Source organism: Pseudoalteromonas sp. TAE56 (genome assembly GCF_000497955.1).
GTDB lineage: Bacteria > Pseudomonadota > Gammaproteobacteria > Enterobacterales > Alteromonadaceae > Pseudoalteromonas.
The window spans coordinates 57,672-166,204 of sequence record NZ_AUTN01000143.1; the positions used below are offsets into that span (position 1 = coordinate 57,672).

The following is a 108,533-nucleotide window of genomic DNA, read 5'->3' on the forward strand; positions in this document are numbered from 1 at the left end:
TAAACTAAATCTAATAATTTTCAACTAAATTAAGTCAGCACTGTTCAAAAGCAACTCACTATCTTTCATCGTAAGAAACAACCTATAAGGCTCGTCAGGAAAAGCAATGAATCCATATTTCTCATAAAACTCTTTTGCTTTATCATCTTTAGCATCTACAACTAGCATGGGGGTAGGGACTGAAAGAGAGGCAATATAAGAATTGCGGATAGCGTCTATCAACAGAAACTCACCATGGCCTTGCCCTTGATGCTGAATGTCTATTGCGAGCCTGCCTAAAAGAGAGCAATTTAAATTGCCTTTTGGAAGCTTCTTGACCATTTCCGGAGGTAAAGATGATTGGTCAATACTCATCATAGCTAAGGTATAAAAGCCGATGATTTTTGAAGGTACTTTTCCATCTGAAAGAACAAATGTTCTTGCAAGATGTTTTTTTTCGTGTTGGCCTGAGATTGTTTTCAGGTAATTATTTAGCGGTTGAACACCGCAGTCAAATGACTTTTTATCATGTTCGGTGGTAATTTTCTCTATTTTCATTATTCTTACGAGCCTTATATTTCATGGCTGCTTGTAAGAGCTTATCATTAACATTCGCAGGTTTGTCTAACGCTTCAAATAATGCGTTTGCATTTGCTTCACTCAGCTGTAATACATTCGTATAATTCACAACTCGCTGAGCCTCTGAAATAGCTACATTAGTCAAAAAACTATTAAGACTTGTTGCACCAGATAATAATGCTGCTCTTTCCAGCAACTCTCTATTTTCTATTGTAACTCGAGCAGTAATACGCTCGGTCGCCATATTTTGAGTTTTCATATTTGATCCTCTATTCCCCTCCAGAATTAAATTCTTAGAGAGTGGCCTTATAAAGGCCTAGTTCCAAAAATCTTATCGAGCTTCCTTTGTTTATAAAATAGGACAGCTGCAACTAAGTTCGATTGGGCCAATAACAAGTAATTAAAACTTTACTTGTATTCTTACATTATAAAGTGATTCCACCTTGCAGTCAATAGCGGTGCCATTTTGGCACCAAGCTTAAATTTTCATTTTGACTGACCAACTTTAAAAATCGAATGTTATAATGCATCTGACTTATCAGAATTAAGCGGTATAAATTTAGGGGTTATAATATCAGAACTATAAAATACGTTTATTTATATATTTAAAATACGTTTCGCTATCCCACCCGTTTAAAACTTAAAATATAAATTAAATACAAACCTTTAAAAGGGAAATGAAATTCAAAAGTACGACTCATAAAAACTAAAAGTACGACAGTTTTCATCAGAAGTACGATACTATTCAAGATCAAAAGTACGATACTAACCTGAGCTTTATTCTTTTCGTAAACGTTCAATTTCAAACTTTGCAAGTTGTCTTCTGCCACTTTCATTATCGCGAAAAATGAGTACGTTATCGCTCTCAACCCTAAGTCTATAATCTAAAATTTTTTTAAGTTTTTGGATACGGTTCTTTAAGGCTGGTAGCGGTAGCTTAATACCAATTCTTTCACGGAGATTATCTAGTTTGATAACCTGCATAGAAGGTCTACCACATCGCTTCCGACATACTTCATAAAGCCTACGCTCAAATGGTTTGGATAATTGAAAGTAATCTTCATGTAATGTTAAAACATCATTATCATCAATCGCCTCAATGAGCCAATCGGACAATATTACTTGCCAGCAACTTAAACCACTATCTTCGATTAACTTAAAACCTTCGATGAGACCCATACTTTCCAAAAATCTTCGACCATTAAATTTATAATCGGTAGTTATTAATGTTCCTGCGAGTCGGTATAGAGCCTTTTCCACAAGCTTGTACTCTTTACCTGATGTTCCTCTTCCTGTGGCTTTTAGGAGATCATAAGTATTGAAGCAAACCGTGTTACTAAGCTCTAACTTAGCGTTTTTTGCAGCCATTATGTGGCTCAAGCAATAAATGAGTATTTCTTTATCTTTGATGGTTGCTCGACCTAAAACGCTTGGTACAATTTTTATAGATACGCCTTTATATGAAAAATCCAACGCACCTTTAGACTTTCCATCTAATGCAAAAACAGGCCACACCATTGAAAACATATCTGACTTTAAGCTCACATGTGTCATTGAGCAATTCATGTAGACCGTCACTTAGAAGCGAGGCTGTGATTCTAACCACTCATGAAAATCAGAAACTGGAAACAAAACCCGACGACCTATTTTTATATACGGCGGTAAAGGGTATCTGTCACAATTTTGTTTATTAATTGCTATCTGATTAAACAGAGACTGTTTACTTATGCAAAGAAGATCTGCCGCCTCTTGAGTGCGATAAAAAATTACTTTTTTGTTATTCATTAATATTTCCTCAAATAAATCAAATGCAATAAATTAATACTTATTGCTAACACTTCTTACTTGAAGCAATACTAATAAATTTAAGAATTAATGACTCTCAAAAAGGGGGGGGGTCAATTTTTCGATGCTTTTTTTAAAATAGTAAAAGATGGTAATGCAAAGTAAGTCTGATGATCTACAGATAGATGCAAGTAAGGGTCTTAGAAGGAAATTAGCACTTTATTGAATAATATAAGGCTAAATTTTTGCTCAAAACAGGGGGCTTAAAGTTTGGCATGCCAAACTCAAGCTAAAAATTTAATGAAAACTGTAGGTGATTGGCAAGTTTAAATCATGCTCCCAATTGGTATGAAAAAGGTGTTCATGCTCCTGACTTCAAAACAGTTAAAGCATTAGCTCATATTTTAGAAGTGCCTACTGCATTTTTGTATTGCATAGAAGATGAACTCGCAGAAAAAATTTTATATTTCTGTAGCAAGTAGGTATTAAGTTTGGCATGCCAAACTTCCCTCCACTGTAATTCAAACCATTTCAAAATGAGGCATCATGAGCAATTCGCCTCCTTTTTACTGGGCTTTGCCCAGACCCCGCTATGTAGAAGCCTAAAATCGGCTTACACATAGCGGGGTCTGGGGATATAAGGCGTTATACGCATACTTTTATTTGCAGATTGAAATGGTTTGAAAAAGTGCTAATCTAGAAGCTAGTTTAGCTCTTAACGAGCAAAGAAAAATACAGGCGCTGTTCAGCTGCCTTCAAAACGTAGTAACGAGGTTTACAAGTTTCACTTCACTGTGAAAATCATATTGATGCTTTTACGTATCAAAAATAATTAATGGCGAGATCAGTCCGAGCCAAACGATATGCGTTGAACAGGGGCGAATAGGTGTTAGCCGCTGAGCTTTAATAGCCAGTCTATCTTACAAATCCCCTGGAGAGTTACTATGTCTTTTAATGCTAAGGCTGAAGCATTGCGCCTGAAAAACGAAAAAAAGCTAATCAGTAAAAAACGATTCAAGCCATCAAAGCTCGATATTCATAAACACAAACTGCTAGCGCTTCATAAAGAAGCAACAAGCATTGCTTGTTTGCAACGATGGCTTTTGCGTAAAGGAGTGAGAACACACTGGAGTACTATAAAACGATGGATTGATAAAAATGCCTAAGTTCGCAAAGCCTGAAGCGCAAGCCCAGAAGCTAGCTAAAAACTTATACAAGCACAAAATTATTAAATCGCTTGGCACTGCTCGTAATTATAAAACTGCACTTATAAAAATTGCTAGATGGTCAAAGGATATTGGCATTAATGGTGTGCAAGGCATGAGCATTCAAGATGCTTATAAATATCTTGATTACCGCAGTGAGTTTGCAGGCCAAAAAACACTGGATATGGAACGGCAAGCAATTCAAGCTATGTTTAAACTCAACGGCAAACTTGGGCCTAAAGAAACACTGACTGTAATAAAATCCGAAAAAGAGATAATCGAAAAGTCTCGCGCCTACACTCCTGCTCAAGCTCATGCAATTAGTGAACACCAAACTAGAAAATATAATTTATCTACACAAATAGCCTACGCAGCAGGGTTAAGAGCCCATGAACTTTTAACGATTGCCAGAGTATCAGAGCGAAAAGCAGATAGCCGTCCAGCACTAGACAGTAAATGGCTTGGTCGAGAAGGTTGTATTTATACAGTGAAAGGCAAAGGTGGCCTAATCCGTGATGTACTAATACCTAACGCACTGGCTACACAGCTAGAACAAAGGCGCTTAGAACAGCCTATTACCATTCGTGACAGGGAAATTAACTACTTGCAACGTTATGATATTGGCGGTGGTCATAAATGGTCATGCTCATTCTCAAAAGCATCTAGTCGTACACTATTTTTTTCTAATGGCGGTCATGGCCTCAGGCATAGCTACGCACAAGAGAGAATGGTTGAGCTTAAAGGTTTGGGGCTTAGTAGGCAAATAGCTCTTGAAACAGTTTCGCAAGAGCTGGGTCACTTCAGAGCTGAGATTACAGAGGTTTATTTAAAGTAAGGAGCAGGACGAAAAGGATTTAATTATTAAAGCGGCTAGTTAATATTCAGGCTAATGAGGGAATTCAAACTTTCTAAGTATCAGTTTCGCAAAACCGACTCCAGTATTAGACAAGCGATATTTTCTAATTTTATTAATAACAGCAATTTCAAATAACTCACTCCTATTCATTTTAAAAAACCTGCCAACATTAGTCACATGCTTCGGCTTAGAAATCCCGTTATTATTAATCATCTCTGTGACCTGAGTGGTTGTAAAGAATTCAGATTTCTCAGCATCTCCTCTAGCAACATATAAGACTAATATAATTAACTCTTTTAGAGAAAGCTTCTCAAAATTAGAATGTTTTTGCCTTGTTTGCAAGCCCTGTCCTGCTAAAACGAGCTTCGATTCATAGTTAGTATATAAATCGTTCAACGAGCTCTCATTAGATATTTCCACCGCTTTTGCTTTTTCATGAATTAGTTTCGCAACCCCCATTTCCAATTCCCTTTCATCTCTTTCCTGGAGACCTTCTTCATTAATACTGTCGATGGGCCTGTTGCGCTGATTCTTTCGGTTAAGTCTAAGCTGACTATTGGCTGTCACTAAGACTCTTCTACTTTTATATTTACCAGAAAGATTTTGCTCTATAAACTCTACCTCTTCAACTAAGCGGAAACCAGTAATCACAATATTTTCATCTCCAAAAGAAGATATATATTCAAGAACTTTCTCTGCAACTAGAAATGGAGAAGTCTTCAATATTTCTCTAGCAAAAGCCCCTATCGCAATATCACTTCCCAACCCATGATGTTGCCAATAAATAACATGCATAAAGTCAGAAGCTTCTATGTGTAGGAAATCAAACTTATTTATTAAGTATGTCGCAATTGTGGTTTTACCTGAACAACTTAATCCATAGATAATGTGACAATTAATATTATCAACTAAGCTACCTGTTTTGCTTAATGAATTTGTAATTTTACTTTTCTCTTTAAGCAATTTGTAGCGATCTAAAACTTTAAACATTTCCTCAAATGCTTTTTTTCTAAAATCATACAGATCTGCTTTTTCAATAGGTAACATGCTCAATACGGTTGAAACATTAACAGGTACAAACCATTTGTTAAAAGTTTTATTATCAAGCCACGGGTATATGATATTTGATTCAAAATCGTATTCTTTAATCGTAAAGCTGCCTTCTGTCTTACCTACAAAATAAAAAGGCTCTTCTCTAACCTCTGGCAAATATAAAACTAAATCCGATCTAACCGTAACTGAGCGATCATTTCCTAGTAAATCTAGTTCTAAATCAATATCTATAAAATTTGCATTTTCCATCCAATACTTAACATCAAGGCCTGGGTATTCATAGTTGTATTTTCTAGAAAGCGCATGAATATCTACAGAGGTATCTTCGATTAAAAATGGCTTAACTGCACCAAGCTTAGATTTTTTAAGTTGAGATAAAGCACTTTGGAAGCTCATTTCAAGGAGTTTGCGTCTATTGTATAATCTTGGTTCTTTGTAGTTTGCTAAGCTAGTAATTTCATTGAAATTTCTTATCGTGATATCATAATTTCTACATATATGACGAGCATTTTGCATCTTTATTCGACTTGAAGTAAAAAAGATAAGCTCAAACATACTCTAACTTCCGTCCAGTGTTATTTGGCTTTAGTAATATCTCATTTAAATCATATTTTTCTTTCACATCGCGAATAACCTTTTTATTTTTTCGAGAAAATATGAATACCCCTGGCCCCATACTACTCATTCCAATACCCTTAACATGTTCATTTTCAAGCATAGAAAAAATATTTTTAACATTAGAACCACTGTATTGAACCTCAGCCAATTTCCATGCTGTGTTTCTTATTAAATCGATTGCTTCAATAAATGTTTCATAATTTTTGTCTGCTAATGATGCTGAAACCATAAATATTGCGTTATAGCATGCTTCAAAAGAGTCTATTTTAGCGATAGGAGTAATGGCATTAAAAAAATCAGCCTCTTGCTGCCCGAAGTTATTAAACATACCTTTTGGATAAAGAAATACTATATCGCCAAAAGGATAGCTTTTTTGAAAAAGTAAAGTTGGAATTTTGTTGGGTTCAACCAAGGCCGAAGGTAAATGCGGTTTATTTTCAGATTGTATTCCTGTATCAAATACGAATCCCCCAGTAAAATATGAATGAAGACCCACCCCAGAAGTTCCACCTCTACCCGATAGTACTTGCAAAAATTGAGACGTATAGTCATACCTATTGATAATCAAAAGCGCTTCAATGGCAGCTAGAGTTATAGCTGTACCACTCCCTAAACCAATATGTGGTAGAGGGGCATTATATAAACATGCTTCTAAACCATGAGGAAGCTTTAGGTCTTTTCTTATTTGCTCAAGTTTTATAACTATTCTATCTAATGTAGGCCTAAGCTCTTGAGAAGCAGGTTTAAATTCAATAATACTGGATTTTTTACCTATTAATTTAAAGCCTGTATCAACAGCCATTCCAAACCCACCATTGCATCTAAACGAGCACTGGTGCATTGCAATTAAGTTAAAATGAAGTCTTAACGGAACACTAATCGAAACTTTTTGCATTTTCCCACTCAGTATCGAAAAATTTCTTATAAGGGGCTACAAAACTAGCATTTGAACGAAAATGTATTGAAGGTAAGTATTTTCCTCTTTCATTTTTGAAGTAAGGCCCTATTACTGCGTCTTTATCAGTAATAAATAGATTGTGATTGGGCTCATGCTCATAAAACTTTACCTGGAAGCGTTGATTATATTTATCAGTAAGGCGTTTAATCGCTCGTTTACTGATGTCATATGAGGGCTGCTCTTCTGGCTCTAGAAAATCCCGGTGGGTCAGCAGCATTCTCACTGTTAGCTTTTGATTGCCATCCAGCTTTTTTATAAGAAAATTATCTTCAGCTTCTTCTTCGCAAAAATCTTCAAAGAAACGCTTAGAGGTGTGAAATATCAGGTCAAATTTAGCATCGGCTTTATTTATTAATCGAGAGTAGTATTTCTTATCACCTCTGGTGCTAAGAAACTCTAAAACACCACAATCCTCAAGCTTTTCATTATTTCGGTAATTTTTATAGCCAATCAAAAACTGAACTAAGGAAACTAAAGATGATATTGCCATACCACCTACAATTGGTGCCCACTTTTGATCGAACACCTCCATGGCATATAAGATAAGTAGAACAGTAGTTATTGAAAATAAAGAAATAAGAACAATTAATGATAAAGAAATATTTACTTTTCGTCCGTGCATCTATAGTCCGTTATGTGTTTGATTATTTGTTAAAACTATACTGTATTAATTCAGTGTGGTAAATTCAAAAGTAGCACAGAGGTAGCACAGGGTAATTTCTGTTAGTAGGTGTTTACTTGGAAAGCGTGTAAAAGTGGTGGCCCCTCCCAGACTCGAACTGGGGACCTAACGATTATGAGTCGTGTGCTCTAACCAACTGAGCTAAGGGGCCAACTTTTATATAACTGCAAGACAGTTAATTTTTGAAGCGTTCAGTCACAGAGCGACTAAAGCGGGTTGCAGTATAAAAACTTTTTAGGTGCTTGTCACTACCAAAAACCTTTATTTTAATAATCAGCAAGCTAACTGCTTAAATAGTAATCTTTTAGGCGGGTATAAACATAAAATACAAGATATTTCTCATGATATTCTCTGCACTAAATTATAAAAACCTTCCTTCAACATGTAGTCTTTTATATTTAACGCTCTATTTTTTAAGTAAAGCTAACATATATGTGTAGGCATACAAGGCTGTAAAAAATATGCTTGGGGCTACTGTAAGTGCCAAATTAGGTGTCTCATTAATTACATTCACTATAATCACTAAGCTTGATTGAACTGTAATTGGAATAATAGGCGCGAAAAGTACACCTGCTATTTTTTTGTTATTTAGGTGCGAGGCGCTAGAGTTAATTGCATTATTGAAGCTTTGGCGTATTGCTACGTTTTGTGGTGTTTTAGAATGAAACATACAAATAATTGGAGTTACAAACGCAAGCGTTACATAACTAGATTTATACTTGTTGACGACCTCTTCTAAAATAAAAGTAAAAAACAGCGTTACAAATCCACTATACAAACCTTGCACTAATGCAGCTTGAAGCGTGACCGATTTAGCAATATCTGCCGAACTGTTTGCCCAGTAGGCCCAACTAAAATAAAAAATGAATGACACAACGCCTGACAGTATAAGTCGAATATTCAATTAGCTACCTCAATATGCGTAAAAACTCGGTTTAATGATAACACTAGAAGTGATGGTAATATTGCCACTTAATAATAGAGTAATTAATCGCGTATTGTAGATATATAAATAAACTAATGTTAAAGATTTCCCAAATGGCATCAATACAGAATCAGAACACTACTGTTAGTTAGAAAGCTTAATTGAAGTAAACGATAGGTGTGGCTGAGGGAATGTTGGGAGTGAGTTACAAGACATAAATCACTTAGTTTGAGTAAATTAAAAATTAGATTTTGATAATAAATATTTACTTTAAAAACTAATATTGTGAGCCGATCAGTACTGAAGTTTTTTATTTAGCTAAACCTCAGTAGTCGGCTTACACAATATATAATCTGTCATTATTTTTTCGCAATAATGTAGATTGCATGTATTAACCCTGGGAAGTAACCTAACAGTGTTAATAAAATATTTAGCCAAAAATGCATACCTAAGCCAACTTGCAAAAATACACCTAATGGCGGCAATAAAACTGAAAGTATTATACGAATAATATCCATGATTAAACTCCATTTAAATTAAGCATTAAAAAGGCGTAAAGCCCAGTGTTAGTGGGCCTTAACTATACTGTGTTATTCAGCAGTAATAGATAGTTTATCAACTACGTCACGAACATCTTCAGCATTTTTAGCAATTTTAACTGCTAGTTGTTTTTCAGCTTCAGACTCTACTGAGCCATTCAGAGTTACTATACCGTTGTCGGTATCAACATCGATGTCTGTACCACCAACTTCTGAATCAAACAGGAAGCGAGTTGTGATTACAGTGGTGATTTTAGCGTCCGTTAGGTCGTTATCATCATCGTCCATCATGTCTTTATTTCTATCTTTTGTGTCCATGCTTTTAACAACGGTAAGGCTGTTTTCAACATCAGATACGCCATCTAGGCTAAGTACAAGTTCTTCTGCTAGCTCTTTATCAAGCTCGCTATTAACTTTACCTGTAAGTACTACCTTGCCATTTTTTACATCAGTGTTAATGTCAAAGTTGTTTAGATTAGTGTTCATAAGTAGAACTGTTTCTGCCTTACCATCAATCCAAGCATCTTTACTTTCGTTTTCCCAGCTGTTTGCTTGGGCACCCATAGCCGTAGTACCAAGAACTAGAGCTGCGATAATAGATTTGTTAAATGTTTTCATAATCTTTCTCCTTTTGATTAAAGACACTTTAACTAATGCGAGCTTTAGGCCAACTTTATTTCTATATATATTTCAATTACTTGATGTAATTCTGGGATAAGGCACTATCTATAGCAGTGTAACTATTTACAGGCTACTCGGTAAAACTTTCTCAAATAGTGAAAATAACTAGATAATTGCATTTTTGGTTAATCTATCGTTAATATAACAAAACATAAAACATCATTGAAAATTAAACCATTGATAGTTAAGATTATTATATTTGGTGCGTGCTTTGCATATAAACATCAGAAGCAGTATTAATAGCAAACATAATAAGGAATGCCCCATGTCTGTAAAAGTCGAAGACCGCCCAATAGAGCAAGTACGCGAACAAGTAATTGATCAATTAATTTATAATTACAGTCATGGGGTGATTTCTGTTGATGCATTTGAGAGACGCTTAGATAACGCGATGGATGCACCTAATAACGAAGCTCTTTTAGCCTTAGTAGAAGATTTAACACTTAATACTGATCAGCAATATAAAGCAGAAAAACAATCGCAATTTACACCACATTATAGTGCACAACAAAACAGTGATGATGATTTTACATTACGCAGCATTTTAGGCTCTAACGAGCGAAGCGGTCAGTGGGTCGTGCCAAAGAATATATATTTGAGTAACTTTATGGGATCGGTGGTGCTAGATTTTACCGATGCCATTTTTGCGCATCAAAATGTAACTATTCACGTTAACTGTATTTTTGGTAGTGATGAGATTTACGTACCAGAGCATGTAAATGTAGTGTCTAAAATGTTTTGTATTTTAAGTAGTCTTGAAAATAAATCTGTGTCGCTTAACAAACGCCAAGGTCCTACTATTCACATTGAAGGAAAGGCAGTAATGGGCTCAGTCGAAGTAAAAATAAAGCGCACAATTAAAGAAAAATTTATGAGCTTTGCAAATGAGCTAAAAACTCAGTTTGGCACGGGTAATAATCGTTCATAAAGCTTCGTTAAGCACCGCACTTTGCGGTGCTTAACCTATTATAAATCGTTATTTCGCTCACTTGGGATATCACTTAAATATTCTACAAATTCTACTTCAAACCCTGCGGGGTCAATAAAATAAACATTCTTTCTAAAAGGGTTCTCACTACCTTGCTTACTTATCCCAAAACCCGTTTTATTTAAGCGTGCTACTACTTCATTTAAGTTACTAGTTACATAAGCAAAGTGTGCAAAACCAACTTGATGGCCCGATAAGTTTCTGTTTTCACCCTCACCATGATCGCTTATCGCAATATAATGCGTGTCATCCCCAAAGTGTACCCAGCGTCTTGGTTTTCCATGCCAATCGCCTCTGCCCTCACTTCTAATCGACCAATGTGGAAATACAGCTCGGTAAAATTTAAGCATACTATCTATATCACTCGCGACTAAGTTTACGTGCTCTAAATACATTATGTTGTCCTATCAATTAAGTTAGGAGCACGATAAAACCTCAAGCTAACTTTAGGTAAAGCGTTATTTACAATTAATTCGATTTAATAAACATATAAAGGAACATAATGACTTATTAATTGCTCATTATTATTTTTTAAAAATATATACACATTTCAATCTTGTATAAAAAACAAACATAAGTATTTGGGGTTTATTGTTTACTTTATGTCAAAAGTCGCTAAAATACGCCGGCTGAAATATATAAACGTTCTTTTACAACCCAAAGGTAATACCATGCATCCAATGTTAAACATTGCGGTTCGCGCTGCGCGCAACGCAGGCAAAATTTTACTTCGCGCAAGTGAAGATTTATCAAAAGTTGAAGTGCAACAAAAAGGCGCTAACGACTTAGTAACTAACATTGATAAAGAAGCCGAAGCCGTAATTCGTGACACTATTTTACAGTCTTACCCTACTCACTCTATTGTTGGTGAGGAATTAGGTGAGCATAAAGGCAAGGATGATGATTACCAATGGATTGTAGATCCTATCGATGGAACAACTAACTTCATCAAAGGTATCCCTCATTACGCGGTTTCTATCGCACTTAAAGTTAAAGGTCGTTTAGACCAAGCTGTTATTTATGATCCAATTCGTGGCGAGCTTTTCACTGCGTCTCGCGGACAAGGCACTCAGTTAAACAGCAAACGTCTACGTGTTAGCAAAACAACGGTCCTTGCAGGCACTGTACTTGCTACTGGCTTCCCTTTCAAAAACAAAAACCACATGGACGCATACACTGAAGCGTTTAAAGCATTGTTTGTACACACTGCAGACATTCGTCGCGCAGGTTGTTCTGCTTTAGATATGGCATACGTTGCTGCTGGCCGTGTTGATGGTTTTTTTGAAATTGGTTTAAAACCTTGGAACTCTGCTGCAGGCGAACTTATGGTTAAAGAAGCCGGCGGTATGGTTGTAGATTTCGCTGGTGGTAATAACTATAACCACAGCGGCAATATTATCTGTGGTTCACCAAAATTGACTCAAGCAATTATTCGTGAAATTCGTCCAGTATTAACTGAGTCGTTACTTCGCTAATTTAATGCTATTAATAGCATGCTAAAAAGGAGCTCAGGCTCCTTTTTTTGTGCCTAAAAATAAGGGTTATCGAGTTTAATCTCAACCGTTTTGCCTTTTGTATACGGTAAAGTATTTAAATCCTTTGCGAAGTATTCATCAAATAATGCATCAAACTCGCCGTTTTTCTGCATCACAATTAACCCCTCTTCAATAGCCTTTGCCAATTCAGGTTTACTTTTAGTCACAAAATAATAAATCCCCGTTGGGTAGCTTATGTACAAGTTTGGCACCACAACAAGGTTACTTTGCTTGTTTTCGATAAGTTCGGAATTAACCTCAATAAACGAGCGAGGAAAGTAATCTATTCGCCCACGGCTTGTTAGAGTAAACATGGCTTGGTAGTTAGTAAGCGGCCTTACATGTAGCCCGTTGTACGACATGATTCTTGTATCTGGCCAGTTGTGACCTTGCACTGCTGAAAACTCTCCTAGCTGCTCAAGAGTTTTTACGTTTTTAAAACGTGCTACATTTTGTTTATTAGTGAGCAAAGCTCGCTTACCTATATAGCCTTTAAATAGTGGAATTTTTATTGCCAAAGCGAGCGTCTCTCGCTCTGGACTACTCATACTCCAATACATATCTAATTCGTTATCATCTAGGTTTATTAACTTACGCTTTTGCAGATCTGATATGGAGGTCATTCGGATAACACCGGGGTAGTTAACACTTTCAAGTGCACGTACTAATAACTCATTAAGGTACTCTTCACGAGCATTTTGGGTATCTTGCTTTTGAGCTACATTAATTATTTGCTCTTGCGCCACAAGTGCAAAACTTACAAACAGAGTTAATACACTAATAGAAATTTTTATTGGCAACATAACAATTACCTACTTTATTTAAATCACCTGCTTATTGCTTACTAAGCGCACCACAGCGGGAGCTGGCCCTTTACGTTTGCAAATAAACAAATAACTATGGCGATAACGTTTGGCCTCTTTTTTAGCATCAGTTGCAAGTGCTGCAACCTGATGGCTGTTTTTACATTGCTGTAAATCAGGCACAACTAAGCCAATCGATAACGTTAGTAAAGGCACAAATTGCTTTTCTCCTTCACGATTTGTGGCCCAATACCCTTTGCTCTTTATGTGCTCAGGTGTAAAAAATATACGAGACTGGTGTTCAAATTGCTCAATAATGGTATTACATATATCAACAGCGTTGTGCTGATCAAACACCACCATAAAGTCATCGCCACCTATATGCCCTACAAAGTTAGCACTATTTTTACACGCTTGCACTGTTACATCAGCTAATAGTTTAATTACACTGTCGCCGCTAGCGTAGCCATATAAGTCATTAAATTGCTTAAAATGATTAAGGTCTATATACGCGAGTGAAAACGAATTACTACCTCTTAATCGCTGCTCTATAGCCTCATTAATTGCTACATTACCAGGGAGCATAGTAAGCGGATTAGCATGTTGTGCATGACGTATTTTTTCTTCGGTTATGTGTTTTAAAATATCGCGAAGCGGCGCTAATCCTAAATAAGCTTTTTCTCTAGTTATCACTATATGGCGGCGTATATCAAAGTCTTGCTCAGTTATTTGCTTACTTACGGTATCGAGTAATTGGTTTTCATCAACGACTAAGGGCTGCTTATCCATAAGTGCAGTAACTGGGCGTTTATCGTAAAGGGCATGTCCATAGGGCGCTGCAAAAACTTCTGTTAATTGATCTCTGTGAAGTAGCCCTATTGGCTGCTTTTCAGTACTTAACACTGCAATACTTATAAGTAATTTATCTTGCTCAAAGAGCTTATGTGCATCTTTACAACGAGTATCACTATTTATTGCAGGTTGCGTAATCGATAGGCGACCTATGGCCATTGATTGATCTAATAATGCGTTTGTTTGCACAAATGAAAGTGCCTGCAGCTGTTCTGAGCTGAAGTCCTCACTTGGCTTTATGCTTGGCTTTTCGAGTAAAAACCCTTGTACATTACTAATACCTAAATTCTCTACCAATGTAAGCTCTTCTGCGCGCTCTATGCCTTCGGCAATAACCTGAGTATTAGTAGCTCTAGCCAGAACGGTAATAGATTTCAAAAACTCTTTTTTAACTTCGCTTTCATCACAATGATCAATAAAATAGCGGTCAATCTTTACAAAGTCGGGGCATAGTTCAGACCATTGCTTTAATCCTGAATACCCAGCGCCTAAATCATCTATTGCTATAGTAAAACCGAGCTCTCGATAATGGGCAATCGTTTTTAATAACAAGAAGCCATCATCTACTTTTTCTTGCTCAGTAACCTCTATAACTACACGGTTAGCAGCTAAGCCAAATTGCTCTATTAGGTGCAGTGTTTCCCCTTTAGGGTGGCAAGGGTCTAATAGTGTTTTAGGGCTTACATTTAAAAATAATTTACCTTGTAGATTAAGCCTTACAAAGTTTTCAATCGCTTTTGAGCGACATAGTAATTCAAGCTCCGAAATTAAACCTTCCTCATGGGCAACTTTAAATAACGTATTAGGCATTTCTAACGGGCTATTTTTAGGTCCTCGACTAAGTGCTTCGTAACCTAAAATAACTTGATTACTAATATCAAAAATAGGCTGAAACAGCGTAGTTATTTCACCGCTTTTTAAAATGTACTCTAATACTTTGCGCTGAATCGTCACGTATTTGCCTAATAACTATTTTGATTGGAGCAATAAAGTACCAAGTGTGTATGACATTTTTATTGCGCAAAAAAATGCGCTCATAAAAAAACCGCTCATAAGAGCGGTTTTTATTAAGTACAAACCTAGTTACGGCATAGCGTCTTGGTCTGCACCTTCTTTTTCAATTACTTCTGGTATTAAGTCTTCTTTGCTTACGCCCATTGCTATAGCAACAGAGCTCGCAACATAAATCGAAGAATAAGTACCAATAAACACACCAAACAGCAATGCAGTTGCAAAGCCATGAATGGTTTGTCCGCCCCATGCAAACAAAGCAATCAATACTAAAATAGTCGTGATTGAAGTTACAAGTGTACGGTTAAGTGTTTGTGTAAGTGAAATATCAATAATTTCTACAGTATCGTCAATGCGCACTTTGCGGAAGTTTTCACGTATACGGTCAGATACAACAATCGTATCGTTAAGTGAATAACCTATTACCGCAAGAATTGCCGCTAATATAGTTAAATCAAACTCTAAACCTAATACCGAAAATAAACCCACAGTAATAATAACATCGTGTAGTAGTGCACCTACCGCACCCACAGCAAAGCGCCATTCAAAACGAAATGCAACGTAGATTAAGATACAAATAAGCGCAGTTAGCATGGCAAGGCCACCCTGCTCTTTTAAGTCTTCACCTACACTTGGGCCTACAAACTCAATACGGCGCATTACTACGCTGTCGTCTGCTTTTTTAAGTGCGTCGATTACTTGGTTACCAATCACTTCAGCTTTTACATCGCTACCGCGTGGTGCTAAGCGAACTAAAATCTCTTGGCTTGAACCAAATAGCTGCACTGATGCATCAGCAAAACCATTATCAGCTAGTGCATCACGTACTTTTTTAAGGTCAGCCGGTTGTGAAAAACCCACTTCTACCGCTGTACCGCCGGTAAAATCTAAACCAAAGTTTAGGCCCTTAACAAAAATTGATGCAAACGACGCTAAAATTAATAACGTCGAAAAACCCATAGCCACTTTACGAAGAGACATGAAACGAAGGGTTCTACTACCCAAACTTAAAATTTGCATGTCAGCTCCTTAAATCGAAAGTTTATCAATACGTTTACCACCAACAAACAAGTTGATTACCGCACGGGTACCAACGATGGCTGTAAACATTGAAGTTAAAATACCAATCGCAAGTGTTACTGCAAAGCCAGCTATTGGGCCGGTACCTACTGCAAACAGTATAATGGCAGCAATTAGCGTGGTGATGTTGGCATCGAATATAGTGCTAAATGCGCTATCGTAACCAAAATGAATCGCTTGTTGAGGGCTACGGCCATCGGCCAGCTCTTCACGAATACGTTCAAAAATAAGTACGTTAGCATCAACTGCCATACCTACCGTTAATACAATACCGGCAATACCAGGTAGCGTAAGTGTAGCGCCCGGAATTAAAGACATAACACCTACAATTAGTACTAAGTTAGCCGCAAGCGCAAGGTTTGCAACCATACCAAAACCTTTGTAGTACACAAGCATAAACACAAGTACAAATGCAAAGCCAAGTGCAACCGCAGTCATACCCGCTTCAATATTTTCTTGTCCTAAGCTTGGACCTACTGTGCGCTCTTCAACAATTTGAATTGGTGCAACAAGCGCACCTGCACGAAGTAGCAAACTTAAGTTATGTGCTTCAGCTGGGTTATCGATACCTGTAATACGGAACGAGCGATCAAGACGAGCTTGAATTGTTGCTACGTTAATAACTTCTTCTACCTTAATAGGCGGAAGCGCTTTACCGTCTGCATCTTTTTTACCTGATGGCTTATATTCAATAAATACCGTTGCCATACGCTTACCAATAGCACGTTTGGTAAAGGCATTCATTTTTGCCCCACCTTTGCTATCGAGCGTAATACTAACTTGTGGGCGTTGGTATTCATCAGCGCCAGATTGCGCGCCAGTAATATGACTGCCTTCTAGAATAATACGCTTTTTAAGTACAACAGGGTAACCGTCGCGGCTCATGATCATTTCAGTACCCGCTGGGATACGACCTTGGGCAGCAGCGCTAATATCAGCGTTTTCGTCTACTTCACGAAATTCAAGTGTTGCTGTCGCACCTAAAATTTCTTTAGCACGTGCTGTGTCTTGAATACCTGGTAGTTGAACAATAATACGCTCAGCGCCTTGGCGTTGTACGTTAGGCTCTGCAACACCAATTTGGTTGATACGGTTACGAATAATCGTTTCATTTTGCTTGATAGCGTAGTCACGAATCTCTTTGAGTTTTTGCTCACTCATTGTAGCAAAGAATGCTTTATCGTTACTGCTGTCATCAATGTAGACATTTAGCGGGTAGCGAGTTTCTAAGAAGCTCTCTGCTGCGTCTTTATCTGCTTCGGTACGCATTTCTACACGCATACGATCGGAGCCTGCTACGCGGCGAACACTACGGTAACGTAGTTTTTCTTCGCGCAGGTCGCTACGAAAATCTTGTTCCATTTGCTCAAGCTGGTTATCAACCGCTGTTGCCATGTCGATTTCCATGGTGAAATGTACGCCACCACTTAAATCAAGCCCTAGCTTCATAGGGTTACCACCAACCGCTTTTAACCAAGCTGGTTGAGCAGGTGCCATATTAATGGCAGAAATGTAATCGTCGCTCAGTGAATCGCGCAGTAAGTCATGCGCTTTAAGCTGTTCTTCAACATTTTTTAAACGAACCAAAATTTGTCCATCTTCAAGTATTGTCGATTTAGCGGTTACATTATTTTTTTCAAGGATTGCGTTTACTTTGTCTACAACACTGAGATCTACATCAGCGCCTTTAGCACCTGAAACTTGTATAGCCGGATCGCGACCATACAAGTTTGGAGAGGCATATAAAAGGCCAATGGCTACCACAGCTAAAACAAGTAAATACTTCCAAACTGGAAACTTGTTTAACACGGGGTCGTCCTTATTATTTTTATAGCGACTTCATTGTGCCTTTTGGCAATACTGCAGATACTGCAGATTTTTGTACTGTTACTTCTGCTTGCTCGTTTAAAGAGATAACGATGAAATCTTTCTCTTCAGAAATTTTCACAATTTTACCCACTAAACCACCTTGGGTAAGTACTTCATCGCCTTTAGCCATCATACTCATTAAGCTTTTGTGCTCTTTAACGCGCTTAGCTTGCGGGCGGTAGATTAAAAAGTAAAAAACCAAACCGAAAATAGCTAACATAATTAGCATTTCCCAACCACCGCCTGCCGCAGGTTGACCAGCTGCTGCGTGTGCATTTGAAATAAATAAACTCATGATACTTCCTCTTTAATTTTAAAGTTTAATTTTTTATATCTACTAGCTCTGGCACGTCTTGGCCTCGGCGAGCATAAAAATCTTGTACAAATTCTTCTAATTTACCTTCGCTAATCGCATTACGTAAACCTTCCATAACACGTTGATAGTAACGTAAGTTATGAATTGTGTTTAGTCGCGCACCTAATATTTCGTTACATTTATCAAGGTGATGCAAATAAGCTCGTGAATAGTTTTTACACGTATGGCAATCACACTCAGGGTCAAGTGGCCCTGTGTCTGTTTTATGCACTGCGTTACGAATTTTAACTACACCCGTGGTAATAAATAAATGGCCGTTACGCGCATTACGTGTTGGCATAACACAGTCAAACATATCAATACCACGGCGAACAGACTCCACTAAGTCCTCTGGCTTGCCTACACCCATAAGGTAGCGTGGTTTGTCTTCTGGCATTTTAAACGCACAATGATCAAGAATATTCATCATTTCGTTTTTAGGCTCGCCTACTGATAGACCACCTAATGCATAGCCATCAAAGCCAATTTCTTCTAAGCCTGCTTGCGATTGTGCACGTAATTCTGGGTACATACCACCTTGAATAATACCAAACAAAGCAGATGGATTGTCGCCATGCCCTTCTTTTGAACGCTTAGCCCAACGAAGAGATAACTCCATAGAATCTTTAGCTTCTTTTTCAGTTGCTGGGTATGGCGTACACTCGTCAAAAATCATAACGATGTCTGAGCCTAAGTCGCGCTGTACTTCCATCGACTTTTCAGGCGACATCATAATTTCATCACCATTTACTGGAGATTGAAATAACACGCCTTCTTCAGTGATTTTACGCATTGCGCCTAAGCTAAATACTTGGAAACCGCCTGAGTCAGTTAAAATTGGGAAATCCCAATTCATAAAGTCGTGTAAATCACCATGTTGCTTAATGATTTCAGTACCTGGGCGAAGCATTAAATGAAAGGTATTACCTAAACATATTTGCGCACCAGTGGCTTTTACTTCATCTGGTGTCATACCTTTTACAGTACCGTAAGTACCAACAGGCATAAATGCAGGTGTTTCTATTACACCACGGTCAAAAATTAAGCGGCCGCGGCGCGCTTTTCCGTCAGTACAATCTAATTCAAATTTCATATCATCCTCAATGTCGGAAAAACAGTCCAACAAGCTATAATTTAACCGCTCGATTCTACCCTTTTTGCCTCATTAATACTATTAGCTGCGATAAATTCAATCTTGCTTATTACGCTAAACAAAAACCCCAGCAACGAAGCTGGGGTTTTTAATGTTTTTTACTGAGCATTAAATAACAAGCTGTTACTTGCGTGTTAAAAACATCGCATCACCGTAACTAAAAAAGCGGTACTGTTGTTCAATTGCGGTATTGTATGCGCCCATAATATTGTCTTGTCCGCTAAAAGCACTTACTAACATAATGAGTGTTGACTCAGGTAGGTGAAAATTAGTGACCATGGCATCAACAACATTAAATTGGTAACCCGGAAAAATAAATATATCGGTATCACCAAAATACGTATCTAACTTGCCGCCGTGAACTTTAGCTGCCGACTCTAATGAGCGAACTGAAGTTGTGCCAACCGCAATTACGCGCCCGCCACTTGCTTTGGTTTGTGCAACGGCAGCAACTACATCATCGGGCACTTCTATGTACTCGGAATGCATTATATGCTCATCAACACTATCTACTCGTACTGGCTGAAAAGTACCTGCACCCACGTGCAAAGTAACAAAGGCCATGTTTACACCTTTATCCTTCAGTGCCGTCATTAACTTATCGTCAAAATGTAAGCCCGCTGTTGGCGCAGCAACTGCACCTGGCTTTTCTCCATAAACAGTTTGGTAACGCTCACGGTCAGCATCGGTATCAGGTCGGTCAATATAAGGAGGCAGTGGCATATGACCAATATCATTAAGTATATCTAGCACATTTTGGCTATGATCAAACTCAAGCTCAAATAATGTATCGTGGCGTGCAACCATTATTGCTTTAGCTTTACCTTCAAGAATAACTTCGTTACCAACCTTAAGCGACTTGCTCGCGCGTACATGTGCAAGTACTCGGTGTTCATCTAACACTCGCTCTACAAGCACTTCAACTTTGCCGCCAGAGGCTTTTTGACCAAACATACGTGCTGGAATAACGCGTGTATTGTTAAAGACTAATAAATCGCCTTCGTTTACTAAATCAAGTATGTCGCTAAACACTTTATGTTCTAGAGTTCCGCTTGGGCCATCTAAAGTAAGTAAACGGCTGCTAGTTCTGTCCGCTTTAGGAAAACGAGCTATTAATTCATCAGGTAAGTCAAAGCTAAAGTCAGCCACGCGCATAATTAGTAATCCACATCATTTAAAATCGCGCCAAGTGTATATGTATCGGATATTAAGCTCAAGAAATCAGCCAAACTTATAATGCCTTGTTTACGTGTTTGTCATTTAATTTTCTTGTTCTTATGGTTAAATGTCACTATTCTTGTTCGGCTGAATTATTATAAGTTACATTAGAGGTAATCAACACGTGCCAAACCAGCTTAAATTGCTAATATTAAACGCAAGTAGTGCTGAACGCCGCGCGATTAAGGCCACTTTAGATAGCTTAAATGTATTTACCTTTATTGATGCGCAAGATAGCCAACAAGCTTTAAAGCTTTTAAAACAACACCCTGTTGATATTATAATAACGGGCATTAATGTTGGTAAAATTGACGGCTGGCGCTTTTCGAGGATGATCCGCTCAGGATTATTAAAAACACCAAAAAACACCCCAATTTTACTTATCCCGCCAATTTACTGTGAGCGTATTGCCGAAACAACAGCCCGAAGCTACGGGATAGATGCTGTATTACCATTTGAACATAAAGACATGCTTCCTCAAGTGCTTGCGAATGTTCTATCTACTCACCTAGAGAAAAGTAGCCGACTAAATTTATTGCTATTAGAGCCACTTCAAAATACGGCCGACAAAATTAGTGAACAGTTAAAGTTAAACTTTGCTATTACTCACGTTACCTCAGCCAAAGCAGCACTAAACGCTTACAACCAACAGCAGTTTTCAATTGTGCTACTCGATGCCACTACATCAAGTGCAGAGAGCTCCAGTGTACTCGTTGAAGAAATCCTACAGCACAATTCCAAACAAGCTATTGTTACTATTATAGAAAGTGATGATGCTGATTACGCTGAGCAGCTTTTGCTCTCTGGTGTTACCGACTTTATTAGAGCCCCATACGACCCTTCATTTTTAAATAAAGTGTGTGACCACGCCGCACGACGTGAAGATTTTATGGTGAGTTATGCTGAGTTTGCTTACAAAGTAGAGCAACTAAGCGTGAGTGAAGTGCGTTATAAGGAGTTATTTTCGGCTCATCAGCGTATTTTATTGCATTTGAATACGGTTGTTTTAGAGCTTGATCAACAAGGTCATATTCGTTTTATTAACCCTGCCTGGGAAGCATTAAGCGGTTTTGGTGTTAAATCATCACTACAAAACCCATTAAGCGCTTATTGTAATAACGAAGATAAAGGAAGACTAAATTACACTATTAACGACATTTTACATGGTGGCGAGCAGCAGCAACAAATAGAAGTAAAGCTCACCCATAAAAATGGCAATTTAATTTGGGTCGAATGCAGATTACAGCTAATCAAAAATAGTCGTAATAACGCGACCATAACCGCCACTATCGACAACATACACGAACGTAAACAAGCAGAAATCCAACTACGTCATTTAGCACACCATGACCCATTAACTGGTTTACACAACCGTTATTACTTCGACCAACAGCTTAATAAAATATGCCAAGATAAATACACGTATGATGGCATAGAGCATGCTGTTATTTATATTGACCTCGATCACTTTAAAATAATAAACGACAGCAAAGGTCACCACCAAGGTGACATAGTATTAAAAGAAGTGGCGCAATTATTTAAAGCAAATATTGGCGAAGACCATTTAGTGTGCCGAATAGGCGGCGATGAGTTTGCAGTAATACTTACCGATATGAACTTACTGGATGCACACCTTATTGCAGAAGGTGTGTGCAGCGCGATAGAAAAACATGCTTTTAAATCAGAAGATCAGATATATACAATTAGCTGCTCTATCGGTTTAACTCAAATTACGACACAAAATAATGATCCTAATGAGTGTTTAAAACAAGCCGATATTGCTTTGTATATTGCCAAAAATTTAGGGCGTAACTTAGTACATTGCTATTCAAAAGAGGATGCTCAAAACAATACGCTTCAAACAGGGCTTGAATGGGGTCACGAAATTCGCCAAGCACTGCAGCAAGATAATATTGAACTGCATTACCAACCTATTTGGGATTTTAAAGAGTGTAAAGTTGCTTATTTTGAAGCGCTCTTACGCTTAAAGCTCAAAGGTGAACTTATATACCCAAATCAATTTATTCCCTCTTTAGAGATGCTTAACGACACATTTTTGATGGATCAATGCGTTATACGTAATGCCGTTGCTTGTGTGTCTAAGCACCCAGAGTTAAATCAAGTTGCTATCAATTTGTCAGCACAATCATTTTTAGATGAACGCTTACTGCCATTAATTGAATCAAATCTTGAAAAGTATAACGTGCCCCCTTCGCGGATAATTTTTGAAATAACTGAATCAGCAAGTATTAACAATTTAAAAGCGACTCGTAAAATGATCGAGAAGCTTAATAGCTTAGGCTGTCATTTTTCTATTGATGATTTTGGAACTGGCTTTAGTACATTTAACTATTTAAAGCAGCTTCCGGCACAGCATGTAAAAATTGATGGCTCATTTGTAAGCGACATGCTTAATGACCCTATAGACTTAGCGTTAGTAAAAGCAATAAATGATATTAGTCGGTCTCTCGATAAGCGCTCTGTAGCTGAGTACGTTGAAAACGAAGAGATATTTTTTGCACTAAAAGAGATAGGTGTTGATTATGGACAAGGCTACTTTATTGCACGCCCAATACCTGTTGAAAAAGTAAAAGATGAACTTGAAAAAATTTCAAAAAATAAAACGTTTTACCAACAACAAGCTAGCCCAAAATAAACAAAATTAAACAATTTGTTACTACCAATATTACCTTTCTTGCCTATACTTTCAGTATCAAATGAAAAATGTCGTACCTTTTAATGCATTTCACTTTAAAAACATGACATTACCTTTTGGCGACGTAGTACTGATATTTATAGTGGGTTTCAAAGCTATTTAGGCTTTTAAGGAGAAAGGTATGACACAGCTAGTTATGTTATTACTGATTATACATTTTGCAATCGCGTATCAGTGTTATCGTTACGCAAATATTAAAGGCTACCCAGTTAAGGTTTTTACTGTATTAGGCTGCGTGCCTTACTTTAACTTAGTGGTATGGATTTATTTACTATTTTTACCCGAACTTGAGCCTTTTGAAAGCCATCTTCAAAATCAAAAGCAGCCTTTATAGGCTGCTTTCATTTATTTCCTATTCTAATTTAGAAAAATCTAAACTACATTGGCGCTTTAAAAATACCTCAAGCTGTTGACTAAATAACTTAAAGTCACGGATCCGCCCCGTAGTTTTACGCCACAATATGCCAATATCTCTATATGCATCACTTTGTGATGGTGTAGCCACCATATTTTTATTATCTAAAATTCCGGCGTTAATCGCCATTTGTGGTAAAAAAGTCACCCCGAGCTGATGCTCAACCATACTCAATAATGTATGCAAGCTTGCTGCTTCAAATGGGTTAATACAGCTAGCACGATTTAAATGACATGCACTAAGCGCATGGCCTGTCATACAGTGCTCACGCTCAAGTAAGAATACGCTAGCCTCTGGTAATAGATTAAAGTCGACTACGCCCTTTGCAGCGCTATAATCCTTATGGTGCACTAAACTAAACTGATCTTTTGCCAATACTTGTGTATGAAATTTATCGGTTTCGTATGGCAGTGCAAGTAGCGCTAAATCAATATGCCCATGCTCAAGTTTATCCAGTAGCTTATCACTCGTATCTTCTATTAATACCAGCTCTAAATCACAAAAGGTTTCTTTACAAAAGTGATACAGAGGAGCCGCTATAAAGCTAGCAATTGTAGGTATAACACCCACCGTTAATTTACCACTCAGTGGTGTTAAAAAGCTTTTAGTGAGCTCTTTTAAACTAATTGTATCGTTAATTATTTTACGAGAGCGCTCAACAACTTCTTCACCAATACTGGTAAACATGAGGCTGCGATTTTCGCGTTCAATAAGCTGGCAACCCAAAGTTTCTTCAAGATTTTGAATAGCACTGCTTAAAGTAGATTGCCCAATAAAACAGGCACTGGCAGCTCTGCCAAAGTGCTGATGTTGATGAACAGCTAATAAATACTGTAGCTGTTTGATACTTGGAAGATTGGTCATTTTTTCTTTCCACAAATAAAAAGACCCCAACACCTAGGGCATTGAGATCTTTTCAAGCTAAAAGTCTTTGAGTACTTTTTTGTTAAACCCCAAATGCGGTTCTTAGTACGTAGAAAATAACAATAGCAAGGGCAGCGCCAACTGGCAATGTAATTACCCAAGAAACTACGATGTTTCTGATAACACCCATGTTAAGTGCACCAATTCCACGTGCCATACCTACACCTAATACCGCACCTACTAAGGTTTGAGTAGTAGAGATTGGCATACCAGTACCTGATGCAATAACAACGGTAGAAGCAGCGGCTAATTCAGCAGCAAAACCACGACTAGGCGTTAAATGTGTAATGCCTTCGCCAATCGTTTTAATTACTTTTTTGCCCAAAATAGCAAGACCCGCAACAATACCAAAACCACCTAAAGGTAGAATCCACCAAGCAATAGCGGCTTTCTTAGCAATTTCACCATTGTTTTCAACAATATTTACAACAGCAGCTAATGGACCAATTGCATTAGCAACGTCGTTAGAACCATGTGCAAAGGCCATACAACATGCTGTTAATACCATTAGAACAGCAAACACTTTTTCAACATTATTGAACTGCATTTGTTTATCTGCTTTTGGATCGATATTTAAACGAGAAATAGCAATTTTACCAATAATAGCAACAACTACTGCAACTGCGATTGCAAGGGCATACCCTTCGGCTGCACCTAAATCAACACCAACATGCTTTAAGCCTTTTTTAATTGTAACCAAGGCCATTATAAAACCTGCTAAACCCATATAAAGTGGTACATAGCGTTTAGCATTTTTTAGAGGTGCATCTGTATTAAAAATAAGTTTTTGTGCACTCATAAATATTAAGTATGCAATAAAGCCTGATATGGCGGGCGTTATAATCCAACTACCAACAATACCACCTACTTTATCCCATTGAATCGCCTCAGTGCCGACAGCAACTAACGCAAAACCAATGATTGCACCAATGATTGAATGAGTCGTTGATACTGGCCAACCTAAGAACGAGGCCATTAATAACCAAGCACCCGCTGCAAATAAAGACGAAATCATACCCAGAACCATAAGCTCCGGAATATCTGCAAATGGTGCCGCATCAATAATTCCTTTACGAATTGTTGATGTAACCTCACCACCTGCCAAGTAAGCGCCTGCAAATTCAAAAATCATCGCAATAAAAATTGCTTGTTTGATTGTAAGTGCTTTTGAACCTACAGATGTACCCATGGCGTTAGCTACGTCATTCGCGCCAATACCATAAGCCATAAAAAAGCCGACTGCTGCGGCAATTAAAATTAATACCGTGCCGTAAGATGCAATGATATCCATTGTAAAACCTTAATCTTTCGTGTTTGAACTGATTTTAAATTAACGAGCTAACATCAGCTCAAGACGTGATCCTACGCGCTCTGCAATATCTGCAAGCTCGCCAACCCATTCAATAATTTTATATAAAAACATTACATCAATTGGGTTTAACTCACCTTCTACATCACGTAACTGGCGGCGTACTTTTATTTGCATTTCATCCGTGTCTTGTTCTATCGCATCCAATTCAACTAACATTTTTTCTACTAAGGTGACTTCTCGACCTTTAAAACCCGTTTCTAGCAATTCTTCTAACTCGTTAATTGCCTTTGATGCTTGTTTAGTCGCATCTACACAACGTGTTAAATAAGCTAAAAAGTCAGTTTGCATAACTTTTGGAATGGTCATTTCACGACCAATCACTCGCCCAGCTATGTCTTTCGCTTTATTGGCAATTTTATCTTGTTGAGTTACTAATTCGAGAAGATCTGTACGCTCTACCGGCATGAATAAACCACGCGGTAACTGTAAACGTATATCTCTTTTCATATCATCAGCTTCACGTTCTAAATTGCGAATAGTGATGCGAAGCTCTTCTGCCTGTACCCACTCTTCTTTAAATACGTGATTAAAAAAAGGTATCAAAGCTTTACTTGCTTGATGAACCTTCTTGATGTGTTCTTCCATTGGTTTGATAGGAGATTTTGCAAATACTCCTAAAAACGCGTTTGTAGGCATAACTGACCCTTTAATCAAATTGATATGCTTTGCAGCATGAATTTTACAGTATTAACCAAGATTGTGAACGCTTTTTATTACTTCACTAAAGCTTGCAATACACAAAGCGGCACTAAGCCGCTTTAATAGAAATACATGATGGATAAAAAATCATAGTGATTTTTCTATATCTTCTTGAGATGTATGGCGAATATCTTTGCCATTAACAAAATAAATAATGTATTCAGCAATGTTCTGACAGCGATCACCAATACGCTCTAATGAGCGAACAGACCAAACTAAGTCCATGATTTTAGGGATTGAGCGTGGATCTTCCATCATGTAAGTCATTATTTGACGTGTGATAGCTTCATATTCGCGGTCAACTTTTGCATCTTCTTTATGTACTTGAAATGCGCGTTGCACATCCATACGCGCAAATGCATCTAGTACGTCGTGTAGCATTTTTAAAACTTGACGGCCCATATTTTCAATATTTACTAATAAATCTTGCTGATCTTTAGTAAATGAGTCTAGTGCAACTTTAGCAATTCGCTCAGCTTCATCGCCAATACGCTCTAAATCAGCAATTGTTTTTGCAATTGCAATCACTAAACGTAAGTCGCTTGCTGCAGGCTGGCGACGCGCAATAATACGCGTACATTCTTCATCAATGCTTACTTCCATAGCATTCACTTTATAATCGTTCTGACGTACCTTTTGAGCAAGCTCTGCATCGTTACGGCTCACAGCATCAAGCGCACTATTTAACTGCTGTTCAACTAATCCACCCATGCTTAATACATGATTACGTACATTTTCTAGCTCTTGGTTAAAACGCCCAGAAATATGTTTATTAATATTATGTTCCATAGTTACCTTCTCTCTTTATCTTGCACAACACGCTATAACGGACTAATTAACCGTAACGACCGGTAATGTAATCCTCGGTCTTTTTCTTCGTTGGTGTAGTAAATAAGGTATTTGTGTCTGAGTACTCAATCAATTCGCCCATATACATAAAGGCTGTTTGATCAGATACGCGTGCCGCTTGTTGCATGTTATGAGTAACAATAACAACGGTAAATTGGTTTTTTAAATCGTTTATTAGCTCTTCGATTACCAAAGTAGAAATTGGGTCGAGTGCCGATGTAGGCTCATCTAATAAAAGAACTTCTGGCTCAATTGCAATTGAGCGAGCAATAACTAAACGCTGTTGCTGACCACCCGATAAGCCAAACGCGCTATCGTGTAATCTATCTTTTACTTCATCCCATAAAGCAGCACCACGAAGTGATTGCTCTACCACTTCGTCTAACTTACGCTTCTCTTTAATGCCTTGTAAGCGTAGGCCATAAACCACATTTTCATAAATTGATTTAGGAAATGGGTTAGGACGCTGAAACACCATACCTACATTACGACGAAGTGCTGCTACATCTACGCTCTTATCGTAAATATTTTGACCGTGAAGTAATATTTCACCTTCAATACGACAAATATCAACCAAATCATTCATGCGGTTAATGCAACGTAATAACGTTGATTTACCACAACCTGATGGTCCTATAAACGCAGTTACTTGGCCTTTTGGAATGTTCATATTTACTTTATTAAGCGCTTGCTTATCACCGTAGTAAAGATCGAGATCTTTAATCTCTAGCGCTTTTTGGTCATCCGTTAAATTTTCTAGGTCTAACTTCTGGCCTATATTAGCTTGGTTTACTTTTGGAGCGACTGTAATCATTTTTGTTACCTATAAAATCTTTACTAATTAGTGTTCAAGCGATCTGAATTTTTCACGTAAATGGTTACGTATACCAATGGCCGTTATGTTTAGGGTAATAATCACCGACACCAATAAAAAGGCCGTTGCGTATACCAGCGGGCGTGCCGCTTCAACATTAGGGCTTTGGAAGCCAACATCGTATATATGAAAGCCTAAGTGCATGAACTTTCTATCTAAGTGAAAATACGGGAAGTTGCCATCAAGTGGTAATGTAGGGGCCATTTTTACGACGCCTACTAGCATTAACGGTGCAACTTCACCTGCAGCACGCGCAACTGCCAGTATTAAACCGGTCATAATTGCAGGGCTTGCCATTGGAATAATTATGCGCCATAACGTTTCTACTTTTGTTGCGCCAAGCGCTAGTGAACCATCACGTACGGTACTTGGAATACGAGATAAACCTTCTTCAGTCGATACAATAACAACTGGCAGCGTTAGTATAGCGAGCGTTAATGCCGACCACATTACACCTGGTGTACCAAATACTGGCGTTGGCGACGATTCTGGATAAAATAGTTGGTCTAAGCTACCACCTAACATGTATACAAAAAAGCCAAGGCCAAATACACCATATACAATTGAAGGAACACCGGCCAAGTTAATCACCGCGATACGGATCATTTTAGTGATTGCATTTTTAGCGGCGTACTCGTGTAAGTAAATTGCAGCAACAACGCCAAACGGTGTCACTATTACAGCCATCAACATAACCATAAACACAGTACCAAATATAGCAGGGAAAACACCACCCTCTGTATTTGCTTCACGTGGATCATCAGATACAAACTTACCTAGCTGTACAAAATAGTGACCTAGCTTTGCAAAAAAGCCCATGTCGTTTGGAAACCAAACATCAAGTACTTGGTACATTGGAATCGTTACAACCTCACCGCGCATATCTTTTACAGTTACGTGGTCACGCTTAGCTTGCTTGCGTAGTGCAAATAAATCTTTTTCAAGTACACCATACTGTGCACGTAATTCAGCACGCTCTTGAGCAAGCTCAGCAACACGCTCATCAGTAAGTGCATTATCGAGTAAGTAGCCCTTTTCTTTTAAACGAAGGCGTTCAAGTGCGTAGTTAATATGCCCAATGTCACCATTTTGCAAATCAAGTGCTTCGTCGTTTAAGTCTACTGCACGCTCTACAAGCTCATGTAGCGCTTCAATCTTATCGCCTTCGACTGGTTTACCATCTTTAATTACACTTTCAACATAACCATAAAAATTACCGTTTTTACTACGCTCAAATACAGCAAGCGCCGCTGGTGCTGTTTTATTTTTTATGTCGGTTTCTAATATCCAACGAAAATCTAAATCTACATATTCGCGGTTACCTGTTTTAATAAGCAAGCGCTCTATTTCTTCTTTTTCAAATTCGCTAACATCAATACCTGTCGCGGCTAAACGCGTTTTTGGTACTAATTCACGGTCGTAAACTTCGCCAATCACGGTTTGCTTTGCAATCGACCCTTCAAGTTCAAATTGCACAACTTCCGAAGGCCAAAAAAAACTTAATCCCTTCCAGGCTATCATTGCTAATAAGCCTAAAACTGAAATCAAACTGATGCTCACTGCACCACCGGTCATCCAAATCCAAGGAGAACCAGACTTAAACCACTGCTTTACCATGTCGTGTCTCTCCGCTTACATCGAGCTATATTTTTCACGCAGTTGCTGGCGAACAAACTCAGCTACTGTGTTAAAAATGAATGTGAATATGAATAGTACAAAGGCCGCTAAGAACAGTATTCTATAATGTGAACTGCCTACTTCAGACTCTGGCATTTCAACTGCAATATTTGCCGCAAGCGTTCGCATACCTTGGAAAATACTCCAATCCATAATAGGTGTATTACCCGTGGCCATAAGTACAATCATGGTTTCGCCAACTGCTCGGCCAAGTCCCATCATTACCGCTGAGAAAATACCAGGGCTTGCTGTTAGTAATACAACGCGTATTAGTGTTTGCCACTGCGTTGCACCTAATGCTAATGAGCCGTTTGATAAATGCTTTGGAACACTAAATACAGCATCTTCTGCAATTGAGAATATGGTAGGAATAACCGCAAAACCCATCGCAATACCTACAACAAGTGAGTTACGTTGATCGAATGTCATACCCAGCTCATTTGTTAAGTACTGACGTACATTGCCGTCAAACATCCAAAGCTCAACAAATCCACTCATCGCAAACGAAAACCAACCAATAAGTAAGACGACCGGAATAAGGATAATTGAATGAGAACCTTCAGGAATTCTATGGCGAATTTTTGTTGGCAATTTAGTCCAAGCTAAGCCCGTCGCTAACATACCTAGCGGTAATAGTACGAGTAACCCAACAATCGCAGGTAAGTGTTCTTCTATTAACGGTGCTAACCAAAGACCCGCTAAAAAACCCAAAATAACCGTTGGTAATGCTTCCATTATTTCTACGGTAGGCTTAACCACTTTACGTAATTTGCTCGACATAAAGTATGCCGTGTAAATAGCCGCCGAAAGCGCGATTGGTACAGCAAACAACATAGCGTAAAGTGCAGCTTTTAATGTACCAAACGAAATTGGCACTAATGAAAACTTAGACTCAAAGTCATCACTAGCTGATGTTGACTGCCATATATAACCTGGCTCTGGGTAACCTTCGTACCAGACTTCTTGCCAAAGTGCTGACCAAGTAACTTCTGGATGCTCGTTGTGAATATCTAATACGGTTAGTTTGTTATCCGCTAAAATTAACGCAGCATTTGAACGTGGTGCAATTGCAAAGTTCTCTATTGCACCTTCACTTACTTTACCTTGCCAAAGTTTTGCTTCACTTGTTGTGTAATACACACCTAGCTCACCATTATTGCCGGTAGTAAAAAAAGTACGACGGTAAAACTCAGTAAATATATTTAGCTTACTTTGCTTAGTCGTTTCAAATGAGCGAATTTTTTGATATTCGCGGCCTGTGTCAGTGTTTACTTCGAACCACTGCGAAACCTCACCGTTATCATTCGCAAGCATTAATGAGTTTGCACCAGCCAACAACTGTGCAGATACAATATTTGCATTTTCTTCGTTAGCCGAAAGTAATTGAATTTGCTCTACATCACTTGGGTCGCGTGTATCGTATACATACACTTGATTAGCAGAACGCACAAAAGTACGTGTTGTATCTGGCGACATTAATAACTCGTCTACACGTCCTTCAACATCAAGTTCTGTACGCTCAACAACCCACTCAACTTCACCAGTAAACATATTCTCTTCAGCAACAAAACTGCTAAACAGTACACGTTTATCTTCGGTAAGTGCTACAACTGCTGTTTTGTCTTCATAGTGACTAAATGCAAAGCGTTTAATAGCCGCACCTTGCTCATCTACTTCTAAAGCCATTTCCCCAAGAGGAAAACCTAAGCGAGGTGTTAATTTACGTTCGTTGTTTGGAAAGGTAACTAAAAATTTAGGTGCAACAACCATTATGGTGCCATCTTTTAAACCAAACGCATAATGCCCTTGAAAAGGCGCGCTAGTTGCAAAGCTTGTTGCATCACTAGGTAACTCTGCATTAAGCGTTTTGAGTTTTTTACCAAAACTACCTGACTCAACACTGTAAAAATCAACCTGCCCCTGTTCACTTAGTAAATAAGCTACTTCAGTTTGCTCTTCTACGCCTAAACCTACTATTTGCTGTGAATTAGCAACATGAAAGCTATCGCGCTTTTCTACTTTTGCTGATTCAAAAATTGGCTGTACTACATAAAGAAGGTAAAAGAATATTAATAGCAGCGCTACTAATACCATTATCCCACCTGCGGTTATGCCAAATTTGGCAAACCGATCTTTAAATAGACGGCTTCGATCCGTATTAAAAGTCGGCTTATTCGGATTTGAAGTCATCAAAACACCCTTAAATCTTAACGTTGCACAAATTATATTTCATCAAGATGACAGTATTGTTACAACGGTAACAATAAGCACTTTAAAACACTTTTAAATAAGACTCGCGAGGTAAATGCCTAAATTAACTTCAAATCGATGATTTATAAGTGAACTAAATTATAAAATAATTGGACAAAGTATTTATCGAGGTCAATACTCAGAGAGTACTTAGTAAATAATAATGACTATTGATACTGCGTAGAGTCAACACAACTATATCCATTTTTATTAATTTAAAATCAAAGATTTATACAAAGTGCAATAACACACAATTTATATTAAACAATACACTTAATGCCTATGCATTTACTTTCTTTGGGCTTAAAAAGAGAATTATTTATGAAGCAGTTGGTTATAACTATTTTAGGGCAAGATCGCCCCGGTTTAGTCGAGAGCATCTCATCAGTCGTATTACAAAATCATGGCAACTGGCTAAGCAGTAACTTAAGCCATTTATTAGGTCATTTTGCAGGTATCATTCAACTTGAAGTTGCTGAGGAGCATTTTCAGTCATTACAAAGTGCTTTAAATAAGTTACCTAAGTTAGACGTTCGTATTGAAACCGGAAACACAGAGATTGAACCATCAACACTAGAGCAAATTAATCTAGTTATAACAGGTAACGATCGTCCAGGTATTGTTCAAGAGCTGGCAAGTGTAATACGCCATAAAGGCGCTAATATTACTCATTTAAATTCAAGACAACAAAGCGCACCTAATTGGGGAGTGCCTATTTTTAGCGCTGTTGCTACCGTCACGTTGCCAAATGGCATGAATAAAGATGAAGTTATTGAAGCACTAGAGTCAATCACAAGTGATTTAATTGTAGATACAGAAGAAGTTTAACCTCAATTTGTGCGTGTCATGCATATGACACGCATGTCATTTTAATGTCATTAATCTGCACTATATTTTATTCAGTATCTAATTACGGAATAAAATATGAACGCTTACACAGAACAACCTCAAGTCATTGAATACTTTGCTAAGGAACTTAGCTGGCTGTCGTTTAATGAGCGCGTACTGCAAGAAGCAAAAGACAAAAACAATCCAATTATTGAGAGGATACGTTTTTTAGGTATTTTTTCTAATAACCTTGATGAGTTTTTCAGGGTGCGTGTGGCAGACGTTAAACGCCGTATTTTATTGAATAAACTACCAAATGCTAACTTTGAAGAAGATGAAGCACTACTAAGTCAAATACAAAAAAAAGTATTACAACTTGGCAAAAAGTTTAATCTAATTCATCAGCAAATCTTAAACGATCTTACTGCGCATAATATTCATGTGGACCGCCCAGAAGAACTCACTGAGTTTCATTTAAACTGGTTGAAAAATTATTTCCATGACAATGTATTGCAGCATATATCTCCTATTTTATTAGACGAAAATAAAGATTACTCCGACTACATAAACGACACAATGACCTACTTATTTGTAGAAATGAGCGATGAAAAAAGTCATTTTGCTATGCTAGAAGTACCTACAGACCGAGTGTCTAGATTCATAATACTACCACCAGAAAAAACTCGACGTCATAAAACTATTGTAATGCTAGATGACGTAATTTTATATTTTTTAAATGATGTATTTAGTAACTTTTTTACTTTTGAAACCATTCAAGGTCATGCGATAAAACTAACTCGCGACGCAGAATATAATTTAGATGATGAGCTAGAAGAGGGCTTACTTGATAAAATGTCAAAAGGCCTAAAACAGCGAATTTACGCAGAACCAGTTCGTCTTGTATACGATGAAGCAATGCCAGAGAGCATGTTAAAGGTAATGAAAAAGCGTTTAAACGTGACCCACCACGATGCATTAATACCTGCAGGCCGCTACCGAAACTTTAGAGACTTTATTACTTTTCCAAATGTAGGCCGTCAGTATCTCGAAAATAAGCCACTGCCAGCACTTCAAAGTACCGCATTTAACAAACATACCAGTGTATTTGATGCCATAACCTGTCACGACATATTACTTTACTACCCATATCATACCTTTAACCATTTATTAGAATTTGTACGCCAAGCTGCATTTGATCCTATGGTTACACAAATAAAAGTTAATATTTATCGTGTTGCAAGTAAGTCTCGGCTTATTTCTTCACTTATCAATGCAGCTAAAAATGGCAAAAAAGTAACGGTAATGGTCGAATTAAAAGCTCGTTTTGATGAGCAAAATAATATTGAATGGGCAAAGGTATTAAGTAGTGCCAGTATAAAAGTAATCTTTGGTATTCCAGCATTAAAAGTACATAGTAAATTGTGTATTATTCACCGTAAAGAAAAAAACAAAATAGTAAAATACGCACATATAGGCACGGGGAATTTTCACGAAAAAACGGCAAAAATTTACACAGATTTTAGCCTTTTCACTAAACATACTGGTATTTCTGAGGAGTGCGATAGTGTATTTAAATTTATAGAAAGCAGCTATAAACCCTTTAATTTTGAATACTTAATGATCTCACCTGTTAATGCACGCGATATGCTTTTGGATTTAATAGATAAAGAAATTCAACATGTAGAAAATGGAAAACTAGGAAAAATCACTCTCAAGATAAATAATTTAGTAGATAAGCAACTTGTCGATAAGCTTTATTACGCGGGCCGCAGAGGCGTTAAAGTACGTATAATTGTACGCGGAATGTGCTCGTTAATACCTGGGATTACTAAGTTCAGCGACAATATAAGAGTAATAAGTATTGTTGACCGCTTTTTAGAGCACCCTAGAGTGATGGTGTTTGGTAATAACGGCGATGATAAAGTATATATTTCGTCTGCCGATTGGATGACACGCAACCTAGATCATCGTGTAGAAGTGGGCGTACCAATTTTAGATGCTAAATTAAAACAGCTCATTATTGATATTTTAGAGCTACAATTTAAAGACCGTACTAAAGCGCGACTAATCGACAGTGAACAAAAAAATACGTATGTTAGACGCGGAAACAGAAAAAAAATACGTTCGCAAATTGCAATTTATGACCATCTAAAAAAATGGGAACACAATTATAATAATGAATGATCATCCCTCAATAGCAGCCGTCGATTTAGGCTCAAATAGCTTTCACTTAGTGGTTGCTCGTGAAGTTGATGGCACACTACAAATCCTGCATAAAGAAAAGCAGCGCGTATATTTAGCGGATGGCCTAGACGATAAATTTAGGCTAAGCCAGCAAGCAATTGACCGTGCCTTAATTGTACTTAAACAGTTTGCAAAAACACTACAAGATTTCCCCGCCTGCAACGTAAAAGTAGCAGCTACTTATACTTTTCGTAGAGCTAAAAATATTCATGCATTTTTAACACAGGCTAATAAAGCATTTCCTTTTCATATAGATGTAATTGCAGGACAAGAAGAAGCACGACTGATTTATCAAGGAGTTGCCCATTACGTTCATAATGAAGATAACCGCCTTGTTATCGATATAGGCGGCGGTAGTACAGAACTTATAGTTGGTAAGCACTTTAAACATAAGTTACTTACGAGTCGAAATATGGGCTGTGTGAGTTACACAAATCAATTTTTCAGTGACGGTATAATAAATTCAAAACGCTTTAATAAAGCTGAAATAAAAGCTGAACAAGAAATAGAAGCTATTTTTGCCAATTATGTAGCCGAGGGTTGGAAAAACGTTATTGGTACATCTGGTACTATTAAATCCATTTTGGCTATGGTGAGCGCTCAAAATCCACATCAGCCTTGCATAACTTACGACGACTTATTAAGCCTTAAACAACAATTTATAAAAGCAAAAAGAATTGATAATTTAGAAATCGAAGGGCTAACACCAGAACGCCAGCAGAGTATGTGTGGCGGACTTGCCATTTTAATTGCAATTTTTAGAGAATTTGCAATCACCGAACTAACTTATAGTGATTTTTCGCTACGTGAGGGTTTGCTTCATGAAATGCAGCAAAAATTGGCTGATAAAGATATACGCAGTAATACCATAAATAATGTTAGCGACAGGTACACTGTAGATAAAGCTCACGCAACGCGAGTTTCAGATACCGCTATTTGGCTCTATGAACGTTTAAAGTCGTCTTGGCAGCTTAATAATAAAGACGATGTTGCTTTACTAATTTGGGCAGCAAAATTACATGAAATTGGTCTATCGATTAACTCATCGGGTATTAATAAACACAGCGCCTATATTGTTGCTAATAGCCAGCTGCCAGGCTTTACGCAGCAAGAGCAATTAATACTCAGCTCACTCATTCGTTTTTATCGTAAAAAAATTAAACTCGATGAACTCTCTGAATTTATAACTATTTCGCAACAACAAGTACTTAAACTCATCACTATTTTACGTTTAGCGATTTTATTTAATCAGAAACGCCAAGTGAGCCAAAAACCAAATATGGAAATTAGCGCAAATAGCACCGGATTATTTATAAAGTTTTGCGATAACTACCTGCAAGAGCATACTCTACTGCAAGCAGATTTAGAGCTAGAGCAACGTTATTTGAAAAAGGTAGGTATAGCACTTAATTGCTCCTAGACCAGCAAAAGCAGGGTGACTAACACCCTGCTTTTATAGCTACATATCCATATGTCGATTAGTACTTTGCATCATTTGCTTTATACCTTGCTTTTCAAGCTCTAGTATTTGTTGAAGCTTTTCTTGCCCACTTTGGGTTTCGGCGCGTTCAAGTAAGTATTCATATAGCTCAATCACTTTTTGATGCTGCTCTGATAAATAAGCTTGGATAACTTTCTCATCGAATTGCTGATCTTTACTAATATCATCAAAGGTAATTAACTCAGGATTTTTAGCAAAGTATTCATAGCTGTATGTATCGAGCGTATTTATTTCAGTTATCGCTTTAAACCCGACTAAATCTTCGGCGAGTTTTTTTTCGTAATTTAGGTAGTAGTCCACCAGCATTGCATTATGTTCATCGAGTAAATCCTTTACGCTATAAAAATTAGCCGCCATTTGCGTATGAAACAAAACGGTCCAATCGTATACCTCTTTAATTGTTTTAACTTGCATGTGCATTCCTTACTTGTTGACTGTATAGGTAATACACTGCGTAAAGCGTGCCAATTAAAAAGCCATTTAAAAACAGTTGGTTAATTTAAATATGAGTAATAACGAGCTATTAAATAGAACAACTTACAAATTATGAGTAACTTTTATAGAGTAATACGCCATCAAATTAGCGTATTACTCTGTGTATTTATTATTTAAGTCCTTGTTTGCGCCACAGCAAGTAAACAGCAGGAATAACAAGTAAGGTGAGTACAATTGCACTGCCCATACCGCCAACCATAGGCGCTGCTATTCGGCTCATTACTTCGCTTCCGGTGCCTGTACCATAAAGTACAGGTAATAAGCCGATAATAATTGTCGCGACAGTCATCATAACCGGGCGTACTCGAAGCCCTGCACCTTCAATAATGGCTTGCTGTAATTGCACTAAGCTAAGCGGTTTTCCGGCTTGCTCTGCTTCGAGGCACTTTTCTTGATAGGCTTGGTTTAAATACACCAACATAATGACTCCTATTTCTACCGCTACTCCAGCTAAGGCAATAAAGCCTACACCTACTGCAACTGAAAAGTTAAAGCCCTCTAAATACATTAGCCATACGCCACCAATCATTGCCAGTGGCAACGTAGCCATAATAATAGTGACCTCAGCAAAGCTTCTAAAATTAAGGTAAAGCAATACAATAATAATCGCTAATGTAAGTGGTAATACATAAGTCAGTTTGTCTTTAGCGCGCTGCATGTATTCATACTGCCCAGCCCACGTAATTGAGTAGCCAGCAGGTAGTATTAGGTCTTTATTGAGCACTTGCTGAGCGTGCTCAACGTAAGTACCAATATCAACACCGTCTATATCAATAAAGCTCCAACCGTTTAAGCGCGCATTTTCGCTTTTTATACCTGGCGGTCCATCTTCAATAAATACATCAGCTACATCACCAAGTGCTATACGCTGCCCTGTAGGCGTTACAATAGGTAACAACATTAACTCTTCTGGCGAGTCTCTGTATGCTTGCGGATAACGTAAATTAACAGGGTAACGCTCTTGCCCTTCTACCGTTTGTGTTACGTTTGTACCACCTATTGCAGTAGATACAACTTGTTGTACGTCGCTAATGTTTAAGCTATAACGCGCGGCTTTTTCACGATTTATATCTACTTTTATATAACGTCCACCGGCTACGCGCTCTGAGTAAACCGATGCGGTGCCTTGCACATCTTTTAAAAGCACTTCTATTTGTTGACCAATTTTTTGAATTTCGCTCAACTTTGGTCCCGCAACTTTAATGCCCACGGGAGTTTTAATACCCGTTGCGAGCATATCAATACGTGTTTTAATTGGCATTACCCACGCATTCGTCAACCCTGGAAACTTAACTAAGCCGTCGAGTTCTTTTTTCAGCTTTTCAAGGGTCATACCCTCGCGCCATTCGTCTTTTGGTTTTAGCTGAATAAACGTCTCTATCATTGTAAGAGGCGCAGGATCTGTTGCAGTTTCTGCTCGCCCAACTTTACCAAATACCGTTTTAACTTCGGGTACTGTGGCAATTAACTTGTCGGTTTGCTGTAGTATTTCGCGCGCTTTACCTACCGATAAACCTGGATACGTTGTGGGCATATACATTAAGTCGCCCTCATCGAGTGGCGGAATAAATTCACTGCCTATTTTGTTTACCGGGTAAAAGCCAATAACAGACACGACCACCGCGAGTACCAATGTCATTTTTGGAAATTTAAGCACCCAGTTAAGTAATGGCCGATACGCTGCAACAAGTAATCGGTTAACTGGATTTTTTTGCTCCGAAATAACTTTACCTCTAATAAAGTAACCCATTAATACCGGCACTAAGGTAATCGCAAGCCCAGCAGACGCTGCCATAGCATAGGTTTTAGTGTAAGCCAGTGGCGCAAACATACGCCCTTCTTGCGCTTCTAAAATAAATACCGGCATAAAGCTGACGGTAATAATTAATAAACTAAAAAATAATGCAGGACCTACTTCACTCGCTGATTTAGCCACAACTTCCCAACGGTTTTCCTTGGTAAGGGGCGTTTTTTCCATATGCTTATGCATATTTTCAATCATAACGATAGCGCCGTCGGTCATTGCGCCTATGGCTATTGCAATTCCTCCTAAAGACATAATGTTGGCGTTAATCCCCTGCCAATACATAATTATAAATGCCGTTAAAATCCCAAGCGGTAAGGTAATAATCGCCACCAGCGATGAGCGCACATGAAACAAAAACACCACACACACTAAGGCAACTACAATAAGCTCTTCAATTAGCTTACTTGTTAGATTATCTACCGCGTTATTTATTAAGTTAGAGCGATCGTACACAGGGACTATTTCAACGCCCTCTGGTAATCCCTTTTTAAGCGATTCTAGTTTTTCTTTTACGAGCTCAATGGTTTTTTGTGCATTTTCGCCATAGCGCATAATAACAATGCCGCCGGTTACTTCGCCTTCGCCATTTAGCTCTGCAATACCACGGCGCATTTGCGGTCCAACCCGAATATCAGCTACATCACGTAATTGCAGCGCAGTACCGTTGGCGTTTACACCAAGCGGAATAGCTTCCAAGTCGGCAACACTCTTAATGTAGCCGGTGCTTGTTACCATGTATTCAGCTTCAGCCATTTCAACTACCGAGGCGCCCATCTCTTGGTTGCCTTGTTGAATAGCTGTTTGAATAAGGCTTAGCGGAATACCATATGCGCGTAATTTATCGGGCTCTACATTGACTTGGTATTGCTTAACCATGCCACCAACAGCAGCCACTTCAGATACACCGGGCACAGTTTGTAGCTCAAACTTTAAAAACCAATCTTGTAAGCTTCGTAGCTGACTAATATCGTGTTTATTTGTTTTATCAATTAGTGCGTATAAGTAAATCCAACCTACGCCTGTTGCATCAGGGCCAAGCTCTGGCGTAGCGCTATCGGGTAATCTACTCGCTACTTGGCTTAGGTATTCTTGTACTCGGCTACGCGCCCAATACAAATCGGTTTTTTCGTCAAAAATAACGTAAACGTACGAGTCTCCAAAAAACGAAAAACCCCTTACAGTTTGCGCACCCGGCACAGAAAGCATTGCTGTGGTGAGCGGAAATGTAACTTGGTCTTGCACTACTTGCGGCGCTTGCCCCGGATAAGTGGTTTTTATAATGACCTGAACATCAGATAAGTCAGGCAAGGCATCCACGGGAGTATTTTTTACAGCAAACAACCCTCCACCCAGTAAAATTAATGTAAGCAACAACACAAAAAAGCGATTGCTAACAGACCAGCGAATAATGGCAGTTATCATAATGGCTCCTAGTGAGAACTATATTGCATAGGTTGCATAGCAGAATGATCAATCGGCTCTGCGTTTTGCGCTTTAGTAATTACAAATTCATCGTTAATAATGCTAAAAGTAAAATTAATATACTGGGCATTTTCAAACTGACTAATATCAATATCTGGCGCTAATACAAAGTCCATTGTGGCGGGTTCTCGATTCCATTTTTCAATGGCTTCTCGGCTAATATTAATAATGCGATTTTGTGTATCTATGGCGTTAATAGTGCCGTTAACCGTGGCGCTTTGTGGCTGCATGTTGATGTTCATATTTGAGTCTGAACCAGAATCCGAACTCATACCTGAGCTAATACCAGAACTAGGCATTTCCATTCGTTTAAAGTCAGAGCTTTTACTCGATTCAGAGTCTATTAAAAATTGCGCTGAAGTCACTACCGTGTCACCTGTCATTACACCTGACAAAATCACCGCTTCATTACTATTAATTTGCCCAACGTCGACTTCTACCGATTTAAAACGACCCTCACCTAATGCAATAACTACACGGTTTTGATGCTGCGTGCGAATTACCGCTTCTTTAGGGACTGTAAATTGCGCCTTACTCGCTTTAGCGTGAATGCTCACTTGTGCAAACATATTTGGTTTTAACCGATGATCTGCATTTTCAAACCTAAGCCTTACACGCAGCGTCCGATTTTTAGCATCAAGCGCGGGGTAAATGTAATCAACCTTACCTTCCCACTTTTGACCTTTTAAGTAATCAAGCGTCATTGTTACAGGTAAACCAACGCTCACTTGTTCTGATTGGCGCTCGAACACTTCCGCCTCTACCCAAATTTCATCAAGCTGAGCAATACTCATCATTGATGTGCCAGGTTTAACGTAAAAGCCTTCTCGTACTGTTAGCTCATCTACCACACCACTTTGCTTTGCGTAAAAAGTAATATTTTGCATTATCTTTTTATTTTTTTGTAAGCGCTCAATAAATCCATCAGACACATTTAACGACTCTAAACGCGCCTTTGCTGCGCGAATTAACACGGTATTATTACGATTAACTGCCAATAAAAGCTCTTCCTGTGCGTTCACCAATTGTGGTGAATACAATGTATATAAAGGCTCACCAGCTTTAACTTCTGCGCCTTGTGCTTTAACGTATAAACTTTCAATCCAGCCTTCTACACGCGGATGAATGTGAATAAGTTGGTCTTGGTTATATTGCACATAACCCACAGTATTTATATCGCTGTGAAGTGTTTTAAGCTGCACTTTGGCAGTTCTTACACCAAAGTTATTAACGACTGCAGGCGAAATAGTTACAGCACCAAGTCCGTCCTGAGCGTTGCTAGCGTTTTCATACACAGGTACTAAATCCATTCCCATTGGAGAAAGCCCTGGCGTGTCACGCCTGTAATTACTATCCATAGGGGCTACCCAATATAAGGGTTGTTTGTTAGCATTTTGCTGTACATTCATTGGCGAGTTGCTAGGTAAAAATTGCATTACTAAGCCGCCTATTAACCCAAAGGCGCCTGCGCCAACTAAGGCGGCAACAAGTAACTTTAAATTAGTATTCATTGTGTAATTCTCCAGTTTGATCGCTCATTACTTGGGTGTCTAAGCTACTTGCATAATAATTAAGGCGGGCGGTAATAATATGTTGATCTACTTGAATATTAAGTGCGTCTATTTTGGCGTTAAGCTCACTAATGCGCGCGCGCATCACGTCAGAAAAATCCCCATCGTCGCGCGTATAAGCATTAAGTGTTGCCTGAGATTGCTCTGACATTTGCGGTAATAACGTATTTTGATAAAGCGCATCGCGTTTTTGCAAACGAGCGAGTTGACTAAACTCCTTAAAGTACATGCCTTTGAGTTTTTGAAGCGCCACCAGCTTTTGTGTTTTAGTCGCTTCTGCACTAGCAATAGCCGATTTAACCTGTTGATCTTGTCTGTTATCAGTAAACAATGGCAAATCAATACTAAACCCTACCGAGAGTAAATCAGCTCGCGACTCACCCATCGGGGTATCATCTCGGTAACCATAACCCACATTAACGCCCATTTGAGGTTTGTAGCTTTGCTTAGCGAGTGCAACTTCGGTTTGCTTTGCCGTTACGGTTTTTTCTATCGCAATAATTGCGGGATGCGCCATAAGCAACTGTATTAGTTCATCAAATTCAAGGTTCGAAAAATCAACCAGCCCTGTGGTTTTAGTAAACTCGGCATTTAAAGGCTGCATAAGCATATTAATAGGTAACCACTGTGCTAAACGGCCTTTAGCACTTTCAAACTGCTGCTCAAGCATAACTAGCTTATCTTCAAGGCGGGTGAGCTCTAATTGCGCACGAATAATATCTTGCTGACGTGTTTTACCTAAGGTACTTGCGTAGCTTGCTTCGGTAATGTCAATAAGCTGAGTAAATAGCCCTTTATCTTGCTCAATCAAAGCAATACTTCGCTGAGCACGATACGCGTTTAACCACGACTCAATCACAATTGCTTTTACTTGTGCTAAGCGATCGGCGCGCTGCCAAGGATATTGTTGAGCAGACTGTGCTAATGCTTTTTGTTTAAGCGCTAAGCTATTCCCTCGGCTAAACTTTTGGCTCAAATCAACTTTAAGCTGCGTCATCCCTTCTTGATCAAACGCATAACCGTTAGTAGGTAAGTTAAGTAAGCCAACCGTTAAAACAGGATCGGGTAAGGTGCCTGCGGCAATGCTTTGTGCTATTGCTGCATCTTCTTGGTAGCCACTCGCTTTTAGCCATGGCTCATGCGTTAGCGCATAATTAAGCGCTTGCGTTAAGCTAAGCGTTTGCTCATGACTAGTTTGCTTTAGTATTTCGGTATTTAGGTTATTTGAATTGTTTTGCGCATTAACAGCGGTGCTAAATAACACAACACTACATAATACGACTTTAATACTTACAGCGTGGTTCATCACCTGCTCCATCTAAAAATAAAAGAAAATCTTAAATTAGGAAGCAAAAAAGGTGTTTAGGAGTTTTACAAAACCTTCTATATCAATTGCATTGAATTAATGATCTATTATTGCGGTAGGGAAATAGCTCTATAACAAGGAAAAAATTACGCAGTATAGTTGCTTTATATAAGTAATTTTTAACGCAGTTAGAGAGTTATTTAACTCGCTAGAATGAGCATGTTTTCAATAAAATTGATATTACACCTATCCTGCTATTAAGCAGACATAGGAGGGCGGTAGAGTGAACGAGGTATATTAATTTGTGTAGTAAATACACGTACATTTACTTTTTCAGATTCAAGTAAAGTAACGCTAAATAAAGTATCAACATTAAGCATTGAATTAGCAGCGCAGCCACTGATAGGGCATTTACAGTCATTTTGTGGCGTACTTTCGTCGTCGCAACAATCCATCTGCATCATATTTTCAGACATACTAGCAGCCGCAGTTGCATCACTACTATGTGTCATTGGCATTTGGGCATGCATTACTGTTTTAGTTGGCATATGTGGCATTTCGCATACCATAGCTACAGACGCAACTGCCTGACCCACAAAAGTGAGCAGCAAAGTTATCATGAGTAAACTAGAGTAAAAACGTTGCAACATTATGCCTTTTAATAAACTTTAAAATGATTGTAAGGTAACCTAACGGCAACCACAAATACTTTAATTATGTAGACTGCGGTTTAGCAGGTGTTTTAATTAAGTTACTCGCAATAATTGCAAATATACAATATGCGCTAAAATACCAAAAACCCTCACCAAATTGTGCATTCATAACAAGTAGCTCACCACTTTTACCATGAGCGTTACCTGCAAGGTAAGTCACTATTAATGCAATAACAAATACATCAACCATGCTCCACTTACTTAATGCACAAATAACCAGACCGAGCTTTTGCTTAAACCCATTCAAAGGTAGGCAACAATAAAGCAATTGTAATAGCAGCTTCAAGCTTGGAATAACAATAGAAAACAACCCCACTAAAGCGGCTACAAATAAATTATTATTGCGAGCAAGCTCTTTAACTGTGCCTAAAATACTTTGTGTTTTGTTATAGGCGCTAATCTCACCTTCTAACTTATCGAGCCCTAGCATGTTAGAGAACATCATTAGCATGCTGCGAGTGCGACCATCGCCCTCTTCAGCCAGCATTTCAATACCCGCTTGCGCTAGTTTTGATTTATCTATGTTGCCCTCTATTGTTAATACTGGTTTTGTAATACCAGGAAACAATAAAAAAAGAGCAACCACTACACTTATAACCGACAACCAATTACGCATATTTATTCTGCTATTGCCTCAATAATATCATCACTGTATAAAACAGCATCCAGTAAAAAATTAAACATATGCCCAACATGTAGGTCAGGATTTATTTTAGCCAACTGAATCATCGCTTTATCAAGGTTATCAACTTCAAACTCTTTTATTAATGATAAACATTCACCTAAAATACCTTTTTCAAGTAACAAAGCATCTGATATAGCTGCATCCAAGGTAAATTCATTAACTATATCTTTTAAATCAGCATCTAAAATAGCATCAAGCACAGAAAATAGACCGACTAAGTAACCTTGTTCTGTCAAATCGCTGTTGTTTTGCTCCAATATTAGCGACATAAATTGAGCCCGCGTTAAAGCAAGCTTAGTTAATTCAGTTGGTTTTTCGACCCCCAACTCACTAATTGCTAAAACACGTACAAATTGCCTTATTGTGTCCTCACCTAAATAAATAACCGCTTGTGAAATAGAAGTAATGACTAAATTTGCTTTGCCTGAACGCGCATTAGCTAACTTTAAAACTCGCGCTGTTATGGCGACATCTCTAGCCACACGTTGATGAACTTCTTTAAAGCAAAGTGTGTCTTTTGCTGTAAAACGCAATAGATCAAATAAAGTTAACTTTGAAGGCTCTACACCTTTATATGTAATCATTTCTGGGCGAGAAAAAAAGAACCCCTGAAATAAATCGCAACCAGCCAATTTTAATACATTAAATTGTTCATGCGTCTCTATTCGTTCAACAATTATTTTTGCATGTGGATTTGCGCGTTTTATTTTTTTAATACGCATATTGGTTTTAATAACCGGATCATCTATCTCAATTTTTATGTAATCAACATGTGCTAACAGTGGCTCCCATTTTGGATCGCCATCGTAATCATCTAACGCAAAAACATACCCTTCTTTTTTAAGTTCTTGCACACGCTCAGCCACCGCAGGAATATTACCTGTTCGCTCCACTATTTCAATAACACTATTTTCTGGCAATAAAAGTTTGGGAAAGTTATCGAGAATAGTTTCTGATGACAAGTTTATAAAAGCCAAATGATGCGCGGTAAGCCTATCTAAACCTACCAACATTAATGCATTAAAAAACAGCCGGCTTGTTGCATGCACATCAGAAGTACCTACAGGAAACGCATTATTAGCAGAGTCTCGATAGAGCAGTTCGTAAGAGAATACATTCTGGTCTATATCAAAAATAGGTTGCCGCGCGACAAACTGAGTTATTTTTTGTACCTCATCAGGTATGTTATTTAATTTCACTTGGCTCTAAACCTATAAATAAAAGATGGCAAAACAGCCAATAATATGTGTACTTTAATGCAACTCGCATAAGATAAACATAGTCGTCATTGCAAAAATGTTAAAATTACACAACACTAATATAAAAATATTAATATAAAAGGTGGAGATTTGGCTAACTTTATTCGGTTATTACTACTGAGTCCTCTGCTATTTGTATTTTCTAGCTATGCCAGCATTAATCCTACTCCCCTCAAATATAATGTTAGCGCGTCAGGTAGTCATTATCCATATTATACAAATGATCCAGAAAAGCCTGGTGTATTACCCGAAATTATTGAAAAAATTCTCGATGATGCAAATATTGCAGCTTCTCATATCGACCTACCCACAAAGCGTATTACCAAATATTTACAAGATGAAATAATCGATTTTGATGTTATTTCATTAGAATGGCTGCCAAAGAGTGAGAGAAATGATCCTCGTTATGTTTTTTCAGAGCCGCTTATTTATGCTTCAGAAATGATTGTTACTCTTCCTCAAAATGCCCAGAACTGGCAAAGCACTGATAGCTTAAAGGGTAAAAATATAGGAACGGTACTAGGTTACTATTACTTTAATGACAACACCTTTGAGCGTGTTGACTTTCCATCCGAAAAAGAACTTATGACCGCTCTATCAAGAAACCGCGTAGAAGCTGCACTAGCAGGCAAGTTAACTGCGCTATATTGGGCAAAAAAGTTAGGGATAAACATTACATTTGGCGCACAGCATTCCCATGGTTTTTTAAGAATTCGTTTATTGAGCAAACATAAAAAGTTATTGCCACAAATAGACCTAGCAATTAAAAACCTTCATACTCAAGGTTATATAAAAAGTATTGAAGATAAGTATATGAGCAATATACCCACACAAAATTAAGGGACTAATGGCGCAGAGCTCGTGTTTTGGAGTATAATAGCAGCAAATGTTAACTCGACCAGAACCAGAAAGAGCCCCATGAGTATTGAAAAAGCCTTAATCGAACGTAGTAGTAATCAATGTGAATTGTGTGCAGCCACCGAGAACTTATCTGTTTATGAAGTACCACCGGTAACTGAAACCCACTCAGATAAATGCATTTATACGTGTCAAACATGTAAAGATCAAATCGAGAATAACAGCGAAATAACGCCTACACATTGGCACTGTTTAAACGATAGCATGTGGAGCCAAACTCCTGCAGTACAAGTTGTAGCTTACAGAATGCTTTCGCGTTTAGCGCCTGATAATGGCTGGGCACAAGATGCGCTAGACATGATTTACCTTGAAGAAGACACGCTAACGTGGGCTAAAAAAGCACTTGCCGAAGATGATGATTTAAAGCATGTAGATAGCAACGGTGTAGTACTTCAAGCAGGCGATACTGTTACCCTAATTAAAGACTTAGATGTTAAAGGCAGTAGCCTTACCGCTAAACGTGGAACAGCTGTTCGTAATATTGGTCTAACCAGCAACCCTGAACATATTGAAGGGCGTGTTGACGGCCAGCGCATTGTTATTTTAACTAAGTTTGTTAAAAAATAATCGTTTGTTTTTAATTATTAAAGGCGCTAATGCGCCTTTTTTTATGTTTAAAATAAGTTAAGGAATGATTAAGTAACTAGGTAATACACTAAGGACATAATATTGAGTAAGGATAACCAACATGGAAAAGCATCAAGCAGTATCTTCGCGTAAAAAGGCAGTTGCAGGGATTGGCTTATTGGCGCTTAGCGCTTTTGCAGTAACTGGCTGCGGTGAGCAAACTAAGCCAACTGAAAATACAGAGCAAGCAAAAGCAATATCTACCCTAACTATTCAAGTTAGCTACAAAGATCGCAGTATGCTTCGCTCTGGCTCGCAATTAATAGTTACGCTTTCCAATGTATCTAAAATGGATGTAAAAGCTGATATAATCACACAAGAAGTGATTGATGTTACACAAGCCCCGCCATTTACCGTTAAGCTAATTTATGATGCCAGCAAAATTAGCGATAAACATCGCTATAGCCTAAGCGCCAGAATTATAAATAAAGACAAAGTGCTTTACACAAGTACAACAAATCACGACCCGTTTACAGAATCACAGTTAACTACCCCCTATAAAATTGAGCTTTCAAAAGTGTCGACTCAAAAACCCGATGTAACACTCACAAATACTTACTGGAAAGCAATAACAATAAATGCTCAAACTGTGAATGTTACAACTAAAGAACCGTTCATTCAGTTCAATAAAGACCACCGCGTTAATGGCTTTTTAGGCTGTAATAATTTTAGCGGAAGCTATAGTACCGAGCAGCAAACAATTACACTTAGTCAGCTAGCAAGTACAAAAAAGATGTGCTCGGATAATATGAGCCAAGAAGCGGCTATGTCTGACGTACTTAGCAAAACTTCAAAGTGGGAAATAACAGGTGAATCACTAAAGCTTAAAAACAGTCGCGGTAATACGCTTGCTACTTTTAGTGCGGTTTATTTTAATTAATATTTAGATCCCTTATATATATTACCTAACACATTCGTACTGATTTTAAATAAAATGCCCAGCAAAGCTGGGCATTTTATTATTCGTTATAAGCGCTATTTAAAGTTACTCATCAACGAGTTGCTCACTTCTGTAAAAACCACTTGGCTCACTTATCAAACTAACAAGTTCAGGCATTATTGCATCCATTGTTTGCTTTAGCTTCCACGGAGGATTAATTACAATCATGCCCGATGCTGTCATACCATGTACGTCAGTATCCGCTTCAGTGCCTAATTCAAATAACTGAATGTTGCGCATTCCTGAGTCAATTAAGCCCTGTTCCATATTATCAATGCGCTCTCTGTCTACAACCGGATACCAAATCATGTAAGTACCTGTAGCAAAACGCTGATGAGCTTTAACTAAGGTTTTTACAACTGTTTCGTAGTCATCTTTAATTTCGTATGGAGGGTCAATTAACACACACGCTCTGCGAGATGCTGGTGGTAATAAACCAACTAAACCTGCAAAACCATCCTCTCCACGCACACGAATAGATCGCTTACCTTGCATGTTTTCTTCAAGCAATAATAAATCGCGCGGGTGCAGTTCAAAAAACCAACCCTTATCTTGGCGGCGCAAAAAATGCTCTGCAATTTTTGGTGAACCCGGATAAAACGCAAGTTCGTCAGTGTCGTTAAATGACTTAATTAATTCAATGTATTCATTAAGCTCAGCATGCTCACTTTTATGTTGCCAAAGTTTTTCAATACCATCTTGATACTCTTGCGTTTTTTGCGCGTCGGCAGCTGCAAGTTCAAAAAAGCCAGCACCTGAATGTGTGTCTATATAATCAAGCGGTTTATCTTTAATTGTTTGATAATTTAGCACTTGTGCCAGTACTAAATGTTTAAGTACATCGGCAGGATTACCCGCATGAAATGAGTGTCTGTAACTAAGCATTATTTATTTTCGCCATACGCAATTTAATATCGTAAGTGAACCATAAGCACTAGGCTTTGGCAACTTACACCAAGATAAGAGAGTGTTTAAGTGAACCATTTCTGAATGAAAAAGCTCATATGCTGAATTATCCCTTAATGAAGAAGAAAAATCAGCTAAAACCACCGTAAATGCTGGCAAATCAACACACTTTGCTTTACATTTGCATGACATTAATTACAGTTATATGAGCGCCTTTATGAATAACACTACTCTTCAACAACTCGAACAACTGATCGATTCTTTAATCGAACGTAATAACCAATTACAAACAGATGTTGTTACTTTAAAAGAACAGAACACTAAACTAAGCGATGACAACGAATTGCTACAACTTGAAGCTTTAGAAAATGAAGAAAAGCAAAAAGATGCCAGCACTACTTTATCTGGTCTTCTTGATAAGTTACAAAGCGCACAACAGGCTAGCTAATGTCTGAGCTGCAAAACCAGCGGGTCACTGTTGAGTTGCTAGGTAAAGAGCAGCAATTTGCTTGCCCTGAAGGGCAGGAAGATGCATTAATAGCAGCAGCTAAAAATCTAAATGACTTAGTTGAGCAAATGAAGCAACGCTCAACCGTTAGAAACGATCAAAAAGCCCTACTAATGGCAGCATTAAACTTAAGCCACGAATTGCTAGAAGCAAAAACACAGGCTACAGTTGAACAACAGCATCAAGACCAATTGATTGATAAACTCAGTCAGCATTTGGCAAATGACCCCAAACACCAAAAATAAAAAGCGCATACTGCGCTTTTTGTTTATTATTAAAGTAATTAAACATCAGCGTAGAGATAATAAATGAAGTTAAAACTTTCAAACATAGCCTCTTCATGTAAGCACTTACTATTAGCATGCACTTTATTATCAATAGTACCTAGCACCTATGCTGCCGTCACTTGGAATACTATAAACCCTCATATTCAGTTTTTAAAGCAACAAGACAAGCTTCGCTTTTACGACTCTAACCAAGTGTTAATTGAAGGCGAAAAATGTGCCCTACTTGTTGATACGAGCGCCAATTTTGCTGCAGTTGAACAACTTGCTGAAGATTTAAAGAACCGCCTTAAAACACCCTTATGCTATTTAGTGGCTACNATGGCGGTTATGCAAAGTTTTTATCCAGGTGCCAAGCTCATTGTTCATCAGCAGGTAAATAAAAATTTTAACCTTTATCAAACAGCATATACCGACAAACTAGACACATATGAAAAGAGCATTGAGCTGAGCTACCAACGATTAGCGAATGTGCCCAAAGAAGAGCAAGCTAAATGGCGAAATAAGTTAGAACTTGCAAAAAAACGACTTTTTCGCTGGCAGGAGCATCAGCTTAGCAAACCCAAAATAGTAATTGATAGTCGTAAAGTTATCGACCTTGGTGATTTTGAGGTAACGCTTGAGCCGCAGCAAGCCCATACTAACGGCGATTTAACTATTACTACTAATAATGGCAGTGTGCTGATTGGTGGCGATATCGTTGACTGGCTTCCTTACCCTGGACACGGTGAACTTAAAAGTTGGCAAGCGTTGCTTAAGCAATATATTAACGACGAAAAGCTCACTATTATTTTACCTGGGCACGGCGGTACATTAACAAAAGAGCAGCTGAAACAGCCACTATCATTTTTAACAGCTATAACAGAGCACGTTAAAAACAATAAAGATCAAAGTATTGAGCAGTTAATGCTGTCGTTTCCTGAATCAGTTATTGAGCCTTACAAACAAGAAGCGCTTAATATAAAATCGAGTAACTTCTTTTTACAAGCTGGTCTAAATCGCGCAAAAAGCGCAGAATAACTCAACACAACGGATTGTGTTAAAATAATAAAAGGAATTTACAAAAGTGATCACTATGCGCAGTTTGGTTTTATGTTGTTTGGGTATTTTGTTATTTGGTTGTCAATCAACGGAGCAAGAACCACAAGAAGCTCCACAAATATTTACTCATTTTGAGCCTGACTATACTTATGATACTGATGATGAAGTAGCTCAAATGCCCCAAGTTAGTGAGCACGTTACACCACATCAATTCAAAAAAACAATCGTAAAAAAGCGCCCACCAAAAACCACCGATCTGTGGGTGCATATAGCCAACAATCTACACTTTACGGTTTATCAAAATCGCGCGCTAAAAAAGCGTATCAGCTGGTACGCAAAGCAACCTAACTACTTACAAACTGTGAGCAAACGCGCAGCGCCTTACCTGTATCACATCGTAAAAAAAATTGAGCAAAAGCAATTACCTATGGAGCTCGCATTACTACCATTTGTAGAAAGCGATTTTAGACCAACGATAGCCTCATCACAGCAAGCTGTTGGTGTTTGGCAGTTAGTTGGCGCAACAGCGCATCACTTTGGAGTTAAGTCAGACCAATGGTACGACGGTCGCCAAGACGTACTTGCTTCAACAGATGCTGCACTTGATTACTTAAGCTACTTACATAAACGCTTTGATGGTAATTGGCTACATGCTTTGGCTGCTTATAACAGTGGTGAGGGCCGCGTTAAACGCGCAATCGAAAAAAACAAAAAACGCGGTAAAAGCACCGATTACTGGTCACTCAGTCTACCAAAAGAAACCGCCGACTACGTACCCAAGTTACTCGCTTTAAGCTATTTAGTTAAGCACCCACAAAAGGGCATTAAACGCCCAAAGCTTGCATATAAGCCATTTACCACACAAATGAACATAGGCCAGCAGTTCGATTTTTCAGTCATCGCTAAGCTCTCTGGTATAGGTTCAAAGCAGTTACACGCGATTAATCAGGGATATTTAAAAAATCAAAGCTCACCTAACGGGCCGCATACTTTACTGCTTCCTATAGGGCAAGAGGCTTTATTAAAAAGTCAGTTTTTTAAATCAAATTTTGCTGGAGAGTACATCGTTAAACAAAACGACACGCTTTACGGTATCGCCAGACGTTTTAATATGTCGGTAAAAGCTTTAAAACAACTTAATAACAAAAATAATAATTTAATCGGCGTTGGAGAAAAGTTATTAGTTGGACAACCTAAAACCCTGCCAAGCACATTAACTGTTGATTACAAAATTAGCCCTTATTTAGAACACCAAGAGATTGCGATTCCCACCATTGAAATAGATTACGAAGTTAAGTCGGGCGATAGCCTTTGGAGTATAAGTCAACTTTACGATGTACCCCATAGCGACTTGGCAAAATGGAACAAACTCTCTGCATCAAGTATTTTAAAGCCTGGCACTCAATTAGTACTGTTTATACCACAGGCTGAAAAGCAAAAAGCAGCCCCAACAAAAAAAGATTTTCTGCTAAATTTACAAAAAACACTAAATCAGCCACGTTAAGTTTATAAACAAGTATATTTCGCGTAAAATTGCGCCCTAACATAGTTATTATTTGAAGAGACAAGCATGCAAATTAGCAAAAATTCAGCGGTTGAATTTCATTACACCCTTAGCGAAGCGGGCGAGCAAATAGAAAGTAGCACAAACGAAGCGCCACTTACTTACATTCATGGCAGCGAAGGCATGCTTCCTGGTTTAGAAAAAGCACTTGAAGGTAAAGAAGCAGGCGAAAAATTTAGTGTAACTCTAGAGCCAAGTGAATCATACGGCGAGCGTGTTGATGACTTAATTCAACGCATCCCGTTAAAGCATCTACAAGGCGACGTTAAAGTATGGAAACCAGGTATGACAGCAATGGTTAGCTCTAACCAAGGTCGTCATCAGGTTACTATAGTTAAGGTTGGTCGTTTTAACGCAGATTGTGATTTAAACCATCCATTTGCTGGTAAAACGCTAACGTTTGACGTTGAAGTTATATCTGTACGTGAAGCAACAAGTGAAGAAGTTTCTCACGGACACGTGCACGCTGAAGGCGGCTGTGGTCACTCTCACTAGTTAGCAATAAAGGAAGTAAGTATGTCTAAAGTTGCAGTAGTTACAGGTGGCACAAAAGGTATTGGCCTAGCCGTAGTAAAGCGTTTGCTAAACAATGGCTATGAAGTACATAACCTTGATATAGAGCTAAGCGAAATCGGTATATTTCATCAGTGTGATGTAAGTGATGTATCGGCGGTACGCAACTGTATCAACGCTATCTGTGAACAAAGCCAACGTATTGATGTACTTGTTTCTAACGCTGGAAAACACTTAAGCGCAAATATAGAAAGCACCGACGAGCAAACTCTCGATGCACTTTTTGCGCTTAATGTTAAAGGCGCTTATGCCGCTGTACAAAGCGTATTGCCAAGCATGAAAGCGCAAAATAGCGGCGCTATTATATTAGTCGCTTCCGATCAGGCAATTATAGGTAAGCAAAACTCTTTTGCGTATAACCTAACAAAACATGCCCTTGCTTCAATGGCTAAAACAACAGCGCTTGATTACGCGAGTTTTAACATTAGAGCAAATGCGGTATGCCCAGGCACAATAGAAACTCCGCTTTTTCATAACGCAATAGATGCGTACTGCGCAAAAAGTGGCGCAAACAAAGCTGAAATAGTTGCCGAGGAAGCAAGTCTGCAACCGCTTAACCGATTAGGCCAAGCCGACGAAGTTGCTGCTCTTGTGAGCTTTTTAGCAAGCGACGATGCCAGCTTTATTACTGGCAGCCTACAAAGCATAGACGGTGGCTACACTGCACAATGAAGACTGCGCAATGAGCCTAAAAATTATTGACCCACACGTACACTTTTTTAATTTAGTAGAAGGTCAATACTCATGGCTACAAGGTGCTAACCCACCAGCGTGGCCAAATTTAGAAAAAATAAAACAGCCAGTAAGTGCACAGCAACTAGTTCAAAGTACTGACTTTGAACTCGTAGGGCTTGTTCATATAGAAGCTGGGTTTGATAACATCTCCCCTATTAACGAGTTAAACTGGCTAAGCTTGCATTTAAAAGGTATTCCATTTAAAGCCATTAGCTACAACCAAATTGACTCATCGGCTGATGAGTTTATAAACTCGCTGGAAGCTTTAGCTCATCTGAGTTTGTGTGGCATTAGAGATATAACCGAAGATACTGACGCAAAGCGTTTATTAGATGCTAATAGCTTTAAAAACCTAACAACATTATCAGATACCCGACTGCATTTTGAAGCTCAGTTTGATATTGAAAATGGCGAAATAACCAAACAAATAGCTTACTACGCTAAGCAGCTACCGCAGCTTCAAATTATAATTAATCATGCAGGACTGCCAAGTAATTTAAATACTTGGCAACAAGGTGTTGAGTTACTTGCTCAGCATGACAATATTGCAATTAAGTTTTCTGGTTTTGAATTACTACAACTCACCAGCGAACAACAAGCGGCGTGTTTTAATTTTCTTTTTAATCACTTTGGCCAGCAGCGTATTATGTTTGCTAGCAACTTCCCTGTGTGCCAAATAAATACAAGCTACAACAATCTATGGCACTGCCATAAGGCGCTATGCTCAAACGATAAGACATGGCATGACCTTAGCTATGCAAACGCTAAGCACTACTACCAAGTGTAAGTAAAACTAGTTATATTAAACTCTCTTTTTATGATAATACGGCTAATTTATGAAAATGTACTTTTTACTAATCGTTGTATTTTCAGCGTTTCTTCTCAATGGCTGCATATCGCAAAGTCCAGACCCTACACCCAAGCTGCAACATGCTCTACTGATAAAGCCGAATAAAACAGCCGTTAGCAAGGCAATTAGAACACTGGTACATATGCAAGAGACTCAATTAGCTGATGATGTATTTACTACCAGCAGCACAGTAACCATTAGCAATGTAGATGGTAATAATATTATCGACACGCAAAGTCGCAATACACCCGATCAGTTTGAATTGATGATTAAAGGCAAGCAATGCTATATACGCCACCTTGATAGTAAAGCAACTATTGAGCTTAAAGATGTCGAATGTAAAATTAACGAGTTATAACAAGCTTTACCTCCCCCCCAAGCAAGTAAAAGCCGGTAAGTGACTAATCACTTACCGGCTTTTATATAACCTAAACTCAGGTTAAAAAGTTACTTAATTTCTACACGCTGAGAACGCATGACAATCTCATCGTTTAACTCAATACCTAACCCAGGCTCTTCTGACACTTCAAAGAAGCCGTTTTTAGGTTGTGGATCTTGTAAACATAACTCGCGGTTCCACTTTTTAATCGCATAAGTATGGTGCTCATGAATCAAAAAGTTAGGGATAGCCGTTTCTAAGTGCAGTGATGCTGCTGTTGCAACAGGCCCGCCACATACATGAGCTTGAATACGCACATCAAAAATATCAGCGTAATCACACACTTTTTTGGTTTCGGTAAAACCACCACATAAGCCAATATCAGGTTGCAGAACATCAATACTTTGATCTTCTAAGTACGGGCGCACACCCCAGCGATTATACAAACGTTCACCACCAGCAATTGGCACATTAACTTTATCTGCTACTTTTGCATGTAATGAATGGTTTAAATAGTTAACTGGCTCTTCAAAGTACATACAGTCAAATTCTTCTGCAATTTCACCCAACTGAATGGCTGTTGTTACACCTGGTAAACTGTGGCATTCAAAAATAATATCCACTTCGTCGCCTACTGCTTCGCGAATAGCTTGCATACGCGCACGATATAGCTTCATTTCAGTACGTGATATTATTTTTGTACGGTCGTAATAAGTATTACCGTCTTTATCGTACTGAATTGGATCTACTTTTACTGCATCGTAACCTTCGGCCATCGCCTTTAAAGCCGCTTCTGCATATTCTTGCGGCTGTACTAGCGCTTTAAATTCGCTATCCCAGTCAAACTGTAATTGCGATGCGTACGTACGTAGTTTGTCGTTAACTTTACCGCCTAACAATTGATATACAGGTAAACCAAGCGCTTTACCTTTTATATCCCAAAGCGCGGTATCAATTGCGCTCATTGCAGCATATACAACAGGTCCGCCACCTAAGCCCCAAAAGCTCTCACGTAACATACGAGACCATAGTTTTTCTGTTTGAAATGGGTCGTGGCCGATTAAAAAGGCATCTGCCATTTCCTTAATCATAGCCGCTGCAGCACTGTGACCTAAATCGTATGCAAGGCCCGCTTCGCCAACACCACTAATACCTTCGTCAGTATGAATACGTACAAACACAGGTGTCCAAGAAGGTCTATCTGGACAGTGAATATCAAATACTTCAACGCGATTTACTTTCATTAAAATTCCTTATTAACCGCTATGGGTTATTTTGCAAAACTAGGGTCAAGTCGATACGCTTTACGTAACATCGCAGGCCACGCAAGTTGCCCGCCAGTGCTGCCACTGTGTACTACATTTGCTTGATTATAAATATTGTCGATTATAGGCTGCGGTACTTCAATAACCTCTTGCGAGCTTGATTGTAGCGCTAATTGAATTTCACACGCTCGCTGTAAATCATAAAAGCGCATAAACGCATCGCCTACCGTTGGGCCTACCGTTAAGCCACCGTGATTTACCAATAACATATGGTTAGTGCTGCCTAAATCGTCTTGCAACACTTTTCGCTCGTCGTCGTTTACCGCAAGCCCTTCGTAGCCATGATAAGAAAGCGATGGCAGTGAAAACATTGAATACTGGCTAAGCGGTAATAAACCATTTTTTTGTGTAGCAACAGCGATTGTTTCTTTAGTATGAAGGTGAATAACACAATGAGCGTCTTCGCGTACCTCATGAATCGCACTGTGAATAGTAAAACCAGCAGGGTTAATACTAAATGGCGTATCATCAATAATGTTACCGTCTAAGTCGACCTTTACTAAATTAGAGGCAGTTACTTCATCAAAGGTTAAACCAAAGGCATTCACTAGGTAGTGATCGGTGCCAGGCAAACGTGCTGATAAATGCGTATAGATTAAATCCCCCCAACGAAAGTGCTCTACCAGTCTATAACATGCGGCTAAATCAACACGAAGTTGCCACTCTTGTGCTGATACTTTATTTTTTAAATTGAGTTGGGGTAAATCAAACATAATAAGCCTTTTAAAAACGTACATTACTAACCTGCACGAACAGATGTTTAGAAGTCTAAAGCAGTCTCTATTTTATAGCAAACACCAAACAAAACAGCCACACTATTGTGTGGCTGTTTGTAAAACTAAAATACCAATTGCATTAAAATGGTATAGCTGCGTAAATTATTTTACGTTAGCTAGGTAATCTGCAATTGCTTCAAACTCTTCATCAGTTACCGTTGCAACCATTGCTTTCATAGCCATGGTCATACCGTTATTACGTGCACCTGATTTGATGTCTTTCATTTGCGCTACTAAGTAGTCTTTGTTTTGACCGTTTAGCTTAGGATACATACCCATAATTGGTGCTTTACCTTCAGCGCCATGACAAGTTTGACAATTTTTAGCGGTATAAAGTGTGGCGCCATCGGCCGCTGCTGCATTAAACGAGAAGCTTGCGGCTAAAGTAATACCCGCGCCTAATAGTAGTGTTTTCATCTTGCTCATTGTATTTACTCTTCTTTTTTGACGGTTAGAAAAACTGTTCTATTGATTGTAGTAAACAATCAAATAAAAAGCATACGTACGAAACGACGCTAGACGATCAACTTAACCAAAAACCGCTAACTCGTTTCTGTCTCACTTTTATATACTTTAGCAAATAAAAATGAGCTTACCCTTAATAAACTATTACCACACTATATCATCTGGTACTTCAAAGTCTGCGTACGGGTCATCTTCATCTTTTGGTTTGTTTTCAGGCTCTACATGAAAAACAATATACTTTTCGTCAACTTCAGCCACTTTGCGTGCTGGTTCGTCGTCTAATACGTAAAATTGCCCTTCTAGTACACAAATAGCTAAACGACCGCCCGATAACGCTTTTTGCGTTTTCTCGTTCACGTCGATATTTTTTACTTTGTTTTGATAAGTAAAATTAAATGTGCGCTCACCACGAATAGCGTCTTGGTTGTGGTGCTCTAAAATTTGTTTAACACGCGCTTCTTGTTCGCGCTGCTTTAAGCTCACTTGGCGTGTTTGGTTAAGCTCTTCAGCTTTTTTTTGCTGCTCTAGCTTGGTTTGTTGAATATGCTTTTGCAGATCACTTGGGTTGCTAGTAGCCCCTTTCTTTTGCTTTTTTTGTTGCTTACGCTTTTCTGATTTAGCAACTTTAGCATTATGCGATGTTGTTAATCCTGCTTGAAGCAATTGGTCTTGTAATGAACCCATGGCTTTGTTCCACTAAAAACTAATATTATCGCTATTTTAATCACCAACGAGTTCAAATAACAGCGCTATCGACATTAATCTAGCAAACTAGTTAAAACAAACCATGATATGGCGCAAAGAGCATGGTTTTAATTATCAATTAAAAACAATTTTTAATACAATACCAGACAACCAATCAGCAAATGTATAAGCCATATAATGCGTTTACCTCATCTACTCGTTTGCTCGGTATTTATATTTTTTGTACTTTATGCACCACAACCTCTACTTAGTCTTTTTGCGAGCGAATTTAATGTAGCCCCTGCGGTAGCTGGCAGCTTAATGACTGCAACTATGTTGCCCTTAGCCATTGCCCCGCTCGTTTACGGTTTATTTTTAGCAAAAATAAATCCACTACTTATATTACGTATTGCAATGGTGCTTTTAGGCCTTAGCTGCTTACTTTTTATTTATGTACCTAGCTTTGAGCTTTTATTATTAGTCCGATTTTTACAAGGTTTAACGCTCCCTGCAGCTTTAACCGCAATGACTAGCTATATAGGTATGAGTTATAGCGCTGATACACTTCAAAAAAATATGACCCTATATATTGGTAGCAGCATAGTTGGTGGTTACTTTGGTCGTGTGCTCGCAGCTTTGTTTAGCTACTTATGGAATTGGCAGAGCTTTTATTACGTAATTGCTTTTATGCTTATTTTTTTAGCTTTAACAATCAAACATTCTCAATTTTCGAACCCAGCAACAAAGTCTCAGCTTTCACCACTGGACTACATTAAACAGCTTAAAGAAGGCGCTGTACTTAAAGTTTACGGTGCCGTTTTTTGTATGTTTTTTTGCTTTGCTGCACTACTTAATTACTTACCGTTTATATTGCAAAATACGTTTTTAATTACCAATACTCGTGACATAGGTTTAGTTTACAGTGGTTATTTAGTTGGCGCCCTCGCCTCTATTGCTGCACCTTGGTTACTTAAAAAAGTCGCTTCGCCTTGGCATTTATTAACTGCGGTATTTAGTTTTTATAGTGTGAGTATTATTTTATTAATGAGCCACCAGCTTAGCTTATTTTTAATCGCATTTACTTTGTTTTGTGGTGCTATGTTTGTGATTCACTCAACCGCGGCGCCACTCGTTAATAAAATAAGTAAAGCCCCGCCAAGTGTAACCAATGGTGGATATGTATCGTTTTATTACAGTGGTGGTGCATTGGGGTCGTTATTACCCGGTGTGGTATACCAACATCATGGGCAAACAGCGTTTATGTTTACGCTACTTGCGGTTTGCTTATGTGGTTTATCGTTAATAATGTGGGCTTATTTCGAGGGTAAAAATACAACGCGCGGTTGATGCTTTGTGTGATTAAAAAATGCTTCTAAATCAGCTTTACTAATCAACCATGTTTGGGTGTTTTCAAACGGATGACAATGAAACAAATCACCACCCCAAATATCTTGATCGACCCATAAGCTCACTTCGTTTTGCTTATCATTTAAAAGAGCCAACATAGATATACACCCAGGAGCCACTTTTAAATACGTTGCTAAGCGCTCACTCGATGCAAACCCTAAACGCGAAAGCCCTTGTTGCTTTGATAGTGCCTTTAAATCAAGTTGCTTATTGTGCGCGGTAATAACTAAAAAGTGTCGCTTACCTTCATTATCGCGTAAAAATAGGTTTTTAAGACGAGTACCAGGACGCTCAATCATAAACTCATCAGCTGCTAAGCTAGTATGTAGCGGCGGATGCTCTATTCCATCATAGTTAATATCTAGGTGCGCTAAAAGCTCTGCTAACTTAGTTTTATCCGCATACATATTACAAACAACGCCCTCTTAATTGCACGCTTAGGTCTCGCCATAAAACTTCACTTACTTCGTGTTTATTATCGCAATACTGACGCTCTTTTAACTCTTCGTTTAATAACTCAACAGCTTGATCTTCTAACTGCAATTTTAAAACACTCGATTCTTCAAAATGCTCTTGTTCAATATACTGCTTAACCTCACCACGGCTTGGTCTCTTGTTTGGGCCACGGTCTAAGTTAAAGTTTTCACGATGCTTAGCTTTTACCGAAACAACATAAGCAAAAAGTTTATTGCCTTGATCATCTTGCTTTTCGTGAAACTGTTTATTATTTATTTCAAAAGGCGGCTCATCATTCGAGGCACAACCAGCGAGTAAAACCATAAGCGCCAGAACACATTTTTTCATTGTTTTTTATCGTTTTAGTTTTGAATTAAGCCGAGTCTAACAAAAATTGACGAAAACGGTGAAAATTTACGAAAAAATACTTGACCAAATTTATAAAAAAACTTAAAGTTCGTCCCGCTTGGAACTCAGCAGTCAAGCAGTTAATTATATGTAATTTAGGAATGTGGGGCTATAGCTCAGCTGGGAGAGCGCCTGCCTTGCACGCAGGAGGTCAGCAGTTCGATCCTGCTTAGCTCCACCACTTTCCTACTCCTTTTCAAATTCGTTCTACTCTTCTATTTTTCCATTGTTTTTATTATTTTTTGATACCCTACTATTCTAATTTTTCATTCTATATAATTTTAAATTTATCCATTCAACTTGTGTCTTTACAAGTTCTTAGCTATACATAATGTCACACATTAATACTTTAGGCTTAACATGGACAACCCTAAGCGTTCAACGCTAAAAAAGCTAGCTGCTATAGGTTTAACAGCTGGTGCGATAACACATGCGCCTTATGTTTTTGCCCGAAAAAAAGTCACATTAAGAGTACTTGGTACTCATGTAACACTCCAAGAGGCTATCCGCAAGCAAGCGATGAGTGACTTAGGTATTAATATAGAATTTACTCCAGCAGGCAGCGCTGCTGTTTTGCAAAAGGCATCAATGGACCCTAGCTCCTTTGATTTATACGAACAGTGGTCAAACAGCATTAATGTGCTTTGGGATGCAGGTTCTATTCAGCCAATAGAAAAAAAGCGACTCACCTACTTTAACGAGATAAATCCACTCACTAAAACGGGAAAACTAACCGAAACTGCAAGTATTGGTGCAGGTGATGCCCCCTATAAATTATTAAATGTTCAACCCGATGGCACATTAAGCGCTCAAGAAAGCGATCATATTAGCTTTTTGCCTTATGTGCATAATGTTGACTCTTTTGGTTACAACACCGACTTTATTAAGCCCGGTATAGCATACGAAACAGAAAGCTGGAGTTGGCTGCTTGATGACGAGAACCGAGGTAAAGTAGCCATTGTAAATGCGCCTACCATTGGATTATTTGACCTAGCCCTAGCAGCACAAAGCAAAGGGCTTATAAAGTTTAACGATATAGGTGCAATGACCCGCCCAGAACTTGATAGATTGTTTAGTATATTACTCGACTTTAAACGCCAAGGTCATTTTAGTGGCTATTGGAACTCGGTCCCTGAATCGATTGAGTTTATGAAAAGTAAGCGTGCCCATATAGAAAGTATGTTTTCGCCTGCCGTCTCTGCGTTAAACAGTCAAAATATTAATGTTCGTTTTGCCGCGCCAAAAGAAGGCTACCGAGGATGGCATGGTGTTATGTGTTTATCGTCACAAACACAAAGTAGCGTAAAAGATGCAGCTTACGACTATATGAATTGGTGGCTTTCAGGCTGGCCTGGTGCATTTATTGCTCGCCAAGGTTATTACATTAGTAACCCACAACGCTCTAAACTACTTCTATCTCAGGCCGAATGGGATTACTGGTACGGTGGAAAAGCAACAAACATAGATTTATTAAATACAAATGGCGACGTAGCAGTAAAAGCGGGTGAGCAACGTAATGGCGGTAGTTACCATAAACGCTTTAGCAATGTAGCAGTATGGAACACCGTTATGCCAACCTATGACTACAGTCTACAAAAATGGTATGAGTTGATTAGCCGATAATGATAATAAATTCAATTAAATCAAAAATAATATTAGCTTTGTGTCCGCTGATTGGATTACTTCTTTTGCAAAGTTACTTGTTTAACTATTCGCAAACGACCTTACTAAACTTGCAAAAGTCGCAGCATAACGCGCTTATTCAAAGTGAAGCTGTGAATCACTTAGAAAACGATATTATCTCTTTGCAAGCGTATGCAGTCTCATTTATTGACAATGCAAATGAAAATACGATTACCAAATTTAATTTTTATTTAAATAAAGCAAATCTAAACCTTAAGCAACTAAAAACAAATACTCTACACCATCCCCTTGAATACAAAAACTCATTAATACGCCTTGGCGAGTATTTAAGTAACTACCAAGATACATTTGGCCAAGTTGTCGTAAACAGACAAAAACGCGAACATCTTTACACTACTCAGTTCAAACAGCCTATTGATGACTTACAAGTAACAATTAGTAATTTAGAGGAGTCTTCAAGCGACAGTAACAAGGTTATTTTCAACGATGTTTTACTCACAATAAGTAATTTACAACACGCAATTATAAGCTACCTATATAAACCTAATTTTGATGAAGCACAAAATGTAAAACAAAACCTAAATCACTTACATAAAAAACTAACGAGCACCTCTGTACTAAATGAATCCCTCTCCAATAAAACAACAAGCTTAAAACAAGCTTATAACAAACTTGTATTACTCACCCGCAGCTACACTTTTTCTGTAAATGTTGTACTAACAGGCATAGAAAACGAATTGCTGTATTTAACAAATGAAATTAAAAATATAGAAAAAAACAAACTAACTGAAACAGAAGAGCAACTAAGTAATCACTTAACAAAAAACACAGAGCAGGCAAATATATTTGCCGTTTTAATTATGTTAATCATTTTGTTTTTAAGCTATTTTATTTTCAGATCAGTTATAAAACCGATTACTCAGCTCACTTTACTACTTAAAGATATGAATAACGAAAAGCCAGTAACTATTTCAAATAACAACCAAAATCAAACAGAAATAGCATCGGTAATAAAAGCCGCTAACGCTTTGTATCTAAAAAACAAGCAAACCAAAGAACTGCTCAACGAAACTCGTGTATTAAATACCCAAATGGAAGCAATGAATGCCGACCTAACGAGTGCTATGGAGCAAACTGATAAAGCCAATAAAACAAAGATAGATTTTGTAGCCAACATGAGTCATGAGCTTCGCACCCCAATGAATGGCATATTGGGCATGTTGCAACTGTTACAAAGCAGCGAGCTTCCTTTAAGGCAAAAACACTATGCAGACAAAGCTTTTTCAAGCGCTCAAAATTTATTGCAGATTTTAAATAATATTCTGGATTTTTCTAAACTAGAATCGGAAAAAGTCCAGTTAGAGAAAATTCCATTTACCTTACATACTATTGTTTCTAACGTACAAAACTTGTTCTCAACCAATGCAAAGCAAAAAGGTTTGTTATTAAACTTTACTTTGCATGTTGATGCAGGGCTTGAACTTATTGGCGACCCCATGCACTTAAGCCAAATAATAAATAACTGTGTAGGTAACGCAATTAAGTTTACTGAGCATGGTGAAATATCATTAATTATAGAAGCGACATCTCAACACGAAAAAACAATAAACCTTCGCTTTAGTATAAAAGACACCGGTATTGGGATGACCGAAGAGCAATCAAAAATTATATTCCAGTCTTTCTCGCAAGGTGATTCAAGCACAACAAGAAAGTATGGTGGAACCGGTTTAGGACTCACTATAAGCAAACAATTAACTAAACTGCTTGGCGGAGATATACAAGTAAGGAGCACGATTAATCAAGGTAGCGAGTTTTTCTTCACTCTACCCTTTACCTTATCTGAGCAGCAAAAACTTAAAAAACATGCCCTATTAATTAGCCCCGATAATGAGCAAATTAAAAAATTAATGGACTTGCTAAGTGATATAAATATAACTACAGAAACCACACAAGAACCATTAAGAGCCATTGCTAAAATGGCTCAACCTAATAGCCCATTTAGTATTGTAATAATGTCGATAAAACAAAAAGAGCTCAAAGATAACTTTATATTACAACAACTGTATGCTCAAAATAAAAATACTAATGAAAAATTGACGCTTATTTTATTGATTACTGATGAAGAGTCTCCTGAGCCAATTGCAAAAAATGAAAGTATAGACATTACAATTATTGGTAATAAGAATAGTGAAGTAGAAATTTTAAGGAAGCTTTCACCTGATAATTTTAAAGAAAAGCAATTAAGGCCTCATCCTAAATTCTCGGGTTTTAATGCATTGGTGGTTGACGATAATAAGATTAACCAAGAAATAGCTTCTGCCCTTTTAGCAAGGTTAGATATGGCCGTGATCATTGCTAATGATGGACATGATGCATTAGGTAAAGTAGAGACAAATGACATTGATATTATTTTTATGGATGTTCAGATGCCAGTTATGGACGGCTTAGAGGCAACAAGTATATTAAGAGAGCGGGGCTACAAAACTCCCATAATTGCAATTACAGCAGCCGCAGATCCTAATGATAAAAAAGCAGCGTTTAGAGCGGGTATGGATGACTTTTTAGTAAAACCAATTATTTTTGATGCTCTTTTCGAAAGTATAGAAAAACACCTACAAAGTAACAAACCATTAAATACAATTAATCTGCAGCTGGCAAAAGACAACGTAGAAAACAATGATGAATTGTTAGCTAAATTATTTACTCAGTTTGTCAACGATTACAATGACTTTTCAACTAAAGCTGATATATTAATCAAAAATGGAGAGTTAGAAAGCTTAATTCGACTAGTACATACACTTAAAGGATTGGCCGGAACATTAGGCTTGGAGCTACTGCAACAAAGCACGCAAAGTATTGAGAAAAACTTAATAGATGAGAAGAGTATTAACTTATCTAGCTTTAACGAGCAATTAACTCTTACACTTTTTGCTGTAAAACAATTTTTGATAGCTGACGGCTTTAAAAAAGAGCATAAGCAACTAAATCAGTTAGAAAACGAAGACTCGGTTATTGATAATATATACTCATTAGCATTAACAGCTCGCCCTGTACCTAGCAGTTTGATTAGACAGCTAGAAATGAATCAATATGATAGAGGGCACTCTTTATTTAAACTCAAAGAAGCAATTGACCATTTTAACTACGCGTTAGTAATTGAGCTTATTGATAAGTATAGAAACGATAATAAAGATTAGGCATAACCACTAACCTGAACTAGATTTAATACTGCAAAGAACGCAAAGAAGGATAGATAGTGCATTCAAATTATCTCGCAAACAGTAATGGATTAACCACAGAGAAAAAGCATAAACCTTTAATTCTTATTGTTGATGACGAACCTAGTAATTTACACGTATTAGTTGAAGGACTTTTAACTGATTACGATGTACGTATTTCGACTAGTGGTGAACAAGCATTAGTATTTGTTGAGTCAACTCGCCCTGACTTAATTTTATTAGACATAATGATGCCAGGCATGGACGGCTACGAAGTATGCAATATACTCAAAGCGAAACAAAATACTAAAGGGATCCCTGTTATATTTGTCACTGCGCTTACCGAAGAAGAGTCTGAAGAAAAAGGCTTTGCTATGGGCGCAATTGACTACATACACAAACCTTACAAGCTAGCGCTCGTTAGAGCACGTATCCGTACCCATATTACCGCACAGGGCATGCTTGATAGGCTTATAGAAAAAAACTTTGACCTACACGATAAACTACTTGAAATAGAGTCACTGGCGAAAGAACTAAGCCAGCGTGAAGAAGAATTAAAAGAGCTCTCTTCAAAACAAAAGTTATTTTATCAAGCCCTAACGGGAACCGCCGATGGCGTTGTTATTACCGACAGTAACGGAAAAATTATTGCCGTAAACCCTTCATTTTGCCGCATTACTGGTTACTCTGAATCTGACTCCCTGCAAATGCAGTTGCACGACATTAAACAAAATAACCACCCTAGTATTAGCTTTGATCAAGTATGGGAGCATGCGAATCAAGCTGGATATTGGAGTGGAGAACTTGTAACCAGACGCAAAAATGGCGAGCTTTACCCTGAGCTACTAACTCTAAGTATGGTTAAAGGCGATCAAGATACTAATGTGCATTATATTGGTGTGTTTAGTGATATTTCGAGCGTTAAAGTAACACAAGAAAGAATACACTACCTCACATGGCATGATGAGCTTACGGGTTTGCCAAACCGAAATGGCTTTTTAAAACAGTTAGAGCAGCAACTTCAGGTTTGTAGTACCGAAAATAGTTATGCCTATATTTATATTATTGACATAGACAGCTTCCACTCAATAAATGATGGATTAGGCCTACTTGCTGGCGATAACATTTTAAAAGAATTAACTAAACGAATTCATTCTAAGGTGAGTAAAAAAGATGTTATTGCTCGCTTAGGCAGTGATGAATTTGCAGTACTGTGTACAGTTGAAAAAGGCGTTGGCAGAGTTAGAGCCCAAGCTATGGCAGAAAATAAAGCTCAAGAGCTGCTTATAAGTGTAAACCATCCTTTTAAGGTAGGTGAGCAAGACGTTAGCTTAACGGTAAGTATTGGCACGTATATTTTTCCTCGAGAAGATCAGTGGGAAAGTGCTATTGAAACTATTCGTAACTGTGAGGCAGCTTGTTACAAGGCAAAAGAGAAAGGCGGTAATAGAGTTACCTTTTTTGATACTTCGTTTGGCGAGCAAGCAAAACGTCGTTTTGAAATAGAGCAAGATTTACGCAAAGCTATCTCAAATAATGAGTTATCCCTATATTTACAATCCCAATTTGATCGAAGCCAAACCCTTAAAGGGGCTGAGGTTTTATTAAGATGGGAGCATCCCCAAAAAGGCTTTATTAGCCCTGGTGAGTTTATATCTATAGCCGAAGAATCAGATATAATTTATGACTTAGATTGCTGGGTAACTTCAAATGCACTTGAAATATTAACGCAACTTAGTAAAACTCACCCTGAGTTAAATTTATCGATTAATATAAGCGGCAGGCACTTTCATGAAGCTCGTTTTTTAAGCTTTATTAGCCAACAAATAAAGCAACATAGCATTAATCCGCAGCAACTCACTATTGAGATAATTGAAGGGACATTGCTTAATCATATGGAAGCGGCTATTGAGGCTGTTCACTTTCTCAAGAAGCTAGGTATTAGGGTATCAATTGATGACTTTGGTACTGGATATTCGAGCTTAACTTATCTAAAACAATTACCCATACAGGAGCTAAAAATTGACCGCTCTTTTGTATTGGAAGCACCGACTGATAATAACGATAAGTTAATTATTGATATGATTGTAAGCTTAGGCCGTTTATTCGAGTTAGAGATTGTAGCTGAAGGCGTAGAGAACCAATCCCATTTTGATTTATTGCAGGAATATCCAGAAGTTATTCTTCAAGGCTACTATTTACATAGACCTGAACCTGCAAGCGATTGGCTTGATAAATTAAAATAACCGTTGCGTAATTTACAAACTAAAAAGCCGAGCATGAATATGCTCGGCTTTTTATGAACCTAAGTTTGCAGTTACTCGCGAACTTGGCCCACTCCATTAACTAAATACTTTTCTGTGGTCAGTGATTCAAGACCCATCGGACCGTACGCATGAAGCTTAGAGGTTGCTATACCAATCTCTGCACCTAAACCCAGTTGTGAGCCATCAGAAAAACGAGATGATGTGTTAACCATTACTACAGAAGCGTCAACACTACGCTGGAATAACTCTGCAGCAGCTGCGTTCTTAGTACAAATCACTTCAGTATGGTTGGAACCAAACTGAGCGATATGATCCACAGCAGCGCTGAAAGTTGGCACCACACGAATAGCAATTTCAAGGTCTAGGTATTCTTCACCAAATTCGTTATCGGCTAACACAGTTGCATTATCAAAATATTTAGCTGCAAAGCTGTCGGCATTTATTTTTACACCTTCTTGGCGTAATACAACTGCGCAAAGATTTAAAAACTCATCTGCAACATCTTGATGAACTACTAAGCCCTCAAGTGCATTACAAACACCCGTACGTTGCGTTTTACCGTTAAGTAGTAAGTTAAGCGCAATTTCAAGATCTGCATCTTTATCTACATATAGATGACAAACGCCTTTGTAATGCTGAATTACTGGGATCGTACTGTTTTCGGTAACAAAGTTAATTAAGCCTTCACCGCCACGTGGAATTATTAAATCAATGCTTTCACGTTGCTGCATCAATTCCATTAATAGTGCACGGTCTGGATCTGGGATCACTGAAATAAGTGATACTGGTAAGTTATGCTTTTCAAGTACGCTGTGCATTACACTTGCGATAGCTTGCGAACTTTTAAGTGCTTCTTTACCGCCACGTAAAATAACGCCATTACCTGATTTAAAACACAATGCGCCAGCGTCTGCTGTTACATTTGGGCGTGCTTCATAAATCATACACACAACGCCAAGAGGTACGCGCATTTTACGAATTTTAATGCCATTTGGACGCTCTGTGATATCACGTAGCTGACCAACAGGATCATCTAGGCTTACTATTACTTCAATGCCTTCTGCCATTGCTTCAATGCGCTCATCGTTTAGCGTTAAGCGGTCTATCATTGAGGCTGCTAAGTTATTGTCGCGTGCTGCGCTTAGGTCACTCTCGTTTTCTTTGATTATAAATGCTTTTTGCTCTCTTAGTGCCGCTGCCATTTCAACTAGTACTTGATTTTTAGTCTCGGTGTCGAGTAAAGCAAGTGTATGGGCAGCTTTAGCTGTCTGGCGTGAAATGTCCGTAATTAAGCTCATGACTTCTCCAATAATGCGATATGTTTTTCAGATATAACTGGTCCAATTGAATCCTGCATTTTTTCGCTGAATTCACTCTGTTCGTTGTCTGCAATAAAGTTTAACAAACAGCTACTATAATTTGCGGTCGCTTTAGCTAAACGCGTACCGTCTTCACTACGTACTAAAATAGTATCACCAACAGCAAATTCACCATGTACTTCCATGATTTCATCACCACGAATACAGCCACTTTCCCCTTCCAGGGATTCATCAAATGATCCATCAACAACAACTTCACCTTGCTCGTTTGCTGTGTGTGTCATCCAATGCACAGAATCCTGCATCGGTTTTTCGTACGGTAAAAATACGCTACCAGGATTTTCCCCAGCCAGCAATTTCGTAAATGTTTCTTCTTTAAAGCCGTTTATAATATAAGTTGCTATACCATGTGACGTTGCTTTTTCTGCCGCTTCTATTTTAGTTTTCATACCACCAGTACCAACGGCGCTTGTAGCACATCCTGCCATAGCATAAATAGATTCATCAATTGATTTTATTTCAGGCAGTAGCACCGCATCATCATGCAAGTTAGGGTTTTTATCATATAACCCGTCAACATCTGAGAATATTAATAAAGCATCGGCGTCGGCAGCTGCTGCAACCATTGCTGATAAGTTATCGTTATCACCCACTCTTAAGTCGTCGGTAGTTACAGCATCATTTTCATTAATGATAGGAAGAACACCATGCTCAAGTAAAGTAAACACTGTTTCACGAATACTTTGGTAACGCTCGCGATCACGTAAATCGCCGTGCGTTAATAATAGCTGCGCAGATGGAAAGTCAAAAAAGCGGTCCCACATGGCGATCATTTCTGTTTGACCTGCTGCTGCCATTGCTTTTTTCATCACCACAGAACGAGGTTTGTCTGAAGGGAATAAATGCGCTCCAGCCGCTACAGAACCCGATGATACTAAAATCACCTCGATTCCACGGGCACGACAACGAACAATGAACTGTGCGATGGTTAATATGTAACGCGAACGGCAGCCATCTTGATCTGGTGCAATTAATGCACTACCTACTTTAAGTACGATACGTCGCCAATTTAACTTTTGCATAAATGCTCAACTTTCCATTTTATCTGCGCTCATCTTAATTAGACGAGCTAAAACTAAGTAGCTAGGTTTAAAACATAGCTTCGAATTTTGCTTTTCATTTAGGCAACACTTTTTTACACACACGCAAAAACCATATCTAAAACAAGAAGCTTAGATTTGAGGTCAAGTATAAAGTAGTAACAACCCAATAATATTGAGCAGCACTAATCAAAAAATTTAAAAGTGTTGTTTATACATCGCTGTAAAAAGCTGTGTGTGGCTTTTTTATTAACAACATGCATAGAGCCTCTAAAGTCTGATACACCAACAGATAGGGTGAAGACCAAAGGACCGAGATTTAACCGCCACGATGGGGGTTAAACATTGAAAGTAATAGTTCAACTCAAACCTTTATTTACTTAAATAATTAAATAAACTTGTTTGGCAAAACCATACCAAGAATTCGGCAAATGATATTTTTTAATGTTCGAACACTAGAAACATTACTAACTCCTGATTATAAAGATTAAAAATGACGTTAAGATTAACAAGTCTGTTTTATCTTCAATAAACTTCGTTAGATGACTAATTATTAGAACACGAAGCATAATACACTAAATACCCCTTTAAAATCAAGGTTAAAAATCGAACTAGATTATTACAAAGCACTCACATTTTTTATATTGTTATTAAAATTCAATAAATTAAACAATTAATACACATTAAAATAAGCTGGCTAAGCTCTCGTTAAATGATTTAAGCGTACTAATCTTTTATAAGCAGCTAAAATTGATTAGTAATATTTGAGTTTCCGGTGTATACCCCTGTATTAATAATTAACAAAAGTTATACTTTCTAAACATATCGTCATAAATAAGGAATTCTTAATCTATGTCAGCAATTTACATAGCCGGTATCGCACTTTGCTCTGTGCTTGCCCAATGGGTCGCGTGGGCTTTTAGAGTACCCGCTATTCTTTTTTTATTGCTTACTGGTCTTTTACTTGGACCATTTAGCGGTGTTTTAGACCCTGATGCGCTTTTAGGTGATTTACTGTTTCCAGTAGTATCTCTAAGCGTTGCCATCATTTTATTTGAAGGTTCCTTAACTCTGCATTTCAGGGAATTAAAAGGGATAGGAAAAGTCGTAAGAAATCTCTGCTCAATCGGTATGCTTACTACCTGTATTATTATTAGCCTTAGCGCCTACTGGTTGCTTGAGCTTAATTGGCGTGTAGCTGCAGTATTGGGCGCAGTGCTAGTTGTAACAGGCCCTACCGTTATAGCACCGTTATTAAACTCAATGCGCCCAACACAAGATATAGACCGCATACTTCGCTGGGAAGGTATTGTAATAGACCCTATTGGCGCATTATTTGCTGTATTGGTATTTGAAGCCGTAATGCTTGTAGGCCAAGGCGAAGTATTTAGTCATACTATTATTGCTTTAGTTAAAACCCTAGGTGTTGGTTTAAGTATTGGTGTTGCCGCTGGTTGGCTAACAACACTATTAATGCGTCGCGAGTGGCTGCCATTTGAATTACATAAGTTTGGGATTTTAGCGCTAGTACTTATTAGTTTTTCTGTATCAAACTATTTAAGCCATGAATCAGGTTTATTGGCAGTGACTGTATTTGGTATATGGCTTGCGAACCAAGACGATTTAGAAATAGATTCTGTACTTGAGTTTAAAGAAGACTTGTCGATGATATTAATATCAACGCTGTTTATTTTACTTGCAGCACGCTTACAGCTTTCTGATTTGATGATGCTCGACAGCGACGTATTTATATTTTTAGCTATTGTGCTTTTTGTTGCACGCCCACTGTGTATTGCAATTTCGACCTTTGGTACTGACCTACCAATGAAGTCTCGCTTGGTACTTGCTTGGATTGCTCCTCGGGGTATAGTTGCCGCAGCTGTTGGGTCGGTATTTGCACTAAGTATGATGGAAGCTGGCGTTGCTGATGCTGAAAAAATGGTGCCACTCATATTTACAGTGATCATCATTACGGTTGTGCTGCAAAGCTTAACAGCCATTCCTGTTGCTAAGCTATTAGGTGTTCGCCAACCATCACCAAACACAATATTAATTATTGGTGCGAACCATGTATCACGTGCAATTGGGCGTGGCTTACAAGAGCAGAATATTCCGGTTCACCTTTCAGATCCTGCATGGGAAAACTGCAGAATGGCACGTATGGATGGCTTAGCTTGTTATTACGGTAACCCACAGTCAGAGCATGCTGAACGTTATTTACCTCTGACAACTATTCGCAGTGTCTTAGCGCTATCGCCAAATCGTCATCATAATGCGCTAGGCGTTCAATACTTTTCGCATTTACTTAATGAAAAAAATGTATTCTCGCTTCGCTCATCAACGTCGCATGCTAAAGCAAATAAAGACAGCGCAACGTTTTTATCCAGACAAATACTGTTTGGCGACGAAGGTTCATATGCACGTTTGAGCAGTATTATAGCTAAAGGCGGTAAGGTTAGTTCAACACGTATCTCGGATGAGTTTAGCTGGGAGCAATACCTAGAAATGAACCCTGAGGCTATCCCTTTATTTATTCTTAAAGGTGATAAAGACAGCGACGACGATACGCCAATTAAACTAAGACCATTTACAATCAACATGGAAAAACCGCCGCAAGAAGGCGAGCGTGTTGTTGCATTACAGCCGCCTAAAATGTCGGTTTTAAAAGACCCGCAAACAAAGGCTAAAGAAGAAAGTTAAACACTTTTACTACCTGTAAAAACTCAAAAAACCCTAACTTAAAAAGTTAGGGTTTTGTTTTTTAAGGGCCATTAAATAGGAAGACGAGCTCGCGCAACCACACTATCTGGCATTTTTTGCGCTAACTTAGTCAACGCTCGCTCAATTTTTTTATGAGTCGATTTATCTGCCACCATAGAATTAAATAGCCAACGATAGGCATCTTCAAAATCACGCGGGCTGCCATAGCCATCATTAAATAATTTAACTAAACGTAATTGTGCTTTTAAATTGCCTTGCGACGATGCCTCACGCAAATACGTAATTGCCATTGCTTTATCTTGCTGAACTAAACGCCCGGTGTCGTAGTAACGCCCCAATTGCTCTAGCGCTGCCGCTAAGCCTTGCTCAGCCGCTTTTCGCATGTAATACACACCTAACTCTACATTTCGATCGACACATACGTTATAAGCCAGCATATCGCCATACAAAAACTGATAAGACGGCAATGCCATTTTATTGGCTCGTGCTTCTATATCTTGTACCAACTGGCAATCATCTGCCTTTACGCGCGCTAAATGCGTGTTTTTATTTATTAACGCAATTAGCTCAGATTCTGTATACAGCGGTACGGCTGCTGGACTTTCCGTAGCTAAGCTATTGGTTGATATAAATAAAGCTAATGAAATAAATGAAAGCTTTAATACGCAATTACGAGAAAATAAATGCATGTTCACCACTTTTAAAAATAAACCTACTAAATAGTATACAAAGATCGTTCCAAGGTGAATTTTAGATATAAAAAAAGCTGCACTAAGCAGCTTTTTTCAATCTAATAGTAATTACGCAAACGGGTTGCGAAGTACCATAGTTTCTACACGGTCTGGACCTGTAGAGATAATATCAATCGGAACACCCGTAATTTCTTCAATACGCTTGATGTAGTCAATCGCCGCTTTTGGTAAACCGTCTAGGCTTGTTACACCAACAGTGTTTTCTGACCAACCTGGCATTTCTTCGTATACTGGCGTTACTTTATCGTAACCTTCTGCTGCTAATGGCGTTATGTTAGTAACAGTGCCATCTTCAAGCTTATAACCAGTACAGATTTTAAGTGTTTCTAAGCCATCTAAAACATCAAGCTTAGTTAAACAAAAACCTGAAATACTGTTGATTTGAACTGCACGACGCATAGCCACTGCATCTAACCAACCAGTACGACGAAGTCGACCTGTTGTTGCGCCAAATTCATGACCTTTATCACCTAAGTGCTTACCTACTGGATCTTGTTTTTCAAGACCATCATAAAGCTCTGTAGGGAAAGGACCTGAACCAACACGTGTCGTGTACGCTTTAATAATACCTAAAACGTAATCAAGGTTTAGTGGACCAAAACCAGCACCAGTAGCAACGCCACCGGCAGTTGTGTTTGAAGATGTTACATAAGGATAAGTACCGTGATCGATATCAAGTAATGTACCTTGTGCACCTTCAAATAAAATGTTTTCGCCTGCTAAACGCGTTTGATCTAAAAGCTCAGTTACATCTACAACCATTGCTTTTAAGATATCTGCAACAGCCATTGCATCATCAAACGTTTTTTGAAAATCTACAGCATCTACTTTGTAGTAGTTAACTAAAGTGAAGTTATGGTACTCAAGAACTTCTTTTAATTTAGCTGCAAAAACTTCAGGATTAAATAAATCACCTACGCGTAAACCACGGCGCGCCACTTTATCTTCGTACGCTGGACCGATACCACGACCAGTTGTACCAATTGGCTTATCGCCACGAGCAGTTTCGCGGGCTACATCTAATGCAACATGGAAAGGCAAGATTAGTGGACATGCTTCACTTATTAAAAGACGCTCGCGTACTGGTACGCCACGTTCTTCAAGCATGCCAATTTCTCTCATTAGCGCTTCTGGTGATAAAACTACACCATTACCAATCACACATTTAACATTGTCACGTAATACACCCGATGGAATAAGGTGTAGAACCGTCTTTTCACCTTCGATAACTAAAGTATGACCCGCATTGTGGCCACCTTGATAACGAACTACTAAAGATGCTTTGTCTGTAAGGAGATCAACTACCTTACCCTTTCCTTCGTCACCCCATTGGGTGCCTAATACAACAACGTTTTTACCCATCGTAAATTCACTTAGAGAAAATTAGGACGAGATTTTACCAGAAAACTAAAGTAAAGATCACCCCTGTTCAGCTTATTTTTTCTGCGCGTAACTGTTCTACCGAAATATCAGCTAATAACCACATAAATAACAGTGATTTATGATTACAAATAGCATTTAACAAAAAGCCCCGCAAATGCGAGGCTTTTTAACTTTTAAATAATTAAGGTAAAGCTTATTGAGCTTTAGCACCTTTCATATATTGAAAGAAGTCGCTATCTGGTGAAAGCACCATAACGTCTTGCTTATCTTTAAAAGTCTTTTTATAAGCTTCAAGCGAGCGCACAAAACTAAAGAACTCAGGGTCTTTGTTATACGCATTAGCATAAATACCAGCAGCGTCAGCATCACCTTGACCACGTACAGAACGCGCATTACGCTCCGCGTCGGCAAGCATTACTGTGACACGACGGTCAACACCAGCACGAATGGTCTCAGCTTTTTCCTGACCTTCAGAACGGTGCTCTTTTGCAACAGCAGTACGCTCAGCGCGCATACGTTGGTAAATAGAGCTACTTACTTCTTGTGGTAGGTTAATTTGCTTAACACGTACGTCTAGTACTTCAATACCAAGCTCACGCGCACTTTCAGAAGCTTGTACTAACGCTTCTTCCATCAATTCGCTACGCTCACCCGATACAATTTCACGAATTGTACGTGTACCAAAGTTTGTACGAAGACCATTATTTACTTTTTGTTTAAGTAGCGTTTCAGCGTATTGCTTATCGCCACGTGCACGTAAGTAAAAAGCGCTAAAGTCGTTAACACGCCATTTTACAAACGAATCAACAATTAAGTCTTTTTTCTCACTAGTAACAAAACGGTCTGGCGCACCATCTAGCGTTTGAATACGTGCATCAATGCGACGTACTTGGCTAAAAAATGGCACCTTAAATTGTAGGCCTGGGCCATATACAATCGCTTTGTCGTCGCTATCTTTTTGTACTTTACTGAATAACATTACAATTGCTTTTTGCCCTTCAGGTACAACAAATACCGATGAGAAAGACATAACAATGGCAGCTAATAGTATTACTAAACTAAAGTTTTTCATTATGATTATCTCCCATCATTAAAGCGGTCGTTGTTAAAGCGGTCATTGCCACTGTTAACAGAGCTATTACGCGACGTATTTACTTTATTACGTAAATCTTGAATATCACTAGAGCTTGGAAGTGCAACACGTGTTGCTGTCCCTTGCTTATCCATAATCTTATCAAGAGGTAAATAAAGCATGTTATTACCGCCTTTAACATCAACCAATATTTTAGAGCTACTGCCTAGCACTTCTTCCATTGCATCAATGTATAAGCGCTCACGAGTAACTTCTTTAGCTGCTTGATATTCAGGTAATAGCTTTTCAAAGCGAGCTACCTCACCTTGTGCTTCTAATGTTATACGCTCTTGGTAACCTTCAGCTTCTTGAGTCATACGCGTTACTTGACCACGAGCACGAGGCTCAATTTCACGAGCATATGCTTCTGCTTCACGGATGAAACGTTCTTCATCTTCTTGTGCAGCAATCGCATCATCAAATGCATCTTTAACTTCGGTTGGCGGACGAGAGTCTTTAAAGTTCACGTCAGTAACAATTAAACCTAAGTTATATGGTTCGATAATCTTATTAAGCTCATCCCATGTATTTTGACGAACAACCTCACGGCCATTAGTTAATACTTGGTCCATTTTTGCATGGCCCACAACATAACGTAGTGCACTGTCTAGCGCTTCTTCTAAGCTACTATCAGCGTTGGTTACGCTAAACTCATAAAGATATGGGTCAATAACACGGTATTGCACCTGAAACTCTACGCTCACTACGTTTTCGTCTTCAGTAAGCATAAAACCAGAAGCCGATAGTGAACGAACTGCTTCAATATCTACTGGGATTACCGTTTCGATGAAAGTCATTTTCCAACGCAGGCCGGGATCAGCAATTCGGTCATATTTACCAAATTGTAGAACTACACCACGCTCGGCTTCTTTAACCGTATAAATACCACTTAACGCCCATACAATAACGGCGATAATAAGTATGAATGAAATACCGGCTCCGCCAAGTCCACCGCCGCTACCATTGCCGGATTTTTTCCCGCCAAATAAGCCGCCGAACTTGTTACTAAACTTGCGGAACACCTCGTCTAAATCAGGTGGGCCTTGATCACGTCCGCCTTTATTATTCCACGGATCTTTGTCATTGCCATTATTACCCGGTTCATTCCAGGCCATAGCTATACTCCATTGTTATCTAAATAAATTAGGAAATTGTGTTAAATCTAACAAATCTACCGCGTTTCTCATACAAAAACCGACATTAAAACGTCAATTTTTAATTACGGTAGATAAAACCAGCAATTTCAGGACCAAATTCTTTAATTAAACGATTCCACTCAACCATTGGCATTCTAACATCTAACAGCCAATTACCTTGCTCATCAAAGCGTTCTTCATGTACTGCATTTAAACTAAACAATGCAGCTCTTAGGCGACCATACAATGGCGTAAGAAATAATGTTTCGTTAAACATCTTCTTAGCAAGTAGTTCACTAATAGCCTCACTAAGTAATTCACACCCTTCACCAGTCTGAGCGCTAAGCCACACTCTTATAGGTTGGCCTTCGTCATCTCGATCAATACGTGGGCTTACGTTATCCAGCGCATCAATTTTATTATAAATTAATAGCTGTGGTACTTCATCGGCTTCAATTTCTTTAAGCACCGATTGTACTTGTTCAATATTTTCTTGAAGACGAGAGTCTGCTGCGTCAATTACATGTAATTGTAAATCAGCTTCACGAGTTTCAGTTAGCGTTGCTTTAAAAGCAGCAACTAAGTCGTGCGGTAAATGACGAATAAAGCCCACTGTATCAGCTAAGATAACAGGACCAACATCACCTAATTCAAGCTTACGTAGAGTCGGGTCAAGCGTTGCAAACAACTGATCGGCCGCGTATACATCTGAATTCGTAATTCGATTAAATAATGTAGATTTACCCGCATTAGTATAGCCAACTAACGATACCGTAGGTATTTCATTACGAGTACGAGCTCGCCTACCTTGTTCGCGTTGCACTGCTACTTTAGCTAAACGCGCACGAATATTTTGAATACGGGCACGAAGTAATCGCCTATCGGTTTCAAGTTGGGTTTCACCAGGTCCACGTAAACCAATCCCGCCTTTTTGGCGCTCAAGATGGGTCCAGCCACGAATTAATCGAGTCGACATATGGCGAAGTTGTGCCAATTCAACCTGCAGCTTACCTTCATGGGTACGTGCACGTTGGGCAAAAATATCAAGAATTAGCGTCGTTCTATCAAGCACACGACACTGACAAACACGCTCTAAATTACGCTCTTGTGACGGCCTGAGTTGATGATTGAAAATTACGACATCTGCATTGTGGATTTTAACAATCTCAGCTATTTCTTCTGCTTTACCGGTACCGACGAATAGTTTCGGATGTGGTGCTTGACGGCTGCCTTGCACAACCGCCAAACTACTAACACCAGCAGAAGATACCAACATCTCTAATTCATGAAGATCTTCACGATCCCCTTCTTTAGGTAAGTCGATATGAACTAAAATTGCCTGTTCGCCGGATTCATAGCGGTCAAACAAACATTATGCTCCTAATTAAAAGTTACCAGCTTCTGGCTCTTCAGTTTCTTCACTCCCTTGAACTGCTTGGAAGTTAACTGCGCGAGCAGGGACAACTGTTGAAATTGCATGCTTATAAACCATTTGATTTACGGTGTTCTCTAGTAAAATAACAAATTGGTCAAATGACTGAATTTTGCCTTGTAATTTTATGCCATTTACCAAAAAGATTGATACTGGAATGCGCTCACGTCGTAGTGCATTCAAAAATGGGTCTTGTAACGATTGGCCTTTTGCCATGTTATTGTTCCTTCGTTCTAGGTGTTATTATAATTAAGTGGCTGAACTTATTTGATAAAAAACAATATTCAACTACTACTAGCTTAGCGAACTTACTACACGATGCAAGTTTTCTTCGTCACCTGTTGTTAACCACGTAACATCAGGCCAACTACGAAGCCACGTTAACTGACGTTTTGCCAATTGACGTGTTGCCGCGATGCCACGAAAAACCATTTCATCATGGTTTGTTTCACCCGCAAGGTAATCCCACATTTGTCTATAACCAACACAACGAATAGAAGGCATATTGGGGTGTAAATCCTTACGTAGATATAGGGTCGAAACTTCATTTTCAAACCCCTGATCAATCATTATTTTAAACCTTTCTTCAATTCGGCGGTGTAATTCGCTGCGTTCTTGCGGTGCAATCGCAAATTGATGAAAAGTATAAGGTAAAGCCGGCTGCTTTTGCTTTTGCAACTCAGTCATGGTCTTACCAGTTAATCTATAAACCTCTAAAGCTCGATTAATTCTTTGTGAATCATTTTCACTTATTTTTTCGGCTGCTTTTGGGTCAACTTTAGCTAATTCTTTATATAAATGAGGCCAGCCAAATTCTTTAGCTTGTACTTCTAACTCAGCTCTTATTACAGCATCTGCTTCAGGTAAAGGCGATAAACCATCAATTAAAGATTTAAAGTACAACATTGTACCTCCAACCAATACAGGCACTTTACCTTGTCCATGAAATTCGTCAATTTTTTGTACTGCATCACGTCTAAAATCAGCAACTGAATATGTTTCACTCGGATCGAGCAAGTCAATCAGATGATGCGGAGCTTTAGCAAGTTCTTCTGCATCGGGTTTTGCAGTACCAATGTTCATATCTTTATACACTAACGCTGAATCAACGCTGATTATTTCTGTATTTAAATGCTCGCACAGTGAGATTGCCAATGCTGTTTTACCAGCAGCAGTTGGACCCATTAAAAATATGACTGGTAAATTACTCAACACTGATACCTTAATCTAATTGCGTTAAATAGTGATTTAGCTCTATTTTAACTGCTTTTTCGCGCAAGCGTTCAATAGTTTGCGGATTATTTTGTAAGCGCATTTGTTGCGCTAAAAATACATTGCTCAAATAAAATCGAGTTGGTACACATTTCATCTGCCACTCTAACCAACTCTCTATATTTTCAAGCTCCGCTTTACATCCATTAAGTAACTCACCTATCGCGGTACTTACATCAAGTAAATATAAGCACGCTGGCAATTTTTTTACCATTACAAACTGTTTTTCTATTACGAGTTCAAAACCAAGTAAAGTAAACCATGATTGCTGGGCTTTTATGAGCAAGCAATCTTCTTTCGATAAGTTTACTCTTACAGGCAGCAAAAGGGCTTTCCCTTCTAAGCTACCAAGCTCCTTGATTTGTGTATGCCAATCATCTACCAATGCATATTTGAAATGTGAGCAATACAATTGCTGCTCTTCACTAAATACACACACACCTTCATTAATACTGATGATGGAAACAAGCTTTAAAACATTATGCGCTGACTCAAACTGCTGCTGTGTTGCTGGTATATTTGCTACGTTATCAAAATTCGCAGCGTGTTGCTCACTTACACCTTGATAAAACGCATTTACGTCATGATGGCTCGTACTTGGTGTAGCACGGTATGCACCGCTACCGCCAACACTTCTAGTACCTGAGGACGAACTTGAGCTACCAGCACTTCCAGCGTAAGAGGGCTGTAATTGCGATTTAGGGTAATCAAACACACCTTCGCTTTCTATATTATTAGCGCTAATATGCGTTGACCCCATTAGCACAGGCGCAGATTCCACCTCAGAGCCAAACGGTTCATTCGTAAACTCACCTTGCAGCGGCACTACCACTTGCTTAATAGCTTGCAATATAAAGTCATGAATTAAGCGCCCTTGATGAAAGCGCACTTCATGTTTGGCAGGGTGAACATTTACATCAACCTGTCGTGGGTCAATATCAATATAAATAACAAACCCTGGAAGCTCTTGAGTGCCACTTACCTCTTCAAATGCTTGGCGTATAGCATGCAAAATAAGCTTATCGCGCATCATGCGATTGTTTACATAAGTATATTGAGTCGTATTAGCTGAACCGACAGGTAACACCCAGCCATGCAGCTGTAGGCCACCCTCGCCTGATTGAATATGTAAACCTTGCTCTGCAAAGGCCTTACCTGCAACTTGTGCCACACGTGCAATAGCCTGAGAAGGATCTGTCTTCGCACGATATTGCCTTACTACTTTTTCGTTGTGAGTTAGTGTAATAGAAACATCAAAGCGACTAAGCGCAATACGCTTTATCAATTCATCAATATGACTGAATTCAGTCTTTTCGGTACGCAAAAATTTACGACGAGCTGGGGTGTTAAAAAATAAATCTTTTACTTCAATGGTTGTGCCATCAGGGTGCGCTACTGGCTTTACTTGCACGGCCATATCGCGACCTTCTGCAAATGCTTGCCATGCTGCTTCTTGATCTTTTGGTTTTGAACTCAGCGTTAAACGCGATACAGAGCTAATTGACGCAAGCGCTTCGCCCCTAAAACCAAGTGAACAAATATTTTCGAGATCATCAAGTGACTTTAATTTACTGGTAGCGTGACGAGAAAGTGCAAGCGTTAGCTCATCTTTACTTATCCCTGAGCCGTTATCACGAATGCGAATAAGCTTATGACCACCACGCTCAATATCTATTTGAATACGTGTAGCGCCAGCATCTAAACTGTTTTCGACCAGTTCTTTTACTACCGACGCGGGGCGTTCAACCACTTCGCCAGCGGCAATTTGGTTAGCTAAACGCGCGGGTAGTATTTCAATATTCATGAGATTTCCTAGCAAGCATTGCGCTAATAATAATGACTAACTTTGCGGTATATCTAGCTCTTGCCCAATAAATAAAGTATTAGAGCTAAGCTTATTAACTTGTTTTAATTCAGTAATTGTAACGCCATAGCGGCTCGCCAACATACTTAAAGATTCACCCGGGCGTACCTTGTGCTTTGTTGGGTATTGCGATTTTAATTTAGCAAACAAAGAATCATCCGGTGGATTTTTTAAATAGTAATTTTTAATTGAAGTGAATATAGCTTTAGCCAAACGTTCTTGATGGTTAGCACTTTTAAGCAGCTTTTCTTCTCGTGGATTAGATATAAACCCTGTTTCTACTAAAATTGATGGGATATCTGGTGATTTAAGTACAGCAAGACTCGCATGTTGAGGATCTTTTTTATGCAATTTAGCAACTTTACTGAGCTCTTTAACAACTTCGTCAGCTACGTTTAAGCCGGTTTTCATAGAGTGATCCATCGACATATCAAGCAATGCTTGCGCTAAGTATTTTTCGTTAGCGGCATCTTTCATTACATCAGCAGCGCCACCTAAAAGCTCAGAGTGTTTTTCTTTATCTTCTATCCATTTACCTATTTCTGAATTAGCACGCCTTAACGACAATACCCAAACAGAGGCACCATTTGGTCCAGGGCTTGTAAATGCATCAGCATGAATAGAAACAAAAAAGTCAGCTTTTTTTTCACGAGCACGGTTAGTACGCGTATTAAGTTTTACAAAATAGTCACCGCTTCGTACCATGCGCGAAATCATCCCACGCTCGCCATCAATCATGCGCTCAAGCCGTTTTGCAATTTGCAGTGTTACTGTCTTTTCGTATGTGCCTGATGGACCTATGGAGCCAGGATCTTCGCCGCCATGCCCTGCATCAATTGCAATAACGATGTCTCGTTCTTGGCTTAATTGGCGATTTTTAGCCGCTGTTTGTGCAGGTGATACAACAGATTTTTCTTGGCTCTTATTATATAAATCAACAACGAGTCTATTTTTATAAGGACCGGTAGGCGCTAAAGCAAATACAACAGGCTTTATTGGCGCACTTAATTCAAATACCAAACGCACGCTTTGTTTATTTTTAGGCTTTGAGTAACGTAATTTGCTTACTATTTGATGTTTTGGCGGCACACCTGGCAATATTTTTAACTCGCTAGTGTTCTCTAAGTCAACCACTAAACGGCTAGGATTTTTAAGCATAAAATAGCTAAAGTCGGGCTTATCATTTAAATCAAATACCACACGAGTACTATCCGGTGACGGCCATACGCGTACACTATTAATTGTATTTTTGGCCCACAACGGCAAGCTTATGGTAATAACCATAAGATAAATAAAAAGTTTAACTGCACCTCGGCTCATTTGATTATTACTGCCTTAACTATATTATTATTTGTTATTTAGTTTTTCGACAATTGTTATACCGCGCTCACTAGCACTATTAATAACAATTTTACGTTCGTTACCCACATAGCTCAGAGTAATATCTAAATCAGGCACAGGAATAAACTCACCACCCTTTTCAGGCCATTCAACAACACAAATTGCATCTGTTGAAAAATAATCGCGTATACCCATGTATTCTAATTCTTCAGGATCACCTAAACGGTATAAGTCAAAATGATAAACATTTGCGCGCTCAAGTTCATAAGGCTCTACGAGTGTATACGTTGGGCTTTTAACCTTGCCTGTATGGCCAAAACCTTGTACTACACCACGTGTAAACGTTGTTTTACCCGCACCTAAATCACCATGTAAATAAATAACCGCACCTTGCTCGATAATATCAGCAACGCAATTCCCCATTGCAACCGTGGCAACTTCATCAGTTAAATGAAATTCAAAACTACGCGTCATTACTACCTCAAAAATTCATTCAAAAGCGCATATTAGCTAATCATACCAGAATATTAATTTAAGGCGATAAATTGAGGTTTTAGACATAAAAAAACCAGATTCGATGATGATGAAAGTTGTATATGGATAACTACTTTCGATACTTTGAAACTGTATTATTGTAATAAAATAAGATAAGTGAGTTTTTAAATTAAAAGAGAGTAAGGTAAAAGCAACATAATGAATTAGATGACTCTATGTTGTCATTAAATTAACTGAGATGTGTAATTTCATTATCTCATTTTTGATCTAGTAGATAATTCGTCTACCAAAAAAAAGTAACTGGCACATGAAACTCTCAATCACTACTTTACACCACTTTATATTTTCAGATAAAGACAAAACCCAAGTGGCCCGGCTCACCCTAGCTTGTTGCTTGCGAGTGCTTTAAATACAAAAAGCCCCAGCTAATGCCGGGGCTTTTTACAAAACTAACTTAATTAAAAAATTAAGCTTGTTTTGGACTAGAAATAACGTCCACTAAAGTCCAAGATTTATTCTTAGAAATTGGTGCGCATTCACGGATAGTAACTACGTCACCCGCTTTTGCTGTGTTATTTTCGTCATGTACGTGTAACTTAGTCGTACGTTTAATGAATTTCCCATAGATTGGGTGCTTCACGTAACGTGCGATAGCGATAGTGAAAGATTTTTCCATCTTGTCGCTGATTACACGGCCTTGAAGAGTACGAATTTTATCGCTCATTATTGACCTGCCTTCTGGTTAATAACTGTTTTTACACGCGCGATATCGCGGCGTACTGTTCTTAGCGTGTGTGTCTGAGCTAACTGACCAGTGCTAGCTTGCATGCGCATATTAAATTGCTCACGAAGTAGTCCTAGAAGTTCAGCATTAAGCTCTTCTACGCTTTTATCTTTTAGTTCGCTAGCTTTCATCACATTACCGTCCGAGTTACGAAAGTTGTTTTGAATGGCAATTTACGAGCAGCAAGGTCAAACGCTTCACGAGCAAGCTCTTCTGAAACACCTTCCATTTCGTAAAGTACTTTACCAGGCTGAATTTCAGCAACCCAATATTCAACAGAACCTTTACCTTTACCCATACGAACTTCAAGAGGTTTTTCTGTAATCGGTTTGTCAGGGAAGACACGAATCCAGATTTTACCTTGACGTTTCACGTGACGCGTCATAGCACGACGAGCTGCTTCGATTTGACGAGCAGTCATACGGCCACGGCCAGTTGCTTTCAATCCGAAAGTACCGAAGCTTACTTTGTTACCGTTTTGCGCTAAACCGCGGTTGCGGCCTTTGTGCATTTTACGGAATTTTGTACGTTTTGGCTGTAACATTACTCGCTACCTCTACTTAGCACTTTTCTTGGCTTTCTTTGGTGCGCGTTTAGCTGGCTTCTCTTGCTCTTGTACTAGTGGTAAACCACCAATAACTTCGCCTTTGAAGATCCAAACTTTAACACCAATGATACCATAAGTGGTTAAGGCTTCAGAAGTTGCGTAATCGATATCAGCACGAAGAGTATGTAGAGGTACACGACCTTCACGATACCATTCTGAACGTGCGATTTCAGCGCCGCCAAGACGACCGCTAACTTCAACTTTAATCCCTTTAGAACCGATGCGCATTGCATTTTGTACCGAACGCTTCATAGCGCGACGGAACATAACACGACGTTCTAGTTGAGAGGCAATGCCGTCTGCTACTAGTTGTGCATCTAGTTCTGGTTTACGTACTTCAGAGATATTAATCTGAGCAGGTACACCAGCGATTTTAGTTACCGCTTGACGTAATTTTTCTACGTCTTCGCCTTTTTTACCGATAACAACACCCGGACGAGCCGTGTGGATTGTTACTCGGATTGATTTTGCTGGACGCTCAATAACGATTTTAGACACAGAAGCCGTTTTCAATTCCTTTGTAAGGAATGTACGAACTTTGTGATCGCCAAAAAGCTGTGCAGAGAAATCTTTTGAACTCGCGTACCAGGTAGAAACCCAAGGTTTAGATATACCTAGGCGAATACCAGTAGGATGAACTTTTTGTCCCATTACTTATACTCCTAGCTATCTGAAACCATAACAGTGATATGGCTTGTACGCTTAAGGATGCGGTCTGCGCGTCCTTTAGCACGAGGCATAATACGTTTCATTGTAGGACCATCGTCCACAAAGATCGTTGTTATACGAAGCTCATCAATGTCAGCACCTTCGTTATGCTCTGCGTTAGCAATAGCAGACTCAAGTACTTTCTTAACTAATACAGCGGCTTTCTTAGGGCTGTACGCCAGGATTTCTAGTGCGCGATCTACAGGTAACCCGCGGATCTGATCTGCAACTAGACGTGCTTTTTGCGCCGAACCAGAGGCGAATTTATGTTTAGCTAATGCTTGCATTTATCTTCCCCTCTTATCGTTTCTTCGCTTTCTTATCCGCAGCATGGCCACGGTAAGTGCGAGTTGGTGCAAATTCACCTAGTTTGTGACCGATCATTTCGTCAGAAACGAAAACTGGTACGTGCTGGCGACCATTATGGACAGCAATGGTCAATCCGATCATGTTAGGTATGATCATTGAACGACGGCTCCAAGTTTTAATTGGCTTTTTCTCACCGCTTTCCAAAGCTTTCTCTACCTTCTTCAGCAAGTGTAGGTCTATAAAAGGACCCTTCTTGAGAGAGCGTGGCATGGCTATTCCTCAATATTACTTAGTACGACGACGTACTATAAATTTATCCGTACGCTTGTTCTTACGCGTCTTCGCACCTTTAGTCGGTTTACCCCATGGAGACACAGGATGACGACCACCAGATGTACGACCTTCACCACCACCGTGTGGGTGATCTACCGGGTTCATGGCAACACCACGAACTGTCGGACGAATACCACGCCAGCGATTTGCACCTGCTTTACCAAGTGAACGAAGCATATGCTCAGCATTGCCTACTTCACCTAGAGTCGCACGACAATCAGATTCAACTTTACGAACTTCGCCTGAACGAAGACGTAATGTTACATATTGACCATCACGAGCAAGGATTTGAACGTATGCACCAGCAGAACGTGCTATTTGAGCACCTTTACCTGGTTTTAATTCTACGTTGTGAACAGTCGAACCTACAGGCATATTACGCATTGGTAATGCATTACCAGGCTTGATTGGTGCATCAACACCAGACTGGATTGCATCGCCAGCTTTTAAGCCTTTAGGTGCGATAATGTAACGACGCTCACCGTCTGCATATAATACAAGAGCGATGTTTGCGCTACGATTTGGATCGTATTCTAAACGTTCAACAGTAGCTGGAATGCCATCTTTAGTACGTTTAAAATCGATTAAACGGTAGTGTTGTTTATGACCACCACCGATATGACGAACCGTAATACGACCATTGTTATTACGACCACCTGATTTAGAGTTTTTCTCTAAAAGTGGTGCGTATGGCTTACCCTTATGTAGATCAGAGTTAACCACTTTAACTAGGTGACGACGGCCCGCAGAAGTAGGCTTACACTTTTGAAGTGCCATAATTCTATCCCCTTATTACTCGGCGCCGCCGACAAAGTCTAGCTCGCTGCCTTCTTTAAGAGTAACGTAAGCTTTCTTCCAGTCGCTACGACGACCGAAACGTGCGCCAGTACGTTTTGTTTTACCCTTAACGTTAAGTGTGCGAACACCAGTTACTTCTACTTCAAAAAGCTTCTCAACTGCTACTTTAATTTCAGCTTTAGTTGCGTCATTTACTACTTTAAAAACAATAGTATTGTTTTCTTCAGCAGCAATTGTGCTTTTTTCAGAGATATGTGGAGCAAGGATCACTTTTAAAAGACGTTCTTCGCGAATCATGCTAGCGCCTCCTCAAGTTGCTTAACAGCAGCGGCTGTAATAAGTACCTTATCGAAAGCAATTAAGCTTACAGGATCGATACCAGCTACATCACGTGTGTCAACCTTATAAAGGTTACGTGCCGATAAGAAAAGATTTTCATCTACTTCTTCAGTCACGATAAGAACATCTTTAAGCTCAAGTTCTTTAAGCTTAGCAACTAGTTCTTTAGTTTTTGGTGCTGCTAGAGCAAAACTTTCAACAACGATTAAACGCTCTTGACGAACTAATTCAGATAAGATGCTTTTAATCGCACCACGGTACATTTTACGGTTTACTTTTTGGCTGTGGTCTTGTGGTTTAGCTGCAAAGCTAACGCCACCTGAACGCCAAATTGGGCTACGGATTGTACCGGCACGTGCACGGCCAGTACCTTTTTGAGCCCATGGTTTTTTACCACCACCGCTTACTTCAGAACGTGTCTTCTGAGCACGAGTACCTTGACGAGCACCTGCTGCGTATGCAACAACTACTTGGTGTACTAATGCTTCGTTAAACTCACGTCCAAAAGTAGCTTCAGAAACTTCAAGACCGCCAGAAGCGTCTTTAATTGCTAATTCCATCACTAAATCTCCAGGACTTATGCTTTAACAGCTGGTTTAACGATAACGTCACCGCCAATAGCTCCAGGTACTGCACCCTTAACTAAAAGCAAATTACGCTCAGCGTCAACGCGAACTAGTTCTAAGTTTTGAGTCGTTACACGCTCAGCACCCATATGACCGGCCATTTTCTTACCTTTAAACACCTTACCAGGTGATTGGTTTTGACCGATTGAACCAGGAGCACGGTGAGATAGAGAGTTACCATGTGTAGCGTCTTGCATGCTGAAATTCCAGCGCTTAACACCACCTTGGAAACCTTTACCTTTAGAAGTACCGGTTACGTCAACCTTGTTGATTTCGTTGAATAATTCAACAGTAAGCTCAGCGCCTACTTCAAAATCGCCTTCACCACCGTTAAGGCGGAATTCCCACAGACCGCGACCCGCTTCAACACCAGCTTTAGCGAAATGACCCGCTTTAGCTTTGTTTACACGACTTGCTTTTTTAGTGCCTGCGGTTACTTGAAGCGCGTTATAACCGTCTGTTGCGTCAGATTTGATCTGAGCAATGCGGTTAGGTGTCGCTTCAATAACTGTCACAGGGATAGATACACCATCTTCAGTGAAGATTCGTGTCATACCCACTTTACGACCGACTAGACCTAATGCCATTTTCCTAAAACCTCTCTAATCTTTCGATTAACCCAGGCTGATTTGAACATCAACACCAGCAGCAAGATCTAAACGCATAAGCGCGTCTACAGTCTTGTCAGTTGGTTCTACGATGTCTATCAGACGTTTATGGGTGCGGATCTCGTACTGATCACGCGCATCTTTATTAACGTGCGGTGAAGTTAGTACAGTAAAACGTTCAAAGCGTGTAGGTAGTGGGATTGGACCACGTACTTGTGCGCCAGTGCGTTTCGCAGTTTCCACGATTTCTGCCGTTGATTGGTCAATCAAACGGTGGTCAAAAGCTTTTAGGCGAATACGAATGCGTTGATTTGACATTCTTAACCTCAATATAAAGAGCATATAAAAGAGCATAAAAAAACGACCGAAACAATCTTAAAAATTAAGATGCCGGCTGTTTGATTATATCTACGTTGAGTTCCAAATCGGAACTCCTGTTTATTAGCTTGAAATCCAAGCTTAATTTATCCTTCCTAGTTCCCAGAGGAATTTTGAAAGCCTGCGTATTATAGAGGTATTGGTGATAAATGCAACAACTATTTAGAAACAATACTATGACTGTAAATTTGATTAAATAAGCACCCATACATACTTACTAGCTATACTTGAACTAATACCTCTACTGTTAGTCAATAAAACAAGTTAACACCTTAATTACGCAAACTAAGGGATTTTTAGATATTATGATATCCTACTGCGCTAATTTTGGCCTTAATACTCTCAATATGGTGAGTCGATGCGTATTTTTAATTATTGTTTAAATGTTATGTCTGCTGGATTTAGCCGCTTATTTGTAAAAAGCAAAGTACTGCCAGAAAATCCTATTAAACAGTATGAGCTAAACCCTGAGTACCCTACATTTTATATAGTGCGCTTAAATTCGCGATTTGATTTAGCTGCCCTTGCCCATGCTTGTAAAAAAAATGGCCTACCTAGTCCAACCGAAGAGCAAGTACTAGGCAACCAAAATTTAGATCGTTTTATTGGTATTAAAAACCCGCCACCACTATTTGGTGATGAAGCTAAACCAACCAATGCTTTAGCTCAAGGTAAACAAATCATTGAGTACCTAATAGAGAGCGGACAGCAAAACGTACAAGTTGTTCCGGTTACTATTTTATGGGGACGCGACCCAGGTAAAGAAAAGCCAGGATTACGTACTTTAATTACACACTCTCTAACTCCGAGCTGGTTTAGAAAGATTTTTGTGGTGTTGTTTTCAGGTCGCGATAACTTTATTCGCTTCAGTCAGCCTCTCGACTTATCGCTTTTAGTAAATGAAAAAGCTGACGTAAGTGAATTACCCCATAAGTTGTTACGTGTTGCACGCGTACACTTTAAACGTCAAAAACTTGCAGCAACTGGTCCTAAAATGCCCTCTCGCGAGCAATTATTTAATTCATTATTAGCGTCACCAACAATAAGAAAAGCAATTCAAGATGAAGCTAAAGCTAAAAATATTAGCCAAACCGAAGCCCGTCAAAATGCACTTAAACTACTTGATGAAATAGCAGCTAATTACTCTGAGGCAATGATACGTGTGGCCGAGCGATTTTTAACTTGGTTATGGAATAAGCTTTATAACGGTATAGATATTAAGCACGCAGAGCAAATTCATGAACTAACAGATAAAGGCCATGAAATTATCTATATGCCGTGCCATCGCAGCCATATGGATTATTTACTACTTACCTACTCTATTTATCATTTAGGTTTGGTGCCGCCACATATTGCTGCAGGCGTAAATCTTAATTTTTTCCCTGCCGGAGGCATATTTAGACGCTCAGGCGCATTTTTCATTCGTCGCTCGTTTGCAGGCAATAAACTTTACTCTGCCATATTCAAAGAGTATTTAAGCCAGTTATTTATTAAAGGTTACTCTGTTAAGTTTTATACAGAAGGCGGTCGAAGTAGAACTGGGCGTCTGCTTCCACCTAAAACGGGTATGCTATCAATGACATTACAAGCAATGCTACGTGGAATAGACAGACCAATATCTATCGTTCCTGTATACATTGGCTACGAGCACGTAATGGAAATTAACACCTATCTTAAAGAGCTGGATGGAAAAGATAAAAAAGGCGAATCTATTTTTGGAATTTTTAAGGCAATCAAAAACCTTAAAAACTACGGTCGTGGTAATTTAAACTTTGGTGATCCAATCTCCATTAACCAATATTTAAATGATAACCAACCTGATTGGCGTGACTCAATACATCCTACCGATGTACAGAAGCCACAATGGTTAGCACCACAAGTGACTAAACTTGCTGACCAAGTAATGGTTAAAATTAATAATGCAGCGGCGCTTAATGCGGTTAACTTACTAGCGATGATATTGCTGGTTAACGATAAACAAGCATTGAGTAAACCAAAGCTATTAGCACAACTTGATTTTTATCTACGCTTACAACGCGACGCCAGCTACAGCGATAAAGTAACAGCCCCAGACGAAACACCAGAGCAATTACTAACGCATGCATTAAAGCTTAATAAGTTTGAAGTTATAAGTGATGAATTTGGCGAAATTATTACTATTAGCGATAAAGAAAAGGTATTGTTTAACTACTACCGAAACAACATATTGCACTTGTTTGCAGTTCCAAGCTTAATTGCACTACATCTATTTAAACAACACAGCACAACTATTGAGCAATGCCAGCAACTTGTAAAAACGTTTTATCCGTTATTTGCTAAAGAATGGTACTTACAGCCTCTTGATGAAAACTATATAACGCGTATTTTAGCTAATTTTGCTGATCAAAATTTAATTGAGTTTGATGGCGATAACATTCATATAACGAACAGTAATGACTGCTTAGCTAAGCTAGAAATGCTTGGACGATCGCTTAGCTTTACTCTGCAACGATACGCTATTGTAATTGGTTTTATTCAAACAAGTGATGGTATTGAAAAAGCAGAATTAGAACGAGAGAGCCAAGTGCTTGCACAGCGTTTAGGTACACTGCATGGTATTAAAACACCTGAGTTTTTTGATAAAAAAGTACTTGTTAGTTTTATTGAAAACTTACGTGGCGAGTCATTAATAACAGAGGGTGATAAAGGTTTAGTAGGCAGTACACAACTATGCGAAACCTACGCACACCTTAAAACATTACTGCCAGCACGCGTCTGGCAGTCAATCAGCGATATAGTACAAGATCAGTGTAACTAGTACTATATCTATAGAAGGCGGTTAGCGCTGGCGCATAACCCCTTCTTGCATTGTTGAGGCAACTAAGTTGCCTTGGCGATCAAAAAACTGTCCACGTACCAAACCACATCCATTACTCGCACTTGGACTATCAATTGAATACAAAATCCAATCATCCATTCTAAATGGGCGATGAAACCACATTGCATGATCAATAGTAGCTACCTGCATATTTGGCTGCATAAACGATACACCATGGGGTTGCAATGCTGTTGGTAAAAACTCGAAATCAGAGGCGTACGCTAATAAGTAATTGTGGATGCGCTGATCGTCCGGCATTTCACCATTAGCTTTAAACCAAATATGCTTTACCGGCTCCATAACTTCTGGTTTAAACGGGTTATGAAAAGTAACTGGTCGCATTTCAATTGGCATTTCACGCGTAAACTTATTACGGATGACTTCAGGGATATGCGAAGCGTTATCTTGATAAAACTCAAGCGATGAACGTAACTCTTCAGGTGCAGGTACATCAGGCATTGTTGCTTGATGCGACAAACCATTTTCTTCCCCCTGGAATGACGCTGTCATATAAAAAATTGGCTTACCGTACTGAATCGCTTTTACTCGGCGAGTACTAAAGCTCTTTCCATCGCGAATAGTTTCTACGTCGTAAACTATAGGTTTAGCTGGATCGCCTGGGCGTAAAAAGTAAGAATGCAATGAGTGAACTATACGCCCCTCAGGTAGAGTTTCTTTAGCGGCAGAAAGCGCCTGCCCCATAACTTGACCGCCAAACACAGCACCAAAGCCTAAATCTTGGCTTTGTCCTCGATATAAACCTTGCTCAATTTCTTCAAGTGTTAACAACGACAATAAATCATCTAATACTTGGCTCATTATTTCTTCCTCATTACCCTAGTAACCAAATGATACTATACAATAGTGGGAAGTAAATATTTGTTAGGACTACTGTTATGGCTTACTGGCTTTTTAAAACCGAACCCGATGCCTTTTCGATTGATGATTTAAAAAATGCACCAAAACAAACTACACTATGGGAAGGCGTGCGTAATTACCAAGCGCGAAACTTTATGCGTGATAGCGTTAAAGTTGGTGACTCAGTCTTGATTTATCATTCAAGCTGTAAACACGTAGGCGTAGCCGGTATTGCCGAAGTGACACACGAAGCCTACCCAGATCCTACTCAGTTTGATTTAAGCAGCGACTATTACGATGCCAAAGCCACCAGCGATAAAACACGCTGGGTTGTTGTTGAAGTTACTTACCAAAGCCATTTAAACAAGTTGGTTAGCCTTAAAGATATTAAAGCGAATAATAATATTACCGAAATAGCACTTAAAAAAGGCGGACGATTATCAATAATGCCTGTTACTAAAAATGACTGGGATGAAATAATCAAAATGGCGCAGTAACGCCCTCTCGGTTTGACCTGATTTCATTGAGTTTGATATGATCTACGCTGACTTATAGCTGGAGGATTAATGAAATTACTGTATTGGTTAGATGAATGGTTAACTCTCCCACGCAATGAGCAACAAACTCAATTACCCATGACGGGTAGTGATTTACTAGGCGATGTATTTGTAAAATATGAGTTTATTGACATTAATAAACCCCTGCTTTTTACTTTCTCCCCTGCAGGCACAAATGTACAAGAACAAGATCTTCATCCTGATTTTGCACCATGGGGTTATCACTTAGCTCAAAAACAAAACGTAAACATAATCGCTTTTCAACATTTAGGTAAAAGTAATTGGTTTCGTAATCGTAATTTAATCTTTTTTCTCGAGCAATTATCAACATTACTTACGCCGTTTAATTGTCGACTAGGCTATGGCTTAAGCCGTGGCGGATTTGCTGTTGGCGCTTTTGCTAAACTATTAAAACTAAACCACGTACTGTTCTTTCACCCGGTAAGTACTAAAAATAAAGAATTAGTACCGTGGGATGACCGCTCTAGTACCGATATAGCTCAGCAGTTTGACTGGCAACAAGATTATCACGATCTAGATTTAGGAGATGCCCAAGGCTATATCATTTACGATCCTACTAATCGTATAGACCGAATGCACGCTAAGCGCTATAAGCAGCTAACTCACTTACGAGTATTTGGTATGGGACATGGCACACACGCCACATATTTGAATAAGTTTGGGTTTTATAAGCAAGTAGCCGTTGATTTCATTCAACATCAGCAAATCGATATTGCACAGTTTCGCCTGCAAACCAAAACCTTACGCTTAAAAGAAGATTATTATCAAAGTCTCAATTCGGCTAATGCAAGCTCACCGCATCGTTTAGCATTATTGAGTACAGCGCATAAAATTTTAGCTGATGAAAAAGAAGTGCATGTACAAGAGCATCAGGCAAAAATTGATATTCAGCCCTTGATTGATGTGGCGCTTAAGCACCAAGATGAACACCCTAATGATGCTATCCAGCTATTAGAAGTCGCCCAGCAACTTTTACCTGACGACCCTCTAATTGAGCATAAACTCAAACAGCTAGAAGAGTAATATTCCAGCAAAAGCGGCTATAAAAACTAATGACTCTATTTTGCCTTTTTCTTTTTGTGCCCATGCTTGGGCACAATAGCAAAGTACATCATTAATCCTAACCACGAAAATATAATGATTCCCATCAGCCAGCCGTTCTTTTCATGGCCTTTTGAACGCTTACTATTAAGTACAATAACGATAGGTAAAATGTAAGCACTTAAAACAACAATTAAAAATACAACTTCATTCATTATTTTTCTAAACTCGACCAATCTACTTCACTACTTAATACTCGTTCTACCGATATATAATGCAAAATATCACCTTCATTTACTTTGTAATCTAATGGCGGGTTTAAATCCATATTTTGCGCACTTAAATTATGAGCTACGCCTAACAGTATTGCATCATGCTCAAGTTTAAAGTGATGAAACAAAGTACCAAACTCCATATCTTTGCAGCCACTTGGTACTTTCAAGCTAAATTGTGTATCGCCGTGTAAAGTAGATAGCAGCTCCTCTTGCACACGGCTCGAACCTGGATCTTGCATTGAGCGTACTAATATCTCAGCTGATTTTGCACTACTACACTCTACATTTTGGCAATGCTCTAACATCATCTCAACTTTGGTTTCATCTAAAAAGTGAGCGCTTATATGGCAATCGTCTTTTACTAAGCGACTAATACGCAGCGCTGTCGTAAATGTTTGGTCGTCATCTTGCCCATCAATAATCACCTTATCGGCACGGCGAATAGCTACACGCTCTAACTCTCCTAAGTTTGTAAAACTAGTTAAACGTGCAAAATCAACGCTTTCGTTAGCTAAAAAAGGATGATCCATTTGCTCGGTTACCGCGAGTAAAATACGACGATCGGTTCGCTTCGTATCTGCCAAAATGTAATCAATCATCTTTTTTGTACGAGTGTCGTGCCAACCAAAAATAATAATATGGTGGTTACTGTGGGCAAAGTTTTTATCACCAGTCATAGCGCGCCTAATTAAGTAAGTAACTGTCTGTCCTGCTTTTCCTAGCAAGACACCAAATAAAGCTAAACCAAATGGAATTTGTATTAATGCAACCACCCAACGACCAAGATCAGTAGTTGGACTAAAGTCACCATATCCCACTGTTGATGTTGTTACTGTGTAATAGTAAAAAAAGGTAGTAAGCGAAGTTAACGCTTTCTCATTCGCTATAAATAGCAAGCTCCATGTTAATAGCATATGAGTCAAAATAGCTAATGCCACTGCTTGCCAACTCAACTGATCTATATGAGCGCGAACAAGTAACGCTAGCCTTTTAAATATCACCGGCATAATACAAAGTCTTCGTTAGTAAATTATCTATAAACAGTACGTTACTGTAAGCGATGCTTTTAAGCAATGTTTAAGCTTTTAACCGCAAATATAAGACTAAATGCTGTTTGCCAATGGTGATTTTTCATGATTAATTAGCGTTAAAATAATAACCAAAACAGTTGTGCTTATGCTTAATAAAATAGCCCGCCCTTTTACTAAAATTGTAGAGCGCTATCTTCCCGACCCTTTTATATTTGTAATTTTACTTACAACAATTACTCTTGTCAGTGCGAGCTTATTTACAACCGCAACCAACATTGAAGTATTACAAGCGTGGGGAGGTGGTTTTTGGAACTTATTAAGTTTTGCTATGCAAATGCTACTAGTGTTAATCACAGGCTACATGCTGGCAAGTACGCCACCTATAAGTAAGTTATTAGAAAAACTAGCAACATTTGCAAGCACCGCACCTAAAGCAATTATATTAGTAACGCTTATTTCGCTTTTAGCAAGCTGGATAAATTGGGGATTTGGCTTAGTTATTGGTGCCCTTTTTGCCAAGGCAATTGCAAAACATACTCGTGTTGATTATCGATTATTAGTAGCCAGCGCTTACTCAGGTTTTGTTGTATGGCATGGCGGATTAGCCGGTTCGATTCCTTTAACTATCGCAACCGATGGCCACTTTTCAGAAGCCAGCATTGGTATTATTAGTACAGAGCACACCTTATTTGCGGGCTTTAATATAGCAATATTAGTTGGCTTATTTATTATTATGCCGCTCGTTAATCGCTATATGCTGCCAAGTGAGCAAGAAAGCGTATATATCGACCCAGCTCTTTTACAAGAGATAGCACCTAAGTTGACAACAATAACCAGACCCGCCCAACATTTGGAACAAAGTAAACTACTCGGTATGGCAATTGGCTTATTAGGTTTGGCATATTTAGGCTATTACTTTTTTATTACTGGCGGAAACTTAAACCTTAATAGCGTTATTGCCGTATTTTTGTTTTTAGCTATTACGCTGCATCAAACACCCCATAATTTACTTAACAGTCTGCAACAAGCAATTCCAAGCGGGGCTGGCATTGTTATTCAATTTCCTTTTTATGCCGGCATCATGGCGGTAATGATTGATAGCGGATTAGCACAACAAATATCACGTGGCTTTATTGCTGTTGCAGATGCTGATAGCTTGCCATTCTTTAGTTTTATAAGTGCAGGGCTCGTTAATATGTTTGTTCCCTCTGGCGGTGGCCAATGGGCTGTACAAGCACCCATTGTAATACCCGCAGCGCAAGAGCTAGGTGCTGATATATCCCGTGTTGCTATGGCTGTGGCATGGGGAGATGCGTGGACGAATCTAATTCAACCTTTTTGGGCACTGCCCGTATTGGCTATAGCGGGCCTAAAGGCAAGAGATATTATGGGCTTTTGCGTGGTACAACTAATTATTACTGGGGTGTTTATTTCGTTAATGCTAAGTTTTTATCCGTAAGTATTTTGGTAGTAAATAGGCGCGATTTTATATCGCGCTTGCCAGCTGCAAACCAAAAGAACTAAGCAAGAAAGTAAAATTAACTGATGAGTCATCTAATATCACAAAATAATTTCACCTAGTGCTAATAAATTACAGATCATGTGAGCGATAATGCAATACCACAAGTTACCCGATAGATGACGAAGTAGTCCCATCAAGCACGAAAATACAAACACTGAAATATAAATTTCAACTTGATCATACTGCCAGTGTATCAATGTAAACACGATACTTGGGATAATAATTGCGCCACTGGCTCCCAAGGCGGTTTTTTCAGCCTATAGAATGCCACTCCTCGAAAAATCACCTCCTCATATATGGGCCCAATAAATACTACTGCTAAAAGCAGCATAATTTTGGCTAAAAGCGAATTTGTTTGTGCTTCAACTTCTAACATAAAATCTGGCAAGGCGACTTCCATAAAACCAAAAAGCCATTGTTCCAGTAAAACGAAAGCCGCTGTTAATAGCACTGTAATGATTAAAGGAAAAAGAGCCACTTTTTTTATTGCTAAGCGCCCAATAACTTCGCTTTTATTTTGCGCATCAAGAGTAAACTTTAAAAATGGCAGCGTAAGTACAGCAGTGAGGAAGGTAGATATAAGAAGGTAAATAGGATTGGAATTGAATACTAATGATCCACCATCCAATAAAAAAATAATCAAGTTTGAGGGTATTGGGAGCACCAGTAAAAAAAAGGCCAACCAATAGAGCGTGTACAATAAATATTCCCCTGTGCTTTGATTTACTTGTTGTTTTATCGCATCATTCATAATTCTATCAGCTCACGGCTTCTTGTTATTTTTCATTCTGGGGGATAGTACCATATCAATTACCCCATTAAGAAACGAACCAAAACTAACATCTTGCTATCGCTACACAAGCTAAAATAAACACTGTTAATTTTATTCAGAGCGGTTGGGCAAGCGTAATTGCCCCTGTTAAACGCCCACTTTGCTGAGCGACAGCTTCCTTTCTAAACAACAAATGCACAAAAGCAACGTACAAAAACAGCATAGTGAGCGAGCTTTGAACTACCATGCTGTTATTATTGCTAGCTCGATAAAATAGTCATCGGCAGACTCAATATTGGATTTTCTGAATCGGCAAAGTGCATCATTACAGCTACATGCCCAGCTACTACAACTGCATACATAACCGCTGAAAAGCCTTGGCCATATTTATCTAGTGGCATTAAATGTGAATAGTGACGGCCTCGCCATTCAAATACAATTTCCAGCGCACCAACAAACAAAAAGAATACCAATAACATTAAGCCAAAGGTGTAGCTTAGCCATAAGCCAAATAGTACGCCTAATAAGCATACGCTTAGGCCAATCCATGAACGCATTGAAAAGCTGATACTTTTTAATACATGCCCGCCATCAAGCGGCAAAATTGGTAATAAGTTAAATAAATTTAATAACGCACTAAGAACCGCAACACCTGCAAATATTTCCATTTCGGTGACGTAATATAAAACGACACCCAACACCGAGGTAATTAAACCAAATGCAGGCCCCATTAATGATATAACTACATCTTGCCAACGAGTCGTTATTTTGTCGTCACTTACAGCTAGCCCACCTACAAATGGGATTAAATAAATACCTTTAGTTTTTATGCCAAAGTATTTCATTGCTCGCACATGGCCGTATTCGTGTACAACTAAACACCCAATTAGCATTAGTGCAAATTCAATACTAAATAACCACGCATAGCCTGCAACAGAAGCTCCTGCAAGCACTACTTTAATTACCTTAGCACTTTTAAAAAGCTTAAAACCTAATGCAGCCAACCCCAAAAAGCCTTTTTTAGGTGATCCATTTGTAGGCGCTGGTAACGCAAGTTGTGTTGCAAATTGATCATCAACAAAGAGCGAAATACTTTGCTCTTCGACTGTCGATGTATCAATACCTATTACTTTGTTGTCGTAAGTAAACTGATAATAGTTTTCACGAGGATTATCGAAGGTAATAGCTTGTTGAGCATGAAACACCTGCACAATTTTTTGCCCAGACACCATAAGCGAAAATGGCTGCTCGGCTAAAGTAAGATCTATTCTTATCATAATTAAGACCATTTAAAATAATGGCGCTAGTATACCTAATCAACTTAAAAACACGAGTGAAGGTGTTCTATAACTATTTTCAAAATAAAAGCATTTGATACTGACAAAATAAAAAAACACTACTACTTTTATAGTAACCATAAGCTATACATTGAAAGGGATAACAGTGAACAAAATAGTGCCTAACATTTTAGTTGTTGACGACTCAAAAGCGATTTTGATTGTTATGGAAGCCATATTAAATGAATTAAATATGTCTGATAATGTAGTCACCTGCTTGAGTGCTGCTGAAGCCCTCGAAAAAGTTGCTTCTGATATAAACTACTTTGATGCTATTTTTACTGACCTTAATATGCCCGAAATGGATGGTATGGAATTAATCCGCCACTTAGGAGGGCTGCATTATCAAGGCGGTATTATTATTGTTTCTGAAATGGATCATAAAGTTATTAGTTTAGCTGCCAGCCTTGCCAAGCAACATAACGCTCACCTCATTGGTAATATTACAAAACCAGTGCAACTATCTCAGGTAAGTAGGTTACTTATTAAAGTAGCGCAATTAAATAGCCATACTTTATTAAAAGAGTCAGCCATTTCAAAAGATGAGCTTATTGAAGCATTAAAAAATGATGAAATAACGCCTTTTTATCAACCAAAAATAAACGCTGATAATAATAGAATTGAGAGCGTTGAAGTATTAGCGCGTATTCTATCAAGTAAAGACGGCAATATTATTTTACCTAACCGGTTTATAGGTATTGCCGAGCAACATAACTTAATTAATCAAATTACATTTTCTCTTTTTGAAAAGGCCACCAGCGAATTCAAAAATATGAAAGCGCAACTAGGTCATGATTTTAAGATGGCATTTAACTTATCGCCAACTCAGCTCGACGACCTAAACTGTCCTAATAAATTACTACTCATATTAGAACTAAATCAACTCACGCCTAGTAATATAATTATAGAAATAACAGAACAACATGCACTCTCAAGCCTCATGCAATTAGAAACACTAAACAGGTTAAGAATGCACGGCTTTGGTATATCGCTAGATGACTTTGGTGTTGGTTTTACTAATATGAATCAACTTCGAAACCTTCCTTTTACTGAAATTAAGATAGACCGCTCACTCATTAGCCATATAGAAACAGATTTATTTTCTCAAGTGGTTGTAAGTTCGTTATTTAACATTACGAGTAAAGATAATTTAGATTTAGTGGCAGAAGGTGTTGAGCGCCCAGAAGAGCTCGTTTATTTAAGGCACTACAAAAGAAAACTAGCCATACAAGGTTTTTTATTTAGTCGTCCTAAACCACAAAACGAATTTATATCTTGGGCTAAAGATTGGCTGAAAACTGATGGCAGCCCCGCTTAAAGCGGTATTAATATTTAATCGGGGCTGGTTAACTAATTATCACCCCGAGTGTGTTTATCTTCTTCACTGACTATATGCGCACTACTTGCTAAACGTTTGTGCCAACGCTGCCTTGCTACTGCGCGCATATTAGTAGATTGGTCACGCTCATCTACAATCTCTAGCCCCATTAAAGCTTCAATCATATCCTCTAGCGTTACAATACCTTGCACGTCACCGTACTCATCTACAACTAGGCATATATGCGTGCGCTTTGTTAAAAGAGTTTGCAGTAACGACGATACATTTTGAGAACTCGGCACTGTATAAATAGGCTTAATCAATTTGCTAATTTTATAATCGGTACCTAAGCGGTGAAATGCCAGCATAATATCGTTTTTATGCACAAACCCTACAATATCGTCGCTGTCTTTATCAAATACCAATATACGAGAAAATGATGACGAGCCGTGATCGTTTAAATACTGATTTACGGTTAAGTCTTTCTGGATTTTAAAAATAACAGTTCGAGGCGTCATTAAGTCGCATAATTTTGCATGTCTAAAATGCAATAGATTACGAATTATTTCAGACTCATCTTGATGTAATGCGCCCGACTCCGTACCTATATCAGCCATTGCCTCTATCTCTTGACGAATATAGTAAGCCTCATCGTGCTTTGGACCCATTAAATTTGTTAGCTTTTGTGCAAACCATACAAAAGGCTTTAGCGATATAACTAGAAACCGCAAAGCGTAAGTAACACTTGGCGTTAGAGCTCGCCAGTAATTAGCCCCCAAAGTTTTAGGAATAATTTCAGAAAGGATTAATACGAGGAATGTCATAATGGCTGATGCAATACCTACAGCCGCATCGGAAAACANCGACAGCTGCCTGTGCGCCGACCCCAGCAGCACCCGCAGTATGGGCAACCGTATTTAAAGTCAAAATAGCAGCTAAAGGCTGATCTATGTTGTTTTTAAGTTTTTCGAGCTGTTTAGCAAGCTCAGGATGATCTTTCCTAAGTGATGCAACATAGCTGGGCGAAATACTTAATAACACAGCCTCCATCACAGAACATAAAAACGAAATAACAATCGCCACTACCATATAAACTATCAGTAAAGTCACTTTCTCTCCTCTATATTGGATATGTGAGCATGGTATCAATACATGCTATATTTGGCCAAACTTCCAATAATAATAGGCATAATAATGAAATTTAGCGCACCATGGTGTCATCAAAATAAGCTATTTAAGCATGCAGCGACTCTTTTAACGCTTAGCAGCTTAAGCTTTGCTGCAATAGCTGCACCATTGGATAAATCAAAAATTCAGTTTATCGGCCCACTTGCCGAAGACATGCAGTTAAAGCCTTTTCAAACACCTCATGGTAATGCCATTATTAATAACCTATTACCTCAATTACAAGCAGACTCAGATAGTTTTTCTGTATTTGGGAAAAAACAAAATTGGCAGCCATTTAATAAAATCAATGCGCTCACTTTAGGTGGGTTACAGGCACTAAAATTTAATATTGAAACAACCCGCTTTACACAAGGTACGCTTACCTTAAAAGGGATTGAGCAAGGTCAGTTATTTATTAATGGCGAACTACAAACAGGTGATAAAAATAGCTATAAGTTAGCTTTAAATAACAGTACTCACTCTATTTTAATAGTAGCCCAACAAGTAGCTAATTGGCACGACGTAATGCTTGATTTTGCACCTAAAAACGACGTTGATAAAATTACGCTTAGCGCCTCACAAACAAAGCGCTTATCTGCAAAACAATTGTTTGATGCTCCTACAATTAGCCAATTATCACTCGCACCTAACGCCAAGCAGTACGTTACTACTACTCGCACTTATAGCGATAAAACACAAAACCAAGCAAATACAGTTACTGTCCTTAAAGATTCAGATAATCAAACGCTTTATCGCTTCGAAGCAGGCCAACCAAGTAACATTATTTGGAGTCCAGATAACCAATATTTAGTGTATTTGTTAAATGGTGAGCTTAAACAACTTAGCCGTAAAAACTTCTCAATAAAAACATTAGCAAACGATTTAGAAGGAGCCAATGGCTTTACCTTTTATAACGACACCAGTCTTTTGTTTAGCTGGTCTAAATCACCTGAGAACACTAACAACTTAACTAAGCACTATAAAGGTCTACAAGATCGCTGGTCGTATGCACGCTCCACCAGCCAAATTTATATGCTTGATACTAAAAGTGGTTTAACAAAAGCACTTAGCCAAGGCCCTCTTTCTTACAGCCTTGAAGATTCAAATAGTAACCGTGGCAAAATATTAATGAGCCGCCCAGTAATGGCAATGCAGGCATCAACACACCCAGAAACAGAGTTAGTCGAACTCGATTTAAAATCAAATAAGCTTTCATCGCTTGGTAAATTTAAAACGTTTAATTTAGCTAAATATGCAAATAAAGACATTTATGTAGTTGCAGGCCCTGACTTTAAAAATGGCGCAGGCAGAGCTCTACCAAAAGCAATGCTTGCCAATAACTACGACGGGCAACTTTATCTACTTACTGAAGGCGGTAAAAACGTAAAAGCACTTAGTAAACAGTTCGACCCCGCTATTGGCCAACTGCAAGTTTTAGAAAACGGCGATGCGCTCATTAAAGTAACAGAGCAAGACACTCAACCACTTTACCTATTTGATTTAAGTAAACAGCGCTTTAAAAAGTTAAATACAGGATTGGATATTGTTGAACAATTTAGTTACTCATACGACCGTAATACCGAAATTTTACTAAGTGGTACCAACGCTTTAGCTCCACAACAACTAAAGCGCCTTAACGTAAGTAAAAATAAAACAGATTTAATATGGGATTCAAAACCAAGTAGCTATGCAAATACACGACTCCCTACATTAGAAGAGTTTAATTTTAAAAATAAACATGGTGTCGAAATAACGGGTCGTGTGTACATTCCTAGCAACTTAGATAAAACTAAAAAGCACCCTGCGCTCGTGTATTACTACGGCGGTACTTCACCCGTTACGCGTGGTTTTACAGGTCGTTACCCGTTTAACTTATGGGCAGAAAATGGCTACGTTGTTTATGTAGTACAACCTACTGGCGCAACAGGGTTTGGACAAAAGTTTTCAGCGCAACATGTTAATGCCTGGGGCGACTACACCGCAGACGATATTATCGAAGGCACGCAAGCCTTTTTAAAGAAATACAACTATGTTGATAGTGAAAAGGTAGGAAATTTAGGGGCATCATACGGTGGATTTATGACCATGCTACTAGCAACTAAAACCGATATATTTAGTGCCTCCATTGCCCATGCAGGTATTTCTAACATTACCTCATATTGGGGTGAAGGTTGGTGGGGCTATTTATATTCAGGCGAAGCATCAAAAAATAGCTTTCCGTGGAATAACCCTGAACTTTACAGCCAGCACAGCCCTGTGTTTCATGCCGACAAAGTAACAACACCTATGCTACTTCTTCATGGTGATAGTGATACCAATGTACCTGTTGGCGAAAGCTTAACAATGTACACTGCGCTTAAACTGCTTAATAAGGACGTAGAGTTAATCGAATACAAAGGCGCCGATCATCAAATATTTGCACGCGATAAACGATTTGATTGGTGGAACACCATGCTCGCATACTTTGATAAAAAGCTAAAAGATGAACCTCAATGGTGGGACTCAATGTATAAAAATGACTGAGTCTGCTTCTTCTAAATAACGACTTAATACAGATTTATTAATTGTAGTATTAATTACTTAGCACCTTTTAATTAGTTTAAAGGTGCTAATCTCATCCTCTAATAACACCTTCTACACCTTTGAAATATTAAGTTACTTAAAACTAATAAACCCCCTTCTCAGCATTTACCTAATGGTGCTACCATACAGAGCTATAAGCATTCAAAATAAAGTACTATGGCTATTAATGTTTTATTGGTTGAAGACGATGAACTACTCGTTAAACGCATCCAAAATCACTTTGCAGATACCGAATTTACAATAGAGGTAGACCCAACTGGCGCTGATGCACTTAGCATTGTAAGGCAGCGGGTAAACCTGCGCGGTGCTATATCATTAGCCATAATTGACATTGTTTTGCCAAAGCGCGATGGGCTTCAACTCGCAAAAGAATTAAACACACTTACCGATATTGGCGTTATTGTATTATCGAGTCGTGATTCCCAAGCCGATCGTATTGCAGGCCTTGCACAAGGTGCCGATGACTATATTTGTAAGCCTGTCGATTTACTTGAGTTAGAACTTCGCATGCGGGCGCTCTATAAGCGTGTTGCCGTTAACCTAGAAGACGACGAAAGCGAAGAGTTTATAGAATATGCTGACTTTAAGCTTCACCCCGATAACCGCACATTAATTACTGCTGCAGGCGTTGAATCACGCTTAACTGAAGCCGAACATAAAGTGCTTATTTGCTTAATTAGTAATGCAGGTAAAGCCACATCCCGTGAAAAAATATCAGAAGAAATAGGCCAGCCCGATTGGAGTCCAAACGATCGTACTGTTGATGTGCTTATTGGTCGTTTACGTAAAAAATTAAATGACGAAAAAGATCAAAAACGTATTGTTACCGTTCGCGGTAAAGGCTATATGCTCTCTATTTAATATTTAGTTAATTGCGCAATAAGGCGCTCAAATGCACGGTAATTAAGTGCTTCCTTAAGCTCATTTAAACTAATATTTTCAGCCCCGTTTAAATCACTAATAGTCCGCGCCACTTTAATCACTCTATGGTAAGAGCGTGGCGATAAAGACAACTTTTCGCTTGCTCTGGCTAAAAACTGCAACTCTGCTGGCGCCAGTACACAGTGCACACTCATTTCTTTATTATTAAGCCTCGCATTAACCTTACCTTGGCGTTTTAACTGTAGGTAATAAGCCGCTTCAACTCTTGCTCTAACCTCAGCACTACTTTCCTCTGGCTGAGTACTTTGTAATTCAGCGCTCGTTAGACGAGGCAGTTCTATTTGCAAATCAATACGGTCAATAAAAGGCCCCGACACGCGCGATAAATAACGCATAACTTGATCGGGAGTTGCCCGCTTATCTGTATGACTTCCTGTTGGACTTGGATTTAATGCTGTAATAAGCTGAAACTGCGCCGGAAACTCCATTTGCCTAGCGGCACGTGAAATAGTAACCGTACCGGTTTCCATTGGCTCACGCAGTGAATCAAGTACCTTGCGTTCGAACTCCGGTAACTCATCTAAAAAGAGCACACCGTTATGTGCCAGAGAAATTTCACCAGGTTTGGGATTCGAAGAGCCCCCCACCAAGGCAACAGCTGAACAAGTATGGTGTGGATTACGAAACGGCCGCTGTCGCCAATTAGTTAAATCTATGGATTGCCCAATAATAGAGTAAAGCGCAGCTGTCGAAATAGCTTCATCGTCCGACATAGTAGGCATTATAGTTGCCATTCGCTGGGCCAGCATCGATTTACCAGTACCTGGAGGACCTAAAAATAGTAAATTATGCCCGCCAGCTGCAGCAATTTCAAGTACTCGCTTTGCACCGGGCTGACCTTTCACATCACTTAAATCGAGTAAAAAGTCAGGGGCTTGTGTGCAGTCGGGATACTCTATATTTAATGGTAAGGGTTGTTGATTAAGTAAATCCCCCCACACTTCTTGAATAGAGCTTACGGCTTTGCGTTTAACGCCATTAACTAGGCTTGCTAGGCTGTCGTTTGCAAGAGGTAAAAAGCAGCAACGATCTTGTTCTTTTGCAGCAAGTACCGAAGGTAAAATAGCGTTTACACCACGCACCTCACCATTAAGAGCAAGCTCACCATAAAACTCGTACTTATGAATATCAGGACACACTATTTGCCCAGAGGCGACTAAAATACCCACCGCAATAGCAAGATCAAACCGGCCGCCATCTTTTGGCAAGTCGGCTGGGGCTAAATTTACGGTTATTCGTTGATCGGGAAAACCAAATTGAGAGTTTTCGAGTGCGCTACGCACTCTGTCTTTTGATTCTTTAACGGACGCTTCGGGCAGGCCTACAATATGAAAAGCGGGTAACCCATTTCCTAGGTGAACCTCTACAATAACTTCTGGGGCATTTATACCCACTTGAGCACGAGAAAATATACGAGCTAACGACATTCCTTATCCTAGTAAATGGTGTGATTACACCAGTTTAGTCAGGATATTTAAAAACGTGTAATGTGATTTGCCATTTTATAGCAGCCAAACGAAGCAATAGGGTCATTAACATACCTAATACCATCGCCATTTCGGTTACTAACGAAAAACTAATGCCAAGCGTATAAACAGTGCCACCCGCTATACAGGTAATAGCGTAAAGCTCACCTTTTAATAGCATAGGGATTTCGCGTGCAAGCACATCTCGAATTAATCCACCAAAGCAGCCTGTAATTACAGCCATAATTACCGCAGTCATATCGGGCATACCAACAAGCTGCGCTTTTTGCGCCCCCATTACTGCAAAAAAAGCTAAACCAAACGCATCCGCTGTTTGTAAAATATAATGAGGTATCGGCTTTTGTTTATTTATAAGGCGCGTTGTAACAAATACTGAAGCTAGTATGGCAAAAAAGTAACTTTGATCGTGTAACCAAAAGACAGGAACATCTAAAATTAGATCTCGCACTGTACCACCACCAATAGCAGTTACCGTCGCTAAAACTACGACCCCAAAGCCATCCATTTTTTTTTCGTACGCTAGTAAAGTGCCCGATACAGCAAACACCGCAATACCTATTAAATCAAACCAGTGGTAAAGTTCAGTCATATTTGTAACAACCCAAAAATATTTGTGCCGTTTTAACACAAACTAAACAAAGTTTTAAGTAATAACGATTTATTTTAAGTCGTTTATAACTTTTGTGAAGTATATCTCAGGGAAGCGGGAGCTTGTGCTTATGAGTAGTGAATACCTCATGCTGTGAAGACAGATCTTTAACCTATAAGCTAAATCACCACACTCATCAAATTTCAGGTATAAAAACACGCTTTAAGTATGTTGTTCCATTCTTATTTATTTCAATGGTTGCGGGAGCCTGAGTTTGTAAAAAGCGAACCGACGACCTTCGGGTTATGAGCCACAATATACACACCAAATTTTAGACATAAAAAAACACGCTTTAAGCGTGTCGTTTCATTCT

General features: G+C 38.8%; 102 protein-coding genes, 2 tRNA genes and 1 pseudogene. 33 read left to right on the top strand and 72 right to left on the bottom strand.

Translation table 11 applies throughout. From position 1 onward, the window contains the following. Positions 1–24: 24 nt before the first annotated feature. The 4 genes from L656_RS0117585 to L656_RS0117600 all read right to left on the bottom strand — a co-directional run bounded on the left by L656_RS0117585 (position 25) and on the right by L656_RS0117600 (position 2,343). Entirely contained in the window at positions 25–537 is a 513-nt protein-coding gene (locus tag L656_RS0117585; protein WP_024600171.1) for a GNAT family N-acetyltransferase, read from the bottom strand. Beyond that, positions 506–817 (bottom strand): type II toxin-antitoxin system TacA family antitoxin, encoded by a 312-nt coding sequence (locus L656_RS0117590; RefSeq protein WP_004588650.1) that lies wholly within the window; start codon positions 815–817, stop codon positions 506–508. Before L656_RS0117590 ends, L656_RS0117585 begins: the two co-directional genes overlap by 32 nt. 518 nt (positions 818–1,335) lie before the next feature. Next, positions 1,336–2,112 (bottom strand): replication initiator protein A, encoded by a 777-nt coding sequence (locus L656_RS0117595; RefSeq protein WP_241763448.1) that lies wholly within the window; start codon positions 2,110–2,112, stop codon positions 1,336–1,338. Positions 2,113–2,136: 24 nt separating this feature from the next. Continuing rightward, a complete protein-coding gene (locus L656_RS0117600) occupies positions 2,137–2,343 on the bottom strand; it encodes a helix-turn-helix transcriptional regulator (RefSeq protein WP_024600174.1) in 207 nt (68 codons plus the stop codon). A gap of 944 nt (positions 2,344–3,287) precedes the next feature. Here L656_RS0117600 and L656_RS0117605 point away from each other — a divergent pair. Further along, a complete protein-coding gene (locus L656_RS0117605) occupies positions 3,288–3,509 on the top strand; it encodes a hypothetical protein (RefSeq protein WP_024600175.1) in 222 nt (73 codons plus the stop codon). Further along, positions 3,502–4,383 (top strand): site-specific integrase, encoded by an 882-nt coding sequence (locus L656_RS0117610; protein WP_024600176.1) that lies wholly within the window; start codon positions 3,502–3,504, stop codon positions 4,381–4,383. The genes L656_RS0117605 and L656_RS0117610 overlap by 8 nt, the downstream gene beginning before the upstream one ends. Positions 4,384–4,434: 51 nt before the next feature. Here the strand turns inward: L656_RS0117610 and L656_RS0117615 are convergent, their stop codons facing one another. The 7 genes from L656_RS0117615 to L656_RS0117645 all read right to left on the bottom strand — a co-directional run bounded on the left by L656_RS0117615 (position 4,435) and on the right by L656_RS0117645 (position 9,797). Continuing rightward, a complete protein-coding gene (locus tag L656_RS0117615) occupies positions 4,435–6,012 on the bottom strand; it encodes a non-canonical purine NTP pyrophosphatase (RefSeq protein ID WP_024600177.1) in 1,578 nt (525 codons plus the stop codon). Continuing rightward, positions 6,005–6,970, bottom strand: coding sequence for a beta-ribofuranosylaminobenzene 5'-phosphate synthase family protein (locus L656_RS0117620; protein WP_024600178.1), 966 nt, complete (start codon positions 6,968–6,970; stop codon positions 6,005–6,007). The genes L656_RS0117615 and L656_RS0117620 overlap by 8 nt, the downstream gene beginning before the upstream one ends. Continuing rightward, complete coding sequence (locus L656_RS0117625; protein ID WP_024600179.1) at positions 6,951–7,655, bottom strand: hypothetical protein; 705 nt, start codon at positions 7,653–7,655, stop codon at positions 6,951–6,953. Before L656_RS0117625 ends, L656_RS0117620 begins: the two co-directional genes overlap by 20 nt. Positions 7,656–7,789: 134 nt before the next feature. Then, positions 7,790–7,866 (bottom strand) — tRNA-Ile (locus tag L656_RS0117630). Positions 7,867–8,121: 255 nt separating this feature from the next. Then, positions 8,122–8,619 (bottom strand): hypothetical protein, encoded by a 498-nt coding sequence (locus tag L656_RS0117635; RefSeq protein ID WP_024600180.1) that lies wholly within the window; start codon positions 8,617–8,619, stop codon positions 8,122–8,124. Positions 8,620–8,999: 380 nt separating this feature from the next. Then, positions 9,000–9,158, bottom strand: coding sequence for a YqaE/Pmp3 family membrane protein (locus tag L656_RS1000000122875; RefSeq protein WP_002957822.1), 159 nt, complete (start codon positions 9,156–9,158; stop codon positions 9,000–9,002). A gap of 72 nt (positions 9,159–9,230) precedes the next feature. Then, positions 9,231–9,797: a BON domain-containing protein gene (locus tag L656_RS0117645; RefSeq protein WP_024600181.1), complete on the bottom strand. Its 567-nt coding sequence runs from the start codon at positions 9,795–9,797 to the stop codon at positions 9,231–9,233. 328 nt (positions 9,798–10,125) lie between these two features. Between L656_RS0117645 and L656_RS0117650 the strand changes: the two genes are divergently transcribed. Continuing rightward, positions 10,126–10,788 carry a LiaF domain-containing protein gene (locus L656_RS0117650; RefSeq protein WP_024600182.1) on the top strand — a complete coding sequence of 221 codons (663 nt, stop codon included), beginning with the start codon at positions 10,126–10,128 and terminating at the stop codon, positions 10,786–10,788. A 38-nt stretch (positions 10,789–10,826) separates the two neighbouring features. On the opposite strand, the gene L656_RS0117655 is transcribed toward L656_RS0117650, so the two are convergent. Next, a complete protein-coding gene (locus L656_RS0117655; protein ID WP_024600183.1) occupies positions 10,827–11,243 on the bottom strand; it encodes a VOC family protein in 417 nt (138 codons plus the stop codon). 276 nt (positions 11,244–11,519) lie between these two features. Here L656_RS0117655 and suhB point away from each other — a divergent pair, with 276 nt between their 5' ends. Further along, positions 11,520–12,323 carry an inositol-1-monophosphatase gene (gene suhB, locus L656_RS0117660; protein WP_002957826.1) on the top strand — a complete coding sequence of 268 codons (804 nt, stop codon included), beginning with the start codon at positions 11,520–11,522 and terminating at the stop codon, positions 12,321–12,323. A gap of 53 nt (positions 12,324–12,376) precedes the next feature. Here the strand turns inward: suhB and L656_RS0117665 are convergent, their stop codons facing one another. From L656_RS0117665 to queA, 7 genes are all read right to left on the bottom strand, one after another. Further along, positions 12,377–13,186, bottom strand: coding sequence for a substrate-binding periplasmic protein (locus tag L656_RS0117665; RefSeq protein WP_024600184.1), 810 nt, complete (start codon positions 13,184–13,186; stop codon positions 12,377–12,379). A gap of 18 nt (positions 13,187–13,204) precedes the next feature. Continuing rightward, complete coding sequence (locus L656_RS0117670) at positions 13,205–14,992, bottom strand: GGDEF domain-containing protein (protein ID WP_024600185.1); 1,788 nt, start codon at positions 14,990–14,992, stop codon at positions 13,205–13,207. 129 nt (positions 14,993–15,121) lie between these two features. Further along, on the bottom strand, positions 15,122–16,069 hold the full coding sequence (secF, locus tag L656_RS0117675) for a protein translocase subunit SecF (RefSeq protein ID WP_024600186.1): 948 nt from the start codon (positions 16,067–16,069) through the stop codon (positions 15,122–15,124). Positions 16,070–16,078: 9 nt separating this feature from the next. Continuing rightward, positions 16,079–17,938: a protein translocase subunit SecD gene (gene secD, locus L656_RS0117680; protein WP_010554381.1), complete on the bottom strand. Its 1,860-nt coding sequence runs from the start codon at positions 17,936–17,938 to the stop codon at positions 16,079–16,081. 19 nt (positions 17,939–17,957) lie between these two features. After that, positions 17,958–18,293: a preprotein translocase subunit YajC gene (gene yajC / locus L656_RS0117685; RefSeq protein ID WP_002957830.1), complete on the bottom strand. Its 336-nt coding sequence runs from the start codon at positions 18,291–18,293 to the stop codon at positions 17,958–17,960. A 25-nt stretch (positions 18,294–18,318) separates the two neighbouring features. Further along, a complete protein-coding gene (tgt, locus tag L656_RS0117690) occupies positions 18,319–19,446 on the bottom strand; it encodes a tRNA guanosine(34) transglycosylase Tgt (protein ID WP_024600187.1) in 1,128 nt (375 codons plus the stop codon). 183 nt (positions 19,447–19,629) lie between these two features. Next, entirely contained in the window at positions 19,630–20,661 is a 1,032-nt protein-coding gene (gene queA, locus L656_RS0117695; RefSeq protein WP_024600188.1) for a tRNA preQ1(34) S-adenosylmethionine ribosyltransferase-isomerase QueA, read from the bottom strand. Positions 20,662–20,848: 187 nt separating this feature from the next. Here queA and L656_RS0117700 point away from each other — a divergent pair, with 187 nt between their 5' ends. Together L656_RS0117700 and L656_RS0117705 are read left to right on the top strand one after the other, a co-directional pair. After that, positions 20,849–23,380, top strand: coding sequence for a two-component system response regulator (locus L656_RS0117700; protein ID WP_024600189.1), 2,532 nt, complete (start codon positions 20,849–20,851; stop codon positions 23,378–23,380). 181 nt (positions 23,381–23,561) lie between these two features. Next, positions 23,562–23,774, top strand: coding sequence for a hypothetical protein (locus L656_RS0117705; RefSeq protein ID WP_002957835.1), 213 nt, complete (start codon positions 23,562–23,564; stop codon positions 23,772–23,774). Positions 23,775–23,792: 18 nt separating this feature from the next. Here L656_RS0117705 and L656_RS0117710 read toward each other — a convergent pair whose 3' ends face one another. The 7 genes from L656_RS0117710 to L656_RS0117740 form a co-directional block, all read right to left on the bottom strand. Then, positions 23,793–24,719, bottom strand: coding sequence for a hydrogen peroxide-inducible genes activator (locus tag L656_RS0117710; RefSeq protein ID WP_024600190.1), 927 nt, complete (start codon positions 24,717–24,719; stop codon positions 23,793–23,795). Between the two features lie 82 nt (positions 24,720–24,801). Further along, positions 24,802–26,070, bottom strand: coding sequence for an inorganic phosphate transporter (locus tag L656_RS0117715; RefSeq protein WP_007586466.1), 1,269 nt, complete (start codon positions 26,068–26,070; stop codon positions 24,802–24,804). Between the two features lie 39 nt (positions 26,071–26,109). Next, positions 26,110–26,787, bottom strand: coding sequence for a TIGR00153 family protein (locus L656_RS0117720; RefSeq protein ID WP_024600191.1), 678 nt, complete (start codon positions 26,785–26,787; stop codon positions 26,110–26,112). Positions 26,788–26,937: 150 nt separating this feature from the next. After that, positions 26,938–27,639: a phosphate signaling complex protein PhoU gene (gene phoU, locus L656_RS0117725; RefSeq protein ID WP_007586465.1), complete on the bottom strand. Its 702-nt coding sequence runs from the start codon at positions 27,637–27,639 to the stop codon at positions 26,938–26,940. 46 nt (positions 27,640–27,685) lie between these two features. Then, positions 27,686–28,513: a phosphate ABC transporter ATP-binding protein PstB gene (pstB, locus tag L656_RS0117730; RefSeq protein WP_007586464.1), complete on the bottom strand. Its 828-nt coding sequence runs from the start codon at positions 28,511–28,513 to the stop codon at positions 27,686–27,688. A gap of 27 nt (positions 28,514–28,540) precedes the next feature. Beyond that, on the bottom strand, positions 28,541–30,190 hold the full coding sequence (gene pstA, locus L656_RS0117735; RefSeq protein ID WP_024600192.1) for a phosphate ABC transporter permease PstA: 1,650 nt from the start codon (positions 30,188–30,190) through the stop codon (positions 28,541–28,543). Between the two features lie 15 nt (positions 30,191–30,205). Continuing rightward, positions 30,206–32,440, bottom strand: coding sequence for an ABC transporter permease subunit (locus L656_RS0117740; RefSeq protein WP_024600193.1), 2,235 nt, complete (start codon positions 32,438–32,440; stop codon positions 30,206–30,208). 381 nt (positions 32,441–32,821) lie between these two features. On the opposite strand from L656_RS0117740, the gene L656_RS0117745 reads away from it, so the two are divergent. The 3 genes from L656_RS0117745 to L656_RS0117755 all read left to right on the top strand — a co-directional run bounded on the left by L656_RS0117745 (position 32,822) and on the right by L656_RS0117755 (position 36,992). Then, positions 32,822–33,328 (top strand): glycine cleavage system protein R, encoded by a 507-nt coding sequence (locus tag L656_RS0117745; protein ID WP_002957843.1) that lies wholly within the window; start codon positions 32,822–32,824, stop codon positions 33,326–33,328. A 96-nt stretch (positions 33,329–33,424) separates the two neighbouring features. Beyond that, on the top strand, positions 33,425–35,512 hold the full coding sequence (gene ppk1 / locus L656_RS0117750; protein WP_024600194.1) for a polyphosphate kinase 1: 2,088 nt from the start codon (positions 33,425–33,427) through the stop codon (positions 35,510–35,512). Continuing rightward, the gene (locus L656_RS0117755) at positions 35,505–36,992 is read left to right on the top strand and encodes a Ppx/GppA phosphatase family protein (protein ID WP_024600195.1); all 1,488 of its coding nucleotides are present in this window, start codon (positions 35,505–35,507) and stop codon (positions 36,990–36,992) included. The genes ppk1 and L656_RS0117755 overlap by 8 nt, the downstream gene beginning before the upstream one ends. A gap of 39 nt (positions 36,993–37,031) precedes the next feature. Here the strand turns inward: L656_RS0117755 and L656_RS0117760 are convergent, their stop codons facing one another. From L656_RS0117760 to L656_RS0117790, 7 genes are all read right to left on the bottom strand, one after another. Next, positions 37,032–37,487 carry a hypothetical protein gene (locus L656_RS0117760; protein ID WP_024600196.1) on the bottom strand — a complete coding sequence of 152 codons (456 nt, stop codon included), beginning with the start codon at positions 37,485–37,487 and terminating at the stop codon, positions 37,032–37,034. Between the two features lie 190 nt (positions 37,488–37,677). Beyond that, entirely contained in the window at positions 37,678–40,797 is a 3,120-nt protein-coding gene (locus L656_RS0117765) for an efflux RND transporter permease subunit (RefSeq protein ID WP_024600197.1), read from the bottom strand. Positions 40,798–40,805: 8 nt separating this feature from the next. Next, on the bottom strand, positions 40,806–42,368 hold the full coding sequence (locus L656_RS0117770) for an efflux RND transporter periplasmic adaptor subunit (RefSeq protein ID WP_024600198.1): 1,563 nt from the start codon (positions 42,366–42,368) through the stop codon (positions 40,806–40,808). Then, positions 42,358–43,734 (bottom strand): TolC family protein, encoded by a 1,377-nt coding sequence (locus L656_RS0117775; protein ID WP_024600199.1) that lies wholly within the window; start codon positions 43,732–43,734, stop codon positions 42,358–42,360. Before L656_RS0117775 ends, L656_RS0117770 begins: the two co-directional genes overlap by 11 nt. 257 nt (positions 43,735–43,991) lie before the next feature. Continuing rightward, positions 43,992–44,354 carry a hypothetical protein gene (locus L656_RS0117780; RefSeq protein ID WP_342626610.1) on the bottom strand — a complete coding sequence of 121 codons (363 nt, stop codon included), beginning with the start codon at positions 44,352–44,354 and terminating at the stop codon, positions 43,992–43,994. 94 nt (positions 44,355–44,448) lie between these two features. Next, on the bottom strand, positions 44,449–45,063 hold the full coding sequence (locus L656_RS0117785) for a paraquat-inducible protein A (RefSeq protein ID WP_024600201.1): 615 nt from the start codon (positions 45,061–45,063) through the stop codon (positions 44,449–44,451). Positions 45,064–45,065: 2 nt separating this feature from the next. Further along, complete coding sequence (locus tag L656_RS0117790) at positions 45,066–46,331, bottom strand: EAL and HDOD domain-containing protein (RefSeq protein ID WP_024600202.1); 1,266 nt, start codon at positions 46,329–46,331, stop codon at positions 45,066–45,068. A 150-nt stretch (positions 46,332–46,481) separates the two neighbouring features. On the opposite strand from L656_RS0117790, the gene L656_RS0117795 reads away from it, so the two are divergent. The 3 genes from L656_RS0117795 to L656_RS0117805 all read left to right on the top strand — a co-directional run bounded on the left by L656_RS0117795 (position 46,482) and on the right by L656_RS0117805 (position 48,816). After that, entirely contained in the window at positions 46,482–47,231 is a 750-nt protein-coding gene (locus tag L656_RS0117795; protein ID WP_024600203.1) for a substrate-binding periplasmic protein, read from the top strand. 78 nt (positions 47,232–47,309) lie between these two features. Continuing rightward, on the top strand, positions 47,310–47,876 hold the full coding sequence (locus L656_RS0117800; RefSeq protein WP_002957852.1) for a PhnA domain-containing protein: 567 nt from the start codon (positions 47,310–47,312) through the stop codon (positions 47,874–47,876). 121 nt (positions 47,877–47,997) lie between these two features. Further along, positions 47,998–48,816 (top strand): META domain-containing protein, encoded by an 819-nt coding sequence (locus L656_RS0117805; RefSeq protein ID WP_024600204.1) that lies wholly within the window; start codon positions 47,998–48,000, stop codon positions 48,814–48,816. Positions 48,817–48,921: 105 nt separating this feature from the next. On the opposite strand, the gene L656_RS0117810 is transcribed toward L656_RS0117805, so the two are convergent. Continuing rightward, positions 48,922–49,761: a 23S rRNA (adenine(2030)-N(6))-methyltransferase RlmJ gene (locus L656_RS0117810; protein ID WP_024600205.1), complete on the bottom strand. Its 840-nt coding sequence runs from the start codon at positions 49,759–49,761 to the stop codon at positions 48,922–48,924. Between the two features lie 238 nt (positions 49,762–49,999). Here L656_RS0117810 and L656_RS0117815 point away from each other — a divergent pair, with 238 nt between their 5' ends. From L656_RS0117815 to L656_RS0117850, 8 genes are all read left to right on the top strand, one after another. Then, a complete protein-coding gene (locus L656_RS0117815; RefSeq protein ID WP_007586448.1) occupies positions 50,000–50,230 on the top strand; it encodes a hypothetical protein in 231 nt (76 codons plus the stop codon). Further along, positions 50,230–50,535, top strand: a complete 306-nt coding sequence (locus L656_RS0117820; RefSeq protein WP_002957856.1) for a cell division protein ZapA — start codon at positions 50,230–50,232, stop codon at positions 50,533–50,535. Before L656_RS0117815 ends, L656_RS0117820 begins: the two co-directional genes overlap by 1 nt. Positions 50,536–50,598: 63 nt before the next feature. Beyond that, complete coding sequence (locus tag L656_RS0117825; RefSeq protein WP_024600206.1) at positions 50,599–51,594, top strand: MBL fold metallo-hydrolase; 996 nt, start codon at positions 50,599–50,601, stop codon at positions 51,592–51,594. A gap of 55 nt (positions 51,595–51,649) precedes the next feature. After that, positions 51,650–53,119, top strand: coding sequence for a LysM peptidoglycan-binding domain-containing protein (locus tag L656_RS0117830; RefSeq protein ID WP_024600207.1), 1,470 nt, complete (start codon positions 51,650–51,652; stop codon positions 53,117–53,119). 66 nt (positions 53,120–53,185) lie between these two features. Beyond that, entirely contained in the window at positions 53,186–53,674 is a 489-nt protein-coding gene (locus L656_RS0117835; RefSeq protein ID WP_007586440.1) for an FKBP-type peptidyl-prolyl cis-trans isomerase, read from the top strand. A 21-nt stretch (positions 53,675–53,695) separates the two neighbouring features. Then, on the top strand, positions 53,696–54,424 hold the full coding sequence (locus tag L656_RS0117840; RefSeq protein ID WP_024600208.1) for an SDR family NAD(P)-dependent oxidoreductase: 729 nt from the start codon (positions 53,696–53,698) through the stop codon (positions 54,422–54,424). 10 nt (positions 54,425–54,434) lie between these two features. Next, positions 54,435–55,274, top strand: a complete 840-nt coding sequence (locus L656_RS0117845; protein WP_024600209.1) for an amidohydrolase family protein — start codon at positions 54,435–54,437, stop codon at positions 55,272–55,274. 49 nt (positions 55,275–55,323) lie between these two features. Next, complete coding sequence (locus L656_RS0117850) at positions 55,324–55,695, top strand: hypothetical protein (protein WP_024600210.1); 372 nt, start codon at positions 55,324–55,326, stop codon at positions 55,693–55,695. Between the two features lie 89 nt (positions 55,696–55,784). Here the strand turns inward: L656_RS0117850 and L656_RS0117855 are convergent, their stop codons facing one another. From L656_RS0117855 to L656_RS0117870, 4 genes are all read right to left on the bottom strand, one after another. Continuing rightward, the gene (locus tag L656_RS0117855) at positions 55,785–56,960 is read right to left on the bottom strand and encodes a mandelate racemase/muconate lactonizing enzyme family protein (RefSeq protein WP_007375956.1); all 1,176 of its coding nucleotides are present in this window, start codon (positions 56,958–56,960) and stop codon (positions 55,785–55,787) included. A 26-nt stretch (positions 56,961–56,986) separates the two neighbouring features. Beyond that, positions 56,987–57,754: a class II aldolase/adducin family protein gene (locus L656_RS0117860; protein ID WP_024600211.1), complete on the bottom strand. Its 768-nt coding sequence runs from the start codon at positions 57,752–57,754 to the stop codon at positions 56,987–56,989. A gap of 165 nt (positions 57,755–57,919) precedes the next feature. Further along, positions 57,920–58,243, bottom strand: coding sequence for a c-type cytochrome (locus L656_RS0117865; protein ID WP_024600212.1), 324 nt, complete (start codon positions 58,241–58,243; stop codon positions 57,920–57,922). A 183-nt stretch (positions 58,244–58,426) separates the two neighbouring features. After that, the gene (locus L656_RS0117870; protein WP_002957867.1) at positions 58,427–58,966 is read right to left on the bottom strand and encodes a DUF2058 domain-containing protein; all 540 of its coding nucleotides are present in this window, start codon (positions 58,964–58,966) and stop codon (positions 58,427–58,429) included. A 198-nt stretch (positions 58,967–59,164) separates the two neighbouring features. On the opposite strand from L656_RS0117870, the gene L656_RS0117875 reads away from it, so the two are divergent. Continuing rightward, positions 59,165–60,313: an MFS transporter gene (locus L656_RS0117875; protein WP_024600213.1), complete on the top strand. Its 1,149-nt coding sequence runs from the start codon at positions 59,165–59,167 to the stop codon at positions 60,311–60,313. On the opposite strand, the gene L656_RS0117880 is transcribed toward L656_RS0117875, so the two are convergent. After that, on the bottom strand, positions 60,280–60,780 hold the full coding sequence (locus L656_RS0117880; RefSeq protein WP_024600214.1) for a prolyl-tRNA synthetase associated domain-containing protein: 501 nt from the start codon (positions 60,778–60,780) through the stop codon (positions 60,280–60,282). The two genes, L656_RS0117875 and L656_RS0117880, sit on opposite strands and share 34 nt — an antisense overlap. 1 nt (position 60,781) lies before the next feature. Beyond that, a complete protein-coding gene (locus L656_RS0117885; protein ID WP_024600215.1) occupies positions 60,782–61,177 on the bottom strand; it encodes a hypothetical protein in 396 nt (131 codons plus the stop codon). Between the two features lie 165 nt (positions 61,178–61,342). Here L656_RS0117885 and L656_RS0117890 point away from each other — a divergent pair. From L656_RS0117890 to L656_RS0117905, 4 genes are all read left to right on the top strand, one after another. Further along, positions 61,343–61,418 (top strand) — tRNA-Ala (locus L656_RS0117890). A 179-nt stretch (positions 61,419–61,597) separates the two neighbouring features. Further along, entirely contained in the window at positions 61,598–62,860 is a 1,263-nt protein-coding gene (locus L656_RS0117895) for an ABC transporter substrate-binding protein (RefSeq protein WP_024600216.1), read from the top strand. Beyond that, the gene (locus L656_RS0117900) at positions 62,860–66,078 is read left to right on the top strand and encodes an ATP-binding protein (RefSeq protein ID WP_024600217.1); all 3,219 of its coding nucleotides are present in this window, start codon (positions 62,860–62,862) and stop codon (positions 66,076–66,078) included. Before L656_RS0117895 ends, L656_RS0117900 begins: the two co-directional genes overlap by 1 nt. A gap of 59 nt (positions 66,079–66,137) precedes the next feature. Next, positions 66,138–68,345 carry a two-component system response regulator gene (locus L656_RS0117905; protein ID WP_024600218.1) on the top strand — a complete coding sequence of 736 codons (2,208 nt, stop codon included), beginning with the start codon at positions 66,138–66,140 and terminating at the stop codon, positions 68,343–68,345. Positions 68,346–68,416: 71 nt separating this feature from the next. On the opposite strand, the gene L656_RS0117910 is transcribed toward L656_RS0117905, so the two are convergent. Both L656_RS0117910 and proB read right to left on the bottom strand, forming a co-directional pair. Next, positions 68,417–69,664: a glutamate-5-semialdehyde dehydrogenase gene (locus L656_RS0117910; protein WP_024600219.1), complete on the bottom strand. Its 1,248-nt coding sequence runs from the start codon at positions 69,662–69,664 to the stop codon at positions 68,417–68,419. Continuing rightward, on the bottom strand, positions 69,661–70,767 hold the full coding sequence (proB, locus tag L656_RS0117915) for a glutamate 5-kinase (RefSeq protein WP_024600220.1): 1,107 nt from the start codon (positions 70,765–70,767) through the stop codon (positions 69,661–69,663). The genes L656_RS0117910 and proB overlap by 4 nt, the downstream gene beginning before the upstream one ends. Before the next feature lie 870 nt (positions 70,768–71,637). On the opposite strand from proB, the gene L656_RS0117920 reads away from it, so the two are divergent. Next, positions 71,638–73,485 carry a cation:proton antiporter gene (locus L656_RS0117920; RefSeq protein WP_007586413.1) on the top strand — a complete coding sequence of 616 codons (1,848 nt, stop codon included), beginning with the start codon at positions 71,638–71,640 and terminating at the stop codon, positions 73,483–73,485. Positions 73,486–73,556: 71 nt separating this feature from the next. Here L656_RS0117920 and L656_RS0117925 read toward each other — a convergent pair whose 3' ends face one another. The 21 genes from L656_RS0117925 to rpsJ form a co-directional block, all read right to left on the bottom strand. Next, positions 73,557–74,195, bottom strand: a complete 639-nt coding sequence (locus tag L656_RS0117925; protein ID WP_024600221.1) for a tetratricopeptide repeat protein — start codon at positions 74,193–74,195, stop codon at positions 73,557–73,559. Between the two features lie 111 nt (positions 74,196–74,306). Then, a complete protein-coding gene (locus L656_RS0117930; RefSeq protein WP_024600222.1) occupies positions 74,307–75,620 on the bottom strand; it encodes an adenylosuccinate synthase in 1,314 nt (437 codons plus the stop codon). 214 nt (positions 75,621–75,834) lie between these two features. Next, on the bottom strand, positions 75,835–76,713 hold the full coding sequence (gene hflC / locus L656_RS0117940) for a protease modulator HflC (protein WP_002957880.1): 879 nt from the start codon (positions 76,711–76,713) through the stop codon (positions 75,835–75,837). A gap of 5 nt (positions 76,714–76,718) precedes the next feature. Further along, positions 76,719–77,888: an FtsH protease activity modulator HflK gene (gene hflK / locus L656_RS0117945; RefSeq protein ID WP_010554352.1), complete on the bottom strand. Its 1,170-nt coding sequence runs from the start codon at positions 77,886–77,888 to the stop codon at positions 76,719–76,721. Positions 77,889–77,988: 100 nt separating this feature from the next. Then, complete coding sequence (gene hflX, locus L656_RS0117950; RefSeq protein WP_024600223.1) at positions 77,989–79,278, bottom strand: ribosome rescue GTPase HflX; 1,290 nt, start codon at positions 79,276–79,278, stop codon at positions 77,989–77,991. Positions 79,279–79,293: 15 nt separating this feature from the next. After that, positions 79,294–79,557 (bottom strand): RNA chaperone Hfq, encoded by a 264-nt coding sequence (hfq, locus tag L656_RS0117955; protein ID WP_024590569.1) that lies wholly within the window; start codon positions 79,555–79,557, stop codon positions 79,294–79,296. Positions 79,558–79,635: 78 nt separating this feature from the next. Then, the gene (gene miaA, locus L656_RS0117960; protein WP_024600224.1) at positions 79,636–80,553 is read right to left on the bottom strand and encodes a tRNA (adenosine(37)-N6)-dimethylallyltransferase MiaA; all 918 of its coding nucleotides are present in this window, start codon (positions 80,551–80,553) and stop codon (positions 79,636–79,638) included. A 10-nt stretch (positions 80,554–80,563) separates the two neighbouring features. Next, positions 80,564–82,417, bottom strand: coding sequence for a DNA mismatch repair endonuclease MutL (gene mutL, locus L656_RS0117965; RefSeq protein WP_024600225.1), 1,854 nt, complete (start codon positions 82,415–82,417; stop codon positions 80,564–80,566). 36 nt (positions 82,418–82,453) lie between these two features. Next, positions 82,454–83,797 carry an N-acetylmuramoyl-L-alanine amidase gene (locus tag L656_RS0117970; protein WP_024600226.1) on the bottom strand — a complete coding sequence of 448 codons (1,344 nt, stop codon included), beginning with the start codon at positions 83,795–83,797 and terminating at the stop codon, positions 82,454–82,456. A gap of 27 nt (positions 83,798–83,824) precedes the next feature. Beyond that, entirely contained in the window at positions 83,825–84,292 is a 468-nt protein-coding gene (gene tsaE / locus L656_RS0117975; RefSeq protein ID WP_024600227.1) for a tRNA (adenosine(37)-N6)-threonylcarbamoyltransferase complex ATPase subunit type 1 TsaE, read from the bottom strand. Between the two features lie 487 nt (positions 84,293–84,779). Next, complete coding sequence (gene rpsQ, locus L656_RS0117980) at positions 84,780–85,037, bottom strand: 30S ribosomal protein S17 (RefSeq protein ID WP_002957888.1); 258 nt, start codon at positions 85,035–85,037, stop codon at positions 84,780–84,782. Then, positions 85,037–85,228 (bottom strand): 50S ribosomal protein L29, encoded by a 192-nt coding sequence (rpmC, locus tag L656_RS0117985; RefSeq protein WP_002957889.1) that lies wholly within the window; start codon positions 85,226–85,228, stop codon positions 85,037–85,039. The genes rpsQ and rpmC overlap by 1 nt, the downstream gene beginning before the upstream one ends. Continuing rightward, the gene (gene rplP, locus L656_RS0117990; RefSeq protein ID WP_002957890.1) at positions 85,228–85,641 is read right to left on the bottom strand and encodes a 50S ribosomal protein L16; all 414 of its coding nucleotides are present in this window, start codon (positions 85,639–85,641) and stop codon (positions 85,228–85,230) included. Before rplP ends, rpmC begins: the two co-directional genes overlap by 1 nt. A gap of 12 nt (positions 85,642–85,653) precedes the next feature. Next, the gene (gene rpsC, locus L656_RS0117995; RefSeq protein ID WP_002957891.1) at positions 85,654–86,355 is read right to left on the bottom strand and encodes a 30S ribosomal protein S3; all 702 of its coding nucleotides are present in this window, start codon (positions 86,353–86,355) and stop codon (positions 85,654–85,656) included. An 11-nt stretch (positions 86,356–86,366) separates the two neighbouring features. Beyond that, on the bottom strand, positions 86,367–86,699 hold the full coding sequence (gene rplV / locus L656_RS0118000) for a 50S ribosomal protein L22 (RefSeq protein WP_002957892.1): 333 nt from the start codon (positions 86,697–86,699) through the stop codon (positions 86,367–86,369). 13 nt (positions 86,700–86,712) lie between these two features. Next, positions 86,713–86,991 (bottom strand): 30S ribosomal protein S19, encoded by a 279-nt coding sequence (gene rpsS / locus L656_RS0118005; RefSeq protein WP_004588689.1) that lies wholly within the window; start codon positions 86,989–86,991, stop codon positions 86,713–86,715. 15 nt (positions 86,992–87,006) lie between these two features. After that, complete coding sequence (rplB, locus tag L656_RS0118010; protein ID WP_002957895.1) at positions 87,007–87,831, bottom strand: 50S ribosomal protein L2; 825 nt, start codon at positions 87,829–87,831, stop codon at positions 87,007–87,009. Positions 87,832–87,846: 15 nt separating this feature from the next. Next, positions 87,847–88,149: a 50S ribosomal protein L23 gene (rplW, locus tag L656_RS0118015; protein WP_002957896.1), complete on the bottom strand. Its 303-nt coding sequence runs from the start codon at positions 88,147–88,149 to the stop codon at positions 87,847–87,849. Next, positions 88,146–88,751: a 50S ribosomal protein L4 gene (rplD, locus tag L656_RS0118020; protein ID WP_002957897.1), complete on the bottom strand. Its 606-nt coding sequence runs from the start codon at positions 88,749–88,751 to the stop codon at positions 88,146–88,148. Before rplD ends, rplW begins: the two co-directional genes overlap by 4 nt. A 17-nt stretch (positions 88,752–88,768) precedes the next feature. After that, entirely contained in the window at positions 88,769–89,404 is a 636-nt protein-coding gene (rplC, locus tag L656_RS0118025) for a 50S ribosomal protein L3 (RefSeq protein ID WP_002957898.1), read from the bottom strand. 27 nt (positions 89,405–89,431) lie between these two features. Beyond that, positions 89,432–89,743: a 30S ribosomal protein S10 gene (gene rpsJ / locus L656_RS0118030; protein WP_002957900.1), complete on the bottom strand. Its 312-nt coding sequence runs from the start codon at positions 89,741–89,743 to the stop codon at positions 89,432–89,434. A 418-nt stretch (positions 89,744–90,161) separates the two neighbouring features. Here rpsJ and plsB point away from each other — a divergent pair, with 418 nt between their 5' ends. Next, positions 90,162–92,600, top strand: coding sequence for a glycerol-3-phosphate 1-O-acyltransferase PlsB (plsB, locus tag L656_RS0118035; RefSeq protein WP_024600228.1), 2,439 nt, complete (start codon positions 90,162–90,164; stop codon positions 92,598–92,600). A 21-nt stretch (positions 92,601–92,621) separates the two neighbouring features. Here plsB and tesB read toward each other — a convergent pair whose 3' ends face one another. After that, positions 92,622–93,479: an acyl-CoA thioesterase II gene (tesB, locus tag L656_RS0118040; RefSeq protein ID WP_002957902.1), complete on the bottom strand. Its 858-nt coding sequence runs from the start codon at positions 93,477–93,479 to the stop codon at positions 92,622–92,624. 77 nt (positions 93,480–93,556) lie between these two features. Between tesB and L656_RS0118045 the strand changes: the two genes are divergently transcribed. Both L656_RS0118045 and L656_RS0118050 read left to right on the top strand, forming a co-directional pair. After that, a complete protein-coding gene (locus L656_RS0118045; protein WP_024600229.1) occupies positions 93,557–94,015 on the top strand; it encodes an EVE domain-containing protein in 459 nt (152 codons plus the stop codon). A 69-nt stretch (positions 94,016–94,084) separates the two neighbouring features. Next, positions 94,085–95,119 (top strand): hypothetical protein, encoded by a 1,035-nt coding sequence (locus L656_RS0118050; protein ID WP_024600230.1) that lies wholly within the window; start codon positions 94,085–94,087, stop codon positions 95,117–95,119. 35 nt (positions 95,120–95,154) lie between these two features. Here the strand turns inward: L656_RS0118050 and L656_RS0118055 are convergent, their stop codons facing one another. Beyond that, complete coding sequence (locus L656_RS0118055) at positions 95,155–95,352, bottom strand: PLDc N-terminal domain-containing protein (RefSeq protein ID WP_024600231.1); 198 nt, start codon at positions 95,350–95,352, stop codon at positions 95,155–95,157. Next, positions 95,352–96,419 carry a potassium channel family protein gene (locus L656_RS0118060; protein ID WP_024600232.1) on the bottom strand — a complete coding sequence of 356 codons (1,068 nt, stop codon included), beginning with the start codon at positions 96,417–96,419 and terminating at the stop codon, positions 95,352–95,354. Before L656_RS0118060 ends, L656_RS0118055 begins: the two co-directional genes overlap by 1 nt. A gap of 169 nt (positions 96,420–96,588) precedes the next feature. Between L656_RS0118060 and L656_RS0118065 the strand changes: the two genes are divergently transcribed. Next, a complete protein-coding gene (locus L656_RS0118065) occupies positions 96,589–97,902 on the top strand; it encodes a short-chain fatty acid transporter (protein WP_024600233.1) in 1,314 nt (437 codons plus the stop codon). Between the two features lie 101 nt (positions 97,903–98,003). Here L656_RS0118065 and L656_RS1000000123535 read toward each other — a convergent pair whose 3' ends face one another. The 3 genes from L656_RS1000000123535 to L656_RS0118080 form a co-directional block, all read right to left on the bottom strand. Beyond that, a complete protein-coding gene (locus L656_RS1000000123535; RefSeq protein ID WP_241763449.1) occupies positions 98,004–98,171 on the bottom strand; it encodes a CPBP family intramembrane glutamic endopeptidase in 168 nt (55 codons plus the stop codon). Then, entirely contained in the window at positions 98,159–98,716 is a 558-nt protein-coding gene (locus L656_RS01000000122420; RefSeq protein ID WP_241763450.1) for a CPBP family glutamic-type intramembrane protease, read from the bottom strand. Before L656_RS01000000122420 ends, L656_RS1000000123535 begins: the two co-directional genes overlap by 13 nt. Before the next feature lie 281 nt (positions 98,717–98,997). Further along, the gene (locus L656_RS0118080) at positions 98,998–100,014 is read right to left on the bottom strand and encodes a metalloprotease (protein WP_024600234.1); all 1,017 of its coding nucleotides are present in this window, start codon (positions 100,012–100,014) and stop codon (positions 98,998–99,000) included. A gap of 166 nt (positions 100,015–100,180) precedes the next feature. Between L656_RS0118080 and L656_RS0118085 the strand changes: the two genes are divergently transcribed. After that, positions 100,181–101,392: an EAL domain-containing response regulator gene (locus L656_RS0118085; RefSeq protein ID WP_024600235.1), complete on the top strand. Its 1,212-nt coding sequence runs from the start codon at positions 100,181–100,183 to the stop codon at positions 101,390–101,392. Between the two features lie 32 nt (positions 101,393–101,424). On the opposite strand, the pseudogene L656_RS01000000122425 reads toward L656_RS0118085, so the two are convergent. Further along, positions 101,425–102,502 (bottom strand): annotated as a pseudogene (locus L656_RS01000000122425) (hemolysin family protein). Positions 102,503–102,586: 84 nt separating this feature from the next. Here L656_RS01000000122425 and L656_RS0118095 point away from each other — a divergent pair. Continuing rightward, positions 102,587–105,082 carry an alpha/beta hydrolase family protein gene (locus tag L656_RS0118095; protein ID WP_024600236.1) on the top strand — a complete coding sequence of 832 codons (2,496 nt, stop codon included), beginning with the start codon at positions 102,587–102,589 and terminating at the stop codon, positions 105,080–105,082. 216 nt (positions 105,083–105,298) lie between these two features. Beyond that, positions 105,299–106,003, top strand: coding sequence for a response regulator transcription factor (locus L656_RS0118100; protein WP_024600237.1), 705 nt, complete (start codon positions 105,299–105,301; stop codon positions 106,001–106,003). Here L656_RS0118100 and L656_RS0118105 read toward each other — a convergent pair. Then, positions 106,000–107,511, bottom strand: a complete 1,512-nt coding sequence (locus L656_RS0118105; protein ID WP_024600238.1) for a YifB family Mg chelatase-like AAA ATPase — start codon at positions 107,509–107,511, stop codon at positions 106,000–106,002. The two genes, L656_RS0118100 and L656_RS0118105, sit on opposite strands and share 4 nt — an antisense overlap. A 34-nt stretch (positions 107,512–107,545) precedes the next feature. Next, the gene (locus tag L656_RS0118110; protein ID WP_007587018.1) at positions 107,546–108,160 is read right to left on the bottom strand and encodes a trimeric intracellular cation channel family protein; all 615 of its coding nucleotides are present in this window, start codon (positions 108,158–108,160) and stop codon (positions 107,546–107,548) included. Positions 108,161–108,533 lie beyond the last annotated feature (373 nt).

Bases quoted from the DNA above. Each gene is read 5' to 3' on its own strand.
- pstA (WP_024600192.1), bottom strand. From the start codon at position 30,190: ATGGTAAAGCAGTGGTTTAAGTCTGGTTCTCCTTGGATTTGGATGACC.
- phoU (WP_007586465.1), bottom strand. From the start codon at position 27,639: ATGGAACATAATATTAATAAACATATTTCTGGGCGTTTTAACCAAGAG.
- proB (WP_024600220.1), bottom strand. From the start codon at position 70,767: ATGCAAAAGTTAAATTGGCGACGTATCGTACTTAAAGTAGGTAGTGCA.
- L656_RS0117845 (WP_024600209.1), top strand. From the start codon at position 54,435: ATGAGCCTAAAAATTATTGACCCACACGTACACTTTTTTAATTTAGTA.
- L656_RS0117910 (WP_024600219.1), bottom strand. From the start codon at position 69,664: ATGAGCTTAATTACGGACATTTCACGCCAGACAGCTAAAGCTGCCCAT.
- L656_RS0118050 (WP_024600230.1), top strand. From the start codon at position 94,085: ATGAAATTACTGTATTGGTTAGATGAATGGTTAACTCTCCCACGCAAT.
- L656_RS0118045 (WP_024600229.1), top strand. From the start codon at position 93,557: ATGGCTTACTGGCTTTTTAAAACCGAACCCGATGCCTTTTCGATTGAT.
- L656_RS0117800 (WP_002957852.1), top strand. From the start codon at position 47,310: ATGAGTATTGAAAAAGCCTTAATCGAACGTAGTAGTAATCAATGTGAA.
- L656_RS0117650 (WP_024600182.1), top strand. From the start codon at position 10,126: ATGTCTGTAAAAGTCGAAGACCGCCCAATAGAGCAAGTACGCGAACAA.
- L656_RS1000000122875 (WP_002957822.1), bottom strand. From the start codon at position 9,158: ATGGATATTATTCGTATAATACTTTCAGTTTTATTGCCGCCATTAGGT.
- rplW (WP_002957896.1), bottom strand. From the start codon at position 88,149: ATGATTCGCGAAGAACGTCTTTTAAAAGTGATCCTTGCTCCACATATC.
- L656_RS0117605 (WP_024600175.1), top strand. From the start codon at position 3,288: ATGTCTTTTAATGCTAAGGCTGAAGCATTGCGCCTGAAAAACGAAAAA.
- L656_RS0117880 (WP_024600214.1), bottom strand. From the start codon at position 60,780: ATGTATGCGGATAAAACTAAGTTAGCAGAGCTTTTAGCGCACCTAGAT.
- L656_RS0117865 (WP_024600212.1), bottom strand. From the start codon at position 58,243: ATGAGCAAGATGAAAACACTACTATTAGGCGCGGGTATTACTTTAGCC.
- L656_RS0117610 (WP_024600176.1), top strand. From the start codon at position 3,502: ATGCCTAAGTTCGCAAAGCCTGAAGCGCAAGCCCAGAAGCTAGCTAAA.
- L656_RS0117755 (WP_024600195.1), top strand. From the start codon at position 35,505: ATGAATGATCATCCCTCAATAGCAGCCGTCGATTTAGGCTCAAATAGC.
- L656_RS0117705 (WP_002957835.1), top strand. From the start codon at position 23,562: ATGACACAGCTAGTTATGTTATTACTGATTATACATTTTGCAATCGCG.
- L656_RS0117615 (WP_024600177.1), bottom strand. From the start codon at position 6,012: ATGTTTGAGCTTATCTTTTTTACTTCAAGTCGAATAAAGATGCAAAAT.
- tesB (WP_002957902.1), bottom strand. From the start codon at position 93,479: ATGAGCCAAGTATTAGATGATTTATTGTCGTTGTTAACACTTGAAGAA.
- yajC (WP_002957830.1), bottom strand. From the start codon at position 18,293: ATGAGTTTATTTATTTCAAATGCACACGCAGCAGCTGGTCAACCTGCG.
- queA (WP_024600188.1), bottom strand. From the start codon at position 20,661: ATGCGCGTGGCTGACTTTAGCTTTGACTTACCTGATGAATTAATAGCT.
- L656_RS0117820 (WP_002957856.1), top strand. From the start codon at position 50,230: ATGTCTGAGCTGCAAAACCAGCGGGTCACTGTTGAGTTGCTAGGTAAA.
- L656_RS0117850 (WP_024600210.1), top strand. From the start codon at position 55,324: ATGAAAATGTACTTTTTACTAATCGTTGTATTTTCAGCGTTTCTTCTC.
- L656_RS0117815 (WP_007586448.1), top strand. From the start codon at position 50,000: ATGAATAACACTACTCTTCAACAACTCGAACAACTGATCGATTCTTTA.
- L656_RS0117715 (WP_007586466.1), bottom strand. From the start codon at position 26,070: ATGGATATCATTGCATCTTACGGCACGGTATTAATTTTAATTGCCGCA.
- L656_RS0117590 (WP_004588650.1), bottom strand. From the start codon at position 817: ATGAAAACTCAAAATATGGCGACCGAGCGTATTACTGCTCGAGTTACA.
- L656_RS0117665 (WP_024600184.1), bottom strand. From the start codon at position 13,186: ATGTTGCCAATAAAAATTTCTATTAGTGTATTAACTCTGTTTGTAAGT.
- rpsC (WP_002957891.1), bottom strand. From the start codon at position 86,355: ATGGGACAAAAAGTTCATCCTACTGGTATTCGCCTAGGTATATCTAAA.
- L656_RS0117925 (WP_024600221.1), bottom strand. From the start codon at position 74,195: ATGCATTTATTTTCTCGTAATTGCGTATTAAAGCTTTCATTTATTTCA.
- L656_RS0118065 (WP_024600233.1), top strand. From the start codon at position 96,589: ATGCTTAATAAAATAGCCCGCCCTTTTACTAAAATTGTAGAGCGCTAT.
- L656_RS0117585 (WP_024600171.1), bottom strand. From the start codon at position 537: ATGAAAATAGAGAAAATTACCACCGAACATGATAAAAAGTCATTTGAC.
- L656_RS0117900 (WP_024600217.1), top strand. From the start codon at position 62,860: ATGATAATAAATTCAATTAAATCAAAAATAATATTAGCTTTGTGTCCG.
- L656_RS01000000122420 (WP_241763450.1), bottom strand. From the start codon at position 98,716: ATGAATGATGCGATAAAACAACAAGTAAATCAAAGCACAGGGGAATAT.
- L656_RS0117655 (WP_024600183.1), bottom strand. From the start codon at position 11,243: ATGTATTTAGAGCACGTAAACTTAGTCGCGAGTGATATAGATAGTATG.
- suhB (WP_002957826.1), top strand. From the start codon at position 11,520: ATGCATCCAATGTTAAACATTGCGGTTCGCGCTGCGCGCAACGCAGGC.
- L656_RS0118055 (WP_024600231.1), bottom strand. From the start codon at position 95,352: ATGAATGAAGTTGTATTTTTAATTGTTGTTTTAAGTGCTTACATTTTA.
- L656_RS0118060 (WP_024600232.1), bottom strand. From the start codon at position 96,419: ATGCCGGTGATATTTAAAAGGCTAGCGTTACTTGTTCGCGCTCATATA.
- L656_RS0117805 (WP_024600204.1), top strand. From the start codon at position 47,998: ATGGAAAAGCATCAAGCAGTATCTTCGCGTAAAAAGGCAGTTGCAGGG.
- ppk1 (WP_024600194.1), top strand. From the start codon at position 33,425: ATGAACGCTTACACAGAACAACCTCAAGTCATTGAATACTTTGCTAAG.
- L656_RS0117860 (WP_024600211.1), bottom strand. From the start codon at position 57,754: ATGTTTGATTTACCCCAACTCAATTTAAAAAATAAAGTATCAGCACAA.
- L656_RS0117780 (WP_342626610.1), bottom strand. From the start codon at position 44,354: ATGATAACTTTGCTGCTCACTTTTGTGGGTCAGGCAGTTGCGTCTGTA.
- plsB (WP_024600228.1), top strand. From the start codon at position 90,162: ATGCGTATTTTTAATTATTGTTTAAATGTTATGTCTGCTGGATTTAGC.
- rpsJ (WP_002957900.1), bottom strand. From the start codon at position 89,743: ATGTCAAATCAACGCATTCGTATTCGCCTAAAAGCTTTTGACCACCGT.
- rpsS (WP_004588689.1), bottom strand. From the start codon at position 86,991: ATGCCACGCTCTCTCAAGAAGGGTCCTTTTATAGACCTACACTTGCTG.
- L656_RS0118100 (WP_024600237.1), top strand. From the start codon at position 105,299: ATGGCTATTAATGTTTTATTGGTTGAAGACGATGAACTACTCGTTAAA.
- L656_RS0117645 (WP_024600181.1), bottom strand. From the start codon at position 9,797: ATGAAAACATTTAACAAATCTATTATCGCAGCTCTAGTTCTTGGTACT.
- L656_RS0118105 (WP_024600238.1), bottom strand. From the start codon at position 107,511: ATGTCGTTAGCTCGTATATTTTCTCGTGCTCAAGTGGGTATAAATGCC.
- L656_RS0117770 (WP_024600198.1), bottom strand. From the start codon at position 42,368: ATGAATACTAATTTAAAGTTACTTGTTGCCGCCTTAGTTGGCGCAGGC.
- rplB (WP_002957895.1), bottom strand. From the start codon at position 87,831: ATGGCACTTCAAAAGTGTAAGCCTACTTCTGCGGGCCGTCGTCACCTA.
- hfq (WP_024590569.1), bottom strand. From the start codon at position 79,557: ATGGCAAAAGGCCAATCGTTACAAGACCCATTTTTGAATGCACTACGA.
- rplV (WP_002957892.1), bottom strand. From the start codon at position 86,699: ATGCAAGCATTAGCTAAACATAAATTCGCCTCTGGTTCGGCGCAAAAA.
- hflK (WP_010554352.1), bottom strand. From the start codon at position 77,888: ATGGCCTGGAATGAACCGGGTAATAATGGCAATGACAAAGATCCGTGG.
- L656_RS0117620 (WP_024600178.1), bottom strand. From the start codon at position 6,970: ATGCAAAAAGTTTCGATTAGTGTTCCGTTAAGACTTCATTTTAACTTA.
- hflC (WP_002957880.1), bottom strand. From the start codon at position 76,713: ATGAAAAACTTTAGTTTAGTAATACTATTAGCTGCCATTGTTATGTCT.
- L656_RS0117855 (WP_007375956.1), bottom strand. From the start codon at position 56,960: ATGAAAGTAAATCGCGTTGAAGTATTTGATATTCACTGTCCAGATAGA.
- L656_RS0118110 (WP_007587018.1), bottom strand. From the start codon at position 108,160: ATGACTGAACTTTACCACTGGTTTGATTTAATAGGTATTGCGGTGTTT.
- L656_RS0117930 (WP_024600222.1), bottom strand. From the start codon at position 75,620: ATGGGTAAAAACGTTGTTGTATTAGGCACCCAATGGGGTGACGAAGGA.
- mutL (WP_024600225.1), bottom strand. From the start codon at position 82,417: ATGAATATTGAAATACTACCCGCGCGTTTAGCTAACCAAATTGCCGCT.
- L656_RS0117870 (WP_002957867.1), bottom strand. From the start codon at position 58,966: ATGGGTTCATTACAAGACCAATTGCTTCAAGCAGGATTAACAACATCG.
- L656_RS0118095 (WP_024600236.1), top strand. From the start codon at position 102,587: ATGAAATTTAGCGCACCATGGTGTCATCAAAATAAGCTATTTAAGCAT.
- L656_RS0117740 (WP_024600193.1), bottom strand. From the start codon at position 32,440: ATGACTTCAAATCCGAATAAGCCGACTTTTAATACGGATCGAAGCCGT.
- pstB (WP_007586464.1), bottom strand. From the start codon at position 28,513: ATGATTACAGTCGCTCCAAAAGTAAACCAAGCTAATATAGGCCAGAAG.
- L656_RS0117745 (WP_002957843.1), top strand. From the start codon at position 32,822: ATGAAGCAGTTGGTTATAACTATTTTAGGGCAAGATCGCCCCGGTTTA.
- L656_RS0117840 (WP_024600208.1), top strand. From the start codon at position 53,696: ATGTCTAAAGTTGCAGTAGTTACAGGTGGCACAAAAGGTATTGGCCTA.
- L656_RS0117920 (WP_007586413.1), top strand. From the start codon at position 71,638: ATGTCAGCAATTTACATAGCCGGTATCGCACTTTGCTCTGTGCTTGCC.
- tgt (WP_024600187.1), bottom strand. From the start codon at position 19,446: ATGAAATTTGAATTAGATTGTACTGACGGAAAAGCGCGCCGCGGCCGC.
- L656_RS0117760 (WP_024600196.1), bottom strand. From the start codon at position 37,487: ATGCAAGTTAAAACAATTAAAGAGGTATACGATTGGACCGTTTTGTTT.
- rplP (WP_002957890.1), bottom strand. From the start codon at position 85,641: ATGTTACAGCCAAAACGTACAAAATTCCGTAAAATGCACAAAGGCCGC.
- secF (WP_024600186.1), bottom strand. From the start codon at position 16,069: ATGCAAATTTTAAGTTTGGGTAGTAGAACCCTTCGTTTCATGTCTCTT.
- L656_RS0117710 (WP_024600190.1), bottom strand. From the start codon at position 24,719: ATGACCAATCTTCCAAGTATCAAACAGCTACAGTATTTATTAGCTGTT.
- L656_RS0117875 (WP_024600213.1), top strand. From the start codon at position 59,165: ATGCGTTTACCTCATCTACTCGTTTGCTCGGTATTTATATTTTTTGTA.
- tsaE (WP_024600227.1), bottom strand. From the start codon at position 84,292: ATGACGCGTAGTTTTGAATTTCATTTAACTGATGAAGTTGCCACGGTT.
- L656_RS0117600 (WP_024600174.1), bottom strand. From the start codon at position 2,343: ATGAATAACAAAAAAGTAATTTTTTATCGCACTCAAGAGGCGGCAGAT.
- rplC (WP_002957898.1), bottom strand. From the start codon at position 89,404: ATGGCATTAGGTCTAGTCGGTCGTAAAGTGGGTATGACACGAATCTTC.
- rpmC (WP_002957889.1), bottom strand. From the start codon at position 85,228: ATGAAAGCTAGCGAACTAAAAGATAAAAGCGTAGAAGAGCTTAATGCT.
- L656_RS0117835 (WP_007586440.1), top strand. From the start codon at position 53,186: ATGCAAATTAGCAAAAATTCAGCGGTTGAATTTCATTACACCCTTAGC.
- rplD (WP_002957897.1), bottom strand. From the start codon at position 88,751: ATGGAATTAGCAATTAAAGACGCTTCTGGCGGTCTTGAAGTTTCTGAA.
- L656_RS0117810 (WP_024600205.1), bottom strand. From the start codon at position 49,761: ATGCTTAGTTACAGACACTCATTTCATGCGGGTAATCCTGCCGATGTA.
- L656_RS0117765 (WP_024600197.1), bottom strand. From the start codon at position 40,797: ATGATAACTGCCATTATTCGCTGGTCTGTTAGCAATCGCTTTTTTGTG.
- L656_RS0117830 (WP_024600207.1), top strand. From the start codon at position 51,650: ATGCGCAGTTTGGTTTTATGTTGTTTGGGTATTTTGTTATTTGGTTGT.
- L656_RS0117720 (WP_024600191.1), bottom strand. From the start codon at position 26,787: ATGCCTACAAACGCGTTTTTAGGAGTATTTGCAAAATCTCCTATCAAA.
- L656_RS0117775 (WP_024600199.1), bottom strand. From the start codon at position 43,734: ATGAACCACGCTGTAAGTATTAAAGTCGTATTATGTAGTGTTGTGTTA.
- L656_RS0117595 (WP_241763448.1), bottom strand. From the start codon at position 2,112: ATGACACATGTGAGCTTAAAGTCAGATATGTTTTCAATGGTGTGGCCT.
- L656_RS0117625 (WP_024600179.1), bottom strand. From the start codon at position 7,655: ATGCACGGACGAAAAGTAAATATTTCTTTATCATTAATTGTTCTTATT.
- L656_RS0118080 (WP_024600234.1), bottom strand. From the start codon at position 100,014: ATGATAAGAATAGATCTTACTTTAGCCGAGCAGCCATTTTCGCTTATG.
- L656_RS0117970 (WP_024600226.1), bottom strand. From the start codon at position 83,797: ATGAGCCGAGGTGCAGTTAAACTTTTTATTTATCTTATGGTTATTACC.
- L656_RS0117885 (WP_024600215.1), bottom strand. From the start codon at position 61,177: ATGAAAAAATGTGTTCTGGCGCTTATGGTTTTACTCGCTGGTTGTGCC.
- L656_RS0117785 (WP_024600201.1), bottom strand. From the start codon at position 45,063: ATGCGTAATTGGTTGTCGGTTATAAGTGTAGTGGTTGCTCTTTTTTTA.
- rpsQ (WP_002957888.1), bottom strand. From the start codon at position 85,037: ATGAGCGATAAAATTCGTACTCTTCAAGGCCGTGTAATCAGCGACAAG.
- L656_RS0117895 (WP_024600216.1), top strand. From the start codon at position 61,598: ATGGACAACCCTAAGCGTTCAACGCTAAAAAAGCTAGCTGCTATAGGT.